Source organism: Flavobacterium sp. Root901, from assembly GCF_001429765.1.
Lineage (GTDB): Bacteria > Bacteroidota > Bacteroidia > Flavobacteriales > Flavobacteriaceae > Flavobacterium.
Map to the genome: position 1 here is coordinate 230,687 of NZ_LMJB01000007.1, position 115,343 is coordinate 346,029.

Below are 115,343 nucleotides of genomic sequence, written 5' to 3' on the forward strand. Positions count from 1 at the left end.
TGATTTTCAGTTTGAAACTATTACGACGTTTTTTAATGATGGTGGGCAGCTTCCGGTTCGCACCAAAACCAATAATGCACATGCTTATTTAGGCGCGCCGTACGGAATTTACCAAACCAAAAACGGCTATTTAGCACTGGCAATGGGTTCGATTCCGGTTCTGGCTTCACTTTTAAAATGCGATGAATTATTACAGTTTCCGGAGAATAAATTTACACTCAGAGACGAAATAAAAAATATTTTGGCTTCTCATCTTCTAAAACAGGAAACCCGGTTTTGGCTTGATATTTTAGAACCTGCTGATATTTGGTGTGCCGGAGTTTTAAACTATGAACAACTTTTTAATGAAGACGGTTTCAAAGTTTTAGAGTTTACCCAGCAAGTTGAAATGCTTGACGGATACTCGTATAAAACGACAAGATGCCCAATAAAAATTGATGGCGAATATTTTACATCTGGTAAAGGATCTCCAAAACTAGGACAGGATAACGAGCGAATTATAAAAGAATTTATAGCATAGATCATGGAAAAGTTCAGAATCGCCGTTAGAAAATTTTCTCCTTTTGAAAGCACACTGCAAAAACTTTGGGATGCCTTTTGTATAAAAAATAATATTCAGACAGAGGTTGAAATGATTCCAATGGAACTGCATGATCTTTATGAACAGACCATTACAAAAAAAGGTTTAAAAAACGGAAACTGGGATATTGCACACTTAAATACAGATTGGATTTTTGATGCTGCAAATGAAAAAGCGGTTCTGGATTTAACTTCTTTTATCAGTCAAAATCCACCTGAGAATTACCCCGAAGGCTGGCATCGGTCATTATTAAATTTACAGCACATCAATAATGGAATTTACGGACTTCCATTTCATGATGGTCCGGAATGTCTTATTTACAGAAAAGATTTATTTGAAGATTTAACCGAAAAAGAAAATTTTAAAAAACAATTTGGTTACGAATTGTTCCCTCCAAAAAGCTGGGAGCAATTCACCCAAATCGCTTCATTTTTTAATCGGCCGGAAAGCGATTTATACGGCTGTGTTTTTGCTAATTATCCTGACGGACACAATATGGTTTTCGATTTTTGCCTGCAGTTATGGACCCGTGGCGGATCTCTTTTAAAGGATCAGAATAAAATCAACATCAATCATAATCAGGCAGTTGAAGCTTTGGATTATTATAGAAAGATAGTTAACAATACGCAAGCAGTTCATCCGGGTTCAAAGAATTTTGGCTCTGTTGAAGCTGGTATGGCTTTCGCCGAAGGACAGGCCGCAATGGCAATTAACTGGTTCGGATTTGCTTCGATGTGCGAAGTAATAGACGAATCGAAAGTTAAAGGCAGAGTTGATATTGCAGAACTTCCGCACGATGAAAATCACAAAACGGCTTCTCTGAATGTGTATTGGCTTTACACCATTGGTATTGGCAGTAAAAATAAATCCCTCGCTTATGATTTTTTAAGATTTGCAACAACTGCAAAAAGCGATAAATTATTGACAACTGAAGGCGGAATTGGCTGCAGAAAATCGACCTGGAATGATGTTGAAATCAACGAGCTCATTCCCTATTATCATAAACTGGAAATGCTGCATGAAAATGCGCTTACGCTTCCGCAGACACCAATCTGGCCAAAAGTCACCGAATTGATAGACCAAATGGTTTTAAAAGCGATTGAAACGGATATTCCGTCGAAAACTCTTTTAGAAGAAACGCAGCAAAATATTGAAAAATTAACGAATTAATCAGGCTCATCAACTTTGACAAAGTTTTCGGCTTGACTAAATTCAAAAAACATATAAAAAATGAATATTCCGTACAAACCTCTACTGCCCGAAACAGGACAGCCTATTGTAATTATCGGCGCAAGCGGGATCGTAAAAGATGCACATCTGCCTGCTTATAAAATGGCAGGCTTTACCGTTTTTGGCATTACAAACAGAACAATTGCAAAAGCACACGATTTAGCGAAAGAATTTGATATAAAACATGTTTTTGAAAATGTAGCCGATGCTGTTAAAAACGCACCTTCAAATGCGGTTTACGACATTACGGTCTTACCGGATCAATATATCGAAATATTAGAGCAGCTGCCAGACGGTGCTGCTGTTTTAATTCAGAAACCAATGGGAAATGACCTGGCACAGGCCAGAGAAATTGTGGCTGTATGCGAAAGAAAAAACCTTGTGGCTGCTATCAATTTCCAGCTTCGTTTTTCTCCTTTTGTAAGCGCCGCAAGATATATAATCAATGAAGATTTAATTGGCGATTTATACGATTTTGAGTTTAAAGTAACGGTAAACACACCGTGGGAATTGTTTCCGTTGATTAAGGAACATCCCAGATTGGAAATTCTTTTTCACAGTGTTCACTATATCGATTGCATCAGGTCGTTTTTAGGAAATCCGAAAGGTGTAATGGCCAAAACAGCCAGACATCCGCTTAAAAAACTTTCTTCAAGCCGATCTACGATTATTTTAGATTATGGTGATGACAAACATGTTGTAATCAATACGAATCACGATCATCATTTTGGGCCAAACCACGAAGAAAGCTACATTAAATGGGAAGGAACAAAAGGCGCCATTAAAGCTAAAATGGGCTTACTAATGAATTATCCTGACGGACTTCCTGACATTTTTGAATATGCGATTGAAAATGAAAAAGGTACGTATGAATGGAAAAAAATCGAGCTGGAAGGTTCGTGGTTTCCTGAAGCTTTCATTGGAACCATGTCCAATTTAATGCGCTTTAAAGAAGGTTCAGATTCTAAACTTTTAGCAAGCGTTCAGGATGTTCTGGATACTATGAAAGTAGTTGAAGCCTGCTACATAAGCAGCAATAGCGGAGGAATTTCAATTTAGTCTTAAAGTCTAAAGTCTAAAGTCAATAGCATGACAAAATCTGTGATTTTTCTTTAGACTTTAAATTATGGACTCTGAACTTTCGACTTTATGATTTTCTACTTTATGACTTTCGACTTTAAGACTTTCGACTTTATGACTTCATGACTTTAAAACTAAAAAATATATGTATTTTAAATCAACCTTTTTTGAAGATTATCAGCTTGATGATAAAAGAGTTACATTAGGCAGAACTATAACTGAAACCGATTTTGTAGTTCACGCCGGACACACCGGAGATTTTTTTCCGCATCACATGGATGAAGAATGGTGCAAAACTCAGCCATTTGGACAGCGAATCGCGCATGGAACCATGGTTTTTGCCATTGGTATCGGACTAACTGCTTCTGAAATTAACCCCGAAGCTTTTTCAAGAGGATACGACAAAATGCGTTTTGTAAAGCCGGTTCATATTGGCGATACGATTCACTCTGAAATCACTATTTCTGAAAAAGGAGACGCTAAAAATCCTGAAATGGGAACCGTAACAGAACACGTCGAAATCCTTAACCAAAGAGGTGAAGTGGTTTTGGTGTGTGATCATTTACTTCTGGTGAAGAAAAGAGGCTAAAATACTAAGGGGCTAAGATGCTAAGAGTCTAAGGTTATAAGATAAAACTTTACATCACTGCGTCTTTGCGAGAGCTAAAAAAACTCTTAGAACCTTAGCCTCTTAGTCCCTCAGCACCTCAAAAAAAACTAACAAAAAAAAACTATCTGACAAATGCAAATAACAAACCAAACAGGCGATCAGCACGAAGTGCCTTCAGAAGGCGGAAAAACCAACTATCTTCTGTCATTTATTTTAATTACGAGCTTATTTTTCCTTTGGGGAATGGCGCACAATCTGGATTCTATTTTAATTCCGCATTTAAAAAAGGCTTGTGAATTAAACAACCGTCAGTCAACTTTAATTGATACCTCTGTATTTTTTGCTTATTTTATAATGGCGATTCCGGCGGGAATGCTGATTAAACGATTTGGTTATAAAAACAGTATCATTACGGGATTATTGGTTTTCGCCGCGGGAGCATTTTTGTTTGTACCTGCAGCAAATTCAAGAACTTATGAATTATTCTTATTCGCTTTGTTTGTAATTGGCTGTGGGTTAACAATTCTTGAAACGAGTGCAAATCCCTATGCTGCGATTTTAGGTCCTGCAGAATCTTCATCTAAAAGATTAAATTTAGCAGCTTCATTTAATGGATTAGCAGCTATGGTGGCTCCAATTGTGGGGTCATTGTTTATTCTTTCGGGAACAAATCATACAAAGGAACAATTGGCCGCAATGCCGGAAACAGAAAAAGCATATTATTTATTAGGTGAAGCGGCAGCTGTAAAAATGCCTTATATTATTTTAGGAAGCGTGCTGGTTTTAGTTGCGATTATTTTCTATTTCATGCATCTGCCTTCGATGAAACCACAGCATACAGAAGCTGAAATTAAACCCGGCTTTTTTTCTGTTTTAAAGTTTCGACATCTAAGCTGGGCAGTTGTGGCGCAGTTCTTTTATGTTGGTGCGCAAGTCTGTATTACTAGTTTCTTTATCAGAATTGCACAGCAAGGTGCGGGATTAGACGAAAAAACAGCCGGATATTATTTAGGAATCTACGGTTTCCTTTTTATGGCCGGGCGTTTCATTGGAACTTTCTTCCTGAAGTTTGTAAAAGATTATGTACTACTGTCTATTTATTGCGGAGCTAGTATTATACTTTGTTTATTAGCTATTTACGGAACCGGAATTGTCGTAATTTATGCTCTTGGCGGTATTGGTTTCTTTATGTCAATCATGTTCCCGACTATTTTTTCTTTAGGATTAGTGGGATTAAAATCAAATACAGAAACAGGTTCCTCCTGGCTTGTCATGTCTATTGTGGGCGGCGCAATTCTTCCGTATGCAATGGGAACGCTGATTGACATGAAACATGATGATATTCAGTCCGGATATATTATTCCGCTGATTTGCTTTATTATAATTCTGTCTTTTGGGATTTTTGGTCACAAAGTGAAGAGTTCATATTAACGGTTATTTCATAACTCAAACCATAATTTATAATTAAAAAACGCCTCATTTCTGAGGCGTTTTTTGTCATGTTTAAAATTAATGGTGCTTAGAATGACCGTGGTTTTTATCTGAATCCGATTTAGGATTTTTTCCTTTATTTCCTTTATCATTGCCATAATGATTTCCATTGTTGCCTTTTGGTTTTTCTCCTCTGTTTTTTTGAGGTTTTCCGTGATATCCTTTTGGGTAATCAGCTCTGTGTTTTTTGTGATAAGTGTAAGGCGCATCTCCTCTGTAATCAGTTAAAACTACTTTATAACCTGAATACAAATCGTATTGTCTGTATCTTGAAGGAAGTCTTTTTGCGCGAATCCATTTTCCGCTGTTATCATAAATAAACACACTCTGATTCACATCATAATATGCGTCGATGTCAGGTAAATAATAATATCTGCTGTCATCATATCCTACTGGTCCCCAGCTTGGAGGTGTTCCAATATTTACATTTACTGATACTTGCGCATGGGCAAAGAATACACTCATAAATAATACTGAGGCAAATACTAATTTTTTCATGATTTTAAGTTTTAATATTAATTATAGTAGATATTAATCTAAATTAATGCCAAATATTTCTTTTTACAGCATTGATTATACAGAACTGCCAAACCAATCGACGGGAAGTCCTTTTCAGACGATATAAATTTAAACAAAAAAACGCCTCATTGCTGAGGCGTTTTAGTCATGTTTTAAATTTAATTTACTGGCGGATACTAAATATTTTTAACCAATCAAAAATATACTCTTTTTTTTATACTGCACTATCTTTTAGACCAATGTCATAATTTTAACGACCAACGTTAATTTTTTTTTATAATTTTATTTCCAGCCTCCGCCTAAAGCCCTGTATAGATTAACTACAGCCTGCAGTTTTTGCAGATTATCGTTAATTCCGCTTAATTGTGCAGCTAATAAGTTTTGTTCAGAAGTTAATACGTCTGTGTAATTAGTAGCTGAACTGTATTCCAGAAGCTGTTGTGTAAAGTCAACTGCTTTTTCGAGAGCTTCAATTTGTTTTGTTCTCGAGTCTTCTTTTTCAACTGCCATCTGATATGCATATAATGCATTTGAAACTTCCTGTCCGGCAGTTAAAAGGCTTTGTTGAAAATCATTGTAAGCCTGCAGCTGCTGTGACTGCGCTGTGGTTAATCTCAGTTTGTTTCTTCCCTGATTGAAAATGGGTTGTGTTAATCCTCCAATAATCGAATAAAAAATAGAATTGCTAAAAAAGTCTTTTAATTCTAAATTCGAAAATCCGCCGCTTGCTGTGAGCGTTAAACTTGGATAGAAATACGTTTTGGCCAGGTTTGTAGATTCAAAAGCAACTCTGAAATTAAATTCCGCCTGACGAACATCCGGACGATTTTGCAATAATTGCGAAGGCATTCCAACTGCAATATTTTCCGGAATAATCTGTGTTCCTAATTCCCCTCTTTCAATTGGTCCGGGAGCTTGTCCTAATAAAATATTTAAAGCATTTTCGGTTTCGCGAATACTCTGTTTTAAATCCGGAATCAAAACTTCTGCGGCATGTTGGTTTGCTTCACTTTGTACAACCGCTGCACCGGTTACGATCGCTCCTTCTTTTAAAGCTTTAATCGTTTCAACATTTTTAATTCGGCTTTCTAACGTTTCCTGTGTAATTTTCAATTGCTTATCATAGGCTAACAACAGAAAATAATTATTAGCAATATCTGAAATTAACTGCGTCTGAACAGCTTGTTTTGCAGCATCAGTTGCCAGATAAGATGCTAATGCTGCTCTTTTAGAACTGCTTAGTTTTCCCCAGATATCTGCTTCCCACGATGTACTTAAACCTAATTTGTACGTCGTTGTTAAAGTATTGATATTTATCCCAGCCGGAAAATTAAGTCCGGCTTCTGATTGTTTTGTATGCGTTGCATTTGCATCCAGCTGTAAGGTTGGATAATAGGCTAATTTACTCTGAAGAAGTGAAGCACGAGCCTGCACAATATTTTCAATTGCATTTTTCAGGTTAAGATTCTGATCTAAACCTTTCTGGATTAATGCATTTAGTTTTTCATCTTTAAAAACACTCTGCCACGGCATATCAGCAATTGTAGTCGTATCGGCAGAAGCCTGATCGCGATACAATTGATCTGTTTTTAAAGTTGTGGGACGTTCGTACTTTTTGGTAACGGAGCACGCACTTAAAAGCACTGCCGTCATTACCAGCAAAATATATTTATTTGAACTATTAGTCATTTCTGTCTTAATTAAATTTTACTCTTTATGAGCTTCTATTAACTGAATTTCCTCATCATCGTCTTCATCATCATAACCGTCTTTTGCGGGACCGCTGACTCTTTCCTGTAAAGTCTGGAAAATGATAAATAAAACCGGAATTACAAATACTCCTAAAATGGTTCCTATTAACATTCCTCCAACAGCTCCGGTACCAATTGATTTGTTTCCAACGGCTCCGGCTCCGGTAGCAAACATCAGCGGGACAAGTCCGAGAATAAAAGCAAACGAAGTCATTAAAATTGGTCTTAAACGGGCCACAGCTCCTTCAATTGCAGCTTGTACGATTGGCAGGCCTTTTCGTCTTCTGTCCAAAGCAAATTCGACAATCAAAATACCGTTCTTGGCAAGAAGTCCAATAAGCATGATTAAGGAAATCTGCAGGTAAATATTACTGTTCAGTTTGAAAATAATGGAGAACAGATACGCTCCTGCTAATCCAAACGGAATCGAGAATAATACCGCAAACGGTAAAATATAACTTTCGTATTGTGCACTTAATAAGAAATAAACGAAAACCAAACACAAAATAAAGATGAAAATTGTTTCACTTCCTGATGCTAATTCCTCACGCGTTAATCCCGAAAATTCGTAACCGTAACCTGCCGGAAGATTTTCTGCCGCTACTTCCTGAATTGCTTTAATCGCATCTCCGGAACTATACCCCGGATTTGGCGCTCCTGTAATTGAAATAGACGTAAACAAGTTAAATCTTGAAATCGATTCCGGTCCAAAAACTCTCGTCATTTTTACAAATTCGGTAATTGGTGCCATTGTTCCTGAACTATTACGAACAAAAATTTTATTTAATCCCTGTGTATTGGCTCTGAATTCCGGAGAAGCCTGAATCATAACACGGTATTGTTTTCCGAATTTATTGAAATTCGAAGCATATAATCCACCATAATAACCCTGCATAGTTGATAAAATCGAGTTTATCGAAACCCCGGCATCTTTGGCTTTTGCCAGATTAATATCCATCATATACTGAGGGAAACCCGGATTAAACGGAGTGGTCGCATATTGTATTTCCGGACGCTTAGATAATTTTTCGAGAAAATCAGTATTCACCTTAAAGAATTCTGCAGTTGTATGTCCGCCTTTATCCTGAAGCTGAAACTCAAATCCGCCGCTTTGTCCAAAACCCTGAATAGTTGGAGGCGAAATAAAGAAAATATTGGCTTCTCGAATTCCGCTCGTTTTAGCAAAAAGCTGCCCAATTACATCATTTACACTTAAATCACGCTTATCCCAAGTTTGTAATTTTACAATTACCATACTGTAAGCACTTCCTGCTCCTGCCGTAAAGTTTTGCCCTACGATACGAAGTGTATTTTTTACTCCCGGAATAGTTTTGGCAATACTATCTACTTTTTTGGCAATCACATCAGAACGTTCCATTGATGCAGATGGCGGTAAACTAATATTGGCAAAAACAGTTCCCTGATCTTCTGCAGGAACGAAAGCAGACGGCGTAGTTTTCATCATGTAAAATAAACCTAAACCGGCAATTATAATAGAAGCCAGCACAATCCATTTTTTAACCGAAAGGAAACTTACCGAACGTTTGTATCGCTCTGTTACATTATCAAAAGCTACGTTGAAAGCGGTATAAAATCTCTTTAAATAAGTTTTATGCTCGTGATCGTCTGCGTGTGGTTTTAAAAGCAAAGCACATAAAGCGGGACTTAAAGTAAGGGCATTTACTGCCGAAAGAATAATTGCAACGGCCAGCGTGATACCAAACTGTTTGTAGAAAACACCTGTTGATCCATTGATAAAGGTTACCGGAATAAATACGGCCGCCATTACAAGCGTAATAGAAATGATCGCTCCGGAAATCTCACTCATCGCATCTATAGTGGCTTTCTTTGCCGATTTATAACCGTGATCCAGTTTGGCATGCACCGCCTCAACGACCACAATCGCATCATCAACCACAATACCAATGGCGAGCACCATCGCAAAAAGCGTTAATAGGTTAATCGTAAATCCGAATAAACTCAGAAAGAAAAACGTTCCTACAATCGCAACCGGAACTGCAATTGCCGGAATTAAAGTCGATCTAAAATCCTGAAGGAAAATAAATACCACAATGAAAACCAATATAAAAGCTTCGATCAAAGTATGAATTACTTTTTCAATAGAAGCATCCAGATTTTCATTGACATCAACTAAAATGGTATATTTTACACCTTTTGGAAAATTCTTTGCGGCGTCTTCAATAAGTTTTTTAGAATTGTTGATTACATCTCTGGCATTAGATCCCGGTGTCTGGCTGATCGCCATCGCTGCCGATTCTACACCGTTTGTTTTAATAGTCGAAGCATAACTTAAAGATCCTAACTCTACTTTGGCTACATCTTTTAGTCGAAGCATTTGCCCATTTCCAACTGATTTTATAACAATTTCTTCAAATTCCTTAGCACTGGTTAAACGGCCTTTGTATTTAATTACATATTGAAAAGCCTGATTTCCGTTTTCACCAAATTTACCCGGGGCCGCTTCTATATTCTGTTCTGCCAAAGCAGCTGAAATATCACTCGGAATCAATTTGTACTGCTGCATTACGTCTGGTTTCAGCCAGATTCTCATAGAATAATCTTTGGCACCAAAAACTGTTACATCTCCTACTCCAACTACACGCTGAATCTGTGGTACAAGATTAATTTTAGCATAATTTTGAAGGAAAGTCTGATCGTAAGCTTTATCCTCGCTGTATAAAGAGAAAATCAATAAGTTACTACTTTGGCTTTTGGTTACCGTAACCCCGGCCTGAGTTACCTCTACCGGTAATAAACTTGTTGCTCTCGAAACCCTGTTCTGCACGTTTACCGCTGCTAAATCAGGATTGGTTCCTACTTTAAAGAAAATTTTGATTGATGCATTTCCGTCATTGGTTGCCGTAGAAGTCATGTACGTCATGTTTTCTACACCATTGATTTGTTCTTCAAGCGGAATTACAATACTTTTAAGTACCACATCTGCATTGGCACCCGTATAACTTGCCGAGACATTTACCGTTGGCGGTGCAATATCCGGATATTGAGAAATAGGTAACTCAATTAGGCCTAAAACACCTAAAATGACAATAATAACAGATATTACTGTCGAGAGTACAGGTCTTTGTATAAATTTCTTAAACATTATTTTTTTATTTTAAGTCAGCGTAAACCGTTTCTGGACTTTGATTTTGAGCTTTGATCTCGGTTCCTTCTTTTAAAGAAGCAACTCCTTCTAATACAATTTCGTCACCAGCATTTAAGCCGCTTGTAACCACATAATAATTCTTCGCTGTATTTTCGAGTATCGTTATATTGGCATTTTTTGTTTTCCCGTCTTTTCCAACAACAACTGCAAAAATTTTATCCTGAAGTTCGAATGTTGCACTTTGAGGAACTATTATTACATCTTTAACTTCATTTGGAATTCTAACTGTTGTGCTGCTTCCGCTTCTGATGATTCCTTGTGGATTTGGAAAACGCGCTCTGATATTTACTGTTCCCGTTTCGGTATTAATTAATCCGTTTACGGTTTCAATACGACCTTTTTCTCCATAAGTCGTACCATCAGAAAGCAATAAAGAAACTGCGGGCATACTTTTAATTTTCTGAGTTAATGATGCCCCTGTATTATTATCTTTTGTGAAGTTTAAAAGCGCTTTTTCGTTCATAGCAAAATAAGCGTACACATTTCCAATACTTGAAACGGTAGTTAAGGGTTCGGCTGTATTAGAACTTACCAAACTTCCTAAACGAAACGGAATTGAACCTATCACTCCGCTAACCGGACTTGTAACCGTAGTATAGCCTAAATTAGTTTTAGCATTTACTAAAGCTGCATTTGCCTGAGCCAAAGCCGCAACAGCAGATTCATAAGTATACTGAGCAGATTCTAAATCGTATTTACTAATGATTCCTTTTTCAACAAGAGGTTTTACTTTATTTACGGCTAATTTTGCGGCACTTAAATCTGCCTGCGCACTTTTAATACTTGCTGATGCTGTACGAACCTGCTGCTCATATTCCGGAGCACTGATCTTAAATAATGGCTGTCCGGCTTTTACAACTGCTCCTTCATCAACAAAAATCTTATCGATATAACCTTCAACTCTTGGTCGGATTTCTATATTTTGCTGTCCCTGAATACTCGCAGGATAATCGCTGTTTAATGTAGCAGATTGTGGCTGCAAAGTCAGCGTTTTATACTCTTTAACTTGCGGTGCACCTCCGGCCTGAGCCGATTTATCATTCTTACCGCAAGATGCGATAATAACTGATGCTGCGAGAATGCTTAAAAATGATTGCTTATTCATTTGAAATAATATGTAATTATCGATTATATGCAGACAAAAGAAATAAAATATAACACGCAAAAATTTTCAAATAGACGAAGAGCAAAAGACAATCGATAAAGATGTCCTGAAACACGATGGATTTTTATTAAAATTAAACAAGTGTTTAATTATTTGCTCGTCGGCTCTAAAATGGTTTTTACGGACTGTAAATCTCTTTTTAGCGATTGCTTCAAAATTACATACAAATAAACTGTAATATTGCCTCAATAAAATAAATTCGTAATGGCTTCAAACGTATATAGACCCTTCTTTTTTACCGGACTTCATATTCTGGGATGGCTATTATTGGGGTTTATCATGCTGTTTTACATACCTTTAACCTGGAATGTAATTCTTCCTTCTGTTTTCTGGCTTTGGCAGATCATTATATTGATTTTACTGATTGGCATTTTTTATATCAATGCTAAAATCATAGTGCCCAAAACCATTATTAAAAACAACACCACGCCGTTTTTGGTTTGGGCATTTCTGTCAGTTTTTATCATGCAGCTGATCGCATATTTTTATACTTCACAAACAGATCTTCACACTAAAGTCAGTTTGGTTTTAGGATTTAAAAAATACCGAAATCCTTATTTCGACAATTATGTTTTAATGCTTACATTATTGGTTTTAGGGATTAGCACCAGCTGGGCGATGCTGCAGCATTGGCAGAAAGCGGCCCAGCACAAACAAAAGCTGGAACAGGATAAAACTGTGGCAGAATTGGCAATGCTTAAGGCACAAATTAATCCGCATTTTTTCTTTAATTCCTTAAACAGCATTTATTCTTTAACTTATACTAATATCGAAGATTCAAGAAACGCACTTCATACTTTAAGCCGAATGATGCGTTACCTGCTCTACAGCACAGAAGAAAGAACAACACTGCTTAAGGAAGCAGATTTTATGCGGGATTTTATTGCCTTGATGAAACTTCGTGCCAATAAAAAATTAACCATTACAACAGAAATACCTGAAAAAATACACGATTATCCAATTGTTCCGATGTTATTACTACCTTTAGTAGAAAATGCTTTTAAACATGGAATTCACGCTACTGATAAAAGTGAAATCTATATTTCGCTGAAACAAGATGGAAGCAATCTCGAATTTGAAGTAGAAAATACGTATTTCGAAAAAACATCAACTACAAACGAAGGCGGAATTGGCTTAACGAATACCAAACGCAGGCTGCATTTAATTTATCCGCACAAACACTCCTTAAAAGCGGGTGTTGCCGAGAATGGAAAGTACAATATAAAACTGCAAATAAATTTAGAATAATGGCAATATTAAGATGTATAGCAGTAGACGATGAACCTCTTGCATTAAAATTGGTCGAAACTTTTATTGAGCAGACTCCTTTTTTACAATTAACGGCAAGCTGCGACAATGCGGTTGAAGCCATGGGGCTAATCAGGGAAAAACAGCCTGATTTGGTTTTTCTGGATATTAATATGCCCAATTTAACGGGAATGGAACTCGCGCGGCTCTTACAGGAACAGCCCGGACAGGTGCCAAAAATTGTTTTTACAACTGCTTACAATCATTATGCAATTGAAGGTTATAAGGTTAATGCTGTAGATTATCTTTTAAAACCTTTTAGTTACGAAGAATTTTTGCGTGCGGCGAATAAAGTTATGCAGATAACGGAGGAAGCATCCGGCAGTCATCATTCTGTTGCTGCAGATGACGAATTTATATTTTTAAAAGTCGAATATCAATGGGTTCGCATTTCGTTTAAAGATATTCTGTACATAGAAAGCTTAAAAGATTATGTAAAAGTGCATTTAGACGATTCTCAAAAAGCACTGCTGTCTTTAATTTCTTTAAAAGCACTGGAAGAAAAAATGCCATCGTTGAAATTCATGAGAGTACACCGCTCTTTTATTGTTTCTTTGGAAAAAATAAATGCCATAACAAAAAATTCAATTTTCATTGGAAAAACAGAAATCACTGTTGGCGAACAATACAAAGAAACTTTTAAAACAATTGTGGACAAATGGCTGAAATAAATTGAAATTTTTAATATCATGGAAAAAAAATCAAACAAATATTATTTAACTCTTAGCCTTAAAGAATATGCAAATGGCGACACCAAGCCAGCAAAAGAACTTGGAATTGAATTTGATAATCACGATGAAATCTTTGGGATTATTCAAAGAATTAAAGATAAAAACATATTTGAAAGTCCATCAGAAGCTACACAATTTGCAATTGGGCTAAAACTCTTCAGCGAAATAAAATTAAAACACCGAAACAATCCTTTATTCAGCGAACTGAACGAGGTGTTTCCTATTTTTATGAAAAAACTAAAAAGCTTGTAATTAATACAGACTTTAGTTTAATCATGAAATAAAAATAACGATACAATCCTATAAAAAAACGCCTCATATTATGAGGCGTTTTTAACAAATTAAATTCTGGTAATTAAGCTTTTGCTTTTCTTTTTACTGTACAGCCAATTTCTTTAGTCTGTGTTACAGCCGGTTTTTGACCTCTTTGCAGTGATGCAATTACATCTTCTGCATATTTTGCTTTGTCAGCTTTTGTTCCTTCCGGATCATTATCAATTGCTCCCACATATTCTACTACATTTCCTTTTGCCGATTTAGAAACGATAAAAACATGCGGTGTACGTTTTGCTCCATATTCGTCGGTAATTTTTTGTCCTGCATCAAATAAATAAGGGAAAGGATATTTTTTCTCTTTAGCCAAATCCTGCATTTTGTTGAAAGTATCTGCTGTAGAAGCTTCCGGATCGTTTGGATTAATTGCAATTACCGGATATCCCTGAGGTCTGTATTTTTTATCTAAATCGATAATTCTTTGTTCGTAACCAACTGCGTATGGACATGTATTGCAAGTAAAAACGATGATATATCCTTTTGCATTTGGAAAACTTGCAAAAGAAACTTCTTTATTGTCTACATTTTTTAGTTTGAAATCGGGTGCTGTATCTCCGGCTTTGAGAGTTGCAGTTTGCGCCTGAGCAAAAAAGGCAGAAAATGCCAGTACTAATAAAAGGATTATTTTTTTCATGGTTTACAGTTTTTTATATTCAGTTAATAATTGTTCGTAGGTAAATTCGCTTTCTACAAATTTTCGTTTATCGCCTTTGATGAAAAGTGTTGCCGGAATACTTCCTGACCACGAAGGATCAATCCTGTCAATAAATTCCTGAGGGCTGCTTTCATTCAAAAGAAATACTTCATTTTTCAGTTTTTTTCTTTTTACAAAGGGCACTACATTTGAAGTCAATTTCGATTTAAAATCAAGACTAACCAATAAAACCGCCAGTTTATCTGATTTGTTTTCTGCGCTTAATTTTTCAAAATGAGGTAATTCTTTGATACACGGTGCGCACCATGTTGCCCAAAAATTAACGACATACGTACTGTCTTTCCCATTTTTGATTCTTTCGTTTAGCTGATTAATGTTTAACAGCTTCACATTCTGACTATAAGCGGAAATTGAAAAAACGCCAAATAGAAACAGACAGAAAAAAGGCTTTATTTTCATAAGGTACAACGCTTTAGGATTAATTTGTGCCTTACAAATATAAAAGAATGAAATCTTACTTTTTGTTAATGAAAGTTTAATGAAGTGAAAATTCACCCAAAACGAAGTTTTGAGGTTTTAAAATAACTATTTTATTTTTTATTGGTAAATGAAATTGTTTCCATATTACTCATATTTACCATAGATAAAATGCCGTTTTTATTTTCGTTTATGGACTTTATTTTAAAACAAAATTCATTTCCTTCTTTGTCCATTAAGGTTATAAATTCTGCATTATCATCTGAGTTATTCTGGCAGCTGTGTGAAATTGTGTACCGATACATGACTTTAAAAACATCATTATTATAATTATACACTTTTCCATCCTGAGAAAATACCCATTTTATGTTTGGATTGACATCGGAATACCAGGAACCTATAATTTTTTTTGATGAAGGATCTTCAGGCTGATTTTGTGCAAAAACTACAGAAAATTGTAATAATAACAATAAAATTGAAAATAGCTTTTTCATATTTTTTATTTTTAAATTAGGTTTATTTTTCAAAAAAAAGTTCTAACTGCCTAAAAACCGAATTAATGATTTTCCTTTTTGAAAATGATGAGTAATTGCAGTTAAACTTTGCGTAAAATTATAAATTTAAACCTAAAACATAAGAAACACATTATTTTAAAAAAAGGAAAACTTGAAAAAAAGACAACAAAAATGGTTTGCTTAAACTATATTTCGACAGAATATTTAAGAAACTAAAAAGCCACAAGAAATTCCCGTGGCTTTTTATATAAAAATAAAATTAAAGTTTTTCTCTTAAACTTCTTTCAAAATCAAATCGGCAACAACGTCAATTGCCTGATCAATTATGCTTTCTGCACTTCCTTTAAATTCATATCTTTTTGCAATTTCTTTATCAGGGAAAACAATATGAATAAAAATAGTTCCAACAGGTTTTCCTTTCCTTTCACTTCCACCCGGCGTGGTTAATCCGGTTAGAGCAACGCAGATATCAGAATTTATATAACGGTAAAAATTCTGAGCCATTAACTTTGTGACTTCTGCCGACTCAGCACTATATTTTTCAATAGTACCCCACGGAATATGCAGTAAATCTTCTTTCATTGACGAATGGTAACACACCATTCCTCCTATTAAGATTTTTCCGGAATTAAAGACTGTCGAAAATTCATAACTCATTTTTCCTGCCGAAGCACTTTCTACAAAAGTTATGGTTAGTTTTTTCTCAATTAACGCTTTGCAGCATGCCGTTACTTTATCAGATGCCATATAATTAATTTTAAATTATACACTTTTTATAGTCAAATGTATAATGTTTGCAAAACTAAAACTTATATAATTTCCTACAATCATTACATTATAAGTAACTGTTAATTATACAACTATAATTTATTTTCCTGTAATAAGAAGCGGGTGCTTAGATGCTAAATTTGTAAAACACATTTAAAATTACACGCCATGAAAAATACAGTTCAAAATACTAATAATGTAAATGCCGCAAAAATAACCGGTACTGAAACAAAAGTACAAGACGACAAAACTGCAGGAAAAAATACTGTAACGAAAACAACAGTTAAACCTTCTGCAAAGGATATGAAGGATTCACTTCCTACAAAAAAATAATTATTAATCTAAAAAAAACAGCGTTATGGAAAAGCAAAATAACTTCGAATACGGACAAACAGACCCTGATTTTATAGATCAAAATACTTTAGTAGACGGAAATCAGGCTGACGAAAAATACCAACAGGAATTTAAACCAAGAAGTAATTCTGAGTTTGGTGAAAGTGATCCGGATATTATGGAACAAAATACACTAATTGATAACGATTATGCAAGAGATGAAGATCCTTATCAATATCAGGAAGAATTTATAGAAGATCTTAGTCAGGCTGTAAATGATTTTAAGGAAAACGAAACTTTCAGAGCAGAAAATATTCCGAATGAAGAACGAATTGTCAACGAAGATAATTTAGTTACCAATGATGGAAATAATAGTGAATTTGAGAATGATGAAGACATTGATACGGAAACTGATTATGAAAATGATTTAGAGAAAGACGGTGACCTTGATAATGATGAAGAATTAAATGATTTTGATGCAGAACATTATCCGGAAAACCACCCTCGAGAATAATCAAACTTTTAAGATTAGTTTATGTCTTTACCAGATCAAATCATATGGCTTTTTGTACTGGCTGTCCCAATATCTTGTATTAGCTGGACTGTTACGCACGAAGAAATTTTTAGAGAACCTCATGAATGGTGTGTTAATCGCTCCAAAAATGGCCGATTATTACTCACCCGTAAGTTCTTTTATCTTTTTACCTGCGAATATTGTTTTAGTCATTATGTTACAATTGCATTTTTGATTTTTACTGATTATAAAATTTTGTTAAACGACTGGCGCGGTTATATTTTGGCCGGATTTTCGCTGGTATTTGTAGCAAATATCTATATGAGCCTTTTTGCCCTTCTTCGACAAGCCATTAAAAAAGAAAAAGTAGAAATTGAAAAAATTGAGACTGAAACTGATCTCGAAAAAAATAGCACAAATAAAAATACGTTAAATTAAATAATAAAAATCATGGAAAATTTACAATTCATTGACCCTCTATTGCACGGAATCAAACCTATTGAAAATAGTACTGGAAATCTTTCTGTCAAACAGCTGACATTCGCGGGAATTGGTTCAATTTTAATTGGAGCAGTTTTAAAGAAAACCGGACACACTAAAGCTGCAGCAATTGTTGGAAGTTTAGCACTGCCACTATTATCTGCAGCAGTTTACAAAAAAGTAGCAAAATAATAAAAGAAAAACGTTTGCTAATTGCGAAAATGCCCGTTAAGATTTTAAATCTAACGGGCATTTTCTATAAATATCTAATTACTATAATTTAACTGCTGAGTTTTTTTACACAATGGGTAAAAATTATTTAATTTGCCGGCAGATTAATATTTCCTTCTACCCAGTTTAATGCTTTATTAAAAGCTTCTTTTTTAAATCCGTGGAATTCTCCCGGAACTACATAACTAAATCCGTTTGTAAAAGAAATAATATCTTCAGAATCTGTTACGATTGCTGCCCTGTTCCATTTTCCTAAATGTTTTAATCCTAAAAGGGCATCCTGAAGCCATGCTCCTGCAGTAAAGTTTTTTATATCAGTATCAAGAACTAATAAAAAATTAATTTCATTCGTTTGTTTTACCAAATGTTCAACAGCGGGAATTACTGCTGTCAGAAAATCTTCTTTTGTTACTTCTGCCAATGCTCTAAAGGCCACAATGTTATCGGTAGTGTCAATTTGATGTATCATAATTTATACTTTTTGAGTTACTAATTGCGTTGCTTTTTTCCTGAAAGCACACTTAATCAAAATATTTAATTTTAACTCAAATTTACTCATTCCTGACAGTTACAACTTACATTTTTTTATTCGTTTATTATAAATTTTAAAGGTTCTAAGGGCTAAGGTTCTGAGTTTTTTTCTTTGGGTTTAATTCTCAAGATTTTTCGTAGAGACGCACTGCAGTGCGTCTATCAATAGATTTAAAATACAGAAAACATTTAAAATGTGATATGCGCATGTAGACGCACTATAGTGCGTCTCTACAGAAAATCTTTTTGTTCTTTCTCAAAGCCTAAGTAGACGCACTGCAGTGCGTCTCTACGGAAAATCTTTGAGATCAAATTAAACCCAAAGTAATCTCAGAACCTTAGAATCTTAAAAAAAGAAAAAGCCTGTCTTTTCCAAGAACAGGCTTTTTTCAAAAAAAATAAAAAATAAACTAACACAAATTCTTAATTGTATCCTTGGTTTTGTGAAAACACTTTTTGATCGATAACCGTCTGCGGAATTGGAAATATTCTTCTAAATGGCAGAGAAGCTGCTTTGGCAGTTCCGGCTAAGTCAAATTTTCCGAAGCGGATGCTCTGCGGTCTTCTTTGTAATTCCCAATACAATTCAAAACCTAATTCTTTATATAATTGCTGAGCATCTAATGATGTTAAAGCCTTTCCTGGTGCATTGGCAAACAAAGCTTCTCTTTTTCTGCTGGTACGCAGTTTGTTTAAATCATCCATTGCAGGACCAACGCTTCCTTTTCTGAATAATGCCTCGGCTCTCATGATATAAATTCCTCCTAAACGAAATAACGGAATATCAACATTACTATTACCATTTCCTCCTTCCGGGTCAAATTCATATTTAAATATACGAGCTCCCTGATTAATTTCGTTTTGGGCAAAAACAGATTTTGTCGGATCTGAAAATGTCAATGTAGTTGTAAAATTCATTCTTGTAGTCGTACTTTTTTCCATATATAATGGAGAAACTTTGATACGGTTACCTGTCATTTCCAAAGATCCTGAAGGCAATAATATTGGCCCATACTGAAGTCCGGCCTGGATTCCTCTGTTAAAGTGAAACCAAGGTAAACTCGGACTGCTTTTAGGTACGATATCTGTTGCAGGAACACTTACATCTGTTCCATCATTCATAAACCATGTTCCGTCAGCATATTGGTAATGCTGTTCAAATCTTGGATCATCGTGATTCCCATCCCAGGTTGCATAGAATTCAGGAGTTGTACAAGCCGCATTTGTTCCTCTGTTTGCAGCAGATGTTCTCTGGTTACGTTCCATACACACATAAGCAAAACTGTTAGAACCATTACGGATGTAATCTATTTTTTGAGAAATGGCAAAAATCAGCTCTTTACCGTCGTTATTATCTCTTGCAAAGTTTTTGAAAAAGTCACTTTCTAAACTAAACTTTCCAGAATCAATCAATAGAGACGTGTAATAAATAACTCGATCCATATCTGTTCCGTTTCCAGAAACTGCAGGTTCGTTAAAATTAAAGTTTGATGCAGTATTAAAACGGTCTTTAAATACAGCACGATTTAAATACATATTGGCTAAAAAAGCATAACCAGCTTGTTTTGTAAATCTACCGTGGTGTGTACGCTGGGTCCCAATATCAGCCAAATCAGGAAGTAAGGCTTCAACATCTTTAATTAACTGATCAATTTGAGTATCAGCTTTTAAGATCTGCAAAGGCGCACTTGGATTTAGCGGATCTCTGTATGGAGCCTGACCGTATAAATCTAATGTTGTATAGGTATAAAATGCTAAAAGTGCTTTTGATTCTGCCAGGAATAATTTCTTTTCAGGAAAATCAGTTTCTGATGCCGATTTTATAGCAGTCAAAGAACGCGTAATCCCGTTTGTCAATAAATCCCAGTTCGATACTATAATAGCATTATTAGAGCTCCATGTAAACTCGTGCATGTCTCTCCATTTTCCTCCGTCTCCCCAGTCACTTCCGCGGGTTGGCAAAATAGCTTCGTCTGTAGTATATTCCTGCATGGCAAAAACAGCACCGTGATCTGTAAAAGTTCCGTCTCCAAGTCTGTCATAAGCAGCAGCAAGAGAACCTGCAGGATCTGAAACCGTATTTCCGGATTTTTCGTCTAAAAGAACTTCATCCAGATCTGTACAGCTGTTTAATAAAAAAGCAAAAGAGAAAATTGCTAAAATTTTTATACTTAAAAATGTCTTTGTCTTCATGAATTTATAATTTTAAAGTTGCTCCGAAACTAAACGTTCTGGAAGTTGGATAAGCAGCATAATCAATACCAATAGACTGGTTTCCTCCGCTTGGTTTCGGGCTGTTAATTAATGGATCAAATCCTGAATAATTTGTAATTGTAATCAGGTTATTTCCTGTTACATAAAGTGTTAATCCCTGTAACCAGTTTACTCCTTTTAAATCTAAATTGTAACCAATACGCGCTGTATTTAATCGGATAAAATCAGATTTTTCTAAGAAAAGAGTAGATAAAATTGGTGAGTTTGTCGGGTTTGCCCCAGACTCATAATATCCAGTAGCCACGTTACGATCTGATGCTAAATTGTTAATATTTAAAGCATTTAAACCTGTATTATTCAATAAGTAACCTCCAGTCTGTCCAATGATTGAAAACGAAAAGCTTAAGTTTTTATATTTCATATCACTATTAAGACCGTAGTAAAAAGTTGGAAGAGCTCCCTCTATAATTACTCTGTCGCTGTTATTAATTTTACCGTCTCCGTTTTGATCTTTAAATATGTTTGCTCCATTTTGGTCAAAACCAATATGCTGTAATAGGTAGAAAGATCCTGCCGAATAACCGCTTTTATAAATGTTAGCCGTTACACCAGACTGTCCCGGCCCTGAAATAGTTCCGGTGTAGATTTCTGAAACTGGTAAATCTTCAATTTTGTTGTTTAAAGTTGCACCATTTACATCTACATTCCAGCTGAAATTTTTAGTATCAACTAATTTTGAACCTAACATAAATTCAAAACCTTTGTTGACAATTTTTCCGTCGATATTTGTCCACACTGTAGATGTTGGGCTCAATGGCGGCGAAGGAACATTTAAGATTGCATCTGTAGTAGTTTTGTTAAAATAATCAAGCGTTCCGTAGAATTTATCATTCCATAAACTAAAATCTACACCAAAATTATATTGCGTTACAACTTCCCATTTTAAATCAGGATTTGGAGTTCTCACAACAGAAACTCCGTTTACTAAATTCAAATCATCGTATAAATAATATCCGTCTGCACCAGATAAAGAGTAACTTGCTTTTGTAATTTTATTTTCAACTTCCTGATTTCCTGTTTGTCCCCAGCTTGCTCTTAATTTTAAGTTGCTTACAGCAGTTACATTTTCTAAAAAACTTTCTTTAGAAATATTCCATCCTAAAGCAAATGACGGAAAATAACCGTATTTATTATTATCACCAAAACGAGTAGAACCGTCAGCTCTCATCGAAGCTGTTAAAAGGTATTTATCGTTGAAAGTATAATTTAATCTTCCAAAATAAGACTGTAATTCATTTTCCTGTGCATAACCTGAAAGTACCGGCAGAATACCTTTGAAACCAGGATTAATTTCCGGTTTTACACCTACTCCTTTATCAGTGATTCCTTCAATACTGAAACTTGTTCCAGATCTTTCAAATTTCTGATAAGAAAAACCGCCCAAAGCTTCAATTTTATGTTTGTCTAATGTTACATTATAAGTTAAATAATGCTCGATTAAGGAGTTTTTTGAATCCAGATTATTTTGAACATATTTACCTATTTTACTAATATCTGTAATATTTGGATAAATAGTTGTGTTTCTTTCAGATGTTGAACGATCGACACCAATGTTTAATTTATATTCTAATCCGTTTACAATTCTAAAAGAAGTTTCTAAGTTTCCTAAAACCCTCAATGTACGCGTCTGATCTTCATAAATACTTAATAAATAAGCAGGATTGTAATGCGCGTTCATATTGAAGTTTGTATAATTTCCATTAGCATCAAATACAGAACGCGTTGGGTTTGCCATTAAAGTATGAACGATCAATTGTCCGTTAGAACCACCGTCATCACTTGTAGGAACACCGTCGTCTGTTGTCTGGCTCGCTGTAAGGTTGAATTTTAATTTTAAACGCTTGTTGTCTAAAAATGATTCAGAAGCATTAAGTCTTCCTGAAATACGTTTGAAATTACTGTTACGAATAATTCCTTCCTGATCCATTTGTGCAATAGATGCATAATAATTTCCTGATTCTGTCTGCTTTGCAAAAGACAATGCATTATTTTGAGTAATGGCAGATCTGAAAATTACATCCTGCCAGTCTGTATTTCCTCCGTGATCAAATGATTTATCTTTAATAGCATTTCTGTACTGGTCTGCACTTAAAACATCTAATTTATTAGCAACAGTAGAAACTCCCATATAAGAATCAAAAGTAATTGTTCCTTCTCCTTTTGAACCTTTTTTAGTTGTAACCAAAACAACTCCATTCGATCCTCTCGCACCGTAAATTGCGGCTGCAGATGCATCTTTAAGAACTGTAATCGATTCGATATCACTTGTATTCAAAAAGTTTAATGGATTTTTTGCTGTTGAAGATCCAAAACCAACATTTGTTCCGGTCGGACTTACATCATCATTAGCCAATGGCATTCCATCAACAACAAATAAAGGCGTACTTCCGCTTCTGATAGATCCAACTCCACGAATTGTTACGTTTACTCCTGCTCCCGGCTCACCACTTGTACTTACAACACGTACACCGGCAACTTTTCCCTGAAGTAAATTATCTACAGAGATATTTACACCTTGTTTGAAGTTTGCTGCTTCAAGCTGCGTAACTGCTCCGGTTACATCTTTTTTAGATTGTTTTCCATAACCTACCACCAAAACTTCATTTAATTCTGATGTACTTGGCTCTAACTGGATTGTCATTAAACCAGCTTTTGCAACAGCAATTTTAGTTTTATATCCTACATACGAAACTTCGATATTTTTTCCTTCTTCTATAGAAAGTTCAAAAACTCCGTCAAAATCAGTTACCGTTGAGTTAGTACTGCCTGATTCCAAAACTGTTGCACCCGGAATTGGCACATTGTTTTCGTCAACAATTTTTCCTTTTACTCTGATCTTGCCTGCTGCTTTTGTGTTAACCGCTTTTACAGCAGCTGTTTTTTGAATTAAAACTAATTTTCCGTTAATGTTATAATTGAAATTAGCTTTTTTAGAAAGGTCGCTTAAAATTGCAGCAACAGATGCTTCCGTATAATTTACTGTGTAAACAGTATTATCAGCAATAACAGCTTGTCCGTAACTGAACTTATAATCAGTCTGCTGACTTAATTTTGAAAAAATAGAAACAAGAGTTGCTTTTTCTATTTTATTTTCTACATTTGATTTTTTTAATGAATTAGTTTTACTAAAACCACTCTGGATGGTCAGTAACGCCAGTACTAAAAAGATAAAACTCTTTAGATTTAAATAAGAAGGTTTAAAATACATGATTTAAGTTATTGGTTTTTTACGATACTTAATTATTAATCGCAGTTGTTCTCAGCAACTGCTTTTTTGTTTTTAATCCACTTTTACTATTTCGCCATAAACTTTGAATTTTAGGTTTGTGATATAATTTATTTGTTCTAAAACATTCTCTAATGCTGCGTCTTTTTTAATAAACACCGTTAGCGGCGCTGCTAATACCTGTTCATTATTGTATTGAAATGAAACACCGTATTTATATTGTAAAATGGCAATAACTTGTTTAAGTGTCGTTTGATTCAGCATCACATCTGTATTGTACCAATTGACCAGAAATGATTTATCTGCCTGTTGTTTTGTGAGTTTTTCAGATTCGAAAACGGCTTCTTCATTTGGAACTAAATCAACGCTCTGCCCTTTTGAAGTAACATTTACCTTTCCGGTCACAACAATTACTTCGCATTTTGATTTAGACATTTGAATGTGGAATGAAGTTCCCACAACTTTCGTTTTAACCTCTCCGGATGTAATGATAAATGGGTGTTTTTTATCTTTGGCAATTTCAAAAAAAGCATTTCCTTTTAACAAAGAAACTTTCCTTTCGCTGCCCTCGAATTTTTCAGGATATTGAAATGATGAGTTTGCTGCCAGATAAATTTTCGAGCCGTCACTTAATTGGATAGATTTGGGAATCGATGACGTTTTAAATGTTAGTTGTTTATCAACAACAATTTCAGTTTTAAAGAAAAAACCAAGACCAACAAGAAAAAGAATACTGGCAGCCGCCATATATTTTAAATACGGTTTTATAGTCTTCTCCTTTACCATTCGAAGCTGAATCCCGTCGTATATATTTTTAGAAACTTCATCAGAATTTCCCATTGAAGCTTCATTCCAGTCTGCATTTTGATATTCGCTTAAAGCAAAATTATGCAGCAGATTTTCTTCTGCCTCTGAGGTTTTATTTCTTGAACTTTTATCTATAAGATATTCTAAACTATGTTTGATTCTTTTTATCATAATACTTATTGTTACCTATAAGTACCAGAATTATCAAATCGTACTATCCTCAAATATTATGAAACTATTAACAGAAAGTTATCTTAAAAATTTTCTCTAAAAAAGATAATTGGAGCCAGCCAGGCCAGATCTTTCAAGCCTTCGCGCAATTGTTTTAATGCCGATGAAATTTGATTTTTTACCGTTTGTTTTGAAATTCCGAGTTCATCTGCAATCTGTTCAATTGACATATCCTGAAATTTATACATGAGTAAAACCTCTTTCCTTTTCTCCGGAAGTTTATCTAATAAGGAATAAAGTAAATCCATTACTTCGGGATCAATCGACGAAAAGTTGTCGATAATATAGTCTTCAAATTTATCCTCCATAATCGTTTTATCGAAACGATTATTCTGGTAATGTTTAAAAATCTGATTTTTTACCGCTCTGAATAAATAAGGTTCGATTGCATTAATATTCAAATCGTCTTTTCGTTCCCATAAATCGATAAAAACATCCTGAACAATATTCTGCGCCAAATCTTTATCCTGAGTCATTGTATAAGAAAAGGCATTGAGTTTCTGCCAGTAATCGGTATACGTTTTTTCAAAAATTTCAGGATTCTTCATTGGTAATTTCGGTAGCATTTAGTACTGTAAAATAAGGAAATGCTGCACCAATACTTTTTTCCTGAAAGTTATCTTTAAATTAAATTTGAAATACATTTGTTTTATTAATACTACTATTTTGGGCTAAAAATTACAGTTGGTTTGCGATTTCTTTTTCTTTAGCTAACACAAAAATTAAATACCAATTCTATTTTAGTATTCTCTAAAAATGCAATTCTCTGTTGCTGCGCTTCCTATTTTTAATCCTAATTTCATCTAAAAATCATGAAACAAATTTTGTTTGCATTGCTTTTTGCCGGGACTGTACAACTAAGTCTGGCGCAAAATGACAACCTAAAAATTAACCAAATACAAGTTATTGGTTCACACAACAGTTACCGTCATAACATTGAACCTGATTTATATAATTTTATTCAGGCAAAAGATACTACACGTTCGTTAAAAGGTTTACAATACACGCATATCAGCATTACAGAACAGTTAAACAAAGGTTTGCGCCAGCTCGAAATTGATGTTCAACCCGATACTCAAGGTGGAAAATTTACACACCCAAAAGGTCTTGACCTTGTAAAGTCACAGGAAACTTACGACCCAAATGGAGAAATGAAAAAACCGGGTTTTAAAGTTTTTCATATGATTGATATTGATTTTAGAACTTCCTGCTATACGCTGCAGGGATGCCTTGCCGAACTAAAAAAATGGTCTGACGCAAATCCTGATCATGTTCCTGTTTTTATCACGTTAGAGCCAAAAGATGATGATAGTTTTTTAGGGACAAAAGCCGAGAAATTTACACCTGAACTTTTTGACGCCTTAGACAAAGAACTTCGTAAAGGTCTTGGAAATAAGCTAATTACACCAGATATGGTACGCGGAAAACACAAAACACTTGAAGAAGCAGTTTTAAACCACAACTGGCCAACACTTAAAAAAGCTAAAGGGAAATTTTTGTTTATTCTGGATAATAATAGTGCGAAAAGGGATTTATATGCTTTAAATCATCCTTCGTTAAAAGGCCGTGCCATTTTTATTAATGCTGAACCCGGAAAGTCGGAAGCAGCGACTATTTTCAGAAATAATCCGGAAGATCCTTCAATAGCTGATTTAGTTAAAAAAGGCTATATAATAAGAACCAGAGCCGATGCTGATACCAAAGAAGCCAGAGCAAATGATTACACGCATTTTAATGCTGCAAAAACTTCAGGCGCACAAATCATCACTACAGATTATTATCTGCCAAGTACTTTCTTTAATTCTACTTATCAAATTAAATATGATGATGGAACTTATGTGAGAGTTAATCCGGTTAATGGCGGTAAATAGTTTTCAGTTTTCAGTCGCAGTTTTCAAGCTGTGACTGATTTTTTTAAACGCAAAGGGAGTAAAGGTTTTTCGCAAAGAACGCTAAGTTTTTATTATAAACATAAAGTTCACAAAGCTTTGTCTAATAGCTTTGTGAACTTTGCATTTTAAAAAAATCTTCTTTAAAAATCTTTGCGCCCTTCGTTAAAAATTCACAGCCACAACCTTAATTATGATTTAAAACTATATATAGTCCCTACGGGACATTTTTTATGAATTACATTTTTTCTACCGACATTTAACTCCTGACGGAGTTACCTCGCAAGAGGTTTAATATCGGTAGAAAAAAACACCCAAATATGAAAATGTCCCTTAGTGACTACACTTTCCTTTATTTACAAAACACAAAAAATCCGATAGGCTTTAAAAACCTGTCGGATTTAATCTTTGTGGTTAAAATACTGAAAACTGTGACTGCGACTGAAAACTTATTTCACATCCTTAATTTCCCCTGTTTTCAAATCAACAGTAAAATGATCTGCAGGAACTTCGTGCATGAATTTATTAAAGATTGTCAGGAATAATTTCATTTTTTTCTGCAAAGGTTTTTCGTTTACAGCATTTGCATTTTCCAAATACAATTTTGATAAAACTTTGTACGCCTTTACACGTTTTTCGCCCACATCGGCAAGAGCGAGTTCATCGGCACTTCTAAAACGATAAAAATCGATTAAAAGATCATTTCCATTCCAGTTGAAATCTTCTTTCCTGAGATTATTCTCTGCAATTATTTGTTCAGCTTTTATCTGAGCTTCATTCCATTCTTTTTGAAATTGTGCTTTATTTTTCAGAATGAAATCAAAATCCTTATCCAGTTGAATAGTAGCTAAAACCAATAAATCCTGAGCAGTAACATTCAAAATAAAATCTTTAAAAGCTGAAGGCCAGTCATCTGACAAAAATCTTAAGCGGACTAATTCCTTTAAATGAAAATCGGTAAAATCGTGATAATTTTTAGTTTTTAGAATCTCAATATTCCAAATATCTTTTGCATGCTGGCTTTCTAAAAAATGATATTCCATTTTATACAAGTCAAAAAGTTCATCAAATCCCGGAACCTCATCAATTGTAATAGTCTGAATGTCGACAAGATTATCTTTTTTAATTGTCAATAATTTATAAGCCGGAATATAGGCCGCAAGCGAAGGTGTCTGAATATTGACCAGAGTATTGCCTTTTGCAGTTGTGCGCAATCCTGTATCATTGATGTGCATGTGTCCGCCAAAATGGATTTTCAATCCTGTATCGGCAAAAACCTGTGCTACTTCTTCAACAGGAACTCTGTTTAACTGCCATTTGTCTGGCCCTAATAATTCTTTTATTTCTGCCGAAGCATCATCATTAAAATCAATCATTGGAAAATGGCTGAAAGCAACCAGAGTTTTACCCCGAAGTCTGGCTTCCGCCGAAATATCCTGAACCCATTTAATTAGATGTTTTTTGTTTGAAAGTACATTATTGTAACCTGTACCTGCTTCAGCATAACTTTTAGAATCTTTTGGGTCGCCATCATTTTTTTTGGGAATATAAACATTGCCGTCAATTGCCATTAACCAGAGTCCGTCAATTGGCTCAACGACATAACTTACATCCGGAACTTCATATCCGGGTGCCACATTATAAACTCTTTTTGTCAGTTTTGAAGCTTCTACAGCTTTTTTATAGCTGTAATTATGAGAATTGTAGCCGGCAAAAGGTGTCGACCAGAATTTGTATTTTTTATTGGGATAAAACCCAAAATTTTGCAGATCGTTTGTTATACCAAAATAACCCATTTTAGCAATATCGGCTGTTATGACAACTGGCTGTTCGATTTTCATGTTTGGCTTATACATGCCGTCTTTGCTAAAAATGGGCTGGCTTTTTCCTTCATTACCCAAAAAATCTTCTTTTCCTGATTCCTGAGCGAAGGGTCCAACCGGATCATGATTTCCGGTGGTTATAAAAAACTCAATACCATATTTTTTATGGTACTGATCTAAAATTTTCTTCAGTCCACGTACGTGAATTGGCTGTCCGTCATCCGTATAATCACCCGGAAGTGCAGCGTATTTTATCTTTCGTTTTACAATATCTTCAAGAGCAGCGATGAAGGCAAAATAATTTTCATTGAAAATTCTCGTCGAATGTAACTGCGAGGCCATCGTTCTTATTAACGTATATTTTCCTGTTTTGGTATTCAGAACACCTTTAAAATCATTATCATAAAACGTACCAAACAAATCCTGAAGGTGAACATCTGATAAAAAAGCAACCTGAACGCCTTCTAAATTCTTTTGTTTTTGGCCTGAAATTGTAAAGTTGAATAAAATAAAAAATGATAATGTATAAAGAGAAGTAAACTTTGATTTCATAGTTTTTAGCTTTTGCAATATGGGAATTGTTAAAAGTTTTGAGCTTTTAATATGCAGCAATTTTATTGATTTAAAGCCGAAATGAGTTTATGCTATTGTTATGGAATAATAATATTATAAGAACGGTAAAAATTTCCATAAAAAAAGGCTGTCAGAGATGACAGCCTTTGCTTACATTAAAACCTAAAATTTAATGCATCTAAAACCATTATGGCAAATGGGTAAGCTTATTTTTTTATAAAACGTTTTATTGTTTTTTGTCCGTCTTTTTCAAAAACAACAAAATAAATTCCTTGTCTCAAATGCGAAACATTTAAAGTATTGTCATTTATTTTTTGTGATGAAACGATATTTCCTGTTTGAGAATCTACCACTTTAAGGTTTCCTCCTGAAACATCATTTGTAAAGAACAGTGTTTCTGAAACCGGATTTGGATACACATTAAATGCCGTTTCTTTAACTTCATCGCCAACAGCTGCTGAAGCAGTTGGTGCTCCTGCTCCAACTTTTGTAATTCGGATCCAGTTGATGTTCATTCCGGTATTTTGAATGTAGATTCCAAAATTATAAGTTCCTGCGTTTACATTTACGGTCTGCGTAACAGTCTGCCAGTTTTGCCATCCTCCGGTATTTGGAATATCAACATTTCCTAAAATAATAGTACCGCCGTTTAAGTCAGATGATAATCTGCCGCCTGCAACAGCACTTGCAACTCTGTACTCAATTAAATAAGAACCTGTTGTTGGGAAATTAATATTATTGTACGCCAGCCAGTCACCGGTTTCGGTATAACCCACATTAGAACCTCCGCCGGTGTCTGTAGTGGCTTCAACCTGAATTCCGCTCATTGCAGAATAATCTTCAGCCTGAATTAAAGTAGAAGTTTGTGCTGTAGTTGTTGCAATCAGTTTCCATTGTCCGCACGTCTGGTTATTGTTATCCCATTGTTGTACAATAGCTCCCGAAGCTGTACTTGCTCCGGCAACCTCAACGATTCTTCCGCTGTGACGGGCCACAATTTTATAAAATCCGTCTCCTGTCGAAACCAAAATAAACTGCTGATTCGTAGTTCCGTTATACGGATATTGTTCTACACGGGCACCATTGGCTTTATTAAAATTATTGACATCCATAGACTGCCCGCTATGATTTGCAATAATCTTATACATTCCGTCTCCTAAATGGGTCAGTGTGAATTTTTGATTGTTTCCTGAATTAAGACCGCCCTGATTTATGCCTGCACCGTTTGACATGCTAGCATCCCAGACATCCATATATAAACCGCTGTTTCTGTTTTGCAAAAAGAAAGTCTGGTTTCCTAATGTTGTTACACCATTGGCAATTACACGAATAGAACTTACTTTATCATTCCATGTGGTATTTAAACAGGAATTATCAGAATTAATGACCGTAGAAGCTCCGGTAAAATTATCATCCTGATATAAAATTGCCTGATAGCCCTGCGTAATTTTTAGCGAAGAAATATCATCATTTAAAACCCCAAGAGAATTTAATCGGGCCAGATTATAATCTCCAATGGTTAACCCACCAGAAAAACCGGTATAATTACAATCTTTATAAACTGTAATTACATCTGTCGAAGGATTAATATTTCCTCCCGGCGGAATCGTTCCCGTAATAGAATAACTTCCTATAGAACCATAGGCAGAATAACCGCCGCTTCCGGCATTTCCTGCTCCGTTTCCGTCAACTCCAATAAAATATTTTCCCGCAGGAAGATTTACATTCATAGAAGCATTTAACGCAAAAGGATCAGAATTCCAGTATGTTCCCATCTCAGCTCCAGCTGAATTATATAAACGAATTAAAAGATGCAGGTTTCCATCTCTCGAAACCGTGTTGGCATTTATAGAAACATTTCCTCCGCCAGTTGTAAATGTGAAGAAATCATAATCAGCTTCGCTAGAAATAATTCCGTTTTTTTGATTGATCGCACCACTTGCATTATAATCTAAATTAGCTGCAGATGCGGTATTATTTCCGTAATCGTCACTTCGGTATCCAACACCAAATTTAGAACCTGCAATTGTCGCAACATCATCCTGAAGGTTATTTGCAAAATTGTATTCTCCTTTGCTCCATTGTACAACAGGTCTGTAATAACCTGCACCCATAATTGGTGCCCACGAAGTTCCGTCTAAACCTAAAAAATAATCTTCTGCAGGATTTGTACGTCCGTCGTGACCAAGATCGAAGGTATGTCCAACTTCATGTGAAGAAGCATCTCCGCCAGATTTGCCTGAAGTAATAAATACCCAGCAAGGCACATCGTTATCCCAGTTAAAAGAACCAATATACGCCACGCCTCCCGCACCCGGAGCTGCAGTATTGGTTGGTGTTACCACAACTCTCATTCTTCTGTTTCTTGGATAAGAATTAAAAACAGATTCGCTTGTTGTTACATTTACATTAAAAGGACGGTAATCTTCAGACACTACTTCCCAATGCTGCTGTACAGCTGCATCGCTCATTCCGGATGGTGCTGCATTAATGGCATTTCCGTTATTCCAAAGATTTCCTGCCGGCATATTGTAACCGTCAAAATCTAACATTATGCAGCCTGCTGCGCCTGGTAAACTTTGAAGATTTAATAAAGCCGGTGCAATTTCTGCAGCTGCTGCAGTTGTTTTGTTTGCTGTATTGGTTGGAAGGTTTTTGTAATCAATACAAATCAGCTTATTGATATCAATTTTTTCAACAAAAGCATTTCCCTGAGCATCAGAAAAATATTTGTAAGCTTCTCTGGTTTTCTTCAGAATAATATGCCCTTCCAGCGACTGATCTTTTACCTTTAGATAAAAAGAAGATTCTGCAACATTTTTAATTTCTCCAATTAAAAATTCGCTTGCTGCCTTTGATTCTTTGTAATTTATTTTTCCATTAAAAGTCCTGGAATCAGCCTGCAGTACTATTGTTTTTTCTGTGTTTTTTGAAACCGCAGAAGAAACTAATTCATTTTTTATTTTATTCAGGAATGTTTTGCTCGACCCTAAAGAAGTCTGTGCAGAGGCATAATAGCCAAAGGCCAGAAATACAAGAAAACTTAACCAGAATCTGTAATTATTTTTCATATAATTTGGGGTTAAAAGAGGTTACAAATTAAAATTGAGATTTTAATACATAGAGACATAGTTTTCATTTTAAACAAAGACGTTTCACTCGCATAAACAATCATATTGTTTTGCGCTTAGCTATGTGTAAAAAACTAGTTTTTTAAATTAGTTTTTTTTTAAAGAAAAAATCTGTGGTTCTATGTGCCCAAAAACAGCCAATAAAGAAAAACACCATCCTTTTCTATGAAAAGAGAAGAATGGTGTTTTAAAAACTTTATTTTTTAATAAAACGTCTTACCGTTTTGATTCCGTTTTTCTCTAATGAAATTAGGTAAATTCCACTTTTTAAACCAGAAACATTAATGCTGTTGTTGCTTACCGTTTGAGAGGAAACAGTCGCACCGCCTTCAGAATTGATAACCGTTACATTAGCTCCGGAAACCTCTGAACTAAAGAAAAGTGTTTCTTCTGTTGGGTTTGGATAAATTGTAACGCTTGCAATATCTGCAGCCGGAGCCGGAGCAGCTGATTTTGCAGCCAGACCCGACGCTGATTTAGTAATTCTGAACCAGTTTATATTAGCTCCTGAATTTTGAATGTAGATTCCAAAATTATAAGTTCCGGCATTTACATTTACAGTCTGCGTAACCGTCTGCCAGTTTTGCCATCCTCCTGTATTTGGAATATTTACAGCACCAAGCTGAATTGTTCCGGCACTTAAATCTGATGAAATCCTTGCTCCGGAAACGGCACTGGCAACTCTGTACTCAATTACATAATTTCCAGATGTTGGAAAATTAACATTGTAGTAAGCCATCCAGTCACCTGTATCGCAGTAACCAACATTTAATCCGCCGCCGGTATCCGTTGTAGGTTCTGTTTGAACACCGCTCATTGTGTTATAACTTTCAGCCTGAATTAAAGTTCCTGTACCGGGAGGATTGCTCCCTGTAATAACCTGGTTTACGGCTGTAAGCAGTGACTTTGAGCCTGTCGCATCCTGAGACAATTCCCAAATCATAACTCCTCCTGCATTTTGAACGGCAAAAGTTGTTTTTGCTTTGATGGTTGGAATTCCGTTATAATAAATAGTATTTCCAACCTGGTCTACGTTTTCTGCTCCCGGATATTGTGCTACGATATTAGCATACGAAATTCCCTGATTGGCAGAAGCTCCAAAACCATATCCGTAAAATGGTAATCCAATAATGGCTTTACTTGCCGGTAATCCTCTTCCTGTCCAGTAATTAAACTGATTTACAGCCATACTGTACGGAGAATGCTGTCCTGGGTTGTTTGGCGCCCATGGTCCTGTGGCATCATAGGCCATAATATTGATCCAGTCATAAGCTGCAAAAGTAGATGAAGGTACATTTGCACCACCATATCCTTCTGAAAGCGCTGCCGAAATCAACTTACCATTTGCATGCAGTTTGTTAGCAAGTGCAATTACAAATCCGCCGTAGTCTCCGTTTATTGCAGGACCTTCTAAATCTACGTCGACTCCGTCAAAATTGTGAGCGACCACATAATCGTAGATTTTTTGAATAAAAGCCGTTCTGTTTGCCGGGGTAATTAAATTAAAATAATTATCGCGAATAGCTCCTCCTTCAGAAACAGAACCTCCTCCAAGAGAAACAAAAACTTTAATGTTTTGAGCATGCGCGGCATTAATAATGGTATTGCTTCCGGAATTAAAAGTTAAATATCCGTTTGCATCGGGGTTTTCAAACGCAATATTAATGTGCGTTAATTTACTGTACTGAATAGTACTTGAAAATGAATTCAAATCTATCCAGTTCGGAATGTAGGCTATTACTTTTTTCTGGGCTGTCGCTAGATTAAAAACACCCAATACTAAAATAATCATGCATTTCTGCAGCATTGTTCGGTAATTGTTTTTCATAATGAATTGTTTAATAGATTAATAAAACTTGTAAATTTTGGGGGAGAATTGAAATTTTTGATTTAAGAATTCAGTTTTTAGATTGATTAACAAATCATGGAAAACCAATCTAAAAACTGAATTCTAAAATTATTTTTTAATAAAACGTTTGATCGTCTGTTTGCCGTCTTTTTCAAAAACAATAAAATAGATGCCTTGTCTCAAATGCGAAACATCAAAACTATTATTGCTGATTTTTTGAGATGCCACAGTAGATCCCGTTTGTGAATCGACTATTTTTACAGTTCCGCCAGATAAATCTGTTGTCACATACAGTGTATTTTGAACCGGACTCGGATAAACATTCAGAGCATTTTCCGCAGGTGATTCTTCAGGTTGTACCGAAGCCGTTTTTGCAGCCACACCAGCACCAACTTTTGTAATTTTAATCCAGTTGATGTTCATTCCGGTATTTTGAATGTAGATTCCAAAATTGTAAGTTCCGGCATTTACATTTACGGTCTGCGAAACTGTCTGCCAGTTTTGCCATCCTCCGGTATTTGGAATATCAACATTTCCTAAAACGATCGTTCCTCCATTTAAATCAGATGATAATTTTCCGCCGGTAACTGCACTTGCAACTCTGTACTCAATTAAATACGAACCTGTAGTTGGAAAATTAATATTGTTATACGCCATCCAGTCACCTGTTTCTGTATAACCCACATTTGAGCCGCCACCAGTATCCGTAGTAGCTTCAACCTGAATTCCGCTCATTGCAGAATAATCCTCGGCCTGAATTAAAACAGAAGTCTGAGAACTTGCTGCCGGAACTAATTTCCATTGACCGCAAGTTTGATTATTATTATCCCATTGCTGTACAATTGCGCCAGAAGCTGTACTTGCTCCGGCTACCTCAACAATTCTGCCGCTGTGGCGGGCAACAATTTTATAGAATCCGTCTCCGGTCGAAACCAAAACAAATTGCTGATTTGTTGTTGCATTGTATGGATATTGTTCAACGCGGGCACCATTTGCTTTATTAAAATTATTTACATCCATAGACATACCACTGTGGTTTGCTATGATTTTGTACATTCCGTCTCCTAAATGGGTTAAAGTAAATTTCTGATTATTTCCAGAAGTCAGAGCACCTTGGTTAATTCCTGCTCCATTTGCCATACTTGCATTCCACACATCCATGTATAAACCACTGTTTCTGTTTTGTAAAAAGAAAGTCTGGTTTCCTAGCGTAGTTGTTCCGTTGGCTAGAATTCTGATAGAAGTTACCTTGTCATTCCATGTTGTGTTTAAACAGGAATTATCAGAATTAATTACGGTTGAAGCTCCTGTAAAGTTATCATCCTGATATAAAATCGCCTGAAAACCTTGTGTGATTTTTAATGAAGAAATATCATCATTAAGAACGCCTAAAGAATTTAAACGTGCCAGATTATAATCTCCAATGGTTAATCCGCCTGAGAAACCTGTATAGTTACAATCTTTATACACTGTAATAACATCTGTTGAAGCCGGCACAGAAGGAACTGTTCCTGCATAACCTCCAAAAGAAGCAATTACTTTTGTAGGCTGAGGAGAATGAAGCGATGGTGACTGGTCTGCAACATCATCATACGCAAAACCATAGGCCAGATTATCAATATTAATTCCCGGTAAGTGCCAGAATTTAGAATAATGGTTTGTTGGGTTTACCTGATAGAATTTAGATGCATCATACCAATTTTGCTGTCCCGGGTTTGCAGTTGTTACATTGACAACATGTCTGTTTATCGCTGCGGTTAATTGCGCCTGAATTACAAGATCAAGATCTCCGTCTACCAGTCTTCTGTCCAGAACACCTTTTCCTTCCAGTGCTTCCTGAGTCGATGGTCTGTATTGAACACGTCCTGTACGGCCGACAAAGCCGCCAGATTGTCCCACCATTTCCAGTTGTTCGCCAATAACTCTTCCTTTAAAAACTCCGGCATCTCCGGCATAAAATATTAAATCTTCATTTTTGTATTTATTCCAAATCGCATCAATATACGATTTTAAATAGTTCGCGTACTGCCCGGTTCCTTCGGCGAAAGCCGGAGTTTTGGAAGGAGCTGTAATTTCTCCAGTAGCATCGTTTACACAGCCTTGAAATTCAGCAGGAACATTTGCTTTAAAAGCCGCTACGATATCAGCGTGTTTTTTTAAATCACCTACTTTCTTTTGGTAACCATTGGCACCAAACAATTCAAGTCCCATTGGGTATTTATATGAATCTACTCGTGTTGGATTTCCAAAGAAACCATATTGATTATTAGTCAATTCGATCATTTCATATAAAATTCCCTGATTTGGGTCTGTTGCATTCTGCGGATTTGGTGACGCGTATCCCGAAGGAGCTCCACTGGCACCAAAAAAGTAAAAATACAATTGTGAACCTTTAGAAATAAAAACCCTGCAACCTGCAATTAAAGGCAGTGTAAAAGTTTTATTTGGAATTTCACTAAGCTTTGTAAAACATGCCGCATATTTTGAGTTTTGTCCCGGTCCTGTATTTCCGCCGTAAGTTGGCCCTGTAACGGTGTTGTAAGAAGCACTCATTGGTAAAACCTGGCTTGTTTTAGCATTTACCCAAACATGGTTTCCGGTTGTATAATCGATTCCAACGATAGCTACATATAATTCATTATCGTTAAAAGGAGAAGTATTACTAATGGTAAAGGGAATCGCGCCCTGCCCGTGTATCAGATTTGAAAACACTAAAAAAAGTGCTGTCAAAATTGAAAATCGCTGCAATTTATTTTTTTTCATATCTAAATAATTTTGGGGTTATGTAAATAGATTCTAAACCAAAGTCATTTTTTCGAAATGACTTTATGATCCGTCAGGTGCAATTCTCGGTGCTATCCTATTAAATTTAATTCCGGCTTTGATAAGGGGGTTATTTTTAACGAATTACACCCAACAGATTTTTAATTATTTTTTAATTAGCTTTTTCGTCCAGCTTTTCTGATCTGATTTGAAATTCAGAATATAAATTCCTTTTGTCAGTCTGCTCAAATCAATTACGCTTTCAACTGCTTCGGCCTCAGGTATATTTTGAAGCATCAATGTTCCTGAATTATCATAAATCGTGATGATTTTATTGTCTAAATTTTCAGGCAATGAAACCTGAATATAGTTACTCGCCGGATTTGGATAGATTGTAAAAACCGCATTTTCCGGCTTACTTTCTTCAACTATAACATTCGCTTTTTTAGCAGATGATGCTGATCCGTAAGCTTCGATTTCGTACAACGAATATCCGTAAGGAGCCAAAGCTTTAGCCGTACATAAAATGCGAAGATATCTTCCTGTTCCGCTTACAGTTAAATCATCTGTGCCACCGTCGCTAGCCGTTTGTGTGCTGATGGTTTCATTTTCAGTAAAAACATTATCTGTAGAAAGCTGTACTTTATACTGTGTCGCATAAGCAGCTTCCCATTTTAAAACCACACGATTAAGGTTATAATTACTTCCTAAATCAACATAAATCCATTCTGTTGCATTGGCAAAAGAACTTGCCCATCTTGATACAGCAGCATCTCCATCTGTAGCTTTGGCAGCTGTATACATGGCATTTTCTTCTGTAGAAGCGGTTGCTGTTTTTGATAAAGCTAAATTCACATTAGGATTTGCGGTAATATTTCGAACAATAACATCGCTGAAAACTCCTGTTCCTAAAGTTCCGTTTGCATGAGAAGTAACTGCCATTCCCACATAAATAGTATTGGACATTGATATCGTTTTTGGAGTGCCAAGCTGTGTCCACGTTGTACCATTATCAGAGGTATAAGAAGTAAATACATTTCCTGATCGTACCAGACGAACCCATTTTGGAGCTGTTCCTGCTGCAGCATCTGCTGCAGTTACTCCAGAAGATGTATTTCTGGACAAAAATTCAACTCCGGCAGCAGGTGTAACATCTGTCATAGCATGCTTAGAAGTTGCTGTAAGCGTTTCACGGAACATTACTCCGGCTTTTGAATATGTACTCGTATTGGTCAGCGAGTTTATTTTGGCAATAATTTCAGCATCTCCGGTAATAGATTGATTTACAAACTGAAACTGATCACTTGTTTCCCAAATATCATTTCCTGAACCTTTAATTGTAAAAGTTCCGGCAGAATGTGAAGCTTCTCCAGCAGGTGTAACTGCACCTAAATCTGTACTAATCCAAGGCGAAGGCAATCCCGCAGGTGTTTCTGTAGAAACTAAGTTTAAAGCTCTTATATTATCAAAATAATAAGTGTTTCCTGAATTTGTTCCCGGCTCATATAAGAAAACAAAACGGTTCACTTCACTATCTAAAGTAGAAGCATCCGGAGTACTTACATACGTAAAAGTGATTGTATGCCAGGTATTAGTCTGTTTTACAACTCCCTGATAAATACTGTGTCTCCCTACAGGATAATTTGACGGAACCGAAGCACTGCTTTCTGCCTGCCATGAAATTATAGATCCAACCGGCGCAGAAGTATAAACATCCATTGCGAATTTTTTAGTTCCGGCTTTGAAATCTCCAATATTTGTTAAGGTGGTGTTGAAAGAGAAATTATCATACATTTCTGTTGATTTACGAACGTATTTACCAACGTTTGAAGATGTATTAATTCCTGTCGCACTTGGGTTTGGTGTGTTTGCCGTATACGTTCCGATAGCATCCCTGAACGAAATATTATGAATCGTTTGATAATCTTCATAAACAACTCCAGGCGTAAGAGTGTCCGGAAGTTTGGTTGCTCCAATTCTGATATTATCAAAATAATAAGTATCGCTGGTGTAAGAACCTGAATTAAACAATAAAACCATTTGGTTTACCGCTAAATTTGAAGTTCCTGCATCCGGGCTGGAATTGTAATAAAAAGTCAGGGTTTCCCATTGATTTTGTTTTGTCGTAATAGCAACATAATTACTGTTTCTTCCTGTTGGATAATTGGCCGGAAGCGATGTCGCGCTGTTTTCTAAATTCAAACTTACAACCGTACCAACTGGTGCAGATGTATACACATCAATCATGATTTTATTCGTTTGATTTTTTAATAAACCGGCGTCTTCTATCGTGTTTTGTGTATTAAAGAAAAGTACATCATATTGTTCTGTTACATTTCTAACGTACTTTGCCACATTTGCAGACGAGTTTACAGCATTCGAACCCGGATTTGCAACAACAGAATAAGTTCCTGTTGTAGTTCCTTTTATAATTTTATTGATGCCGTCGTAATTCTGCAATACGTCTGTAGCAACAATTGGTTTTTCGGGAGTGGCTCTTGTAAGCAGATTATCGAAATAATATGTTGCTCCTGAATTTGAATTTGATTCAAAAAGGAATGCCACATTATTAATGGTCAAAGCACTTGTGTTGGGATCGATTATTTTTTCGAATTCAAACTCGATAGTTTCCCATTTATTCTGAACTGTTGTAGTTGCTTTGTAACCGCTGTGTCTTCCTGAAGGATAATTCGTTGCCGTTGTAACATTACTGTTTTCCAACTGCATTGAAATTTTTGTTCCAACGGGAGCAGAAGTATATAAATCAAAAGAAATTCTTTTTCTTCCGTAAACGTAATCATTTGCATTGCTGATTACTACATTTTTGATATTGAAAACGTCATACTGCTCAGACGAATTACGAACATATTTCCCAACTAAAGCCGAAGTATTAATTCCAGTTGCAGAAGGGTTAGCAACAGCTTCTGTTAAAACTCCGGTTTTATTTCCGTAAACGATATTTCGATTCGACTGAAAATCTTCCTGAATTTTCTCTACAGGAATTGCAGCTTCTGTTATTACAGCCAGTTTATATGTATTTGCCGTACAGCCCGAAGTTGTAGCAGTTACAACAACATCTCCGCCTGTAGTGCCCCAGTTTACGGTTACAGCATTTGTTCCCTGTCCGGCTGTAATGGTGGCACCAGAAGGAACCGACCAATTATAAGACGCGCCTGCAATCGCATTTATAGAATAGGTTTTGCCTGTTTCATTTTGATATACTTTTGCATCTCCGGCAACGGCATATTTATAACTACCGTCATAGACACGAACATAATCTACTTGCAATTTTGCAGGAAAGTCACCCGGAACTGGCGCTACTCCTGCCCCATTTACACTTGTATAAGGTGTCCCTGCACTACCAACTGCCAGATTTAAAATAATATAAAACTGATTATCGTTAAACGGCCATCCTCCATTTACTGTAGTATTTGGTGTAGCGGTGTGAAATAAAACATCATCCACATACCATTTGATAAAATTAGGTCCCCACTCTACAGCATAAATATGAAAATCCGTCGATAAATCTGTTGGAGAACTATAGCTTCTGCCTGTAAAATGATAACCATTTCCGTCATAATGAATAGTTCCGTCTACAGACTGCGGGTTTCTGTGTTTGGCTTCCATAATATCGATTTCTCCTGTATAAGGCCAGTTTCCTCCAACCGGAAGCATCCAGAATGCCGGCCAGGCTCCCTGCCCGTTAGATAATTTCATACGAGCTTCGACTCTGCCGTATTTTAGCGAATACTTTCCTTCTGTAGTTAATTTTGAAGAAGCGTACGGCTGATCCGGAAATGAAGCATTCGGCTCATATTTTGCCTGAATATTTAAGTAACTGTTTGTGCCTTCTTTTACAATTGTAGCCTGATTTGGATCGTAACGCTGTGCTTCAGCATTTCCAAATCCGCAAAGCGAAGGACATCCGTTTCCGGAAATACTCTGCCATTTTGTTAAGTCGACTGTAGTGCCGTTAAATTCATCTGACCAGACTAATGTTTTACATTGTGACTGGACATTTAGAAATGGCAGCAGGATAAATACAGCTGCAGCCAAAAATCGTTTAAAGTAATAGAAATTGTCTTCCGGTGGTCGGCCGAAAAAAGAGTCATTTTGATTCATTTTTTTTAGTTTTTTGTTAGTAAAGTTTATTACCTCAATAAAAAACGTTTTTGTAGAAAACAGCTAATTATTTTAATAATAATCCGACAATATTAACAAATAAATCAGGCAACACTTACATTTATGGGTACGGTTTGACTACGGTGGTCGTAAAAAATGCAAAAAAAATACGCAAAACTACTTAGGATTTTACTGACGAGATAAAATCCGGTTTTAGAAGTTTATTGTTAATAACGAAAGTTCTAAAAAAGGTTACGATAGATTTAAATTGATAAAAAAATTTAAACACATAGAAACATAGAATTTTTTATTTTAATAAAAATGAATTTAAAAAACATGTTTTTCACACAGAACTATGTTCCTATGTGTTTAAATAATCGTTTAGAAATTTAAAATGAATTCCGTTATGTTAGCATCCGAAGGAAGCTGTAGTTTTTTTCGAATACGGTATCGGGTGTCTTCAACACCTCTAACAGAAATTCCTAAAAGCGGTGCAATTTCTTTCGTATTAAAGTTCATTCTTAGATAAGCACACAGTCTCATATCGCGGGGCGTAAGTTCCGGATAACTCATTTTGAGCCTCTGCATAAAATTATCATGAAGCTGATTAAAGATTTCTTCAAACTCGTTCCAATGCTTGTCTCCCTGCAATTCGTGATCGATCAGTTTGTTTATTTTAGTCAGTAAACTAAAGTTTACATTGGGATCATTTTTCTTATCCATTTGTCCAATCAGTTCTTTTATTGAAAGCAGAATTTCATTTAAATGAATAAGATTGACGGTATTTGAAGCTACTTTGGCATTTTTAAGGTTTATCGTGGTTTCGAGGTTTTCACGAATAATTGCCATGTTTTCCTGCTCGAATGTCAATTTCTGTTCATTAAGTTCTGCACGACTGCGAAGAAGCTCTTTTTCCTGATTCAGAATTAATTGCTGACGTTCTCGCTCCGCTACAGATTTTTGATATTTAATAATCAGATAAATCACGACACTGTAAAGTATAAAATACAAAATATAAGCCCAGATCGTCCTGTACCAGGGCGGCAGAATTTCAAAACGAAAAACAGCTTCTTCACTTACAACATCATAAATATTTTTTGCCCTTACATGAAAAACATATTCATTTTCAGGCAGGTTGGTGTATTCTTTTTCAGTCTGCAAACTGTATTCTGACCATTTTGGTTCAAAACCTTCCAGCCAGTATTCATATTTAGTCGCATCGGCCTCATCGTAAAAAAGCGAAGAAAAAGAAAAATGAAGTGCATTATTGGAATACGACAAAACCCTCGAAATCTCCTCTCCTGCTGCTTTTGTTTTATTTGGAAGAACATCGTACCGACTGGAAAATATCAGACTGTCTTTTGGAAAAATACATTTAACCTCAGAAATTAACGCCTTATATTTCGTTTGGTATTGCTTATTCCGAATCGCATTATAATGAATTAAACCATCCTGAGTTCCAAAAAAAACATCGCCGCTTGTTGTGGTCTGAATGTTTTCAAAACCAGGAACATATAAATATCTTAGTTTTCTAAACGGCAGCTCTTCCACAGCAAAACTTCCGTTTGTTTTTTTGGTCATTTTTCCGGTATTTTCTCCAGAAACATACCAGATATTATTTTGATTATCAGGTTTTAATAATCTAATATGATTTTCGAGTCCAAGGTATTTCTTAAAAACGGGTTCGGTAACCATTTTCTTCGAATGGGAATCCTGCTTGTAAACGCCTTTTGTTGTCCCGAACAGAATCTGATTATCAATTTTAAAAGTATTCAGAAACAAACTCGATGGAAAACCGTTTTTATCATTATAAAACTCAACTTTTGTAACAGCATCAAATGTTTTATTAAACTGAAGTTTAAAAATTCCTTTATAACCGTGCGCAATCCAGAAATCGCCGTTTTTATCTGTTTCAATAACGCGGCTGCTTTCTTCAAAACCTTTTATTTTATTTTGATAAACCCAGGAATTATTGGTTTTTTTGAGAAGATATAAACCGTTATAACCGCCGACAATTAATAAATCGGGACGATTTGGAACTAAAATTCCTTTCCATGCTCCATCGACTTTTGCTAACAATTGTGCCGAATTACCCGAAACTTCAAATATTCCGTTTTTTTCAAAAGCTAAAAGTGAATTTCCAAAAACACCAATATTCCACACATTTTCATACATTCCGGCAACATGCTGGAAATTTGCATTCTTCCGTTTTCCGTTTTTATAACCCAGCCAGTCCAGCCAGAATAAACCATTATCTGTAGCGATGTATAATTTGTTTTGATAAATCTGACTGCAGTATATTTTAGTTTCAGAATTCGAGGTGTCTAATATTCTGGATAAAGGCGAAGAAATCTGGATCAGCGAAATTCCTTCTTTGAGTGTTACCCACAAATTTCCTTCTTTATCTACTTTTAGATTTGTTACATATTGATTTTGCAGTCCCATTTGTTTGTTGATATGCTGGATTAAATGTCCCGCACCATCTATGACTATCAACCCTGACTGCCGGGTTCCTATTCCGAAATATCCATCAGAAAGCTGAATCGCGGTAGAAATTTGATTCTGCTTCAAAAGATTATCAACTTCAGTTATAAATGGTTTTAACTGATGATCCTTATAAGTAAAAAGACCGTTTTTTTGAGTAAGTAATAAAAGGCTATTTTGAATTTTAAAAATTTTCCTGATCTTCATTCCGGCAAACTTTTCTGAACCGGGAATAGAAAACAACAGATCGTTCTTAAGTTTCAATAAACCTTTTGTATTATCAGAAACATAGATTTCTTTATTAACTTCAAAAAAATCATCAAAACTTGTCTGCGGTTTTAAAACCTTAATTTTATTATTCTTATAAATAAATATTCCTTCGTAAGAGAAAAAAATAACTTCATTATTTTGAATTATCGTATGCACGACATCACCAAAATTTCTGGCTGAAACCGGAAGCAATTTCATCAGCGATGTATATTGATACTGACCGTTTGGCAATTGAATAACATAACCAAAATCGCCCTGCGCCCCTACATACATTTTATCCTTTTTGTCTATTGCAAGCGAACGGACCATACTTTTGTTTTCCGGCTGGGTCACAATACTCCAGCGAACTCCGTCAAACTGCATAATCCCGAAATGATTGGCAAAAAACATCATTCCTTTTGAATCCTGAAGAACATCCCAGTTTTCTGAAGCTGCTTTATATGCTTTAGGATTATAATTAGTAATAAAAGGGACTCCGATTTTTTTAATCTGCGCCTTTACGACTGGAGAAATGAGCGCTATCGATAAAAGTAAAATTCTAATTATAAATTTCGTCATTTTTGTTTTTGTCTGTAGGTTATACTGCGATTTTCGGAAATCACAATTTTAAAAATAACTCTTTGGGAGAAGTCATTTTTAAGGCAAATCATTCACAATTTTAGTTTTCTGTTTGCCAATTCAGCATCAATAACAGCTTAAAAAAGCGAATGTGGAAATTCAAATATATAAAAATTTATTTTAATGCAACAAATTACATTACTTGATAAGAATATTTTAAATGACAGAAAATTTTTTAGTATTTCCATTTTCTGCAAAAAAGTATTTTTTTATGTAAAATCAATTTTTAGACAATAAAATTGCGAAATATCGTAAATTTAAACATACAAAAAAACTCTTAACCGTTCACAAACAATGATTTGCAGCATACGGCACGTTCTTTGGCTATTTTTAATATTATATATTCCTGATTTATTAAATACGGCAGCCACATTTAGAGATGTTGAATTACAAAAAAGATAAAAATTTGAGGCGCTTTTTTACTTCTTAATCTAGGTTAATCGATAAACATTTATCTCTGTAGTAAATTTGCATCATAATCATTACAACATTGAATAAACAGATTCTTAAATGTTAAAAGAATAAACTTAATCATAAATTAAAATCAAAATAACAAATAATATTAATCTTAAAATTAAAATCATGAGCACATTTACAGTAAAAGACGGAACAGAAATTTATTACAAAGATTGGGGAAAAGGACAACCAATTGTTTTTCATCATGGATGGCCTTTATCAAGTGATGATTGGGATGCACAAATGATGTTTTTCCTTCAAAAAGGTTACCGTGTTATTGCACATGACCGTCGCGGACATGGTCGTTCTGGTCAAAGTTCTGAAGGAAACAATATGGAAACTTACGCATCTGACATAGCTGAATTAACAGCAGCACTTGACTTAAAAGATGCTATTCACATTGGGCATTCAACAGGAGGCGGTGAAGTAATCCGTTACGCAGCAAAATATGGAAAAGGACGTGTTGCCAAAGCTGTAATCATTAGTGCCGTTACCCCAATAATGATTCAAAATGAGTCTAATCCTGAAGGTGTGCCATTGTCTGTTTTTGACGAAATTAGAAAAGGAACAGGATTTAGCAGAGCACAGTATTTTTATGATTTTCCAATAGCGTTTTACGGCTGGAACCGTGAAGGACAAACTGTTCAGGAAGGTATAAAACATAACTGGTGGCGTCAGGGAATGATGGGTTCTGTTTTAGCTCATTATGAAGGAATTAAAGCATTTTCTGAATCAGATTTTACAGAAGATTTAAAAAGTTTAGATATTCCGGTTCTTGTGTTACATGGAGAAGATGATCAGATTGTTCCTTATGCTCAGGCTCCTAGAGCAGCAAAACTGCTGAAAAACGGAAAATTAATTTCTTATCCGGGATTCCCTCACGGAATGCCGACTACGAATGCTGAAACAATCAATAACGATATTCTGGCATTTATAAAATAAATAACCCGATACTAAATAAATACAACTGCTTATAAAGAATTATTTTATAAGCAGTTTAAAAAAAGATACAGGCTTACCATATGGAAACAATAAAATTAGAATTAAACGAAAAACAGCATGGCAATTTTAATCTCTATGTTGATGGAAAAAAATTAGGCGAAATGACTGTAAGTATAAAACCGGGTTTGCTAACCGTTTACCATACAGGAGTTGAACCGGAGGGAGAAGGAAAAGGATATGCCAGGAAACTTTTAGAAGAAATGGTTTCTTATGTTCGTGCCAATAATTTAAAAGTTTTACCACTCTGTCCTTACGTACATGCACAATTTAAAAGAAATCCGGATGAATACGAAGATATCTGGCAAAAACAATCTTAAAAATATAATAGTATGAATACAGAAATTTTAACAGACGGCATGCCTTTAAATGAAGCAAAAAAAGCTTTGATTATGATTCACGGACGCGGCGCGGGTGCTCATGATATTCTTTCGATTGCAAAACATCTTAAGGTTGAAGATTTTGCCCTTATAGCACCTGAGGCAGAAAACAGAACCTGGTATCCGTATTCTTTTTTAGCGCCTCTGGATCAAAATGAACCTTCTTTTTCAAAATCTTTAGAAGCAATTCATGAGGTTGTGGTAGCTGTGCTGCAAAACGGAATAGAAAAAGAAAATATTTATTTTCTGGGATTTTCGCAGGGAGCTTGTCTTGCTTTGGAATTCACAACAAGAAACGCAGCAAAATACGGCGGAATAGTTGCTTTTACAGGCGGATTAATTGGTGATCAGGTTTATGAAAAACATTATGCAGGAAACTTCGAAAATACTCCTGTCTTTATCGGAACCAGTGATCCTGATTTCCACGTTCCCGTAGAAAGAGTAAATGATACCGAAGCCCTTATGACAAAAATGGGCGCATTGGTTACTAAAAAAATCTATCCAAATATGGGACATACCATTAGTCAGGACGAGATAAACCTGGCAAACGAATTGATTTTCAATAAAAAATAATGATTACTATAACGCGAATTTACAGCGACTCTAACGGAGAAAGTCATTTTGAAGACTTTGAAGTTCCATTAAAAAACAACGGTGATATCGGATTTTTATCTGATGATGAACCCGTTAAATCTATCGTTTTTAGAGAAGTCATCCCTTCTTATGATTACGATTTTCATAATGCGCCAGACCGTCAGTATATTATTTTACTGGACGGCGGTGTTGAAATCGAAACTTCGCAAGGCGAAAAAAGAACCTTCAATACCGGTTCGATACTCTTAGTCGAAGACACTACAGGAAAAGGACATAAAACAAAAAATATTGAACCAAAACTAAGAAAGTCAATATTTATTAAATTATAAATTCAGCACGATCTTACTGAATCTGCTGTGATTAATTATCGGTCACAGCAAAAAAAAAACAGCCCCGAAAGTATTAGATACCGCTTTCGGACTGCATTTTTATACCCGAATTTTATTTTAATATTTTAAAAGTAAAATTCAAAAAAAGCGCCCTCAGTTGTTTTTTAATCTAGGTTAATCGATAAAAAGCTGCAGCCGGCGTAAATTTGTAAAAGAAAAATCAAACAACAATTTAATATAAAATTACCATGGAAAATAAAATTTTAGGCTTACACCATATCACTGCAATTGCAGGTGACGCTAAACGCAACTTTGACTTTTATTCAAAAATATTAGGATTACGATTCATCAAAAAAACGGTGAATTTTGACGATCCGGGAACGTACCACTTTTACTTTGGTGACGAAGTTGGAAGCGCAGGGACTATTTTAACTTTTTTCCCTTGGGGAGAAGGCATTCAGCAAGGAAAAAAAGGATCTGGAATGGCTACCGAAATTGGTTATTCTGTTCCAAAAGGAAGTCTTGATTTCTGGCAGAAACGTTTCGAACAGTATAATGTAATTTATAATAAACCTGCTGAAAAATTCGGAGAAAAATACCTGACTTTCTTAGATCCGGACGGATTAAAATTAGAATTAATCGAATCTAAAACAGAAGATAAAAGAAAAGGATGGGAAACTGACGAAGTAAAAGCTGATGCGGCAACAAAAGGTTTTCATAACATTACTTTGACTTTAAACGACATTAAACCAACCGCTGCTGTTTTAACTGAAATATTTGGTTATAAACTGATCGGCCAGGATGTAAACCGTTACCGTTATGCAACAGATGCTGTAGAAAATGCCGCTATTGTTGATTTAGTAGAACTAACTGATGAAAAACGCGGTTTGAATGCCAACGGAACTGTTCATCACGTAGCTTTTCGTGTAAAAAATGATGAAATATTAATGCACTTCCGTGAAAAAGTCGAAGCTTACGGATTGTCTATTACACCACAAATTGACAGACAATATTTCCACTCTTTGTATTTTAGAGAACCAGGCGGAGTTTTGTTTGAAATCGCTACCGATAATCCCGGATTTACCGTAGACGAAAGCTTAGAAGAATTAGGTAAAAACTTAAAACTTCCGGCACAATACGAACCACAAAGAGCTGCAATTGAAGCACATTTGGTTAAAATAAATTAATTATTAAACTTAAACACAACTAAAAAAGCTGTCCGTAAATGACAGCTTTTTTTATGTTTATTATTTCTCCTGAATTAGATTTTGAGCATTCTGCTTAATTCTTCATAACTATGAAAAATTAATGCACCTTCTTCTTCTAAATCATGATTATTAAATCCGTTGGCAAAACCATAAACTTTAAATCCGCCGCTTCGTCCGGCTTTTACACCTGCTTTACTGTCTTCTAAAACAATACAGTCTTTTACATCAAAACCCATTTCGCTGGCAGCATGAAGAAAAATTCCCGGCTCCGGTTTCCAGCTGTTAATCTGATAGGAACTAAATATTTTATTTTCGAATTTATCCAATAAACCGGCTGCCTCAAGGTTTAATCTGATTTTCTCAACGGGTCCGCTGGAAGCTACACAATACGGAATTTTTAGTTTTTCGATAAAATCAAAAACACCTTCCATAGGTTTTACTTCCGTTTTAAAAGCGTTAAAACTTCTCTCGCGATATTCGGATTCAAAAGTTTCGGGAAGTTTTTTATCGATTGCTTCTTCAATATGACGGAAACAATCCTTTAAATTACGGCCGTTAAAATTTCGATAAGCATCTTCAAGTTCCATTTCAAATCCGTATTCTGCCGCCATTTCAAGCAAAATACCGTTCCCAATTTTCTCTGTATCTACTAAAACACCGTCACAATCAAAAATAATACACTTAACTTCCATAATCTTAATTTACATTTTATTAATCTGATAAACGGAATCAGACAAGAATGTAAAATACAAAAAAATCCGGTACAACGGTGCTTTTTTTAAAGTGAAGCCGAAATTTTAGAAACCATCTGAACAATAAAATCAGCTTGTGCGGGATTTATTTTCTTTAAAGCCTCGGCAGTCTGAAACCATTCTGCTCTGTCAATTTCAGGGAAGTTTTGGAGTTTTCCGGATTTTGGAGGCCATTCCATTTCAAAATCATTACTTTTTATCAAAGTTTCATCCAGATCAAATTCTACTGCCCAGGCGTGAACAATTTTACCCGATTTAAGTTTAACAAATTCCAGTTTTATAAAATCGCCATCGACCTCAAAACCTGTTTCTTCATGAAACTCGCGTATGGCAGCATCAAGCGGATCTTCATCCTCTGTAAATTCTCCTTTGGGAATCGACCAGCTTTCTAAATCTTTATTCTTCCAAAACGGCCCGCCCGGATGAACCAGAAAGAAAAAAATGGTCTTATCAACAAATTTATACAATAATATTCCTGCGCTTTGTTTCATAAAATGATGTTATTTTGAAATCATATTTCATAAATATCGGAATTCTTTTTTGAATAGCAGCTATTTATCATGATTTACCATTTGACGGTAGAGCATTAAAGTTCCGTTTTCGTCTCTTTTCCATAAATTGGTGCTTTTTCCGGTAACAGTCGCCTTTCCCTTTTTATTATCCCACGAAACATCTACATAATAATAGCCATATTCGATAACATACTTATTTAACGGAATCATTTTACTGGCCCTAATCGACAAAGAATCAATCGAGACGCCGTTTGGTTTTTCATGTTCAACAAAATAGGGTTTTATATTTTCCATTCCAATAAGCATTGGTGTATCGTAAGTCAGATAAATAGCGTCTTTGGTAAAAAATTCTAAAGCGTGTTTTTCACCTTCCCGTTTGGTTACTAATTCGCCAATTCTTTGATTGCGTCTGCTGACTTCATCTTCCAGAGTTTTCTTTATTTGAGATTTTGGAATATAGGCTGATTTTATATCTATAGATGAAAAAGCAGAACCGTCGATGGCTTTATTCGCTCCCCAGATTTCTGATATCAGAGTTAATTTTCCATTATTTTGAATTTTCCAGACATTCAGGTATTTTCCGTCGTAAACCAATGCTGTGCCTTTATCATTTATGCAATTAATTGCAAAAGTTCCAATTTCAACTGCATAATTTTCCAGTAACTGAACCTCATAAATAGTGCGCTGGTAAGCATTAATCTTAAAGTTAGAAAGCCATTGCGTGTAATAGGATTTTATATCTTCTTTAGTGTACAATGCCTTGTGATATTCCGGCATACAGACTGGCTGTTTATAATCATAATAATTCAAAATAATACTGCTGTCATTATGCAAAAAAGAATCGGCTATCTGGTTGTTTATGGATTCTAGTTTTTCTTTTAACTGATCTGAATTTTTAATGGTCTGTCCTTGCAGGCCTGCAAAAACCAAAAGGAAAACAATAATTGGTAAACATCTCTTTTTCATAGTTTTACAGTTCTAAATGATGCTTTAAAAATAAAGAAAAGAATTGAATTAATTTTAAAAACATTTTATACAAAATTCATTATCAGGTATTTGTACATTATTACTCCAATTATGGATTCATGCAACGATTTAGATTTGTATTTTTATGAAATAAAAAAGCAAGAAAATTAAAAACGTATTACATTTTGAAAAAACATCTTTTATTGACCGCAATACTGGCTGGAAGTTTTAGCATTCAGTCTCAAAATAAAATCATAACAATCAGCAATAATCTGAAAGTGGACCGGGAATTTGAAACAGTTGAAGTCACAAAAAAACTACTCGGTTTACCAGCAGATGCTAAACTTGAAAGTTATATTGTAAAAGATCTCGGTACTAACGCATTTCTGGAAACCCAAACTGTCGATAATGACGGCGACGGAACTATGGATGTACTTTTATTTCAACCCAGGATAAAAGCTTCTTCCAAACAGGATTTTGAAGTTTTGCCGGGAACAAATTCTTCAGCTTCTAAAATTGTCAGCTGTTATTCGAGGTTTGTTCCGGAACGAACAGATGATTATGCCTGGGAAAACAATAAAGTAGCTTTTAGGACGTATGGTCCGGCAGCTCAAAAAATGGTCGAAGATAATATTCCGGGAGGAACTTTAACAAGCGGAATTGACGCCTGGCTAAAAAGAGTAGATTATCCTATAATTAATAAATGGTACGAAAAAGCGACAAACGGAACCGGAACTTATCATAAAGATACCGGCGAAGGTTTGGATAATTTTCACGTTGGCGACAGCCGCGGAATTGGCGGAATTGCCGTAAATGTTGACGGGAAATATTATTTTTCGAAGAATTTCGTAAGCTGGAAAACCATTACAACAGGACCAATCAGAACGAGTTTTATTTTAACCTATGCCGACTGGGATGCAAAAGGCAATAAAATAACAGAATCAAAACAGATCAGTTTAGATTACGGGAGCCAGTTTTCGCGTTTTGAAATTAATATTACCGGAACTAAATCTATTGCTGCCGGAATAACGCTTCATGAGAAAAAAGGAACAATTGGAACGAATGTAAAAGAAGGCTGGCTGAGCTATTGGGAACCAATTGACGATTCTGAAATTGGCTTGGCTATAGTTGCACCAAAAGGTACTTTAAACAGCTTTGACAATCATAATACCGATCAAAAAGATCTAAGCAATCTGTACGGAAATATTTTGGTTAAAAACAATAAAGCAATTTATTATGCCGGTTTTGGATGGAAAAAAGGAAGTCCGTTTCAAACCAAACAAGAATGGGAAACCTATTTGAGCTCTTTTGTTCAAAAAATTAATAATCCTTTGGTTGTGAAAATTAAAAAATAAGATTAGCCCACGGGTTTTACAGATAAAACGGATTTACACTAATTTATTTTAAAATAATCTGCGTTGATCTGTTTCATCGGTAAAATCCGTGGGCAAAAAAAATCATTTTCGAGCCGGAAAATAATTTTCTTTTAAGATGATTTCCAACGGAATATAATGCGTTCTCTCTGCATCTTCCTGAAGAACCAGTTTTTTATATAAATAATTGATTCCCATATAGCCTTGATCTTCGGGTCTCTGGTTAATTAAGAAATCAATTATGCCTTTGTTTAAATATTCAATATTTTCCTTTAAGAGATCATAGCCAATAATTCGAATCCCTTTTATTTTATTTTGTTCCAAAAATTGGGCAACAATATAGGCTCTGGAATTGGGTACAAAAATACTGCTTATACCCAAAAACATGTCCAGATTCATCTGGTCAATTCCTGAATCTTTAATCGTTACTTCTGAAAACTTAAAATTAGTAAGTTCCTCATTGTCTTTAAAAAAAGAATAAAATCCGTTGATGCGCTGCAAATAAACCGATGTACTTTCAATTTCTCTGGTAATTTTAAAAATCAGAACATGTCTTTCATTTTTTACGGCAAAACTTATTAATCTTCCGGCCAGATAACCACTTTGAAAAGCATCCTGACCTATATAAGCATGATCGTCTTCATTTGAAATATTCGAATCGATCATTACGACCGGAATATTTTTCTTTTTATATTCATTTAAAAACTGAACCGAATCTTCGTAAAAAATAGGTGCAAAAAGCAATCCGTCACAATTAAAATCCATTACTTTTTTAACCGATTCTTTGAAAGAAACCGTATTAAAATCATAAAAGAAATAATCCAGTACAATTCCGAATTTACTAAATTCCAAAGCTGCTTTTTCAATCCCTTCTACCTGACTTCTCCAATATTCCAGCTTTTCATATTTGGGAAGAAAAACAGCAAAATGAAACTTTTTATTCAATGCCAGATTACTTGCCAGAATGTTTCGCTTATACCCAAACTCTTCAATTATGGCATTGACCTTATCTACAGTTTCCTGTGCAGCCTGACCCCGATTATGAATAATCCTGTCAACAGTTCCCGGAGAAACGTTGGCTAATTCCGCAATTTTTTTTATTGTTATGATATTGATTCTTTTTTAGTTAAAATAATAAAAGCTCTGTTGGTAAAATTATTTTTTTTTAGCAAAAATAAGTTGTTTTACATTACAATTTACATACATTTGTAAAATACCGTGTGCGTACACGTAAAATTACACATACTATATAATTTATCAGAAATTTTTATAGTATTAATTGCTGAAACAAAATAAAAACCTAACCAGATGATAGTAGATTCACTACACAATGCGGCGAAATATTACAGCCTGCACCCTAATTTTCAAAAGGCTTTTGAATACGTAAACCAAACCGATATTGCCAGCCTTGAAGCAGGTACTCTTGAAATTGCCGAGGGTTTAAAACTAATCGTTATTCATGGCGACGGAAATACCAGAGAAGAAAGTATAAAAGGTTTTGAATGCCATTACAAAAACATTGACATTCAGATTTCAATACAAGGCCCGGAAACTTTTGCATGGAAACCAAGAGAAAAATGCGTAAGTCCAAACGGTGATTACAGCGACGAGAGAGATGTTCGCTTTTTTCATGACAAACCGGATATGTTTTTTGAATTGCAGGAAAAGCAATTTGCAATTTTATATCCAGAAGATGTTCATGCCGCAATGATTGGCGAAGGTTTTTTGAAGAAACTTGTTTTTAAAGTTAAGATCCAATAGAAATTGGAAAATTCCAAATTTTAAAATTCCAAATTCCAAATTGGAAATTTAAAATTGGAAATTTAAAAAAATATTTTGCAAAAATTGGAATTTGGAATTTTAAAGAATTGGGATTTAATATTCATAAATTATAAAATAAAAAATGGATTCAATATTTAATCTAAAAGGAAAAATTGCACTTATAACAGGCGGCGCCGGAGTATTGGGAAGCAACTTTGCACATGTTTTGGCAAAACAGGGCGTAATTGTCGGGATTGTGTCACAATCAATTGAAAAAGCTGAGAAAACCGTAAAAGAATTAGAAGCTGAAGGCGGGAAAGGATTTGCAATTCAGGCCAATGTTTTAAACAAAGAAGAATTAGAAAAAGCAAAAGATTTTATCGTCGAAAAGTACGGCCGGCTTGATATTTTGATTAATGCTGCCGGAGGAAATATGCCTGGGGCAACAATTCAGCCGGATCAGGCCATTTATGACATGAAAAGCGAAGATTTACAAAAAGTTATCGATTTGAATATCATTGGAACAATGCTTCCGACACAGGTTTTTTCATCACTTTTTGCAAAACAGAAATCAGGAAATATTATCAACATTTCATCGGCATCTGCACAAAGGCCTTTAACAAGAGTTGTGGGTTATTCTGCTTCAAAAGCGGCCATTGACAATTTTACGCAATGGATGGCGGTAGAATTAGCGCAGAAATATGGTGAAGGAATTCGTGTAAATGCGATTTCTCCAGGATTTTTTATTGGAGAACAAAACCGCGCACTCTTATTAACTCCTGAAGGAAAACTGACACCAAGGGGTGAAAAAATCATCGATCATACACCAATGGGAAGATTTGGAACTCCGCAAGATATTGATGGCGCACTTTTATTTTTATGCAGCGACATGTCAAAATTCGTAACAGGAATTACTTTAAAAGTTGACGGCGGATTTGCCGCAACAAGTATTTAATTACGATCTTCTTCTGCAAGGTTTTAACAAGCTTGCAGGTGTAAATTATAACTTTTTATATAACTCAAAATATTAACAAGGTCTTAAAAACCCTGCAGGAAATAAAAAACATAAAAAAATGGAACAAACATTAAGATGGTTCGGGCCAAATGATCCTGTTTCTTTACAAGATATTAAACAAACCGGAGCAACCGGAATTGTAACCGCTTTGCACCATATTCCAAACGGAGAAGTTTGGACAATTGAAGAAATTTTAAAACGAAAAGTTGAAATCGAACACGAAAACGGTGATCCTAAAAAAGGAGCTTCGGGTCTAACTTGGTCTGTTGTAGAAAGTATTCCGGTTCATGAAGACATTAAAAAACAAACCGGAAATTATCTTCAATACATTGAAAATTATAAAGAAAGCATTCGAAATTTAGCTTTATGTGATATTAAATGTGTCTGTTATAATTTCATGCCGGTTTTAGACTGGTCAAGAACCGATTTATCTTTTACTGTAGAAGACGGCTCGAAGGCTTTGCGCTTTGATATTAATGCTTTTGCTGCTTTTGAATTGTTTATTCTGAAAAGACCGGAAGCGCAAAAAGAATATTCGCTGGAGCAAATTCAGAAAGCAAGAAACTATTTTGATGCGATGACCGAAGAAGATAAAATCAAATTACAGCGAAATATTCTGGCCGGACTTCCGGGTGCCGAAGAAGCATATACGGTTGAAGACTTTCTTTTGACTTTAAGTGCTTATAATCATATTGACAGGCAGGCTTTAAAAAACAATTTATTTCACTTTTTACAGGAGATTATTCCGGTTGCCGAAAGTAAAGGCGTTTTGATGGCCATTCATCCGGACGATCCTCCCTACCCGATTTTAGGCCTCCCAAGAGTTGTAAGTACAGAAGAAGATTTAATAGAATTAATGAATGCCGCGCCTTCTAAATCGAATGGATTTACGATGTGCACTGGTTCGTACGGCGTTAGAGCCGATAATGATTTACCGGGAATAGTAAGACGTCATGGCGATAAAATGAATTTTATTCATTTAAGAAGTACACAGCGCGACGAAGAAGGAAGTTTTTATGAAGCCAATCATCTGGAAGGTGATGTTGATATGTACGAAGTTGTAAAAGCAATTTTGGAAGTTGAAAAAAGAAACAACAGCAAATTGCCAATGCGCCCGGATCACGGACACCAAATGCTGGATGATTTAAAGAAAAAAACAAATCCAGGTTATTCTGCAATTGGCCGTTTAAGAGGACTTGCGGAACTACGCGGACTTGAATTAGGAATTAAGCGATCTGTTTAAGAGGATTTGCATTAAGACGCTATTTTTTTTAGCCACAGATTATATAGATTAAAAGGATTTTTCTCTCGCAGATTGAGCAGATTTAGGAGATTTTTATTCTCATTCTTGTCATCCTGAGCGAAGTCGAAGGACATGTTAGTAAGTCGACAAAGATTGGCTATTTAGTTTGCGGAGCTACTATGTGTCCTTCGACTTCGCTCAGGATGACAAACCAGACTAAAAAAACTTCCCGTCTTTGCTTTTTTGCGAGAGTAAAAAATAAAAAATATTCGGGACTTCACGTCTTCGAGGCAATCAAAACTAACTAACCACAAAAACCACAAAACCATGATTCGCCAAACCATTCTTATATCCTGCAGCTTTTTTATGAATGCTGTATTGGCGCAGGAAATACCAAAAATTATTACTTCAAAAACAGATTATCTTCCTGATTTTAGTTTTGCGGGATATCATTTCGGCGAAAGCCAAATTCCTAAGGCTAATGGAAAAATAATAAATGCTGTTGATTTTGGCGTAAAAGCAAATGATAATTTAGATGATTCAAAAGCTTTACTGAAAGCTTTAAAAGCAGCCAATTCTGTTGAAGGAAACGTTATTCTGCAATTGCCTGAAGGCCGAATTATTCTGAGTGATATTTTATATATCGAAAGAAGCAATTTTGTACTTCGCGGCAGCGGTTCCGGTGAGAATGGAACTGAAATTTACTGTCCAAGACCTATGATGTATCTGCAAAATCCTGAGTCTCTGGCAGAACTTCGCGAATATCTTACCACTTTTGACAAAAGACAGCGTGAGCCGGAAAACAATATTGATCTTCCTTTTTCGCAATATGCATGGTCGGGCGGCTTTATCTGGACACAAATTCCGAATGAACGTGTAAAATCTTATCTGGATAAATACGAACCTGAACCTAATATTCTGGCAAAAGTAAGCTCTGGAAAAATGGGCGAATTTATTATTAATGTTTCTGAAATTAAGAATCTAAAAGCGGGTGATATTGTCGAATTGCAGCTCTTTAACAAAGATGGAGAAAATGGCGGGATTATTAAAGATTTATATCAGGGTGCGCGGGTAAAACCGGGATCACATCACTGGCAGTTTCCAAAACTTCCTATTGTGAGACAGCAGGTAGAAATTGCTAAAATTTCGGGAACAAAAATAACTTTAAAAACACCGTTGACCATTTCTGTTAAACCAAATTATCAGGCGCAGTTGGTCGAATGGAAACATTTAACTGAAGTTGGAATTGAACATCTTCGCTTTACTTTTCCTGATATTCCGAGAGTAGCACATCATGTTGAACCAGGAAATAATGGCATTTTTTTAACCCGTCTTTTTAACAGCTGGGTCAGAGATGTAAAAATTACAAATGCCGACAGCGGTATTCTCGCAGAAGAAGTTTCAAACATAACCGTTCAGGATATAATAACCGACGGGACACATCTTGCACATTATACCGTAACCCTTGGCGGCGTTCATAATGTTTTGGTTAAGGATTTAAAAATCTACAATAAAGCGGTTCATCCGTTGAGTTTTAATACTTTTTCTACTAAAAATGTATATCAAAATTGTGAAATATTTGCTGATGCACTTTTAGATCAGCATTCGGGAGCCAATCACCAAAATTTGTTTGATAATATTACGGTTCATATTACTGCTGATAAAAATAACAGTTATTTTTTATTTGGCGGCGGCGGTGCTGATTACTGGAAACCATCTCACGGACCTTTTAGTACTTTTTGGAATTTGAATGTACAGGTTTCAAATCCGGATCAAACAAAACCATTACTGCTTTACGGGATGAAAGACGGTGCTTTTGCCAGAATAATTGGTGTACACGGAAATACGAAATTTGAAATCAAATACGATGTTGACCCTTATATTGAATTTTTAAATATTCCGATTGAGAAAGCCCCTTCGTTGTATGATTATCAATTAAGTAAACGTCTAAAAAAATAATTTAAACAGATAGAAACATAGCTTTTTGGTACGCAAAAAAAGCGTTTCACTTACATTAACAAAAATAGATTTTGTGTTAAGCTATGTGCGAAAACTGGTTTTCTTAATTCCTTTTTTATTAAAGAAAAATCTATGTTTCTACGGGTTTAAAATATTATCAACAGCATACATTAATCTCGAAAAGATGCTAAGTCGCAAAGATAACTTAACAAGAAAACCTTTGAACCCTGCAGCTTTGAACCTAAAAAAATATATACTATGAAACACACGAGCGTCTTTCTAGTTTTACTTTTTATTTCCGGAAATCTGTTTTCCCAGAATAAATACCGTCTTAAAAATATTTCTACAACTGACGGACTTTCACAGAGTTCTGTCATTGCCATTCATCAGGATAAATTTGGTCAGATGTGGTTTGGTACGCGCGACGGACTTAACAAATATGACGGAAGCCGGTTTACGATTTTCAGAAATGATGTTACTGATAAATCTTCAATCAGCAACAACGATATTCTGGCAATTGAAGAAGACAACTCAGGAAAAATCTGGGTTGGAACTTACAATGGTTTAAACTGCTACGATCCTGTTACGAATAAATTTACAAGATATCTTCATACTAAAGCCAATCATACAATAAGCAATAATGCAGTTTGGAGCATGAAAGAAATTGGCAGTGAAATGTGGTTTGGAACTTCAAAAGGATTAACCATTTACAATAAAAAAACCGGAAATTTTACTTCTGTATTTCATTCGGACAATGATGTTTCTACACTTCCGAGCAATAATATTCTGAGCATTTTAAAAACCAAAAAAGGCGAAATCTGGATTGGTACAACAAAAGGATTATGCCAGTTAACCAGCAGAAAAGGCGGAAAATATTCATTTAAAAATTACCCTTTCAATACAACTGATTTATTAAATGTTCAATCGGTTATTGAAGACAAAAACGAAAATCTGTGGATTGGCACAAAAAATAAAGGGCTTTTAAAATTCGATCAAAAACAAAAAGCTTTTGTCTCTTTTTTAGATGCTGAAAAATACCGCGAAATCAATACAGACATTCGGTCTTTAATTATTGACAAACAAGGCTTTTTGTGGATTGGAGCTTACGACGGAATCTATATTTTAGGTTTAGATAACAAGCTTCAAAAAATAAATAACAGTAATAACAACAACGGAATCGACAAAGTAAAGTCGGTTTTTATGGATAAAAAAGGTTCAATCTGGATTGGCTGTTATTATAAGGGAGTAAATCTTTGGGATGTTTCAAATGTCAATTTCTCCAATTACAATCAAAACTCAAAAAAAATTCCGATGAGTTTTGATGTTGTAAGTTCGATTATTGCTGATAAAAATCAGAATATTTATTTTGGAACAGAAGGCGGCGGAATCACGATTTTTAATACCGCTGCAGAAACTGTAAGTTACATTAACAGTAAAACGGGACAAACCAATAAAAATGATATTAAATCGATGTGTCTTTCGGACGATCATATTTTATGGATTGGAACTTTTTCTAAAGGATTATCGGCGTACAATACCATTTCAAAAAGAATGGAAGACAACAGGATTGCTCCTGATCTCGCTGCTTCATTGAAAGAAAGCGGTGTTTATTCCTTAAAAACCGAAAACCATATTTTATGGATTGGAACTTTTGGAAAAGGTTTAATTCGTTACAATACTGCAAATAAAACATTTCAGTTTATTGGAAATGACAATACAAAACCCGTTTTTTTAACCAATAATATTGTCCGTACTATTTTAGTCGATAAACAAAATTTCGTTTGGGTTGGAACTCAAAACGGGCTCAACCGGATTCCGCTCCGTAATTTTAATCCTCAGCATTATACTATTCAGCATTTCTTTTACGATCATGCTGCCTTATCCGGCGATGATATTTTGACGTTGTTTCAGGATTCAAAACATACAATATGGGTTGGGACAAAAGCAAAAGGACTTCATTATTTTGATGGAAAGAAATTTAACCGAATCAATTTAAAAATCGGCAATACGGTAATAACATCTATCCATTCTATTTTAGAAGATGACGATAAAAACCTGTGGATTAGTACCAATCAGGGAATTATTAAATACAATACAGCCAAAAAAAGCGTTGTAATTTATGATCAAAAAGATGGTTTGGCAAGTAATGAATTCAATGATAATTCAGCTTTGAAACTGGACTCCAATAAATTCTATTTTGGAAGTCCGTCTGGCGCTACTTTTTTTGATGCGGCAAAAATTTCCTTAAATGCATATGCCCCGCAGGTTTTAATTACTGATTTAAAAATTAAAAATGAAACTATTCATGCCAATGACGCAGCCGGAATTTTAGAAAAAAGCATTGGTTTTACCCCAACTATTACGCTGGATTATGACAAAGCCAATTTTTCGATAAACTTTGCAATTCCAAATTACATCCGTTCAAAAAACAATCAGTACAGTTATCGATTACTGGGTCTGGAAAACAACTGGACAACAACAAAAAATTCAGAAGCTAACTTTGCCATTCAAAATCCGGGAACGTATACTTTTGAAGTTCGGGGCGCAAATAACGATGGTGTCTGGAATAAAACTCCCACTACATTAACTGTAATTGTAAATCCGGCTCCGTGGCGCAGTATCTGGGCATTTTTATTATACGGAATCATAATTGGTCTGGGTTTATATGGTTTGATCTGGATTATGAAATCGAAAGCCAGACTGAAACAAAAATTAGAACTTGAATATCTGGAAACGAAAAGAATTGAAGAAAATAACCGTGCAAAACTGGATTTCTTTACTAATATTTCTCACGAATTCAGAACGCCTTTAACGTTGATTTTGGGACCATTACAACAAATTTTAGCCGATTATAACGGAACGAATGAAATGTATAAAAAGCTTCTGGTTATTGAAGGAAGTGCCAATCATCTTTTGAGTTTAATTAACCGTTTAATGGATTTTAGAAAATTGGAAAATGATCAGGTTACATTGGAATCTGCTAAAGGCAATATTGTAAAATTCACTAAAGAAATCTTTTTATCTTTTATAGAATATGCAAAAGACGGGAATTACGATTATACTTTTGAATCTTCAGATGATGAAATTGCAGTTTACTTTGACCGATACAAACTCGAACGCGTATTTTATAACCTGATTTCGAATGCCTTTCGTTATACTCCAAAAGGCGGAACGATCCATGTTAAAATAAATCACGACGACGAAAATCTTTTTATTGCAGTTGAAGATTCAGGAGTTGGGATTTCAGAAGAACATATCGATAAAATTTTTGATTTGTTTTTTGAAATTCCGATGCACAATCAAGTTCAGAAAAACTATAATAAAGGTACCGGAATTGGACTTTCTATTGTAAAAAACATTGTCAGGCTGCACAAAGGTTCGATCGATGTTACTAATAAACCTGCCGGCGGAGTTATTTTTAAAGTAACCCTTCCGCTTGGCCGTGAACACCTTTCAGACAGTGAAATTATTCCTGATTTTAAAATAAGCGACGATATTGCCCAATATACCGCTCAGCTGGAATCTCCGGAAGTCATAGAAAATGAAGACATTGACGATTTAATTGTAAATGAAGAAAAACAGACTATTTTGCTTGTTGAAGATCATAAGGTTTTGAGAAAGTTCATGAAAAACCTTCTCAAAAAAGACTACAATATTATTGAAGCCGAAAACGGAAAAATAGCTTTGGAAAAAGCCTTAAAATTTGTTCCGAATTTAATTATCAGCGATGTTATTATGCCCGAAATGGTTGGAACAGAGCTTTGTTCTAAAATAAAAGAAAACCTAAAGACAAGTCATATTCCGGTTATTTTACTGACTTCACGATCTTCACTGGTTTATAAATTTGAAGGACTCGAAAGCGGCGCAGATGATTACATCAGCAAACCATTTAATTTAATGGAATTTAAGCTCCGTGTAAAAAACCTATTGAATTCGACAGAACGTTTAAGGCTTAAGTTTTCAAGCGAAGACAGCTTTATTCCTTCAGAAATTACGGTTTCTTCCCTGGACGAAGAATTATTGAAAAAAGCATTTAAGATTGTAGAAGAAAACATTTCCAATGAACAATTTGATATTCCGTTTTTTTGTTCGGAATTAGGAGTAAGCCGAACCATGTTATTTTTGAAAGTAAAAGCCTGGACGAATTTTACGCCAAATGAATTCATCCATGAAATCCGATTAAAACGTGCCGCACAATTATTGGAACAAAACAAATTAAACGTTTCTGAAATCAGTTACAAAGTTGGTTTTAACAATCCGAAATACTTTAGTAAATGTTTTCAAAAAAAGTACGGGGAAACTCCGTCCCAATACGCAGATAAATTTTACAAATCTTCGGTTGTATTTTAAAAAACCTTATTTTTCAAGGCTTTAAAAAGGGTATCTGTATTTTTAGATACCCTTTTTTGTATTTCTATATCGTTTTCGGCTTTTACATTTGCCATATGAAAATCAAGAAAACGAGCTTCTTTTTACTTCAAATTTTGTTTGTAGTTCTCATCATCGGAATGAGTTTATTGTTTTTCTATTTTATCTAACACTAACCTTTAATCCAAAAATGAATGTTTACAGACCAAAAAATCAAATCGTTTAAATGGTATTTACTGGTATCCTTTTTACTGGTAAATGTCATGATGAATGCACAGGAACGAAAAGTTTCCGGAAAAGTAACGTCGAGCGAAGATTTACTCGGACTTCCTGGTGCAAATGTCTATATCAAAAATTCTTCAGTCGGAGCAGCTGCAGATATGGATGGAAATTATACTGTTTTTGTTTCTGAAAAAAATGCTGTTTTAGTTTTCAACTTTGTAGGATATCAAACAGTTGAAATTCCGGTTGGAAATAAAACTGTCATCAACGTAAGTTTAAAACCAGATACTAAAAATCTTGAGGAAGTAATTGTGGTAGGTTACGGAACCCGCAAAAAAAGCGACATTACAGGTTCTGTATCTTCTGTAACAGCAAAAGAACTGACAGCTTATCCGGTTTTGAGTGCAGAACAAGCTTTGCAAGGTCGTGCAGCGGGTGTTTCTGTACAAACCAATAATGGCGGCGAGCCTGGTGCTCCGGTAAAAATCAGGGTTCGTGGAGGAACCTCTATTAATGCAAGCGGAGATGCTCTTGTTGTTGTCGACGGTTTTGCAGGAGTTTCAATGCCGGCACCGCAGGATATTGCTTCTATTGAAGTTTTAAAAGATGCATCGGCAACGGCAATTTACGGATCAAGAGGTTCAAACGGAGTTATTATGGTTACAACCAAAAAAGGAAAGCCCGGAAAACCAGTTATTGAATTCAGCAATTCGACTTCGATTCAGACTGTGAATAACAAATTAGATTTATTAGACGCAGATCAGTTTGCAGCGTACAGAAAAAGTTTCACAACACATACGCAAGGCCCGGCAAATACAGACTGGCAGGATGTTATTTATCGTGATGGCATGATCTCGAATACACAACTTTCGTTTTCAGGCGGTTCAGACACTGTAAAATATTATGTTTCGGGAACATATTACAATCAGAATGGTGTTGTAATTAATTCCGGAATTAACAGATACACAATTGTAAGCAATCTTGAAGCCGATTTATCTCCTAAATTTAAAGTGGGATTAAACACTTTTACAAGCAAGCAGAACAAAGAAGGAATCATCAGCCAGACTGGTGCCGGAGGAACTGGAGCCGCGGGCGTAATTGCAGCAGCTTACCGATTTATGCCGGACAAAGGAATTTATAATGAAGACGGAACCTACACAACAACAGCTCCAATTGGAGATGATATTGATAATCCGTATGCAACAGCAATGGAAAACATTCTGGAAACAGTTTCAATTGTAAACCGAAACAATTTCTTTGCACAATATCAAATCACAAAAGATTTAGACTTTAAAACTACTTTAGGTTTAACAGATAATAATTCACAAACCGGAAGATTTATTCCTTCCACTTTAATTGCCGGAAAAAATATCAAAGGAGAAGCTTCTGTAAACAACACCAGATTTTCTTCTTTCCTAACAGAAAATTATCTGACTTTTAAACGTCAAATTATCGAAAAAGGAATTTTAACAGTTCTTGGAGGTTACTCTTATCAAAAAAACAAAAACGAAAGTTCGTATGCTGCCTCAAGAGGATTTTTAACTAATACAAATTCGTATAGAAATCTTGGTGCAGGAACAGTATTCTTAAAACCGGACTCTAATTTATCTGAAACAGAATTGATTTCGGCTTTTGGAAGGCTGAACTTTGATTACGACGACAAATACCTGCTAACCTTTACCGCAAGACGAGATGGTTCTTCAAGCTTTAGTAAAAACTATAAATACGGAACTTTTCCTTCTGGGGCAATTGGATGGAATATTGGTAAAGAAAACTTTTTAAAAGACAGCAAAACAATTTCTAACCTTAAACTAAGAGCAAGTTACGGTGCAACCGGAAATCCGTCCATTGGCGCCTACTCTACACTTTCGAGATTTTCTGAAATTTATGATGTGAGCGGTGACGTAATTGTAAATGCAGTTCAGTTAACTTCTTTAGATAACCCGAATTTAAAATGGGAAACTTCATACCAGCAGGATTACGGAATTGATTTAGGTTTATTTGATAACAGAATCAGTATTACGGCAGATTATTATAAAACAATTACCAAAGATTTATTGTTCAACAGACCGCTTCCGGGAGTTTCTGGAATTGCTTCTCAGCTTCAAAATGTGGGAGAATTAGAAAACAAAGGCTGGGAATTGGGCATTAATTCTAAAAACTTTACCGGCCCTGATTTTACATGGTCAACCAACTTTAATATTTCTTCAAACAAAAACAAAGTATTAAAATTAGCTGATAATAAAGACCTTTTAATCAATTCAACTCCGGGTCATTTCTTAGCGACCGAATCTCAGATTTTGAGAGTTGGCCAGCCGGTTGGTTCTTTCTTCGGATTTATTTATGACGGTGTAATTCAGCAGGGAGAAACTGTTTTGCCCGGAAATTTTGAAACAACACCAGGCGGCGAAAAATTCAGGGATTATAATGGTGACGGAAAATTAGATTCGCAGGATAAAACAATCATCGGAAACCCAAATCCTGATTTCATTTTTGGTTTAAATAATGATTTCACGTATAAAAATCTGGATTTAAATATCTTTTTTCAAGGTTCAGAAGGAGGCCAGATCTTAAACTACACTTTAATGGAATTAGCATCCGGAAACAACAACGCTACCACAGAAGTTTTAGATTCCTGGACGCCAACAAATACTGACACAAACGTGCCTAAAAATGCTGCAAGAACAAAAAGGGTTACATCGAGATTTGTTTATGACGGAAGTTACATTCGTTTGAAAAACATTTCTTTAGGATATAGTTTAGATGAAAAAATCGTTTCTAAAATGGGATTAAGCAAAGTTCGTTTTTACATCAGCGGGCAAAATCTCTGGACCATTACCAATTATCCGGGAACTGATCCTGAAACAAGTTACTTAAACGACACAAATTCAAGAAGTAATACCAATTTAGGATTGGATTACGGAGGTTATCCAAACGTGAGAACGTTTACAGTAGGTCTTAATGTAAAATTCTAGTTTAATAAAAATATCATGAAAAAATATATAGCTTTTCTTTTCTTCGGAACACTCACATTTTTTGGATGTTCTGATCTGGAAGAACATCCGGTAGGAGTCATTCGTCCAGACAACTTTTTCAATAACACAGACGATTTACAGGCAGCTGTAAACGGCGCTTTTGCCAATATTGCACACAATAACTATTGGGGAAGAGAATTTACAATTGCATTAATGCTTCGCGATGATATGGCCGATATTGGTGACAGAACCACTCAGGCAGCGCGTATTGATGTAAACGATATGAGTATGAATGATACAAATGCACTTGTAGCCAACTTTTGGCCGCAGTCTTATGTTATCATTACCGCAGCCAATCAGGCAATTGAGGGCGCTAAAAAAACACCGGGAGATCCTGCAAAAGTAAATGCCATTGCAGCGCAGGCTTATTTTGCTAGAGCTTTTACGTACTATCATCTGGTTCGCCTTTTTGGTGATATTCCGTACATTGATTTTGTTGTAAATGATGTTTCTCAGGTAAATTCTATCGGAAAAACAAAAGAAGCTGATGTTTACCTAAAAATAATTGCCGATTTAGAATTTGCAAAACAATGGCTGGATGACAAACCAAAAGTAAAAGCTGTTCCTGGAAAAGGTACCGCAGCAGGATATTTAGCTTCCGTTTATTTAACTTTAGGCCAATATCAAAAAGCATATGACGAAGCTAAATATGTTATTACAAACGAAACCAAATTTGGCTTAGGTCTTGATGCCGATTTTCAGGATTTATTTAATGCTACAAAAGCTGCTTCATTAAAAGAACCTTTGTTTACAGTAGATTTTAATAATTTAACATCTGGAAATTACGGTCAGGATTATACAGCGTTTTTTACCGGTTCATTAAAAGACGACAGTTACAGTTACGGACAGGGATTTTCAGTTGCCGTTCCGTCATTAAAAGTATTTAATACCTGGGACCAGAGAGATTACAGAAGAGCCGTAAGTTTTGATACTATTATTAGAAAGAAAACCGGTCCGGGCGGATCATTGCAGGTTTATCCTTCAAGCGATAACGAAAAAGCGCCTCGTCCGCATATTGCAAAATATTTCCGTTTTCCGGGAAAAGCCGGAGCAAACGGAAGAACTTCTCAGCATAATTATATCACAATGCGTTATGCCGAAGTTCTACTAACAGCTGCAGAAGCTTTAAATGAAATTAATCCGGGTACTACTGAAGCCGACGGCTACGTAAACCGAGTTCGTGCAAGAGCGAGAAATAAAGCCGGAAAACAGGTTTCTTTCCCTGCAAATGTAACGCCTGGATTATCAAAAGCCGATTTCAAAAAAATGGTTATTGAGGAAAGAAGATTAGAACTGGCTTTTGAATATATCAGATGGTACGATATCAAAAGATTAAAAAATGGTCCTGAAGTATTTGGTGCAAATGGTTTAGAACCGCATGCCAATTTTAATCCGAATAAGGATTATTTATGGCCTTTACCGGGAACAGAACTGGCTATAAATCCAAATTTAAAACCAAATAATCCTGGTTATTAATTTAGCATAATTATATTGAACGCGGATTTGATGGATTCGCTTGGCGAAAACGCAGATTCGAACGGATTTTTTATGTCACTAATAATTTGTCTCCCGCAGATTTGACAGATTGAGCAGATTGAATTATTTTTTTAAAAATCTGTTGGAAATAAAAAAAATCAGCCAAATCAGCCAAATCTGCGAGAGAAAAAAATCTGTAAAAATCAGCGTTTTCGCGAATGCGAATCCATCAAATCCGCGTCTAAAAATTTAGTCTAGAAACTAAAAATTTGATTAATTAGTAGTATGAATAAAGTTAGTTTCATTTTAATCCTTGGGTTTGCATCGCTGGTAACAGCGTGCAAGTCCGGGATTATTCCTCAAACAAAAAGCACAGCAGCGAATAATTTACTCGAAACGCGTTACAAAATGTTGCTCGATTATCCGGTAGATTCTATGTCGATGCCAAGAAGCATGAATATCAATACCAATGAGATTCGCAAAGTTCCTTCGAGAGACTGGACAAGCGGTTTTTTTGCCGGAAACCTTTGGCAGTTATACCGACTCACAGGCGATTCTAAATACAAAGAACAAGCTCAAAAATGGACGCCTTTCAGCAAAAAGGAAAGTGTCAACAGTAATTCGCATGACGTAGGTTTTAAAGTGTTTTGCAGTTTTGGAGAAGCCCTAAAAGTGGAAAACAAGAAAGAATACGAAGCGGTAATTATAAAAGGCGCAGAAACTTTATGCACAAGGTTTAATCCAAAAGTGGGTTCTATTCGATCCTGGGATTTCAACAAAGAAATTTGGGATTATCCCGTAATCATCGATAATATGATGAATCTGGAATTGCTTTTTGAAGCTTCAAAATTATCCGGAAACCCAAAATATCGCGACGTTGCGATTCAGCATGCCAATACAACGTTGAAAAACCAATTTCGAGAAGACAATTCCTGCTACCACGTCATCGATTATAACCCGAATACAGGCGAAGTCAGAAAAAAAACAACATTGCAGGGTTATAATGACGATTCTGTCTGGGCGCGCGGACAAGGCTGGGCAGTTTATGGCTTTACAATGTCGTATCGCTACACAAAAGATCCTGCTTATTTAAAACAGGCCGAAGCAACTGCAAATTTTTTCATGAATAATAAAAATCTGCCCGAAGACGGAATTCCGTATTGGGATTTAAAAGATCCGGGAATTCCAAATTCGCCGCGTGATGTTTCGGCAGCGATGGTTATGGCATCAGGATTATATGAATTGTACGGTTATACAAAAAATAAAAGTTATCTGGCTTTCGCCGATAAACTAATGAATTCGGTACAAACAGAAAAATACATTTTAAACCCAAACATTAAGGCTCCTTTTCTATTTGGTCACAGTACCGGAAACTGGCCAAAACACGATGAAATTGATGAACCAATAATCTACGCCGATTATTATTTTTTAGAAGCATTATTAAGAAAGAAGTAACTAAGGTGCTAAGGAACTAAGGTTTTCAGCCTCAGAACCTTAAAATCTTAGAACCTCAGAACCTAAAAAAATTATGAAGAATTCCCTGTATCAACACAATACATTTTCAATTTTTGCGCTTTTTGTTTTTTTTCAGATTTGTCTGAGCAGCAGTTTTGCTCAGACAAAGATGAATATTAATGACAATTGGCTTTATCTTGAAAATCATACTTCAAATCTCAGTGAAGCACAAAAAGCCACAAACTGGATTACTTTAAATCTGCCGCACACCTGGAACGCCGAAGATGCAACCGATTTATATCCGGGCTACCGACGCGATGCAAGCTGGTATCAAAAAAAAATAAATATTTCGAATATTGATAAAAACAAAGTTTACAGTTTATATTTTGAAGGTTCAAATGTTACGACCAAAGTGTATGTGAATGGAAAAGAAGCCGGCGGCCATATTGGCGGTTATATTGGTTTTTCCATAGACATTACAAACTTTATTACAGAAGGAAACAATGATATTTTTGTTCGCGTAGACAACAGTTATGACATTGAAATTATTCCGTCTCAAAAAAGTGATTTTTTTATTTACGGAGGAATTACGCGCGATGTCTGGCTGGTTTCAAAATACAAAAATCATATTGAAAGCCTGAGAATAACAACTCCTGAAGTTTCGGCAAAAAAAGCTTCTGTACAAATTATTTCTTCTTTTGTAAATGCCGATAATTCAAAAGACTTATCCTTAACCGTAACTTTAAAAAATCCGAAAGGAAAAAAAATAGCGAGTAAAAAGATTTCTGTTTTAGACAAAACTGCAGTAATTAGTTTTGAAAACATCAAAAATCCGGAACTTTGGGATACCGACAATCCAAATTTATATAGGATAACAGCCGTTTTATCAGAAAAAAACCAAATTAGGGACAGCGTTTCTGAAAAAACAGGTTTCAGATGGTTTGAGTTTAAAGATCACGGGCCTTTTTATTTAAACGGAAAACGCTTATTGATTCGCGGCACACATCGTCATGAAGAACAAGCCGGAGTTGGCGCTGCAATGAGCAACGAACAGCATTGGGCAGACATGAAATCCATTAAAAATATGGGTGCCAATTTTGTTCGCTTAGCCCATTATCCGCAGGATCCTGAAGTTTATAAAGCCTGCGATGAACTCGGACTTTTGGTTTGGGACGAACTGCCCTGGTGCCGCGGCGGAATTGGCGATGAACTCTGGCAGACGAATACTAAAAACATGCTCAGGGAAATCATCAATCAAAATTACAATCATCCAAGTATTATAATCTGGTCGCTTGGAAACGAAATGAACTGGCTTCCTGATTTTCCTGATGGAGACAATACCGAAAAAACAAATGTCTTTTTAACTGAATTAAATGACATTGCCCACAAACTGGATCCAAACAGAAAAACAGCAATTAGAAAATATTATGAAGGTTCTCATATTGTAGATGTCTTCTCCCCTTCTATCTGGTCTGGCTGGTATTCCGGAAGTTACAAAAGCTATCAAAAAGCAATTGATGTTTACAAAAAAGAATACAAACACTTCATTCATGCCGAATATGGCGGAGACAGTCATGTTGGGCGCCACAGCGAAAATCCGGTAACAGGAGAAAATGTTATAAAAGCAGAAGGCTGGGAAGAAGCAATTGTACAGACGAAAGTAGCCAATATTGCCCAAATTGGTGACTGGAGCGAAAATTATATCGTTGATTTATTTGACTGGCATCTGCATATATCAGAGAATGATCCGGAGTTCGTGGGGAATGTTCAATGGGCATTTAAGGATTTTGCAACGCCTTTACGTCCGGAAGATGATATTCCGTACATGAACCAAAAAGGACTCGTAGACCGAAACGGAAACCCTAAAGATGCGTATTATGTTTTTAAAAGTTACTGGTCAAAAGAACCGTTTACCTATATCGAATCGCATACGTGGACACAAAGACAGGGACCTGAAAATTTGCCAAGAACAATAAGCGTATTTAGTAATTGTGAGAAGGTTACGTTATTTCATGACGGAAAATCTCTTGGAGAAAAACAAAGAAATCTTTCGCTATATCCTGCAAATGGTTTAACTTGGGATGTTAATTTTAGAAAAGGAGATAATATTTTACTTGCAATTGGTAAAGATAAAAACGGCAGAACTGTTTCTGATACTCTAAAAGTTAATTATCGCTTTTCGAAAAACGATACGGCTTCGTCTTTGCAATTATCCTCAGAAAAATTAAAAAATGGACATTATCTGATTACAGCAATTGCAATTGACAATAACAATTTACGCTGTCTGGATTATGAAGAAAATGTTTATTTTCAATGTTTGAAAGGCGGAAAAACGTTGAAAAATCAAGGCACACCAACTGGAAGCGAATCGATAAAAATGGCAAACGGAAAAGCATCGATTGAAGTTATTCCGGATGGTTCCGGCAGTCCGATTGAAATGACCGCGCTAAACCAGAGTTTTAAAGGAGAATATTTAAAAATCCCGGTTAACTAAAAAAGCGCGTTGTTTGATTATGAAGCATTCTTTGCAATTAAAAATGAATATAAAAAACAAAATATAAAAAATGAAAAAAATCCTGACATTACTATTCCTGACAACCTTTTTTGCCGGACAGGCACAAGGCTTAATCTCAAATGTTCCAAACCGAAATACAACTTCTTTAAACGGAGTGTGGAATTACATTGTGGACCCTTATGAAACTGGTTATTACAGTTTTCACCATGATGTTTACGACAAACAGGAAAAAGCTCCAAAAGCAGCATATTATAGTAATTATCATGCCCAAAACAAACAGGAACTGGTAGAATACGATTTTGATAAATCTCCAAAAATTAATATTCCGGGCGACTGGACATCGCAGGTTCCGGAATTGAAATATTACGAAGGGACAGTTTGGTTCAAAAAATCTTTCGATTATAATCTAAAAGAAAACAAACGCCTTTTTGTCTATTTGGGAGCAATCAATTACAAAGCCGATGTTTATTTAAACGGAAAGAAATTAGGACATCATGAAGGTGGTTTTACGCCATTCAATTACGAAGTAACTTCGATTGTACAGCCAAAAGACAATTATTTGGTCATAAAAGTTGACAATACACGTCATAAAGAAGATGTTCCAACTATTAATACCGATTGGTGGAATTACGGCGGTATTACGCGTGACGTTACTTTAATTGAAGAAGATGCTTCGTTTGTTGAAGATTATACCATACAGTTAAAAAAGAATAACAATGCCTTAATATCAGGTTTTATTAAAGTTAATAATCTAAATCCGGCTCAAAATCAGGCTTCGGTTTCGATTCCGGAATTAAAAATCAATTACAAAGGAAAAATTGGTGCTGACGGAATTTTAAATTTTGAAATTCCAGCCAAAAAGATTTCCTACTGGGCTCCGGAAAACCCAAAATTATATGATGTTACTATCGATTTTAACGGACAAAAATTAAACGATAAAATTGGTTTCAGAACTATTGAAACAAAAGAAGATAAAATTTTATTAAACGGAAAACCTATATTTTTAAGAGGAATTTCTATTCACGAAGAAAATGCAAAAGGCGGACGTGCTAATTCTCAGGAAGATGCTCTGCGTTTATTAAACTGGGCAAAAGAACTGGGCTGTAATTATGTTAGATTAGCACATTATCCTCATAATGAAAACATTATCAGAGAAGCAGACAAAATGGGATTAATGGTTTGGGAAGAGATTCCGGTTTACTGGACTGTTGAATTCACTAATAAAAATACCTATCAAAATGCCGAAGATCAATTGACAGCCGCCATAACAAGAGATAAAAACAGAGCTTGTATTGTGATTTGGTCAATGGCAAATGAAACACCAATTTCTGATGCGCGAAATGCCTTTATTAAAAAATTAGTCGATCATACTAAAACTTTAGACAACACAAGACTGATTAGTGCAGCTTTATTAACCCAAAGTGATGCAGAAGGATTTGGAACCATAAATGATGCAATTGGTGATTATTTAGATATTATTTCTTTTAATCAATATTTAGGCTGGTATGGCGGAAAACTGGAAGATGCTGAGAAAATCTTATGGAAAACCAAATACAATAAACCTGTAATTGTTTCTGAATTTGGAGGTGATGCCAAACAAGGATTACATGGAGAAAAAAACGAACGCTGGACAGAGGAATTTCAGGAATATCTTTATATCCAAAACTTAAAAATGATTGAAAAAATCCCGCATTTAAGCGGTTTAAGTCCGTGGATTTTAGTTGATTTCAGATCGCCAAGAAGGCTACTTCCAGGAATTCAGGATGAATATAACCGTAAAGGATTAATCTCAAACGACGGAAATAAAAAGAAAGCTTTTTATATCATGCAGAATTGGTATGCAAAGAAGAAACAAGAAAATTAAAATCATTCTTTAGCCTCAGATAACTTGATCATGTTTTCAACTTAATACAACATATATCTGTAGAGACGCACTGCAGTGCGTCTACGTCACGTATATTTCAACATGTTAGACGCACTGCAGTGCGTGTCTCTACGGTAATAAAATGACAAAAAAGAATAAACGCCATTAGCAATTCATTAACAAAAAACAGGCTGTAAATTATATGATTTTTCTTCATTATTAACTTACTTTGTAGTAAAACCTAAAAATTGTAATCCTATGAAAAAATTATGTTTATTAGCAGTAGTTTTATTTGCTGCTATTTCAGTTCAGGCTCAGGATGTAGTCAAATTTGCTCCGTTAGATGCCAGTCCTGTTGATATTTCTTATTTCCCAAATAAAGCGGTTAAATTCAAAAAAACAGACAATCCAAATCCGGTTATTAAAGTTGTTTATTCCAGACCTTCAGTAAAAGGAAGAACTATTTTTGGAGATTTAACTAAGTTTGGGGAAGTCTGGAGAGTTGGCGCTAATGAAAACACTGAAATCAAATTTTACAAAGCAGTAACAATTGATGGCAAAAACATTCCAGCTGGAACTTACAGCTTATTTGCTATTCCTGAAAAAGATAAATGGACAATTATTATCAATAAGGAACTGGATTTATGGGGTGCTTATCCTTATGATGAAAGTAAAGATATTGTGAGAGTTTCTGTTCCTGTAAAACCGGTTTCTACTGTAATCGAAGCTTTGTCAATTGCTTTTACAGCACAAGGCAATATAGCTAATCTAGTTATTGGATGGGATAAAACAACTGTTGAGCTTCCAATTACGGTTAAATAATTGTTTACGATTATAAACTACATACAAAGAGACACTAATTTAAGTTAAGTGTCTCTTTTTTTTGCTTTTATTTGAGTCAATTATACCATAACTAACTATTAACTAACTAACCACAACAAAAGAATGAAAAAAAACATCTTATTATTATTGTTTTTATTGCCCGCTCTCTGCGGCTATTCCCAGCAAAAATTTAAAATCACATACGAACAATTAAAGGAGTACGAAGGTATTTATGAATATGAAAATAATACCACACTCCAAATTGCCGCATCGCCAAAAGATACTATTTTATATGCTATAATCAATGAAAGCAAGTATTCATTAAAACCTCAGGAAAAAGATATTTTCCTGAATATGTCAAAAGAAAAAGTAACTTTTATCAGAAATAATACTGCAGCGATTACAGGTTATACCGCTGATGGAAAAACCTTCAAATTGATTAGCAAAAAAGTCTTTTTCCCACAAGAAATCTGGTATCCAAGGCTTAATGCTTCTAAAGATTATAAATATGTATATCAGCAGCCTAAAAAAGATCTTGATGGTTTAATAACTGGAAATCTTGATCAGTCTGGTCTGGACAAAGCATTATTAAATGAAATGATGCGAAAAATTGTTGATGGCACTTATCCTAATGTACACAGCGTTTTAATTATTAAAGATGGAAAACTGGTTTTCGAAGAATACTTTTATGAGTACAACAAAACCAAACTTCATGAAATTCGTTCGGCTACAAAAAGTTTTGTCTCGGCACTTACAGGAATTGCTATAGATAAGGGATTTATCAAAAGTAAAAATGAAACGGTACTTTCTTATTTTCCTGATTATACGTTTAAAAACCTTACTTCAGACAAAAGGCAGATTACGATTGAAAATCTTTTAACCAATCAAAGCGGGCTTGATTGTGATGTGAGCAATCCAAAGTCTGTTGGGAATGAAACTACTATGAACTATTCTAATGACTGGATACAATTTATACTAGATCTTCCGATGACTGATGTACCGGGCGGCAAAGGAATGTATTGTTCTGGAAATCCTATAACATTAGGAAAAATTATTGAACGGGCAACAAAAATGCCTTTACCTGAATTTGCTAAACAGACTCTTTTTAAAGATTTAGGCATTAAAAATTTTAAATGGAATTTTAAACCCGATGCATCAAGTGCCGAAACTTTTTGTCAGCTGTATTTGAATTCAAGAGATATGGCAAAATTAGGAATGCTGTATCTTAATAAAGGTCTTTGGAACGGGAAACAAGTAATATCTAAAGATTGGGTTCAGGAATCTTTAACGAAACATTCTGTTGTTCAAGGTGTGAATTATGGTTATTTATGGTGGATAAAATACCTGAATGTTGATGGTGTTCGATATAACGGAAAAGCTGCACAAGGTAATGGGGGCCAAAAAATTTACATTTGGGAAGACCAAAATATGATAACTGTTATTACAGGCGGAAATTATAACTCACAATCACCAAGCGATGAATTGATTCAAAAATATATTCTTCCTTCTTTTAATAAAAAACAGTAATGAAATATTAGTTGTAAATGGTTAATTGTAAATTTTAGCTGGTAATTAACCATTTACAACTAATAATTAAACAATTATTTTATCCAGTGTAATTGGCAAATCTCGTACACGTTTTCCGGTTGCATTAAAAACAGCATTTGCAATTGCTGGAGCCATGCCTACCAAAGCCGTTTCACCAAGACCTTTTGTTCCCATCGGGTTGCTGATTGGGTCTTTTTTATTGACAAAGAAAACTTCCTGTTTTTCAATATCGGCATTTACGGGAACATGATAATCGGCAAAATTGTTATTGATTGGACGTCCAAAACGATGATCTATTTCCAAAGCTTCCATTAATCCCATTCCGATTCCTCCTACTGCACCGCCATACATTTGTCCGGCAGAAGTTTTCTGGCTGATAACCGTTCCGATATCGGCACAGGAAACAACATGCGCCAATCGTATTTTACCCAAATTCGGATTCACCAATACTTTTACAAAATGTACAGAAAAAGAATAAATAGAATATTTCTTCGCTTCTTCTGCCGCTTTTGATTGATTTTCGACTTCTAATCCTTCTAATTTATTTGTACTGAGTAAAGAAGTTAAAGCAACCGTTTTAGAATTATCATTTTTGGCAGAAATTATTCCATTTGAAAAACTCAAATCCGTAACAGGAATTCCTTTAAAAGATGGATTTTCTGCTGCTAATCCTAATACTTTACTTATCAATAAACCGCAGGCATCGTGCACTGCAGAACCTACAGAAGAAGTTGTCGCAGATCCGCCTTGTGTTGGTCCTTTCGGGAGTCCGCTTTTTCCCATTTCAATAATAACATTTTCAACTGGTAAACCTGTTATTTCGGCACCAATTGCTGTCATCATTGTTGCAGTTCCGGGTCCCATATCGTTTACGCTGCATTGCAAGACCAAATTTCCGTCTGGTAAAAATTTTGCTTTTACCGAAGTAGGGCTTCTGTAACAGCCAAAAGTTCCCGTTCCCATTCCGTAGCCTACAAGCCAGTTTCCTTCTTTAACAGATCCGGGTTCATTTTTACGATTTTTCCAGCCAATGCGTTCCATTCCGCCTTCGTAACATTCCAAAAGATATTTACTGCTCCATGGTTTATTTTGTTCCAAATCTTTCTCTGCATAATTCAGCTTTCGAAATTCAATTGGATCCATATTTAATTTATACGCCATTTCATCCATTGCAGATTCGAGCGCAAAAGAACCCGTTGCTTCACCCGGACCGCGCATCCAGATCGGAGTACAGGTATCTAAAGGCACAATTCTGTAACGTGTTGAAACATTTTCGCAGTCATAAATAAATCGGGACATGTTTACGGTTCCTTCCATAAAATCTTCATAACTTGAAGTCATCGCCACGGCTTCATGAGTTAAACCAGTTAGTTTTCCGGCTTTTGTGGCACCTAATCCCATTTTTTGAATAGTATAAGGTCTAAAACCAACATTCGTAAACATCTGCTCGCGATGTAAAACTAATTTTACGGGACGATTTAATTTTTTGGCTCCTATTAATGCCGCAATTTCATACGGCCAGGTATGCAGTCCCATTCCAAATGCACCTCCAAGATACTCAGAGTGCACTTCTACATCTGCTGCAGGAACCCCAAAAACCTCAGCAACGCTTTTTCGTGTGCCTTCAACTCCTTGGCTTTTAGTATATAAAATGGGTTTATTTCCTTCCCATTTAGCGATGATGTTGGCCAATTCCATTGGGTTATGAACTTCTGTCGGAATTGTATATTCTGTTTCTAAAACAACTTCTGCATTTTTATAACCGTCATGAATTCCACGATGGTAATCATTTCCTTTATCAGTTTCGACTTTTTTCTCTTTATCGGCAGCTTTTTTGAGTTCTGTTGAATGTTCTTCCTTAAAATAATCGGCTTTGATTAAACTCGCTGCATACTGCATACGCTCAAAAGTATCGGCAATAACCAATGCAATGGGCTGATCGTAATATAAAACCGAATCATCCTTAAAAATCTGCAGCGGCTGGCCAAAATTATGTTTGTCTTTTGCTTTTTGATATCCAGCAGGTTTATCTACATTTAAGTGCGTAATAACCGCCAGAACTCCCGGCGCCCATTCTGCTTTTTTGGTATCGATGGTTTTAATTCTTCCTTTCGCAATTGTACTTCCGACTAAACAAGCGTAAACCACACCAGGCGTTTTATATTCGGCAGAATAAGTTGCTGATCCTGTTACTTTAGCAAATCCGTCAACTCTATTAATATTACTTGTCTTGCTCATAATTCAATTATTTTGATGCTGCTATTGTAAGTGCTTCTGTTATTGCATTTGGTGCCAATGTTAATTTAAAATCGTTGTCGCCATAACTTCTTGCACCTTTCATGGATAAATTTGCCGCTTGTTTAAAAATTTCTTCTGAAACTGTTTTTCCTTTCAAAAATTCTTCAGCTTCAGTTAATCTCCAGGGTTTATGTGCCACTCCGCCCATTGCGAGTCTGACATCATTAATAACATTATTTTTGAGATCTAATGCTGCTGCAACCGAAACTAATGCAAATGCATAACTCGTTCTGTCGCGAACTTTTAGATAATGAACATTTTTAGTAAAATTATTATCCGGAATTTCGATTGAAGTTATCAATTCTTTATTTTCCAAAGTATTGTCTTTCTCAGGCGTATTTCCCGGAAGACGATGAAAATCTGTAAATTTAATTTGTCTTTTGCCTTTTGGCCCTTCTACTAAAACATTGGCATCTAAAGCTGCTAATGCCACACACATATCACTTGGATGAACGGCAATACAACTATCTGAAGCACCAAAAATGGCATGCATTCTGTTTGCACCGCCAATAGCTCCGCAGCCGCTTTTTGGACTTCTTTTATTGCACGGCATATCGGTATTATAAAAATATGAACAGCGTGTTTTTTGAAGCATATTTCCTCCAACCGTTGCCATATGGCGGATTTGCTGTGAAGCTCCCGCCGCTAAAGCCAAAGACAGTAAAGGATGCTTTTCTTTTATTGCAGCGTCTTCGGCAACCTGACTGTTTTTTGCCAATGCACCAATAGAAACTTTTCCGGTGAGAAATTCTATTTTGTTTAAATCTAATCCGTTGATGTCTATTAATTTATCCGGTGCAGTAACATTTTTTTTCATTAAATCAACCAGATTTGTTCCTCCGGCAATAAACATGGCCGAACTTTCTTTGCTGATATTACTTACTGCTGAACCTGATGATAAGGCTCTGATTATTTGGAAATTTTTCATAGTTCCTTCCCTCCTTCCTTAACTTCTGTTATAGCATCAACAATATTATGATAAGCGCCGCATCGGCAGATATTTCCGCTCATGTATTCTCTTATTTCTTCGCGGCTGCCGGCATGACCTTCTTTTATACAGGCAATCCCAGACATGATCTGTCCCGGCGTACAATAACCGCACTGAAAACCGTCATGTTTAATAAAAGCTTCCTGCATTGGATGCAGTTTTTTTCCTTTTGAAAGTCCTTCGATAGTCGTAACCTGAGCATTTTGCTGCATGGCTGCCAAAGTAAGGCAAGATAATACTCTTGTTCCGTTTACGTGTACCGTACAGGCTCCGCACTGACCATGGTCACAGCCTTTTTTTGTACCTGTAAGTTGTAATTGCTCTCTTAACAAGTCAAGTAAAGTAGTTCTTGGCTCAATATTAAGAGTTTGTTTTTTACCATTTACTTCAATAGAAAGCGGCACTGTTTCTAAATATTCAGCAATTTTTTCATCCCATTTATTCTCTGAAGCCATTACCAACGAAGGAGGTGTCAGGGCAAGAGCGGTCAAAAGTCCTGATTTTTTTATAAAGTCACGGCGGGAATTTGAGTCGTTCTCCGTTACTTTATTCGGATCTGTTTTTTTAGAAGCCATTCTATCTATCTTTTTAATTAGGAAAATCTCTTGGGTATTCTAACAAATTTAACAATCTTAATTCACAAAAAGTTATGAAATTCAAACATTCTGCTTATTTAGAATAATTACATTTTTGATATTTTAATTGCAAACAGTCAAATATAAAATACAAGTTTCCAAATATTTACCACTCTGACTTTGCAAAATTTGTGCTAATGGCGATAATTAAAACGAAAAAACTTTGTGCGCTTTGTGCCTTAAAAAACAACAAAATTGTATTTTTACTTGATTAAGTTTTAATTATGCCAAATCAGCCAAATATTTATCTGGACAATAATGCGACAACCCGAATTGATGAACGGGTTTTAGAAGCAATGCTTCCTTATTTTACAGATTTATATGCCAATTCTACAAGTCAGCATATCGCAGGATTAACCGTAAATGAAGCTGTAGAAAATGCTGCCTGGCAGACCGCCGGTTTAATCAATGCTGATGCGGAAGAAATCATCTTTACTTCTGGCGCAACAGAAGCAATTAATTTGGCAATTAAAGGGTTGGTCAATCAGGATCGAAAACATATCATCACATTGGTTACAGAACATAAAGCCGTACTGGAAACCTGCGATTTTATGAAAAGTAATGGTTTCGAAATAAGCTATTTGCCTGTTAATCCCGATGGTCTTTTAGATCTTAACCTTTTAAATGAATCAATTACAGATAAAACACTGGTTTTCATTGCAATGCTTTCAAATAATGAAACAGGTGTCATACAAAATGTCAGTGAAATTTCTGAAATTCTTAAAAGCAAAAATGTTCTTTTTATGTGTGATGCAACTCAGGCTGTCGGAAAAATTACAGTTGATGTAAAAACTTTGGGAATTGATCTTTTGACGTTGTCTGCACATAAATTCTATGGCCCAAAAGGTATTGGCGCTTTATATGTTTCGGCAAAAGCCAGATTAAAATTGCTTCCTCAGATTTCCGGCGGAGGACAGCAGCGAAAATTAAGAAGCGGTACACTAAATGTTCCCGGAATTATCGGTTTAGGTAAAGCATCGGAAATAGCTCTGAATGAATTAGAAAGAAATAAAAAAAACATAAAAATATTACGGGACAAACTGGAAAACAGTTTGCTCCAATTTGAAGGTTCATTTGTAAATGGAAATGTTGAAAACCGAATTTATAATACTTCGAATATTTGTTTTCCATGTGTAAATTCAGAAAAACTTATTATGGCTTTGGGAAATATTTTAGTTTCAAATGGTGCTTCCTGCTCATCTGTCACTTCTGAGGCTTCTCATGTTTTAAAAGCAATGGGTTTATCGGATGAAAAAGCCTTGAGTTCGATCCGCTTTAGTTTAGGCAGATTTAATACTTTGGAAGAAATTGATATTGCTGTTGAAAAAGTTTTGGATCTGGCGAAGAAATTAAAAGTTTAAATTTAATCTACAGTTTTTTTATTTCTCAAATAAGACTCACAATAACAAAAAGCATTATTTTCATCTAAGAAATTAGTTTTTCGTAATCCTCTTCTGTATCAATATCGATGTTCCCTTTTTCGAATAAAACCGGAACAGTATCATCCAAATACTTTTTAATGATTTTTTTTGCTCCTCCCTGTCCTTTTAGTTCCAGTAACTCACCAAAATACTTTTTATCAAACAAAACCGGGGTTCCCAAAGTTTCAGAATAAGCAGAAGCTATAATGCCTTTTGAGGTTTTATAAGATTTGCCGATTAAATTCTCAAAAACTAAAGCTGATACAAATGGCTGATCACAGACTGCAAAAATGCATTGTTCACAATCTTCATTCAATTTCAATAATTCTGATAATCCTTTTGCGATTGACGATGACATTCCGCTTTCCCAATCAGGATTTTTGCAAATATTTATTGCTGTTGAATTTATCTCTTTTTCAATAATTTCGTGATTGGCGCCTGATACTACAATTATAAATGAATTGGACACTTTTAGCGCTTCAGAGATCGTGTTTTTTAAAAGTGTTGAATCTTTGTATCTCAATAACTGTTTTGGTCTTCCTAAGCGCGAAGAATTGCCTGCAGCCAAAATTACAATACCCGTTTTATTTTGAGATTTATTTTTCATCCTAAATTTCATCATGAATTTTACCCTGCTTATATTTCAAAGAAAATCCAGATTTTTGAGTTGAAAAAGCTTTAATTTCAGATACAATCGACAAGGCTATTTCTTCTGATGTTTCTGCACCGATATTTAAACCAATCGGGCTGTAAATGCTTTTTAATTGCTCTTCCGTTACATTGATTCCTTCATTTTCAAGGTCATTAATCATTTGATTTAATTTGCTTTTTGGACCCAGAATACCCAAATACTGGCAGTCAGTTTCCAAAAGTAATTTTAAAACTGCCAGATCGTATTTGTAATTGTGCGTCATGAGCACAAAATACGTTTGATTATCAATTACAATATCGTCTGTAAATTGTTCGGGTTTTACAACTCTGATTTTATCTGCTTCCGGAAAACGTTTTTCAGTTGCATGTGTTGCACGGCCGTCGCCTATAGTAATTTTCCATCCTAATATTGAAGCCATTTTTACCAAAGGCTTTACATCGTTTCCTGCGCCGGCTATAATAAGTGCAATGGGCGGATTAATGTATTCCAATAAAGCTTCGTTATCGTTTTGAAGTTTTTTTATAATGGATGCCTTAGTTTTCAGCACTTCTTCTGCATCAGAAATTAAATCTAAAAATTCATTATTAGGATTTAAAACCGGAGTTTTTTCTCTAAAAAATAAAGTGGTTCCTATTTGCAAAGCATTTCTTTTTTGGGAAAAAACAGTTCCAATTACGGCTTCTTTTCTTTCTAATTCTAATTGCTGTAAAAGCTGTATTGGGTTGTCTGGCACCTCATCATCAATATATTCAAATAAAATATGAACGATTCCATTGCAGCCAAGCTGTAAACCAAGTTCTACATCATCTTCATTATTAGTATTGTACGTAATTAATTTATTTTGTTTTTGATGAATCGAAAGAAGCGCTTTACGGAGTGCATCGCCTTCCAGACAACCGCCGCTTATAGCGCCGGTTAGTTCACCGTCTTCGGTAACCAGCATTCGTGCTCCGGGCTGGCGGTAAGATGAACCTTCAACTTTGACAACGGTTGCCAAAGCCGTCTTTTTTTCTGCGGTTTTTGCTTCTGAATATGCTTTTAAGATTTCGCTGATTTCCTTCATAAAATAAATGTACATCAAAAGCTTTTTAACTCCAAAAAAATATACTTAACAAATTCTAAACGATTATTTTTTAAATGTGAGGTTTTTTGTATTCTCAAGTTTTGTATTTTTATCAATAGCAAAATATTTATAGTTAACTTAAACAAAAACTAATGGGAAAATTTGTAATCACTAAAAGAACCAATGGTGAATTTCAATTTAATTTGAAAGCCGGTAATGGCCAGACAATTTTAACAAGTGAAGGCTATTCAACAAAAGCTGCTGCTTTGAGCGGAATTGAATCTGTCAAAACAAACTCGCAGGATGACAGCCGCTATGACAGAAAAGAATCTGCCAGCGGAAAACCTCATTTTAACTTAAAAGCCGGTAATGGACAAATTATTGGTTCGAGCGAAATGTACGAAAGCGTTTCTGCAAGAGAAGGCGGAATCGAGTCTGTAAAAAAGAATGCTCCTGATGCAGATACTGATGATCAGTCATCATAAAAATGCAAACATATAAATTAAAAAACGAGGTCTTTTACACCTCGTTTTTTTTACAACTGACCAAATTTTCTTTTATATCGGTTTAGTTCTTCTTCTGTTTTACTTAAAAGTTTTTCCAGAAGTTTGATTTTATCTTCGTAAAGTTCTTTTAACGCTTCGTCATTATTCGAATTGATTAATATACTTCCGTTATTGCTGTTTCCTTTTACAGTGTTAATGTTGCTGAAGTATCTCTGACTGTCAAAACTGATAATATCTTCGACACTAACTTCTAAAATCCTGGCTATTTCTACTAATTTGACGTAGGATAAAATTGTTTTTCCTTTTTCAATTTTACTGTAGCCTGCCTGAGTGACACCAAGTTGATCTGCCATATATTCCTGAGTATAATTTTTTAACTCTCTAATGCTTCGTATTTTGTTTTTTATTGAAGTTGCCATAAGTTTGATTTGGGGAGGGCGTGTATAGCTGAAACAGCCGCAACTAACTTAGGGGGTTTTGCAGCTATTTTTGTTTATTTGGAATCAAAATTCTGTTTAATCGCAGGGTGATAAAACGCAATTTTTTATTTTTTTCTAATTATAATTATAAAACCATATACCAGAGCGACAACTATAAAGGCCAAATCGTTGTTTGAAATTTCATTTAACAGTTGATTCATTTTTATCTCTAGTTTTTTGTTCTTTCTATAATTCGCTGAAATTCTAAATTCAAATACTGATCTATTTGTTTTCCGATTAATGGCCGGTCTAAAGCATTGATTTTTACTTTAGTTTCTTTGTTGTAGATATCTTTTACGATCACAAAATAATCGAATTCGGTATTATTGTGAAACCGTGAGATAATGAGAAAGGTGTAGCAGAGTAAAGCCGGAATTACATAATATAATTCCATTAACTTTGTAAAAATCATGCAATAATAAGCTAATCCTGTAACAGCAATGAAAGAGCTGTTTTCAAAAAGATAGGTTTTCTTTCTTTTGAGCAGTCCGAGTTCTACAATTTCATTAAAATTGTACTGCCATTGTTTTGATCCGTACTGAAACTGTACCTGATCGTGAGTGAGGGAAATGAACATAATAATTAAAATTAAATCTCTTTAAAGAAAGCTTGGTGAGAGTGCTTTCTAAAAAATTGTTTTCGGCTTAAATGAATATATTTGGAGATACTGCAGTGGTCGGCAGCACATCGCTTCGCAATATTACGCATAATCACCTTTTTTTTCTTACAAACCAGCTTATAGAATATAACCAGAGGTTGTAATTCAATCTAATTATAAATTTTTCCTTATAGTTTTAAATGCGCATTATAGCGTTTTACTTATATAAAAAACAAGCAAAAAGCCACCCTTTTACGGAATGGCTTTCAAAATAATATTTTAAAATGTTTAAATCTTCGATTTCTGAATGTGTTGGTTTAACTATTTGTTGTTCCGTTAGACCAAACTCTTTGGAATATGTTTGTAATTTTTCTTTGCATCGAATGATAAATCCTAAAACTCATCTATCCTTTACTCATTAAATCCTCAATTTCAGATTCAGAAATTTTTGGATTTGCTCCTGGCGATGCAGCAACCAAAGCTCCTATTGCACAAGCATAATCTAAAGCTTCCTGCGGGTTTTTATTGGTAAGCAAAGAGGTAATTAAAGTGGCAAGAAAAGAATCTCCTGCTCCAACAGTATCTGCAACTACAATAGGATAACCATTATTTACATAAAAAGTTCCTTCCCATAAAAGCAGAGCGCCGTGTTTTCCTCTTGTTACACATATTCCTTTTACGTCTGCCAAAGAAGAAATAAAATTCATACATTCTTCTAAACTTTTATGCGGAAAGTGCAATGCTGATGCTATTTCTAAAATTTCTTCATCATTAAACTTTACAAAATCAGCAGATTTCATTAACTGCTCCAGAATTTCATACGAATAATGGGGTTTTCTTAAATTAACATCAAAAACTTTGTAAGCATTTGTATTGAGTAATTCTTCCAGTGATTGTCTTGAAACCTGATCTCTGCAAACCAAACTTCCATAAATCAAAACATCGGCTTGACTGATTAGTTCTCTTGCTGCATCATTTAATATAATTTTATCCCATGCCGACGGATATTTAATTTCATAAGTCGCTGAGCCGTTTTTATCTAAAGTAACATTTACCAATCCGGTCGGAAAATTTTCTGATGTTATAATCGCATCTGTTTCAAGTCCGAGGTTTTTTACAGTATCGATTATAATTTTTCCGTCTTCATCGTTTCCTACGCAGCTAATCATCGCAGCATCACAGCCTAATGTTTTCATTCTTAAAGCTACATTTAGCGGTGCGCCCCCTATCTTTTTTTCATTGTCAAAAACATCCCAAAGTACTTCTCCGTAAGCAATTGCTTTTAGGTTTTTTCCGTTTTTCATTCTAATTTCTTTTTATTATCCAGAAATATAAAAATAACGTTTTAATTATGGACTGCCTAAAATTTGGGATTTATATAACAATCGTTATTATCATGAAAATATCTCGGAGAGATTATATATCGGCAGCATTTTATCACACTTCGGAAATTTGTCTCGTAGGGACTGCATATTGCCTATATTAATCCAATAAAAAAACAATCAATCCTCTGGCGCCATGTGCTCCCAAAACCAATGATTGTTCAATATCTGCTGTTTTTGAAGGTCCGGCAATAAAAGTTCCGAAACCATATTCCTGATTCCCAATCTTTTCATAAGCCTGCTGCATCGTGCGTACAATATCGCTTTTATGTACAATAATCGCCAGATACTGGGCAATAAACGGAGAAACTCTTTGTCCTAAAATACTATCGGTTACCCAAAGCGCACTGTTTTCTGCTACTCCAAAATGAGCTTTAATAACCGTTAGTTCGACATCCTGAAGAGAATGCGGATCGGCGTTGTTCCAGTCTAATGAAGCAATTTCTGAAAGCTCCGGAAGCGTCGAAATAATTCTTTTCTCCAGATTATAACTTGATTTAATGTAATTTATGATTGCTGTATAATTTGATACTTCTACAGGATCACCGCCAATTCCTTTCAAAACCGTTTTATACATTTCAAGTGTATCAAAATTCTCGGAACCCAAAAGACTCAGATCCGGAAGTTCGGTAACCAAATCTGGCTGATTTAGTTTTATTCTGTTTAAAATTCTGGTTTTACTGCTCATTGTCTTTCGCTTTAGATTCTCTTGAATTTTTCTTGTACCATTCTCTAAAAGATTCCTCAGGAACGTCGGGCATTTCGCGTTGATCGTACCATTTATTCATTTTATTATTAACCATTACCGGAATATTTTTCATTACAAATCTTCCTGATTTTCCGGCAATATTAAAAATTTTTGGATTGGCTAATACTGCGGCCATAGTTTTCATGGCAATTGTTTTTGTTTTTGGCGTATAACCCTCTTTTACCAAAACCTGACGCCATTTATACAATTGATCGTGAATATCAATTTTAACCGGACAAACGTTAGTACAGGAACCGCAAAGTGTGCTTGCAAAAGGTAAATCAGCATTTTTGCTCATATCCAGATTTGGTGCCAATATAGAACCAATTGGCCCTGCAACGGCATTATGATAACTGTGTCCGCCGCTGCGTCTGTAAACGGGACAAGTGTTCATACACGCACCGCACCGAATGCATTTTAAGGAATTTCTAAAATCTTCTCTTCCTAACTGCTTGCTTCTGCCATTATCTACGATTACGATATGAAGTTCTTTTCCGTCTCTTGGTTTTTTAAAATGACTTGAAAAAGTGGTAATAGGCTGTCCTGTTGCGCTTCTTGCCAATAACCTTAAGAAAACACCTAAATGTTTACGCTGCGGAATCAGTTTTTCAAATCCCATACAAGCGATATGAACATCTGCTAAATGTGCCCCCATATCAGCATTCCCTTCGTTGGTGCATACTACAAATTCGCCCGTTTCAGCTATGGCAAAATTAACTCCGGTTAAAGCAATCTTACGCGTCAGAAATGTGTTTCGTAAACTATGACGCGCTGATTCTGTTAAATACTGCGGATTAAAATTTCCTTTTTCTGTTCCAAGATGCTCGTGAAAAGTTTCGCTTACATCTTCTTTTTTAAGGTGAATGGCCGGCAAAACAATATGGCTTGGCGGTTCTTTGCGCAGCTGTACAATATATTCACCTAAATCAGAATCGATCACTTCGATGCCTTTTTCAGCTAAATAATCATTTAAATGGCATTCTTCCGTAAGCATCGATTTTGATTTTACCATTTGCTTTATATCATGTTTTACCATGATTGAATGCACTATTTCGTTGTGCTCTTTTGCATCTGCCGCCCAATGTACAATGATTCCGTTTTTTTGGGCATTCGCTTCAAATTCAACTAAATAATCATGAATATTTGAAAGTACATTTGCTTTGATTCTTGAAGCTGTTTCTCGTAATAATTCCCAATCCGCAATTTGATGTGCCGATTTATCACGTTTCGCACGAACAAACCAAAGTGTTTCATCATGCCAGTTGACACGCTCTACGTCTTTGTTAAATTTTGCTGCGGCTTCGCTGTGCTGTATTATTTTTTCTGAAGACATCTTTTTTTATTTTTACCATTTAGGTATTAAGTAATTTAGCTAAGCTTTATGAGTTTAATTTCTTAATGGTTATAAGAAAATTAAGCTTAGTTAAAATCTCTTAAATCTCTTTTTATGTTACCACTAAATAATTCAAATCCAACTTTATGAACTTACTATCTTAATGGTAAAAAAAAATTAATTTTCGAGTGAATTTAATATTTCGGCAATGTGAATGGTTTTTATTCTGCTTTTCTGTCTTTTTAAAATTCCTTCCAAATGCATTAAGCACGACATATCACCGCCCGTAATATAATCGACATCATGACTTTCGTGGTCTTTAATTCGGTCTTGTCCCATTTTTACTGAAACGGCTTCTTCGGTAACGCAAAATGTACCTCCAAAACCGCAGCATTCATCTTTTCTTGTTAAAGAAACTAAATCAAGCCCTTTAATACTGTGCAGTAATTGTTCCGGTTTAGAGAAAAATGGTGCATTCAATTCAGACATCTGCGAAAGCTTTAATCCTCGTTGACCGTGGCAGCTTACATGCATTCCCACTTTAAAAGGAAAGCTTCCGTTAATGTGGTCTATTTTTAAAATATCGGTTATAAACTCTGTTAGTTCATAAACTCTATTTCTTATTTCCATCGCTTTTTCTTCCTGCTTTTCGTCATGCAAATGGTCTTTAATATGAAGGACACAACTTCCGGAAGGGCAGACAATGTAATCGAATCCGGAAAAATTAGCTATAAAATTGGTATCACAGCCTTTTGTTAAATGTGCATAACCGCTGTTTGCCATTGGCTGTCCGCAGCAGGTTTGCCCCATCGGAAAATGAACTTCACAGCCTAATTTCTGCAAAAGTTCGTATGCTGCTATACCCACTTTTGGATAAAACTGATCAACATAACACGGTATAAATAATCCGATTTTCATTTTTTATTATTTATTTTTAGCCCGCAGATCTGGCAGATTAAACAGATTTTTATTTCGTATTCACATTTTTATCTGCACAATCTGCCAAATCTGCGAGAAACAAAAATCCATTTTTAATTTTTAATTCTCAATTTTTAATTGTTCTAATGTTTGTAAAATTTCAAATCAATTAAGTCATTCTGAATTGGCTTGGGATTCCAGTTTTGATGAATCGCCAATGCAGCTCCTAAAGCACTTGCCTGCGCCATCGAAGCGGCATAAACTTCTACATCCGGAAAAGCCTCTGCCAATAAATTCATGAAAATGGAATTTTTACTAAAACCTCCGTCTACAAAAATCTTCTTTACAGGACTGTTATGAATGACTAAATTAGTTGAAAATACTTGTTGTTCTACCAAATCTAACATTAATTGATGGTAGGCCGTTTCGTAGCTTTTAAAAGTCGAAAGATCTCTTTCCTGAAAAGGACATTTTTTCAGAATATCAAAATTATACTTTTTAGGGTAAATAATTTGATAGTTTAAAGCCCGTAAATTAGAAACTACATTTTTATCAAAATAAACATCTTTGTAAATTTCTAAAGGAACTTTAAAATGTTCTGCCAGCCTTTTGGTTTGTATTTCGTGCTCATTGCCGGAAAAAAGCCTTGCTGCTTTTACAGGTTTTTCTGTGTACTGCAGATAACATAAGCAATCTTGCTGCAATTCATCAAAAGTTAAAGGTTTAGTATTGAAAGGATTTAAGGAAATACTCCAGGTTCCTGTCGATAACAAAACGAAAGGCTCGGTAAAGTTGATCGTATAAGGAATTATCGCCGATGAACTATCATGAAGACCTGTTCCTACTGCTAAACCTTCTTTGGTTTTTATAACATCTTTTCCATAATAAAATGGAGGAATTTTATTAGATATACCTTCATTTTTCAGCCACTTGTGGTATTTCATTTTTTTAAAATTCCAAAGATTGGTATGACAGCCAACACTTGTAATATCGGCGTAAGCTTCATTGGTCAACAGAAAACTCAGGAACTGCGGCAGATGAAGGCAGTATGACACCTGCTCAAACAAATCCGGTTTTTCTTCTTTTAATCTATAAATCTGCATTCCTGAATTTAAGCTTCCCAAAACCGGAGAAGCTGTTTTTACAGCAAATGTTTCTTTTCCTTTGTATTTATTATAAAAGTCGTTTTTTAAATCCTCCGGATAATCTTTTAAATAATTATACAGAGGAGTTAAAACTTTTCCTTTCTTATCAATGTAGACAAAACTAGCACCATACGTACTAAAATTAATGGCCTTTAAAACATAATTTGTTAAAGCTTTTATTTCTGATAAGCGCTCAAAAATCCAGTTTTTAAGTACTTCTATATCTTCGCAGGGAAAACCGTCTTCATCTACAGTTTCATCAAGATTGACTGATTTCTCCCAAACAATTCTATAGTTTTCATCAAACAGAAAAACCTTTTTGTTTGTTTTACCAATATCAAAAATTGCAACTACATTCATTTTTAATTATGAGTTGTGAGTTTAGTAATGGGTTATAAGTTATAACTCAATTTATAATCCAGTCGCGAATGTTTTTAATCCTCTTTCTCCAATTAAATTTTCTCTTACAGAAAGGTTTCTGTACAATTCAACCGGATTTAAAGCTGCTCCTGAACGTAAACGAGCTTCGGCAACAAGAGCTCGGACATCGGTACGGAATGCATTTTGAAGAATCTCCTGTGCTTTTACAACATCATTTTCTTCCTGTGCTTTTTCCAATGCTTTTCTGTCCACAGAAAGTGCCTGTGCATACGCAATCATAATGGCTTCAACAGATTGTAATAAATCTTCTAACGGATCTTTTATATTGTGCGAAGCGTCGATCATCCAGCCTAAATCTTTAGCATGGTTCATTCCTCTTGCGTCCATTCCTTCAACTAATTCATTAAAAATCAAGAATAACTGATAAGGCTTTAAAGCTCCGGCAGTTAAATCGTCATCACCATATTTTGAATCGTTAAAATGGAAACCGCCAAGTTTATTTTCCATTAATAATAATGAAACAATCTGTTCGATATTAGCATTTGGTAAATGATGCCCTAAATCGACTAAGGTTTGTGCTTTGTCTCCTAATTTTTTGACATACGAATAAGATTGTCCCCAGTCTGCAACTGTTGTCGAATAAAAGTTAGGTTCTGCACATTTATATTCTAAAAATAATTTCCAGTTTGAAGGTAATGCATCATAGATTTCTTCTAAACTTTCTAATGTATTTTGATATGCTTTTCTGAAATTTAACTGTCCAGGAAAATTAGAACCGTCAGCAAGCCAGACTGTTAAAGATTCAGATCCTAATTCAATTCCGTGTTTAATAACTTCGATATTGTGAGCAATTGCCTGTTTGCGAACTGCTTTATTTACGTTTTGCAGTGAACCGTACTTGTAGGTATGTTCTGAATTTGCCTGATCCTGAAACGTGTTGGAGTTCATGGCATCAAACTTTAAATGGTGCTGCGCTGCAAGTGTTTTTATTGCTTTGTAATCTTGCGGGATATCCCACGGAATATGAAGCGAAATGGCGCCTGAAGCATTGTTTAATTTATGAAGCAGACCCACATCTTCGATTTTTTCTTCAATTGAACGCGGTTCTCCGCCGCCGGCAAAGCGTCCGAATCTTGTTCCGCCTGTTCCTAATGCCCAAGATGGAATCGCTATTTGAAAATCGATTAATTTTTGAATAATCGATTCTGTATTATCAATTTCTGATGCTGTAAAAACTAATTTGTTCTGATGTTTTTTTAATAGATCTTCGTTATGAGATTCAATCTGGTTTGATGAGATTAACATAGTAATTTGGTATTTTAATAGAGTTTACAAGATATATATTTTTATACGATTGGTATTTTTTTTTAACACATAGAGTCATAGTTCTTCTTTGTGGATAAAGCCGTTTCAATTATTTTAACAAACATAGTTAGTTACTAAAAGCTGCTGATGTCCAGCTATGTGTTTAAATTTTCCTTGCAGATTTTGCAGATCAGGCAGATTTTTAATCTTGATCCTTATAATCTACTGGTAACATTTTTTACTAAACATAAAATTCATATAATCTGAACTCTTGTTTAAATTCACTTTTTTGATTTTTATAAGTATAAAAATGCTATGTCCAAAAAAAATCTAACGCTCGAAAAATCGAACGTTAGACCACAAAAAACCACTTTTGCTTAAACAAACTTATAAAAAACTTAAATAAATTTTATCGGTAAAAGCCCATTCCAACGCCGCCGTCTACGTTTAAAGCATTTCCTGTCGATTTGTTCAGGAAACCTCCAACAAACGCAAAACAAGCATTGGCGATATCATCCGGCAATATAATTTCATTTAATAACGTACGTTTTGCATAGTAAGCCGGTAACTCTTCCACTGTAATACCGTAAGCTTTTGCACGGCCTTCTGCCCATCCGCCGGACCAAATATTCGAATCGGAGATTACGGCATCCGGATTTACCGTGTTTACACGAATTTTATCTGCCCCTAATTCGGCAGCCATCAAACGTGTTAAATGTGCCTGAGCCGCTTTTGCCGAACCATAACCCGGATTATTCGGACCTGCAACAACTGCATTTTTAGAAACAATATTTACAATATCACCTCCAAAACCCTGCTTACGCATTATTTCGATTCCGGCTTTGGAAACAATAAATTGTCCTTTTACCAGAATATCGTATAATCTGTCCCACTCTTCCAGAGTATGTTCTGCAATAGATTTTGAAATACTGATCCCGGCGTTATTTACAATAATATCTGCACCTCCAAAAGCTAAACAAGCTTCATCAAATGCTTTTTCAGTACTTTTTTCGTCAGTAACATTTAATAAAGTACTCGAAACGGCATCTTTCCCAAATTCTTTAATAAACTCAGCTGCAGCTCCTTCTAAACGTTCTTCATTGATGTCATTGATCACTACACAAGCACCTTCCTGAGCAAATTTCCTCGCAATAGCTTTACCAATTCCACCGGCAGAGCCTGTAATAACGGCTATTCTTCCAGATAAAGCTTTTGGTTTTGGCATACGCTGTAATTTGGCTTCTTCTAATAACCAATATTCAATATCAAAAGCTTCCTGATGCGGCAGTGAAGTATATTCTGAAACTGCTTCTGCACCTTTCATTACATTTACAGCGTTGATATAATATTCTGATGCCAAACGTGCCATCGTTTTATCTTTTGCAAAAGTGAACATTCCTACTCCCGGATATAAAATCACAACAGGATTTGGGTCACGCATTGCAGGAGAATTTGATTTTCTGCAGGCATTATAATATTCTTTGTACATCGCACGATACGCTTCAAAAGCCGGAGCTAATTTTGCTTTAACTGCGTTTACATCTGATAGGTCTTCGTTTGGATCTAATTCTAAAACCAGCGGACTGATTTTAGTTCTCAAAAAGTGATCCGGACAAGACGTTCCTAACGGCGCTAATTTTGAAAGATCGTTTGAATTTATGAATTCTAAAACTCTTGCATCATCTGTATAATGACCAATCATCTGACGTTCTGAAGAACAGAAACCTCTTAAAATTGGAGCCACTTTTGCCGCTTTTAATCTGCGGTCTGCTTCCGGAAGACTGTCGATTTTTTTACCTCCAAAAACCGGACGTTTTTTTCCGTAGTTATCTTCTAAGTAAGAAGCGCATTTTTCAATTACTTCTAATGTATTGATGTAGCTTTCAAAAGCAGTATCTCCCCAGGTAAATAAACCATGCGAACCTAACATGATTCCGCGTAGTTGTTTCCCATTTTGGGCTGCTTCTTCTAAGCAGGCTCTTAATTGAAGCCCTAAGTCGAAGCCAGGACGCTGCCAGCCTACCCATCCAATTTCTCCGTCAAATAACTCTTGGGTAATTTTCTTTCCGTCTTTTGCGGCAGCGATTGCAATTGCTGCATCAGGATGTAAGTGATCAATATGTTTAAATGGTAAAAAACCATGCAAAGGCGTATCAATAGAAGGCGCTTTTGAAGACAGGTCGAAAATACAATGATTAAATAATTCTACCATTTCGTCTTCAAATTCAATTCCTCTGTAAACATTTTCAAGATTACGAAGTCTTTCCAAATACAAAGCTGCACATCCAGATTTTGTCAATGTACCAATATCTCCTCCGGAACCCTTAATCCACATTACTTCTGAACTTGCCCCCGTTAACGGATCTTTGTCTGTAATTTTTACAGAAGTATTTCCTCCCCCATAGTTTGTTAGTCTTAAATCGGCTCCTAAAAGGTTCGAACGATAAATGAAAAGCGCTACTTCATCACCAGCTAATGCTGCTGCCTTCGCATCATCCCAAAGGTAGCTTACATGCTTAAAATTCATATTTTTTGTATTTGTATTTGACATTGTTATCCTATATTTTTTTCAATATTTACAAAGAGTTTCCAATTCCGACCAAAACGATCGAAAACATAATTAATCCTATTCCCAAACAAAAAGTTCTAAATGTTTTTTGAGACACCCCAGTCCATTCTTTTAAATAAAATCCCCAGAAATTAGCTGTTAGTATAATTGTTGCCATGTGCAGGATCCATGAACTTGCGCCGTTGCCCAGTTTGCTTTCGCCCATTCCGTAAAAGAAAAACTGAAGAAACCACATTGTTCCTGCAAGTGCCGAGAAAAGAATGTTTCTTGTGATTGGTGTAGTTTTATTGGTATAATCGCCAATCGATTTGTTTTTGAAGTTCAGGTAAATACACCAGATAAAATTGGTGGTTAAGCCTCCCCAAAGTAAGACAATATAGGTGACATTATTCTGAAAAAGCGGATTGCATCCGTTAATAACAGCTTGTTCTGCCATTGGTTTTCCGGCTTCAATTCCGTAATTAAAAAAAGAACTCAGAATCCCTGAAATTACAGCTACAGTCAAACCTTTTGCCAAACTGAAATCTTTATCTTTATCTTCGTGACCTGTCGCAAAATCTTTCTCTTTCAGCATTCCTGCTTTTCCCGAAATTGCAATTCCGGTAAGGCAGACTGCTACTCCCAATAAAACCAACTGTCCGCCTGAATTTCCAAGCATGTCTGAAAATGAAATTTTACCTTCTGTCGGATTAAAATCATAATATATGGAAGGAACCAAAGCACCAAACGCAGAGCAAAATCCTAATGTAATTGAATTACCCAATGACATTCCCAAATAACGAACACCCAGGCCATAAGTAAGTCCTCCAATTCCCCAGATTAATCCCATCGAAAAAGTAAAAGCTTTAATGGCCGGAGAAGCTGTAATAATAATCTCAGTAAAATTTGGAATCGTTAAATAAGCGGCAACCGGCGGTACGATTAACCATGAAAAAAAACCACCAACAAGCCAGTAGCTTTCCCAGGACCAGTCTTTAACTTTTTTAAAAGGCATATAAAAACTACCTGAGGAAAATCCTCCTATAGAATGAAAAATGATTCCTAATAATGACTCCATTTAATAATTTGTTTGTGGTTAATTGTGATAGTTAATTTGGTTTTGTAAAATAATGTAATGTAAAAAACAAAACTGTCCTGTACTATCCTTTATGATTCGTGTATTTTTTGTTAAAAGTGCGAAGTAATAGCAAAGAACAAGCGAATTATATTGGAAAAATAAATTTAAAAAACCTATTTTAGCAATCGATTTCGTAATTATTATGTTCTCCGTTTGACATAACTGCCTGAAAATAAAGTAAGCCTTTATTTAATTTTAGTTTTTTGTAAGGAAAGTAATAAAATCAGTATATAAAGCGATTTTAAAGTCGTTTTTATAAAGTTATAATTAAAAAAATTTGTTCATTCCCAAATGTGAATCAAATTTGAAAAATACCAGCATGATTAAATTAATTAAAATAGACGAAGATTCGAGGGTTCCAAAATACAAACAGATTGTTGACTCGATTTTGCAGAATATTGCTAATGGAAATTTAAAAATCAATCAAAAAATTCCCTCGATAAACAGTTTCAGCGAAGAATTTTATATGTCGCGAGATACTGTCGAAAAAGCATATAATATTTTAAAAGAGCGAAAAATCATTTCGTCAATACGCGGAAAAGGATATTATATTACCCGGACTAAACTGGAATCTAAAGTCAATATTTTGTTTTTGTTTAATAAACTCAGTGCTTATAAAATGAAAACTTACAGTTCTTTTATTGACACTCTTGGCGCAAACGCACATACAGATCTTCATATTTACCATTGCGACGAAACATTGTTTTTAAATTTACTCGACAAGTTTGAAGGAGCTTACGATTATTATGTAATTACAACACATTTTAAAACAGATGAATTAAAACATTTAAGTTTTACAGATGAAGTTGCAAAAGCAATCCAGCGAATTCCTGAAGAAAAACTCGTTTTAATGGATAATATTAAATTAAATCACGAAGGTGAAATTATTAAAATATATCAGGATTTCGAAAACGACATTTACAATGCTTTAAAGGAAGGTTTAAGCAAAATTTCCAAATACAAGAGATTAATTCTGGTTTATCCTGATAAAGCGGTTTACCCGTATCCGAGGAGAATTCTGCACGGATTTCGAAAATTTTGTGTTGAACACGAAATCAATTTTGAGATTCTGAGTGAAGTTTATGATGACATGATTCTTAAAAAAGGTGATTTATTTATCACCATAGAAGAATCGGATCTTGTAAATTTGATGAAACAGATTCGCGATGAAGAATTTGTTTTAGGAAAAGATATTGGGGTTATTTCTTATAACGATACGCCTTTAAAAGAATTACTTGGCATTACAGTTATGTCTACTGATTTTAATATTATGGGCGAAACTGCGGCAAGAATGATCTTGAATAAAGAAAAAGGACAATTTAAGGTTCCGTTTAATTTTATTGACAGGAATTCGATTTAGAATTTAATCAAATGCGATTTTCTCTTATTTTATTATAATGAAAACCTCCAAAATTTAATTGAAGACTGGAGGTTTTTTTATTCCATTATCTATATTTAGCTTATTCACAAACTAAGATTCTGAGATAATAAGGAAGATTTGATATAAAAAAACCTCGTCGGATGACGAGGTTTTAATTGTATTATTTTTTTGATTCTTCGATAGAAACTTTTCTGAACTCTTTTAAAAGTTTTTCGATTTCTAAAGTAGCTTTACGTGCTCTTGGTCCTGCAGCTTTGATACCTTTTTCAGTTAAAGATTCAGCTTCTGCCTTGAATGTTTCAATTTCGGCGTTGATTTTTACTAATAGATCTTTCATGCTTATAATTATTAAATTAAGGCGCAAAAATAGAAGTTTGATTGGTAGTTACAACAAATTTGCTGTTAAAATTATCATTGTTTTTTGCAGTTTTACTTAACCTAAAATTTACTTCTCTTTTTTTCCAAAATCAGCTTCTCACAATAAACTATTAATCAGACAATTATTATCAAAATTTAATTTACTGATCTCTTGCAGTCATTTCTAAAAAGGCTTGTAAAAAAATCTAATGCAATTATAAAGTATAAGATTTTAGCTTAAAAAGGAAAAATTATTTTGAGAATGTGAGTAAAAATTCCCCAATTGACTGCTCATTTCTATGTAGATATATAAAAAAGCTCCTATTTATTAACATTACTGTAAATGGAAAATATCTTAAAACATCTTCTGATTACTTTACTTGTATTTTAATTTTAGAAGAAAGCTGCTTTGCCAGATTCGTTACATAATTTGTAAAATAAGCCGCATCATTAAAGCCTTTATCTGCGCTTAATTCCCAGCCGGCAATAGGATAATAACTGATCTGTTTATTATTTTTTGCTTTTAATTTTATCAAATAAGAATCTGTCAGCTGTCCGGTTTTTGGTGCTTCAATATATCCTTTATAAATATTCTTGGGTACAATAACAGCTGTTCCTAAAATCCACTGGCGCTCGTATGTTAATTTATCGTGCTGTATAAAGCAGACAAAATCTCCTGAATCGATTACTTGCAGCGGGTTTTTATTATTTAAATTAGAAAGCGTTATGAGCAGCATTTCATTGCCTTTCAGTCCATTTAGCGTAACGGTGTTTTTATAACCATACATTCCCGGCCAGATAGAAGTAGTTTCCTGTGCCTGATATTTATTTCCGGAAATTTGCCAGTTTTCGTAGTGATAACTTAAAACCGAGTTTACAGGACCTTCACTAACTATTTTAAAAGTAGTTTTCTCGATATTATTTAAAGTATCGCTGGCAATTATTCCAAGCCTGTTAATTTTATTGTCAGCTAAAAGGGCAAAACCTCCTAATCCCGCAGAATTTCCAACAGGAAAAATATCTCTTCCCCAATCGTACATAACATGATAATTATCTTCAACGGCACCGTTACTGTTTATTCCAACATTTTCCGGAGTAATTGCAGGTATTTTTTTTCCAAAAACATCTTTTGAATTTCTTCCATCCAAATAATGCCTAAAACCCACTTTATCATTCTCCCAAGTTGGCCCATCGGTTTGATATTTCTGATAGCCTAATTTTTTATGAACCTGATTGGCCATTAAAATTTCCTGCGTATCCGGATGCACCGGCAGTTCTTTTCCTTCTCTTTTACCAAAACGAACACTTGTTTTTATTGGAAACCCAGGATCTGTTTTTGACCAGTTTAAGGATACTGTTTTCTCTTCACCTGCCAAAAAATCAATTACAAAAAAGAGTTCATCCCATTTTCCATCACCATCAAGATCGTTTACCTGTGCCGGAATCGTATCGTTTTTACTTGTTATAATTGGATAATTTTTTAAATCACTGTTTAATGAAAGCTGACTTCTTTTTATCGAAACTGCCTTTTGTGATAATGCTATTTTCGAGGTATTTTTTAAAACAATTGTATTTTTAGATGTCTTTTGCTGTGCACTGCAGTTTATTAAAATCAATAAAAACAATACAGTTGATCCCGCTATTTTAAATTTGCTTTTCATTTTGATACTTTATTTTAAAAACAATTTACTGATTTTATCTAAATGAAAAATACCATACAGTAAATTTATTCTTATCGATGTTCAAGGTCAATTATGTTTAAATTTAAAAGAATAAAATATCTTTTGTATCCTGCGCTTCCCTGCTGCGTAAAAACAAAAATCCCAATCGCAGGTAAATGCAATTGGGAAAGCAAAAATTATTATGCATGATCGGTATAAAAGTTTTTACAGCTTTAAACCTGCATCATAAAAAATAAAGCTTTTTGAAAATTGTCAAAATGCTTTTGATAAATTCCTGTATCTGAAAATTTAATTTCCGGAATTTTTGAAATTAAATCTGATTTTTTAAAATAGAATTTCAGGTCATTTAATATTTCTGTTCTTGATTTTGAAGCATCTAACATTACCAAATTCTTAATTCCGTCAAAGTACAGTAAACAGTTGTGCAAATGTTTATTAAAAAAACAAACCATTACATTTGTTCCTTTTTTATCTAATTTTAAAAATTCCATAAGTTCCGACTTTTCATAAATAACAAAAATTGAACGTTCAAAATCTTTAAATTTAGTATTGTTTTCCAGTAAAAAAGACTCCTCAGAAAATTCAAATTCATCTTTAAATTTTCTTTTAAACATTTTTAAAAAAATCCCTTTATTATCTCGGACCTGCAGCACCGTCATTACCTGCAACTCCCTGAATTCCTTGAGGACCTTGTGGGCCTGCCTGTCCTATTAATTGTAACACATTTGAAATACCGTTTTCATCTTTATACGTTAATTCATTTGTTGTATTATTATAGGTTAAAGTAGTTAATGTCTCATTGAATACAATAGGATCACTTTGTGCTAATAATCTAACCCATTTATTTGTCTGCCAATAGTAAAACCCTGGGGTAACATCATTTACTCCTGCCGTATTATAAACCAATAAACTGTTTAAAATTTGTCCTGAAACCGGACTTTGATTTGTTGTTGCTGTAAGAGCAAGTCTGGGAACCAGCAAACCTTTGTTTGCTGAAGTTATATCAAGCTGGGCAGTACTTGCTGGACTGAGTGTCCCTATTCCTACCTGAGCATAACCAACGGTACTTACATAAAGTACCAAACAAATAAGTAAAATTTTCTCTAGTAATTTTGATTTCATGGTACATAAAATTTAGTTATATAGTCTCTCTGTACATCGAACTAGTACTTAAAAATGTGGACAATATCTCTACTTCGATCTACTCTTTGTTAATTTTAAATTTATTTTAGAATAAGAAATGCCAGCGGATAAAATCTCAAGAAAATTTGGAAATTTTCCTGAATTTTTTAATAAAATGATTTTAGTATATTCAATTATTAATGAATAAGAAGTAAAAATATTAAGCAAATTAAACTACACTATTTAGAATTTAAGATTCTGGATATGTGCTTAAATTAATACGTAATATTTTTGTCTGAAGAAGGGCTTGTAGGAATTTTTATTTATAAAACATGTAAATATACTGAATTTCAATGTATTACAAATAAAAAATCTTACATTTATTTTTATTAAAAAATTTAGGAACAAAAAGAGAGGACAAAATGTCCTCTCTTTTAAAATTATTAAATTATTAAAAACCTAAAAATATTTAAGTAATTCCAAAAACAAACTATCTAAGGGTATTTAATCAATTGCAAATCTCGTCCTAATTGTTACAGGAAATATCTACTAAAAGTTTTTAAAATAATAGTTTAGGGTACTTATTTTTCTATTTTAAATTTATTTAATTTCTTTTTGAAGGTTTTGAAATTGTGAATCTTCTGATGCCTTAATATTGGCTATAACAATTTCAGCGATTTTCCTGGCCCCTAATAACGAAAGATGCGTATCATCTGCTTTAGCTTTATCATAATAAGCATTTTCGCCAGCATTGAAATGTAAATGCAGTTGTTTTGATTTTTCGGGTCCGTATGACTGTTCTAATAATTCGGTATAATATTCTAAATCAATAAATGGAACTTTATATTCCTGAGCAGTCAAACGGGTTTCTAATGGATAATCGCCGTGAGTAGGAACCAAAACTCCTTTCTCATTAAAATTACGTCTGGCAATTGAAGTCAATAAAACTGGAATAGCTCCTTTTGATCTGCTTTCTTTTATAAAACGTATTAAATTGTACCTATATGCAGTATGAGGATTTGTGTAGCGTGCAGAATCTTCAATTTTTTCATCATTATGACCAAACTGAATAAAAACATAATCTCCTTTTTTCAGCTTTTTATAAATTGAATCCCAGCATTTTTCATTAATAAAACTTTTAGTGCTTCTTCCGTTGACTGCTTTATTTACAACGACTATATTGTCTGTAAAAAAAGGTTGCAAAACCTGCGCCCAGCCATGCTCCGGATTATGCTCCGGATCTTTTTTATCCGCCATTGTAGAATCACCAATGGTATATAAAGTTCTTTTTTGGGCAAAACAGGCTGTAGTAATCAATAACGTGATCAGGATATATTTTTTCATTCTAACTTTTTTATATTTAAGAATAAGGATAGCTAATTAATGTTTCGAAACCGCCGATGGAACTGTCGCTCTGCGCCCTATAAAAACATCTGTCATTAAAACATTTTCTGCATTTTCATTTGATAATGGATTTTTAGCCTCTTTAATTTCTATAGTGTTTAAAGATATGTTTCTGATTTTTTTATCAGCAAAACCCTGAATTACAATTCCCCACTCTGATGCTTTATTACAAGTAATATCTGAAAATGAGATATTAGAAATATCTGACTGATATCCTTTTCCTTCTCCATGATAATTTGCTGTTATATACAGACAATCTTCAACCTCATCCAACTTAATATTTCTAACAAATATATTTTTTATAAAACCTCCCCTGTCTGCGTTGGTTTTCAAGTAAATACCTCTTTTTAAATAACCAATAGTCCGGCAGTTTTCTACAAATATGTTTTGCACTCCCGCCGACATTTCACTTCCAATAACTACACCGTGAAGTCCTTTAAAATTACAATTCCTAATCACAATATTTTCACTCGGCGTGGTTGCATTTGCTCTGCCTTCATGGTCACGTCCGGCTTTTATGGCAATATTATCATCTCCGTTATTAAAGTTTACATTTTCTATCAAAACATTTTTTGCATATTCCGGATCGATGCCGTCATTATTATAATTTAATGATTTATAACTTATGCCACGTACCGTTATGCTTTGTGATTTTAAAAGATGCAGACACCAGAAAGGAGAATTCTCAATGCGGATATTTTCTACCAATATATTTTTACAATTTAAAAACTGAATCATATGCGGACGCAGAAAATAACCTTCCCCAAATTTTCTTTCTTCTAAAGGAGTATTGTTGTGGTTCATTTCGCGACTGCGCATTTTCCCGTCGTTTTCTTTTGCTTTAAAGCTTTTCCATATTTTACCGCCTTCGCCGTCAATTGTTCCTTCCCCGGTTATGGCAATGTTTGAACATTCATTTGCATAAATCAACGGACTGTAATTGTACAACATAGTTCCCTCCCAGCTTGTCAGCACCAGGGGTAAATAATCTTTTGGGTTGTCACTAAATTTAATTTTAGCGCCTTTTTCTATTATCAAATTTACATTGCTGACAAAATGAATGGGTCCGTTTATTTTATAAATTCCTTTAGGTACTATAATTGTCCCGCCATTATTTTTTTTGCATAATGCCATTGCTTTATCAAACGCAGCTTTGTTATTTGAAATTGAATCTCCTTTTGCACCTAATTTTATTATATTTATTTGATAAGCAGGAATAACAGGAAGCTGAATTCTATGCACTATCGAATCTGCTTTTGATGATGGAAAAGCATTTTCCTGAGCAAAAGAAATACAGGAAATAAAGGAAAACAGTAAATATTTTAATTTCATAAATGCTTTTTTTAGGTTCGAAGATACTGAGTTGCTGAGAGACTCAGATTTATTTATTGTTTTGAAGAATACCAATTTGGTATTATCTCTTTTAGGATATTTTCTATGGAATACTGATCTGCTTGTGTTTTGGTAAGCTGATATGACCAAATGACTCTTTTTTGAGGCTGAAATCCTTCTCCCGTATTATTATATTCTGCATAAAAAGCATTTTTTTCAGCATCAGGTTTAGACCAGTTTTCCCAGCCTTGAGGCTTAATATGTCTGCCAAGTTCACAATTGATAAAAACAGTTTTCGCATAAATACGCCACGGCCTGCCTAAATAAACATCTGTTGCAGAAGGCTCTGCTGTGAGTCTGCAGTTTTTAAAAACAAAACCATATTCAGATTCTTGCGGAGTTGAAGCTGCCGTAATATAAGAGCTTTTTATACTATGAATAATACAATTTTCGAATAATGCTGTTGCGCCGCCGAAAATAAAATCGGTTGTTCCTTCGATATAACAGTCTTTAAAGTATTGTTTTGCATTTTTTCCTGACAAATACAACGTATCCTGATTACCTAAAATAATACAGTTTGAAATTCTTACCCGAGTTCCTGTAACTGATAAAGCTATTGCCTGCCCATTATCTCCCGAACCATTTTTTATTGTCAGATTGGATGCTGTAAAATCATCTGCTTCGACGCATAATGTTGAAGTATAAAAAGTACTGTTTCTTCCTAAATTAACCTTCGAAAAATTATCATCATAAGTAATAATCGTATTCTCTTTGCTTTCTCCCAATAGGATCAAATTGGTATTCCATTCCGGGACTCTTACTTTTTCTTTATAAAGTCCATTTTTAATGTAGATTGTTACTTTATCATAAGGAAATGATGGCGCCGCATAAATGGCATCTTGTATTTTAGAATAGCCTCCGGAACCATCCTGAGCAACGGTTAAAAAGTTAGCTTTTTTTTTATCCGAAGGATTTTCAGAAACTTTTACCCCATTATTTACTGCCCATGAATCGTATTTTTTCAACACTTCTTTGGGTTCATCAGTATACCAGGCGTAACCATTTCTGCGTTCAGAACCAATTTGGTCCAATGATTTCTTTTTTATTCCGTCGCGGTCGCAAAAGAAAGGCTCATTGTTTTCCAGTTCCATAAATCTCGCCCAGATGGGTGAACCATTTTGCACCACAATCATTTTTTTATCGATAACTTTTCCGGCGTCATTCAGTACACGTTTTTCTTCAAGATTGGTTATTTTAGTTTTTTCAAACCATACTTTTGCATTTTTAACTGCAGTAATAATCTCTGCAGAAGGATTTTTAACTGACATTAAAAGCAAAACAATTTTAGCAGATTCTTTTCCGCTAAGCGAAGGAAGTTCATAAGCTCTTGCTTTTGCAGGAAGCAGTGTTACCTCATCATGCTGTGCACACCACGCCGTTAAAACTCCATTTTGTTTATACTGTGTTTTTAAAATGCAGTATATTCCTTTATCAAATGCTGTTTTTGCTTTTTGAACAATTTCTTTTGATGGCTTAATACTATAAAAATCCGTTTCCTCGCTAATCTCTTTCAGCACATTTAAAATGTGAACCATCGAATCGTCATTGTATGTAATATGGGTGTAATATCCTTTTTTTAACGGATAAAACTGTGGCCATCCGCCATTTGCATATTGCGCTTTCAGCAAATAATTTAAGCCTTTTAGAAAAGATTCTTTGTAGCGGTCGTCTTTAACCTGTGCATACATTTTAGACATAAAAAGCATTTCCTGAGTTGTTGCTCCATTGTCAGTTGTGGTTTCTTTTGTCGTTTTCTTTATTTCGAGTAATTCTTTTTTTTGCACGGGAGCCAGCTCATTTTGCATCTGAATGTTCTTTGGCCATCCTCCAATATCTCTTTGATAAAGTAATACATTTTCTGCAATCTTTTTAGCTTCTTCTGTGCCAAACCAAGATGCATTATTTTTACGAATAATATCCGGCCAGTTCTTATAAGTATTTTGTGCGTGGGCTGCAAAACTAAAACCAACAATAAAAAGTAAAGCTATTTTTTTTAATCGAATCATTTTAATCGGTTTTGAATTTTTATTAGTTCAGTCAAAAGTCTTTTGGTTACATTTTTCAAACGAAAAAGTAAGAAAAATCAAATAAATTTAATTTCAGCTGTTTTTAGAGCACTAAAGATATCTGAATATCATTTTTTATTTTTCGTTCAAATTATCCAATTTATGAAAGCCATTTTTTCCAAAATGGAGAAAAATTTACTTTTTACTAATTTTACTTTGTAACTCGAAACCAGTCTATTGCCACATTGCCGGAATCATTTGTAATTTTTTCGCTTAAAGCAAAAAGTCCGATTTTGGCACCAATCCATTTTCCTTCTTTAGAAATAAAATCATTTCCAATTGGTTCATAACTTTTATCATCTAAACTATAAAAGAAACTGCAGACACCACCTTTCTTAACTGTCACTTTCAAATAAATGGTATTGTTAGAAATTAAAATCGATTTTGTTTCTGTTTCTGAAACCGTTTTATTAAATGTTCCTGTTTTTTGATTCAGATATAATTTTCCATTTTCATTCTTAAAACATAAATAACTATAATCTAATCCCATTATGATTAATCCCGTCGATTCCCCATTTAATCTTGAATTAAAAGTTAATCTGGCTGCAGCCGAAAATTCTTCAGCAGGAAATTTTTGCAAAAGCAGATTCGGAGCATCAAATATATTTTTGCTGTCTTTTATTGTAGGCAGACAAAACAAATTCAAATAACCCAGACTTGTTGGAAATCCCCAATTTGTTTTAGAATTGGCCTGCCATTGCCATTGTAAACCCAGCTTTGGTTCGTTAAACTCATCTGAAGCTGTAGGATTTTCAACAGGATATTTTTTTCCTACATTTGGTTTTTTAAAAGTCGTTATCGGTTCTCCAATTCCGTTTTTATCGAAATCCTGTCCCATAACCGGCCAGTCATTTTCCCATTTCACAGGCTGTAAATGAACAATTCTTCCGTAAGCTCCTTTATCCTGAAAATGAATAAACCAGTCTTCACCAGTTTGTGTCTGAACCCACGCTCCCTGATGCGGACCATTAACAGAAGTTGTTCCCTGTTCTAAAACTTTTTTCTTTTCATAAGGTCCAAAAACATTTTTAGATCTTAAAACAGTCTGCCAGCCAGTTGCAACACCGCCTGCAGGAGCAAAAATGTAATAGTAATTATTTCGCTTATAAAATTTCGGACCTTCGATTGTTCCTTCTCCGTCATGGCCGTCAATTACCATTACTTCATCATTATTCACGATTGTACCTTCAGGATTCATGGTACAAACCACTAATAAACTTTTTATCTGAGCACGGCTTCCGGCAAATGCGTGTACCAAATAAGCTTTTCCGTCATTATCCCAAAGCGGACTCGGATCTATCAGTCCGGTTCCTGCTTTTACCAGCAACGGCTCCGACCATGGTCCTTCGGCTTTTTTGGCTTTAATCATATAAATTCCAAAATCAGGATCGGGGTAATAAATATAAAATTCTTTGTTATGAAAAGTAATACTTGGTGCCCAGACACCATTTCCATGCTGTACTTTATCGTAAGTATCAAATGGAGGCTGTTTTGGCAGCGCATAACTTAAAATCTTCCAGTTAACCAGATCTTTAGAATGCAAAATTGGTAATCCCGGAATGCAGTTAAAAGACGATGCCGTCATATAAAAATCATCTCCAACCCGAACCACATCAGGATCTGAATAATCAGCATGAATAATTGGATTTGTATACGTTCCGTCTCCATTGTCCGGTGTCCAGACTTGTGCCGTGTTTTTCTGTATAGAAAAAACGGAAAGAAAAAGAAAGATGATTTTTATGTTTTTCATTTTTTACTTTTTAGTTAAACCCGACAGGTTTTATTTTCAATTGATGTTATGTCGGCGAAATTATAAATGACGTAAATTCATAACCCTGACTCATAACTCAAAAATTATCTATTCAATTCCAAAGCGGCCAAAATAAAAGGTCCGGTTGCTTTAGGATCATTATCTTTTTTTCTTTCGTTCACATAATACTCATAAGAACCGTCGCGATATGGATTTCCTCCTAAACCAGCAACCTGACAGCAGTTTGTTAAAGTAATTCCGCCATCTTCATCAACCTTTTTGATTAAGACTTTCGTTAATCCGTCAAAAGCTTTGTTTGCCAGTTTTTTATATTTTGAAGGTAAATATCCTTTGTTTGCTCCTTTTGCAAAAGCATAAGAAAACATTGCAGATCCTGAAGCTTCTAAGTAATTTCCTTTTTCCCCGCCTTTGTCTGTAACCTGATACCACAAACCCGATTTATCCTGATATTTTGCCAAAGCTGCAGAAACATTATTCAGGTATTTAATTAATTCGGCTCTTTTTGGATGTTCTTTTGGCATATAATCTAACACATCAACCAATGCCATTACATACCAGCCCAGAGCTCTCGACCAGAAGTTTGGAGAATTTCCTGTTTCTTTATTTGCCCACGGCATTTCTTTACTTTCGTCCCAGCCGTGATATAACAATCCTGTTTTTGGATCCGTGGCATGAAGTTGAATCAATTCAAATTGTTTGGCAATATCATCGAAACTTTTACCGTTTTCAAACGTCGCTGTGTATTGTGCATAAAATGGTTCTCCCATATATAAACCGTCCAGCCACATTTGATTTGGATAAATCTGTTTGTGCCAAAATCCGCCGCTCGCTGTTCTTGGCTGTTCTGCCAATTGTTTGCGAACTAACTGCATTGCTTTCAAATATTTATCCTGTTTTGATTCGGCATAAATATCAAAAAGCAAACGTCCGGGTACAACCAAATCAATATTGTATTTATCAAATTCATAGGTTTTAATACTTCCGTCTTCCTGAACTAATTCATCTACATAGGCTCTTACATAAGCTTTGTAGCGCGGATCCGGATTTTTTTTGTACAATTCTTCTATCGAATGCAAAACTAAAGCGTGAACATAATCCCATTTTGGCTTTTTAGAATCGTCCAGCATATAGCTTTCTGTATGACGCTTCATTAAGGTTAAAGCCATTTTATCTGACCATTTCATTTCTTTAGAAATAACAATTTCTTTTTTTGCCGTTTCCTGAGAAATCACTTTACAGTTTGTGAAAGCCAGTAAACAAACCAATAAAACCGACATTACACTTTGTTTTCTACTATTCTTCATTTCAAAATATATTTTTAATTCTACTATTTTTCTAATTCAGTTGAAGCCAATAAAAAGGCTCCCAAACCTATTGCTCCATTCTCTTTTGTTTTGGCAATAAGATAATAATCATTTGTACCGTCCCTAAAAGGTTTTCCGCCTAAACCAACATTTGAGGAAACATTGAGAATATTGACTTCTCCTTTTTTATCAACTTTGACAAATTCTTTGACAAAACTGTCAAATGATTTTTTGGCTTCTTTTTTATAACTTGAAGACAAATAACCTTTTCGTGCACCTTTTGCAAAAGCATAAATAATCATAACGGAAGCTGATGGTTCTGTATAATTTGCATACAATTGCGTTTTATCTGCAACCTGATACCATAATCCGGAATCGCTTTTGTAGTCATTTACATTTTTTGAAATTTCATTTAAATACTGCACCAAAACTTTATATTTTGGATGGGATTTAGGAAAATAATCCAGCGTTTCGACCAAAGCCATCATGTACCAGCCAATACCGCGTCCCCATACGGTTGGCGAAGTTCCCGTTTGTTTGTCCGCCCAGGCAATTTCTTTACTTTCGTCCCAGGCCTGATAAACCAATCCCGATTTCTTATCAATCATATGATCGTGAACTAATTCAAACTGTCTGGCGATATCATCCAGGCTTCTTCCTTTTTCATATTTAACGGTAAACTGTGTATAAAAAGGTTCAGCCATATACAATCCGTCAATCCACATTTGATTTGGATAAATTTGTTTGTGCCAAAATCCTCCACTTGGTGTTCTGGGCTGATTTTCCAATTGATTTCTCAGTTTTCCCGTAATCTCAAAATAACGTGAATCTTTTGTAATCTCATATAAATTAAAGAGCAGTTTTCCCGGGTTTAGACAATCAATATTGTATTCTTTACTATCGTACTTTTTAAGATTTCCGTTGGTGTCAATCATCCCGTCAACATAACTTTTTATGTAGTCGAGATATTTTTTATCCTTTGTTTTTTCATATAATTTTTCAAAACCAGACAATACAAAACCCATTTTATAATCCCATTTTGGACTGTCGTTGCCATCAAGTTTCCATGCTTCTGGATATTTATCTAAAATAGAAAGTGCAGTTCTTTCAGACCATTTCAAATTATCAGGAAGAACATTTTCAGGATTGTTTTGCGCAATTGCAAAACCGCTGAAAAGCAGCAGTAATACTAGGACTATTTTTTTATGCTTCATATTTATATCTTTTTTGCCACAGATTTCACAGATTAAATGGATTATTCTTTACTAACTTTTAAACACACAGAAACATAGTTTTCTGAAACTTTAATAAAAAGGCGTTTGAGAAGCCAGCTTCTTTTTTATACTCTTTTAAAACTAAATAAAATCTATGTTTCTATGTGTTAAATAGTTTTCTCGCAGATTCAGCAGGTTTTTTATCTTTTTGATCCTTTAATCTGTGACAAAAACAATTTACATTTTACCTTTTTTATTCAGGATTTCTAATTGCGCATCTAAATATTTCACAAATTCTTCCTGAGATTTAATTCCGTTTTGTTCTTGTTCCCAGGCACCTAAAAGATAAAAAGAAGTTTCCTTAGTTGTTGGTTTAAAAATCAATAAATAATCCAAATCAGTATCGGCAATATTTTCGATTGTTTTTACTTCATAAAAAATTGCCATTCCTAATTTATCCGGCACCAATGATTGTGTTCCGTAAGTAGCCAGATAAGCCCATTTTTTGTTTTTGCTTTCCTTTTTAAGCAATTCTGTATTCTTTTGTTTTACAATTCCCGTGCAGATTCCTTTAATTTCTTTTGAAGCCTGAATCGTATGTTTTGTATACAGCTGATCTGGTTTTATGGTTAATACAGAAGTAAAATCAATTTTATCCGAAGCTGTTTTCCAGCCGTAGTAATTCACTTTTACACCAGACTGATCATTTTTATTTACAACCGCTGCAATTGTAGAATCGACTTCGCGGAAATGCAGCTTTTCATTGTTTAAATAACGATCAATAGAACCAATTCCAATTCCTTTTCCGGCTTTTAGAATATCTGCTCCCCAATCACTCATTTCGTGATAAGAATCAAAATTATCCTGTCCAACTTTCGGCAAAATCATTTCAGATGTTTTCTTTCCAAAAATATCAATAGCATTTCTCCAGTCTAAATACAAACGATATCCTATTCTGTTATTTTCCCAGCCCGGACCTTCATAACGAATATCAAAAGAATGGTCTGTATGTTCCGGAGCCAGTTTTAAACGGTCAACATTTTTAAAAGCTGTTCCGCCAATGTATTTACGTCCTTCCCAGTGCCCGTCTGTTTTTGCAGAAATTTCAGCATATGTTTTGGCCGTTTTAATATCATACTTTTGGGCATTAACCGACGTAAAGCCAATTAAAAATAAAGCTGCGACTGTGATTTTTGTTTTCATTTTATGGTAAATTATTTGAATATCTTGTTTAGAAAATTTGTGGTGTAAAGAACGGTTTGGTCAAACCAGGGCTGAAAAAACCAAAAAGAATGAGGCGAGTTTTCGATAGTATGAACCTCATTGTAAATTTTATTTTGATTTAAAATCTTTATCACATCGTCTCTTCCGGCATGAAACCTGTCAATACTGCTGTTGATAAACAAAATTGGCGGTGTATTTTTATCGGCATGATTTAAAGCCGAAGCATTTTTCCAGTTTTCCGTTTTTTCTTCATAAGAACCTCCGAGCCAAAATGAAGCCATTTCGCCTTCTGAAGATTCCGGATGCCTGAATGCCAAAACTCCGTCAACATTAATAATCGCATTTACTTTTGAAGATCCTTTACTTTTACCGGAAGGATCATCAAAAGCCGGATTTTCATTTGTCGTACCAATCAAAGCTGCCATTTGCCCGCCTGAAGAACAGCCTAAAACCGCAATTTTGTCTGGATGAACTTTGAATTTCGCTGCATTATCTTTTATAAATTTAATAGCATTTTTTACATCATAAATTCCGTGTGGATATTTCGCTTCAAGTGATAACCTGTATTCTATTGTAAAACACGAATAACCTTTTGAAGCAATTTCTTTTGCCAAAAGATTCATTTGGTTTTTATTTCCTGATCTCCAGCCGCCGCCGTGAATCATAATAACCGCCGGATTTCTTTTTTTTGTTTTGTACACAAACGCATCTAGATGCAATGCTCTTTCATTTTCCTGAGAATAAATAATATCTAAACTTTGATCAATATTGTTGCTTGTTTGAACTGCCGGAATTGTTATTGAAGGGTATTTTTTGATGAGTTTATTATACGTGCTTTTTACCGTGTACGAAGTGTCGACACTGTACGTATTCTGCGCCTTGGCTACGCAGGAAAACAGAAATAAAATCAATACAATCTTTCGCATTAAAAATCAATTTACATTTTTAGTTAAGAAAGAGTCTGGCATTTTTTGCCAAACTCCTTTTTAACTTCTTCAAAAAACAAATAGTCTCAAAAAACTAAAAAATTACTAATAACCAGGATTTTGAGGAAAATCTTTATTTTGGTTTAAGTCCAATGCCACTTGCGGAATTGGTCTTAAAATTTTAAGTTGTCCACCCACACCAACAAAATTTGATGCTTTAATTTTATAATTATGAGCCGATGCTCTTGCCACCAATGTTCCGGTACGTTTTAAATCGAACCAGCGTTTGTATTCACCTAACAGCTCTCTTCCTCTCTCATCTAAAATATAATCGATATTGAATTCTGCTAATGTGGCATTGGCAACACCTGCTCTTCTTCTTACTTCGTTTAAACGATCCAGCCCAGTTCCTGGCTGTCCTGCTTTTAAATAAGCTTCTGCAGCGATTAAATACGTTTCTCCAAGTCTCGAAACAATAATATCTCTCGTGCTTACAGGTCCTGTACTTGAAGGTGTTGTAGGATCCGGATCATCAAATTTCTTAACCGGAATAGTATAGCAATCCAGATTTTTAATTAAAGTATGCGCTGCAGAATATTCTCCCCAAGGATGGTATACAAATGTTGCAGATAATCTGGAAGCATTGGCTGTCATCCAGGCAGTTTTATCGGCAGGCGTAAACCATTTTGGTTCGTAAAAATGTCTGACTTTTAAGGAAGCCGGATTGGTACTTCTGTAATATGGATAATACAAAACATTTTTTGTAACACCATTTGTAGTTTCCGGACCTTCTAAAATTTCTGTCATAAAAGTTCCTTCCCATCTTTTATCTCCTTTTTCATAAAGACCCAAAGCGTAATCAGTCGGACATAAATTATAACTTCTTAACGGCGCGCCGGTTTCTGCTCCGCCTAAATAAGAACTGAAATAATAAAACTGATTATTTCCTAATGTTGTCGGACTTGTACTTGTTGAAGCTTTGTCGTATTGAACTGAGAAAATAGTTTCGGCATTTAAATCATTTCCCGGTTTAAATAACTGATCGAAAGATATAGCGAGAGTTTGTCCGCCAATTGCAGCATCGGCATAAGCGGCAGCTTTTGTAAAATCATCGGCTTTGCCAAAAGTTTCATATCCTCTGGTTAAATAAACTTTTGCCAGTAAATCGTTTACCGCTCTTTTGTTTACTTTTCCTGTTGTGCCGTATGAATTTGTTCCAACACTTGCCAGAGCTGCATCTAAGTCACTTATAATTTGTGTGTATACTTCTTCTGCCGTATTTCTTTTAAAAGATAAAACGGGCGTCGTAATATTTTCATTTACAATAGGTACTCCGCCATAAGTCTGCACTAATAAGAAATAAGCATTTGCTCTTAAAAATCTGGCCTCGCCAACCAAAGTGCTTAAATTAGCGGTCTGTTCTGTAATTGTTGAATAATACATTGTTTTATTAACAGACTGAATAAGCTGATAGCAAGAATTATATAAATCTTCTACATTGGTCGAAGACGGAATTAAAAGCGTGTACTGACTTAATCCTGCAGGTTCCGGCGTTCTGCCTTCTGCATACATGTCTGTTCCGGCTTCAAATAACCATGGGTTTCCGCCGTAAATTCCTTTTAACCATGCATAATTGGTATTCACTAAAAGCTGAAATCCGGATGCGGTTTTATATGTACCATCGGCAGGAACATTTGAAAGGCTTTCCTCGTCGATATAATTACTGCAAGAGCTTAAAACTGCCACAGCTATTCCTAACATTATTATTATTTTTTTCATTTGATATCTTTATTAAAATTTAACACTTAATCCCAATTGTGTAGTTACAGATGCCGGACGGTTTACTCCAAAAGGAGAAGCTGCCCATTCCGGATCATATCCGTCAAAGCTGGTAAATACAAACGGGTCTAAAACATTCACATAAATTCTCAAATTACTGATTTTAAGCTTTTTCAATAATTCAGGACTCAATGTGTAACCTAAAGATATATTTTTGATTTTCACATAAGAAACATCTCTGTAGTAAGCAAATAATGAAGTCCAATACGCTCCTGCTCCGGTTGCAACCGGCCCGGGTCTTGGGTTTGTATTATTTGCATTGGCCTCAATACCGGCACTGTTTGTTGGAATAAAATAATCCATGGCCAGTTTTTGACGGCCTCTGTCGCTTACATCGGCAAAGTTTTGGTGAAAAGTACTCAAAACCGTCTGCCCCTGACTTGTCAATATTGAAAAATTAAAATCGAAATTACCAACAGTCAGTTTAGAATATAAACTTCCCTGCCATTCCGGATTTGCATTTCCAATTACAGTTCTGTCATCCTGATTAAATTTACCGTCATTGTTTAAATCCTTTGGTCTGGCCTGTCCCGGAGCTTGTCCGTAAGAGGCTGCAAGCGCTGCTTCGCTTTCCTGCCACACACCATCATAAACATAATTGTAATTTGGGTTTAACTCTGAACCCAAAATTAATTTATTACCAATATCACTTACCTTATCCTGATTGTAAATTGACTCTAGTTTGTTTACGTTTTTAGTAAAAGTAAAAGTCGTTTCCCAATTTACTTTTTCACTTTTGATGTTTTTTGTAGTTAACAACACCTCAACTCCTTTGTTGCTCACAGATCCTACATTGGCAAAAGTATTTTTCCAGCCGCTTTCTGCCGGCAATTGCTGTTTGTAAATTAATTTATCCGATAATCTGTCATAAACATCAACACTTCCGGAAATCCTGTTTTGCAGGAAACCATAATCAAGACCAAAGTTCAATTCGCGGGTTTTTTCCCAGGTTAAATCCTGATTGGCCAGATTTTCAGACTGCCATCCCGAAACTACATTTGCCCCGTTTGCATAAAATGTCTGCTGGTTTAATAAAGCCTGAGACGTGTAAGGCGCTACGTTATCATTACCTGTATAACCTAAACTCGCTCGAAGTTTTAAATCTGATATTACAGTACTATTGGCTAAGAAAGATTCTTTGTTAATTTTCCATCCTAATGCTACAGATGGGAAACTCTGCCATTTATTTCCTTCAGATAAAACAGAAGAACCGTCCCATCTTGTAGAAGCTGTCAATAAATATTTGTCTTTAAAAGTATAATTTAAACGAACCGCATACGAACTCAAAGTATTTTTTTGGTATCCTGAACTGATGTTATAACTGGTTTGCACTCCAGATCCCATATTGTCTGATCCAACATCAAAAGGCTGATTGTTTGAATATAAATAAGAAGTCTCATCAACATTTGAATACAAACTCTGCAGTAATAAAACGCTAAAATCATGTACTTCTCTAAAAGTATGTTTCAGGTCAATTTGATTATCCCAAGTGTAATTGAAGTTATTGAAGTTTTTAATCGATGCCGAATTTTTTCCGTTTAATGTAACTCCTGCATTGGTCTGTGCACCATATGAAGCACTTGTAACAGTATTTTCTATACCAGCAGAAAATGTTGTTTTAAACGAAAGCCATTTTAAAGCCTGATATTGAAAGAAAACATTTCCAACGGTCTGCCATGTTTTTTCTCTTTGTGATGAATTGGCAATTTCCATTAACGGATTTACAGTACTCGTTTTATTAATGGCCCATGAACCGTTTGGGTAAGTTAATTTTCCCGGAAGGAAAAATAAAGTTCCTATTTTTTCATTTCCATCAGCGTCAATTGCCCACGGAGACATTAATGGACTCAACCTAAAAGCGTCCTGCATGGCTAAATCACTTCCTAACTGCGTATCAACACGGGCAATAGTGACATTGGCACCTGTTGTAAATTTGTCATTTATTTTATGATTTAATCCTAACTTAAAAGAATATTTATCTGTTCCGTCGTTTTCAATAAGTCCTTCATCACTTTGAATTCCGAATCCAAGGTTGTAACTCAAACCAGAATCTGAACGTCCTGTAACGTTTAAATAATTATTTTGAGTCATTCCTGTTTTCAGCACAGCATCTGCCCAGTCAAAATTATAACCGCTGTTGGCTCTTGAAACTAATAACGGACTTTGATTTCCTGCCAATGCAGCAAGCTGAGCCGGAGTCTGTGTTGTTGGTACTGCACTCATATAAGCAACCTGATGAAATTTCCACCATTCTTCTCCGCTCATCATTTTTGGCATTCTTGCTGCAGTTTTAGTCCCATACGAAGAATCAAAAGTGACATTAATACCGGATTTTACATTTGCACCGCTTTTGGTTGTAACAATGATAACACCGCTTGCTCCTCTTGAACCATAAATTGCTGCTGACGAAGCGTCTTTCAGTACATCCATTCTTGCAATATCCTGCGGATTTAGGAAATCAATATTTTCAACAGGAACGCCATCCACTACATACAATGGAGATGATCCTACTAATGAATTATTTCCTCTAATAACCACTTTGAATCCGTCTCCGGAACGTCCTGAACTCGATGAAATCTGAACTCCGGGCGTACTTCCCTGAATAGCTTCTAGTGGACTAGTGGTATTTCTTTCTGTAATTACTGCCGCACTAATCGTACTCACAGAACCTGTAAGATCTGTTTTCTTTACAGAACCATATCCTACCACGACAACTTCATTT

General features: G+C 35.1%; 86 protein-coding genes (2 of these 86 running past the window's edge). 34 read left to right on the forward strand and 52 right to left on the reverse strand.

Annotated elements, in window-relative coordinates; translation table 11 throughout:
* The 5 genes from ASE21_RS14300 to fucP form a co-directional block, all read left to right on the forward strand.
* Window positions 1-520 carry the final stretch of a CaiB/BaiF CoA transferase family protein gene (locus ASE21_RS14300; RefSeq protein WP_057123364.1) on the forward strand. The gene continues 617 nt to the left of window position 1, outside the view, so only the last 520 of its 1,137 coding nucleotides appear in the window; its start codon lies beyond the left edge, outside the window; it ends in the stop codon at window positions 518-520.
* Window positions 521-523: 3 nt separating this feature from the next.
* Window positions 524-1,750, forward strand: coding sequence for an extracellular solute-binding protein (locus ASE21_RS14305; RefSeq protein WP_057123365.1), 1,227 nt, complete (start codon window positions 524-526; stop codon window positions 1,748-1,750).
* Between the two features lie 60 nt (window positions 1,751-1,810).
* On the forward strand, window positions 1,811-2,869 hold the full coding sequence (locus ASE21_RS14310) for a Gfo/Idh/MocA family protein (protein WP_057123366.1): 1,059 nt from the start codon (window positions 1,811-1,813) through the stop codon (window positions 2,867-2,869).
* A gap of 166 nt (window positions 2,870-3,035) precedes the next feature.
* Window positions 3,036-3,479 (forward strand): MaoC/PaaZ C-terminal domain-containing protein, encoded by a 444-nt coding sequence (locus tag ASE21_RS14315; RefSeq protein ID WP_057123367.1) that lies wholly within the window; start codon window positions 3,036-3,038, stop codon window positions 3,477-3,479.
* Between the two features lie 153 nt (window positions 3,480-3,632).
* Complete coding sequence (gene fucP, locus ASE21_RS14320; RefSeq protein ID WP_057123368.1) at window positions 3,633-4,931, forward strand: L-fucose:H+ symporter permease; 1,299 nt, start codon at window positions 3,633-3,635, stop codon at window positions 4,929-4,931.
* A gap of 78 nt (window positions 4,932-5,009) precedes the next feature.
* Here fucP and ASE21_RS14325 read toward each other — a convergent pair whose 3' ends face one another.
* The 4 genes from ASE21_RS14325 to ASE21_RS14340 form a co-directional block, all read right to left on the reverse strand.
* Entirely contained in the window at window positions 5,010-5,489 is a 480-nt protein-coding gene (locus ASE21_RS14325) for a hypothetical protein (RefSeq protein ID WP_057123369.1), read from the reverse strand.
* Between the two features lie 303 nt (window positions 5,490-5,792).
* Window positions 5,793-7,199 (reverse strand): efflux transporter outer membrane subunit, encoded by a 1,407-nt coding sequence (locus ASE21_RS14330; protein WP_057123370.1) that lies wholly within the window; start codon window positions 7,197-7,199, stop codon window positions 5,793-5,795.
* Window positions 7,200-7,217: 18 nt separating this feature from the next.
* The gene (locus ASE21_RS14335; RefSeq protein WP_057123371.1) at window positions 7,218-10,385 is read right to left on the reverse strand and encodes an efflux RND transporter permease subunit; all 3,168 of its coding nucleotides are present in this window, start codon (window positions 10,383-10,385) and stop codon (window positions 7,218-7,220) included.
* A gap of 7 nt (window positions 10,386-10,392) precedes the next feature.
* Entirely contained in the window at window positions 10,393-11,553 is a 1,161-nt protein-coding gene (locus ASE21_RS14340; RefSeq protein WP_057123372.1) for an efflux RND transporter periplasmic adaptor subunit, read from the reverse strand.
* 264 nt (window positions 11,554-11,817) lie between these two features.
* On the opposite strand from ASE21_RS14340, the gene ASE21_RS14345 reads away from it, so the two are divergent.
* The 3 genes from ASE21_RS14345 to ASE21_RS14355 are packed head-to-tail and all read left to right on the forward strand — an operon-like array spanning window position 11,818 to window position 13,904.
* A complete protein-coding gene (locus ASE21_RS14345) occupies window positions 11,818-12,861 on the forward strand; it encodes a sensor histidine kinase (protein ID WP_057123373.1) in 1,044 nt (347 codons plus the stop codon).
* The gene (locus tag ASE21_RS14350; protein WP_057123374.1) at window positions 12,861-13,592 is read left to right on the forward strand and encodes a LytR/AlgR family response regulator transcription factor; all 732 of its coding nucleotides are present in this window, start codon (window positions 12,861-12,863) and stop codon (window positions 13,590-13,592) included. The genes ASE21_RS14345 and ASE21_RS14350 overlap by 1 nt, the downstream gene beginning before the upstream one ends.
* A gap of 18 nt (window positions 13,593-13,610) precedes the next feature.
* Window positions 13,611-13,904 (forward strand): DUF3861 domain-containing protein, encoded by a 294-nt coding sequence (locus ASE21_RS14355; protein ID WP_057123375.1) that lies wholly within the window; start codon window positions 13,611-13,613, stop codon window positions 13,902-13,904.
* A 103-nt stretch (window positions 13,905-14,007) separates the two neighbouring features.
* On the opposite strand, the gene ASE21_RS14360 is transcribed toward ASE21_RS14355, so the two are convergent.
* The 4 genes from ASE21_RS14360 to ASE21_RS14375 form a co-directional block, all read right to left on the reverse strand.
* Entirely contained in the window at window positions 14,008-14,619 is a 612-nt protein-coding gene (locus ASE21_RS14360; RefSeq protein WP_057123376.1) for a thioredoxin family protein, read from the reverse strand.
* 3 nt (window positions 14,620-14,622) lie between these two features.
* A complete protein-coding gene (locus ASE21_RS14365) occupies window positions 14,623-15,030 on the reverse strand; it encodes a TlpA disulfide reductase family protein (protein WP_242410279.1) in 408 nt (135 codons plus the stop codon).
* Window positions 15,031-15,230: 200 nt separating this feature from the next.
* Entirely contained in the window at window positions 15,231-15,611 is a 381-nt protein-coding gene (locus ASE21_RS14370) for a hypothetical protein (protein WP_057123378.1), read from the reverse strand.
* A gap of 294 nt (window positions 15,612-15,905) precedes the next feature.
* Window positions 15,906-16,379 (reverse strand): CinA family protein, encoded by a 474-nt coding sequence (locus ASE21_RS14375; RefSeq protein WP_057123379.1) that lies wholly within the window; start codon window positions 16,377-16,379, stop codon window positions 15,906-15,908.
* Between the two features lie 189 nt (window positions 16,380-16,568).
* Here ASE21_RS14375 and ASE21_RS21865 point away from each other — a divergent pair, with 189 nt between their 5' ends.
* From ASE21_RS21865 to ASE21_RS14390, 4 genes are read left to right on the forward strand one after another with little or no spacing between them, the layout of a single operon-like run.
* Window positions 16,569-16,733: a hypothetical protein gene (locus ASE21_RS21865; protein ID WP_157848783.1), complete on the forward strand. Its 165-nt coding sequence runs from the start codon at window positions 16,569-16,571 to the stop codon at window positions 16,731-16,733.
* Window positions 16,734-16,758: 25 nt separating this feature from the next.
* Window positions 16,759-17,247, forward strand: a complete 489-nt coding sequence (locus ASE21_RS14380) for a hypothetical protein (protein WP_057123380.1) — start codon at window positions 16,759-16,761, stop codon at window positions 17,245-17,247.
* 21 nt (window positions 17,248-17,268) lie between these two features.
* A complete protein-coding gene (locus tag ASE21_RS14385) occupies window positions 17,269-17,685 on the forward strand; it encodes a hypothetical protein (RefSeq protein WP_057123381.1) in 417 nt (138 codons plus the stop codon).
* Between the two features lie 12 nt (window positions 17,686-17,697).
* Window positions 17,698-17,919, forward strand: coding sequence for a hypothetical protein (locus tag ASE21_RS14390; protein WP_057123382.1), 222 nt, complete (start codon window positions 17,698-17,700; stop codon window positions 17,917-17,919).
* A gap of 127 nt (window positions 17,920-18,046) precedes the next feature.
* On the opposite strand, the gene ASE21_RS14395 is transcribed toward ASE21_RS14390, so the two are convergent.
* From ASE21_RS14395 to ASE21_RS14415, 5 genes are all read right to left on the reverse strand, one after another.
* Window positions 18,047-18,427 (reverse strand): STAS/SEC14 domain-containing protein, encoded by a 381-nt coding sequence (locus ASE21_RS14395; protein WP_057123383.1) that lies wholly within the window; start codon window positions 18,425-18,427, stop codon window positions 18,047-18,049.
* A gap of 485 nt (window positions 18,428-18,912) precedes the next feature.
* Complete coding sequence (locus ASE21_RS14400) at window positions 18,913-20,682, reverse strand: RagB/SusD family nutrient uptake outer membrane protein (protein ID WP_057123384.1); 1,770 nt, start codon at window positions 20,680-20,682, stop codon at window positions 18,913-18,915.
* A 4-nt stretch (window positions 20,683-20,686) separates the two neighbouring features.
* A complete protein-coding gene (locus ASE21_RS14405) occupies window positions 20,687-23,971 on the reverse strand; it encodes a SusC/RagA family TonB-linked outer membrane protein (RefSeq protein WP_057123385.1) in 3,285 nt (1,094 codons plus the stop codon).
* Between the two features lie 72 nt (window positions 23,972-24,043).
* The gene (locus tag ASE21_RS14410; protein ID WP_057123386.1) at window positions 24,044-24,967 is read right to left on the reverse strand and encodes a FecR family protein; all 924 of its coding nucleotides are present in this window, start codon (window positions 24,965-24,967) and stop codon (window positions 24,044-24,046) included.
* A gap of 83 nt (window positions 24,968-25,050) precedes the next feature.
* Window positions 25,051-25,575 carry an RNA polymerase sigma-70 factor gene (locus ASE21_RS14415; RefSeq protein ID WP_057123387.1) on the reverse strand — a complete coding sequence of 175 codons (525 nt, stop codon included), beginning with the start codon at window positions 25,573-25,575 and terminating at the stop codon, window positions 25,051-25,053.
* Between the two features lie 264 nt (window positions 25,576-25,839).
* Here ASE21_RS14415 and ASE21_RS14420 point away from each other — a divergent pair, with 264 nt between their 5' ends.
* Window positions 25,840-26,898, forward strand: coding sequence for a phosphatidylinositol-specific phospholipase C1-like protein (locus ASE21_RS14420; RefSeq protein WP_057123388.1), 1,059 nt, complete (start codon window positions 25,840-25,842; stop codon window positions 26,896-26,898).
* A gap of 467 nt (window positions 26,899-27,365) precedes the next feature.
* Here the strand turns inward: ASE21_RS14420 and ASE21_RS14425 are convergent, their stop codons facing one another.
* From ASE21_RS14425 to ASE21_RS14450, 6 genes are all read right to left on the reverse strand, one after another.
* Window positions 27,366-29,291, reverse strand: coding sequence for a metallophosphoesterase family protein (locus ASE21_RS14425; protein WP_057123389.1), 1,926 nt, complete (start codon window positions 29,289-29,291; stop codon window positions 27,366-27,368).
* Between the two features lie 227 nt (window positions 29,292-29,518).
* Window positions 29,519-32,383: an RICIN domain-containing protein gene (locus ASE21_RS22325; RefSeq protein WP_242410280.1), complete on the reverse strand. Its 2,865-nt coding sequence runs from the start codon at window positions 32,381-32,383 to the stop codon at window positions 29,519-29,521.
* Window positions 32,384-32,639: 256 nt separating this feature from the next.
* On the reverse strand, window positions 32,640-34,271 hold the full coding sequence (locus ASE21_RS14435; RefSeq protein ID WP_057123390.1) for a glycosyl hydrolase family 18 protein: 1,632 nt from the start codon (window positions 34,269-34,271) through the stop codon (window positions 32,640-32,642).
* A 129-nt stretch (window positions 34,272-34,400) separates the two neighbouring features.
* Window positions 34,401-37,055 (reverse strand): beta-1,3-glucanase family protein, encoded by a 2,655-nt coding sequence (locus ASE21_RS14440; RefSeq protein ID WP_057123391.1) that lies wholly within the window; start codon window positions 37,053-37,055, stop codon window positions 34,401-34,403.
* A 165-nt stretch (window positions 37,056-37,220) separates the two neighbouring features.
* Window positions 37,221-41,177 carry a family 16 glycosylhydrolase gene (locus tag ASE21_RS14445; protein WP_057123392.1) on the reverse strand — a complete coding sequence of 1,319 codons (3,957 nt, stop codon included), beginning with the start codon at window positions 41,175-41,177 and terminating at the stop codon, window positions 37,221-37,223.
* Window positions 41,178-41,558: 381 nt separating this feature from the next.
* On the reverse strand, window positions 41,559-44,489 hold the full coding sequence (locus ASE21_RS14450) for a triple tyrosine motif-containing protein (protein ID WP_057123393.1): 2,931 nt from the start codon (window positions 44,487-44,489) through the stop codon (window positions 41,559-41,561).
* Between the two features lie 642 nt (window positions 44,490-45,131).
* On the opposite strand from ASE21_RS14450, the gene ASE21_RS14455 reads away from it, so the two are divergent.
* The 5 genes from ASE21_RS14455 to ASE21_RS14475 all read left to right on the forward strand — a co-directional run bounded on the left by ASE21_RS14455 (window position 45,132) and on the right by ASE21_RS14475 (window position 48,494).
* Window positions 45,132-45,947, forward strand: a complete 816-nt coding sequence (locus tag ASE21_RS14455) for an alpha/beta fold hydrolase (protein WP_057123394.1) — start codon at window positions 45,132-45,134, stop codon at window positions 45,945-45,947.
* An 80-nt stretch (window positions 45,948-46,027) separates the two neighbouring features.
* Entirely contained in the window at window positions 46,028-46,324 is a 297-nt protein-coding gene (locus ASE21_RS14460) for a GNAT family N-acetyltransferase (RefSeq protein WP_057123395.1), read from the forward strand.
* A gap of 12 nt (window positions 46,325-46,336) precedes the next feature.
* On the forward strand, window positions 46,337-46,957 hold the full coding sequence (locus ASE21_RS14465) for an alpha/beta hydrolase (RefSeq protein WP_057123396.1): 621 nt from the start codon (window positions 46,337-46,339) through the stop codon (window positions 46,955-46,957).
* Window positions 46,957-47,307: a hypothetical protein gene (locus ASE21_RS14470; RefSeq protein WP_057123397.1), complete on the forward strand. Its 351-nt coding sequence runs from the start codon at window positions 46,957-46,959 to the stop codon at window positions 47,305-47,307. Before ASE21_RS14465 ends, ASE21_RS14470 begins: the two co-directional genes overlap by 1 nt.
* A 248-nt stretch (window positions 47,308-47,555) precedes the next feature.
* Window positions 47,556-48,494 carry a ring-cleaving dioxygenase gene (locus ASE21_RS14475; RefSeq protein ID WP_057123398.1) on the forward strand — a complete coding sequence of 313 codons (939 nt, stop codon included), beginning with the start codon at window positions 47,556-47,558 and terminating at the stop codon, window positions 48,492-48,494.
* 74 nt (window positions 48,495-48,568) lie between these two features.
* On the opposite strand, the gene ASE21_RS14480 is transcribed toward ASE21_RS14475, so the two are convergent.
* From ASE21_RS14480 to ASE21_RS14490, 3 genes are all read right to left on the reverse strand, one after another.
* A complete protein-coding gene (locus ASE21_RS14480; protein WP_057123399.1) occupies window positions 48,569-49,207 on the reverse strand; it encodes an HAD family hydrolase in 639 nt (212 codons plus the stop codon).
* A gap of 86 nt (window positions 49,208-49,293) precedes the next feature.
* Window positions 49,294-49,758 carry an NUDIX domain-containing protein gene (locus tag ASE21_RS14485; RefSeq protein ID WP_057123400.1) on the reverse strand — a complete coding sequence of 155 codons (465 nt, stop codon included), beginning with the start codon at window positions 49,756-49,758 and terminating at the stop codon, window positions 49,294-49,296.
* Between the two features lie 60 nt (window positions 49,759-49,818).
* Window positions 49,819-50,745, reverse strand: a complete 927-nt coding sequence (locus ASE21_RS14490) for a YybH family protein (protein WP_057123401.1) — start codon at window positions 50,743-50,745, stop codon at window positions 49,819-49,821.
* A 185-nt stretch (window positions 50,746-50,930) separates the two neighbouring features.
* On the opposite strand from ASE21_RS14490, the gene ASE21_RS14495 reads away from it, so the two are divergent.
* A complete protein-coding gene (locus ASE21_RS14495; protein ID WP_057123402.1) occupies window positions 50,931-52,100 on the forward strand; it encodes a DUF4861 family protein in 1,170 nt (389 codons plus the stop codon).
* A gap of 102 nt (window positions 52,101-52,202) precedes the next feature.
* On the opposite strand, the gene ASE21_RS14500 is transcribed toward ASE21_RS14495, so the two are convergent.
* Window positions 52,203-53,234: a substrate-binding domain-containing protein gene (locus ASE21_RS14500; protein ID WP_317039150.1), complete on the reverse strand. Its 1,032-nt coding sequence runs from the start codon at window positions 53,232-53,234 to the stop codon at window positions 52,203-52,205.
* 192 nt (window positions 53,235-53,426) lie between these two features.
* On the opposite strand from ASE21_RS14500, the gene ASE21_RS14505 reads away from it, so the two are divergent.
* The 12 genes from ASE21_RS14505 (at window position 53,427) to ASE21_RS14560 (ending at window position 75,380) form a co-directional block, all read left to right on the forward strand.
* The gene (locus tag ASE21_RS14505) at window positions 53,427-53,879 is read left to right on the forward strand and encodes a YhcH/YjgK/YiaL family protein (protein WP_057123404.1); all 453 of its coding nucleotides are present in this window, start codon (window positions 53,427-53,429) and stop codon (window positions 53,877-53,879) included.
* Between the two features lie 142 nt (window positions 53,880-54,021).
* Window positions 54,022-54,834, forward strand: coding sequence for an SDR family oxidoreductase (locus ASE21_RS14510; protein ID WP_057123405.1), 813 nt, complete (start codon window positions 54,022-54,024; stop codon window positions 54,832-54,834).
* Between the two features lie 118 nt (window positions 54,835-54,952).
* Complete coding sequence (gene uxuA / locus ASE21_RS14515) at window positions 54,953-56,137, forward strand: mannonate dehydratase (protein WP_057123406.1); 1,185 nt, start codon at window positions 54,953-54,955, stop codon at window positions 56,135-56,137.
* Window positions 56,138-56,464: 327 nt separating this feature from the next.
* The gene (locus tag ASE21_RS14520; protein ID WP_057123407.1) at window positions 56,465-58,096 is read left to right on the forward strand and encodes a DUF4955 domain-containing protein; all 1,632 of its coding nucleotides are present in this window, start codon (window positions 56,465-56,467) and stop codon (window positions 58,094-58,096) included.
* A 258-nt stretch (window positions 58,097-58,354) separates the two neighbouring features.
* Window positions 58,355-62,446 (forward strand): two-component regulator propeller domain-containing protein, encoded by a 4,092-nt coding sequence (locus ASE21_RS14525; protein WP_057123408.1) that lies wholly within the window; start codon window positions 58,355-58,357, stop codon window positions 62,444-62,446.
* A 212-nt stretch (window positions 62,447-62,658) separates the two neighbouring features.
* Entirely contained in the window at window positions 62,659-65,661 is a 3,003-nt protein-coding gene (locus tag ASE21_RS14530) for a SusC/RagA family TonB-linked outer membrane protein (RefSeq protein ID WP_057123409.1), read from the forward strand.
* Between the two features lie 15 nt (window positions 65,662-65,676).
* Window positions 65,677-67,197, forward strand: coding sequence for a RagB/SusD family nutrient uptake outer membrane protein (locus ASE21_RS14535; protein ID WP_057123410.1), 1,521 nt, complete (start codon window positions 65,677-65,679; stop codon window positions 67,195-67,197).
* Window positions 67,198-67,482: 285 nt separating this feature from the next.
* On the forward strand, window positions 67,483-68,652 hold the full coding sequence (locus tag ASE21_RS14540) for a glycoside hydrolase family 88 protein (RefSeq protein ID WP_057123411.1): 1,170 nt from the start codon (window positions 67,483-67,485) through the stop codon (window positions 68,650-68,652).
* Window positions 68,653-68,725: 73 nt separating this feature from the next.
* A complete protein-coding gene (locus tag ASE21_RS14545; RefSeq protein WP_057123412.1) occupies window positions 68,726-71,146 on the forward strand; it encodes a glycoside hydrolase family 2 protein in 2,421 nt (806 codons plus the stop codon).
* Window positions 71,147-71,216: 70 nt separating this feature from the next.
* Complete coding sequence (locus ASE21_RS14550; RefSeq protein WP_057123413.1) at window positions 71,217-73,031, forward strand: glycoside hydrolase family 2 protein; 1,815 nt, start codon at window positions 71,217-71,219, stop codon at window positions 73,029-73,031.
* A 258-nt stretch (window positions 73,032-73,289) separates the two neighbouring features.
* Window positions 73,290-73,853 (forward strand): DUF2911 domain-containing protein, encoded by a 564-nt coding sequence (locus tag ASE21_RS14555; RefSeq protein WP_057123414.1) that lies wholly within the window; start codon window positions 73,290-73,292, stop codon window positions 73,851-73,853.
* Between the two features lie 123 nt (window positions 73,854-73,976).
* Window positions 73,977-75,380 carry a serine hydrolase domain-containing protein gene (locus tag ASE21_RS14560; RefSeq protein ID WP_057123415.1) on the forward strand — a complete coding sequence of 468 codons (1,404 nt, stop codon included), beginning with the start codon at window positions 73,977-73,979 and terminating at the stop codon, window positions 75,378-75,380.
* 66 nt (window positions 75,381-75,446) lie between these two features.
* Here ASE21_RS14560 and ASE21_RS14565 read toward each other — a convergent pair whose 3' ends face one another.
* From ASE21_RS14565 to ASE21_RS14575, 3 genes are read right to left on the reverse strand one after another with little or no spacing between them, the layout of a single operon-like run.
* Window positions 75,447-77,639, reverse strand: a complete 2,193-nt coding sequence (locus ASE21_RS14565; RefSeq protein WP_057123416.1) for a xanthine dehydrogenase family protein molybdopterin-binding subunit — start codon at window positions 77,637-77,639, stop codon at window positions 75,447-75,449.
* Window positions 77,640-77,646: 7 nt separating this feature from the next.
* The gene (locus ASE21_RS14570; protein ID WP_057123417.1) at window positions 77,647-78,627 is read right to left on the reverse strand and encodes an FAD binding domain-containing protein; all 981 of its coding nucleotides are present in this window, start codon (window positions 78,625-78,627) and stop codon (window positions 77,647-77,649) included.
* Window positions 78,624-79,262 carry a 2Fe-2S iron-sulfur cluster-binding protein gene (locus tag ASE21_RS14575; RefSeq protein ID WP_057123418.1) on the reverse strand — a complete coding sequence of 213 codons (639 nt, stop codon included), beginning with the start codon at window positions 79,260-79,262 and terminating at the stop codon, window positions 78,624-78,626. Before ASE21_RS14575 ends, ASE21_RS14570 begins: the two co-directional genes overlap by 4 nt.
* Window positions 79,263-79,546: 284 nt before the next feature.
* Here ASE21_RS14575 and ASE21_RS14580 point away from each other — a divergent pair, with 284 nt between their 5' ends.
* Complete coding sequence (locus ASE21_RS14580; protein WP_057123419.1) at window positions 79,547-80,683, forward strand: cysteine desulfurase family protein; 1,137 nt, start codon at window positions 79,547-79,549, stop codon at window positions 80,681-80,683.
* Window positions 80,684-80,747: 64 nt separating this feature from the next.
* Here ASE21_RS14580 and ASE21_RS14585 read toward each other — a convergent pair whose 3' ends face one another.
* The gene (locus ASE21_RS14585) at window positions 80,748-81,350 is read right to left on the reverse strand and encodes an NTP transferase domain-containing protein (protein WP_242410281.1); all 603 of its coding nucleotides are present in this window, start codon (window positions 81,348-81,350) and stop codon (window positions 80,748-80,750) included.
* A gap of 1 nt (window position 81,351) precedes the next feature.
* Window positions 81,352-82,473 carry an XdhC family protein gene (locus ASE21_RS14590; protein WP_242410282.1) on the reverse strand — a complete coding sequence of 374 codons (1,122 nt, stop codon included), beginning with the start codon at window positions 82,471-82,473 and terminating at the stop codon, window positions 81,352-81,354.
* Window positions 82,474-82,610: 137 nt separating this feature from the next.
* Between ASE21_RS14590 and ASE21_RS14595 the strand changes: the two genes are divergently transcribed.
* Entirely contained in the window at window positions 82,611-82,943 is a 333-nt protein-coding gene (locus ASE21_RS14595) for a YegP family protein (protein WP_057123422.1), read from the forward strand.
* A gap of 50 nt (window positions 82,944-82,993) precedes the next feature.
* On the opposite strand, the gene ASE21_RS14600 is transcribed toward ASE21_RS14595, so the two are convergent.
* The 10 genes from ASE21_RS14600 to rhaT form a co-directional block, all read right to left on the reverse strand.
* Window positions 82,994-83,383, reverse strand: coding sequence for a helix-turn-helix transcriptional regulator (locus ASE21_RS14600; protein ID WP_057123423.1), 390 nt, complete (start codon window positions 83,381-83,383; stop codon window positions 82,994-82,996).
* Between the two features lie 229 nt (window positions 83,384-83,612).
* Window positions 83,613-84,020: a hypothetical protein gene (locus ASE21_RS14605; RefSeq protein WP_057123424.1), complete on the reverse strand. Its 408-nt coding sequence runs from the start codon at window positions 84,018-84,020 to the stop codon at window positions 83,613-83,615.
* Window positions 84,021-84,445: 425 nt separating this feature from the next.
* Complete coding sequence (locus tag ASE21_RS14610) at window positions 84,446-85,345, reverse strand: carbohydrate kinase family protein (RefSeq protein WP_057123425.1); 900 nt, start codon at window positions 85,343-85,345, stop codon at window positions 84,446-84,448.
* Window positions 85,346-85,523: 178 nt separating this feature from the next.
* Window positions 85,524-86,111 (reverse strand): lactate utilization protein C, encoded by a 588-nt coding sequence (locus tag ASE21_RS14615; RefSeq protein ID WP_057123426.1) that lies wholly within the window; start codon window positions 86,109-86,111, stop codon window positions 85,524-85,526.
* Window positions 86,101-87,504 carry a lactate utilization protein B gene (locus tag ASE21_RS14620; RefSeq protein ID WP_057123427.1) on the reverse strand — a complete coding sequence of 468 codons (1,404 nt, stop codon included), beginning with the start codon at window positions 87,502-87,504 and terminating at the stop codon, window positions 86,101-86,103. The genes ASE21_RS14615 and ASE21_RS14620 overlap by 11 nt, the downstream gene beginning before the upstream one ends.
* Before the next feature lie 177 nt (window positions 87,505-87,681).
* Window positions 87,682-88,422 carry a (Fe-S)-binding protein gene (locus tag ASE21_RS14625; protein WP_057123428.1) on the reverse strand — a complete coding sequence of 247 codons (741 nt, stop codon included), beginning with the start codon at window positions 88,420-88,422 and terminating at the stop codon, window positions 87,682-87,684.
* 143 nt (window positions 88,423-88,565) lie between these two features.
* Window positions 88,566-89,927: an FGGY-family carbohydrate kinase gene (locus ASE21_RS14630; protein WP_057123429.1), complete on the reverse strand. Its 1,362-nt coding sequence runs from the start codon at window positions 89,925-89,927 to the stop codon at window positions 88,566-88,568.
* A 51-nt stretch (window positions 89,928-89,978) separates the two neighbouring features.
* A complete protein-coding gene (locus tag ASE21_RS14635; RefSeq protein WP_057123430.1) occupies window positions 89,979-91,253 on the reverse strand; it encodes a TIM barrel protein in 1,275 nt (424 codons plus the stop codon).
* A 409-nt stretch (window positions 91,254-91,662) separates the two neighbouring features.
* On the reverse strand, window positions 91,663-93,804 hold the full coding sequence (locus ASE21_RS14640) for a bifunctional rhamnulose-1-phosphate aldolase/short-chain dehydrogenase (RefSeq protein WP_057123431.1): 2,142 nt from the start codon (window positions 93,802-93,804) through the stop codon (window positions 91,663-91,665).
* Window positions 93,805-93,829: 25 nt separating this feature from the next.
* Window positions 93,830-94,879: an L-rhamnose/proton symporter RhaT gene (gene rhaT, locus ASE21_RS14645; protein WP_057123432.1), complete on the reverse strand. Its 1,050-nt coding sequence runs from the start codon at window positions 94,877-94,879 to the stop codon at window positions 93,830-93,832.
* 379 nt (window positions 94,880-95,258) lie between these two features.
* Here rhaT and ASE21_RS14650 point away from each other — a divergent pair, with 379 nt between their 5' ends.
* Window positions 95,259-96,299 carry a GntR family transcriptional regulator gene (locus tag ASE21_RS14650; protein WP_057123433.1) on the forward strand — a complete coding sequence of 347 codons (1,041 nt, stop codon included), beginning with the start codon at window positions 95,259-95,261 and terminating at the stop codon, window positions 96,297-96,299.
* Between the two features lie 181 nt (window positions 96,300-96,480).
* Here the strand turns inward: ASE21_RS14650 and ASE21_RS14655 are convergent, their stop codons facing one another.
* The 14 genes from ASE21_RS14655 to ASE21_RS14725 form a co-directional block, all read right to left on the reverse strand.
* Window positions 96,481-96,657 carry a histone H1 gene (locus ASE21_RS14655; RefSeq protein ID WP_012026201.1) on the reverse strand — a complete coding sequence of 59 codons (177 nt, stop codon included), beginning with the start codon at window positions 96,655-96,657 and terminating at the stop codon, window positions 96,481-96,483.
* A 391-nt stretch (window positions 96,658-97,048) separates the two neighbouring features.
* The gene (locus ASE21_RS14660; RefSeq protein WP_057123434.1) at window positions 97,049-98,338 is read right to left on the reverse strand and encodes a DUF4861 domain-containing protein; all 1,290 of its coding nucleotides are present in this window, start codon (window positions 98,336-98,338) and stop codon (window positions 97,049-97,051) included.
* A gap of 233 nt (window positions 98,339-98,571) precedes the next feature.
* On the reverse strand, window positions 98,572-98,973 hold the full coding sequence (locus tag ASE21_RS14665; protein WP_057123435.1) for a hypothetical protein: 402 nt from the start codon (window positions 98,971-98,973) through the stop codon (window positions 98,572-98,574).
* Between the two features lie 19 nt (window positions 98,974-98,992).
* On the reverse strand, window positions 98,993-99,481 hold the full coding sequence (locus ASE21_RS14670) for a collagen-like protein (RefSeq protein WP_057123436.1): 489 nt from the start codon (window positions 99,479-99,481) through the stop codon (window positions 98,993-98,995).
* A gap of 600 nt (window positions 99,482-100,081) precedes the next feature.
* Window positions 100,082-100,825, reverse strand: coding sequence for a rhamnogalacturonan acetylesterase (locus ASE21_RS14675; protein WP_057123437.1), 744 nt, complete (start codon window positions 100,823-100,825; stop codon window positions 100,082-100,084).
* Between the two features lie 36 nt (window positions 100,826-100,861).
* Complete coding sequence (locus tag ASE21_RS14680; RefSeq protein WP_057123438.1) at window positions 100,862-102,217, reverse strand: glycoside hydrolase family 28 protein; 1,356 nt, start codon at window positions 102,215-102,217, stop codon at window positions 100,862-100,864.
* A 53-nt stretch (window positions 102,218-102,270) separates the two neighbouring features.
* Window positions 102,271-104,283: a pectate lyase gene (pelA, locus tag ASE21_RS14685; protein ID WP_057123439.1), complete on the reverse strand. Its 2,013-nt coding sequence runs from the start codon at window positions 104,281-104,283 to the stop codon at window positions 102,271-102,273.
* A gap of 211 nt (window positions 104,284-104,494) precedes the next feature.
* A complete protein-coding gene (locus tag ASE21_RS14695; RefSeq protein ID WP_057123441.1) occupies window positions 104,495-106,093 on the reverse strand; it encodes a glycoside hydrolase 43 family protein in 1,599 nt (532 codons plus the stop codon).
* A 104-nt stretch (window positions 106,094-106,197) separates the two neighbouring features.
* On the reverse strand, window positions 106,198-107,418 hold the full coding sequence (locus tag ASE21_RS14700) for a glycoside hydrolase family 105 protein (protein ID WP_057123442.1): 1,221 nt from the start codon (window positions 107,416-107,418) through the stop codon (window positions 106,198-106,200).
* A 23-nt stretch (window positions 107,419-107,441) separates the two neighbouring features.
* Window positions 107,442-108,632 carry a glycoside hydrolase family 105 protein gene (locus ASE21_RS14705; protein WP_057123443.1) on the reverse strand — a complete coding sequence of 397 codons (1,191 nt, stop codon included), beginning with the start codon at window positions 108,630-108,632 and terminating at the stop codon, window positions 107,442-107,444.
* A gap of 237 nt (window positions 108,633-108,869) precedes the next feature.
* Entirely contained in the window at window positions 108,870-109,835 is a 966-nt protein-coding gene (locus ASE21_RS14710; RefSeq protein ID WP_057123444.1) for a DUF4861 family protein, read from the reverse strand.
* Between the two features lie 11 nt (window positions 109,836-109,846).
* Window positions 109,847-110,782, reverse strand: a complete 936-nt coding sequence (locus ASE21_RS14715) for an alpha/beta hydrolase (RefSeq protein ID WP_057123445.1) — start codon at window positions 110,780-110,782, stop codon at window positions 109,847-109,849.
* Between the two features lie 105 nt (window positions 110,783-110,887).
* The gene (locus tag ASE21_RS14720) at window positions 110,888-112,561 is read right to left on the reverse strand and encodes a RagB/SusD family nutrient uptake outer membrane protein (RefSeq protein WP_057123446.1); all 1,674 of its coding nucleotides are present in this window, start codon (window positions 112,559-112,561) and stop codon (window positions 110,888-110,890) included.
* 12 nt (window positions 112,562-112,573) lie between these two features.
* Window positions 112,574-115,343 carry the 3' portion of a SusC/RagA family TonB-linked outer membrane protein gene (locus tag ASE21_RS14725; RefSeq protein ID WP_057123447.1) on the reverse strand. 335 nt of this gene lie beyond the right edge of the window, so 2,770 of the gene's 3,105 nt are visible here — the last part of the coding sequence; its start codon lies beyond the right edge, outside the window; it ends in the stop codon at window positions 112,574-112,576.

What these genes read in the sequence shown, in the direction of transcription:
- uxuA (WP_057123406.1), top strand. Translation starts at nt 54,953, where the DNA reads ATGGAACAAACATTAAGATGGTTCGGGCCAAATGATCCTGTTTCTTTA.
- ASE21_RS14600 (WP_057123423.1), bottom strand. Translation starts at nt 83,383, where the DNA reads ATGGCAACTTCAATAAAAAACAAAATACGAAGCATTAGAGAGTTAAAA.
- ASE21_RS14570 (WP_057123417.1), bottom strand. Translation starts at nt 78,627, where the DNA reads ATGAAAAATTTCCAAATAATCAGAGCCTTATCATCAGGTTCAGCAGTA.
- ASE21_RS14455 (WP_057123394.1), top strand. Translation starts at nt 45,132, where the DNA reads ATGAGCACATTTACAGTAAAAGACGGAACAGAAATTTATTACAAAGAT.
- ASE21_RS14325 (WP_057123369.1), bottom strand. Translation starts at nt 5,489, where the DNA reads ATGAAAAAATTAGTATTTGCCTCAGTATTATTTATGAGTGTATTCTTT.
- ASE21_RS14540 (WP_057123411.1), top strand. Translation starts at nt 67,483, where the DNA reads ATGAATAAAGTTAGTTTCATTTTAATCCTTGGGTTTGCATCGCTGGTA.
- ASE21_RS14415 (WP_057123387.1), bottom strand. Translation starts at nt 25,575, where the DNA reads ATGAAGAATCCTGAAATTTTTGAAAAAACGTATACCGATTACTGGCAG.
- fucP (WP_057123368.1), top strand. Translation starts at nt 3,633, where the DNA reads ATGCAAATAACAAACCAAACAGGCGATCAGCACGAAGTGCCTTCAGAA.
- ASE21_RS14550 (WP_057123413.1), top strand. Translation starts at nt 71,217, where the DNA reads ATGAAAAAAATCCTGACATTACTATTCCTGACAACCTTTTTTGCCGGA.
- ASE21_RS14355 (WP_057123375.1), top strand. Translation starts at nt 13,611, where the DNA reads ATGGAAAAAAAATCAAACAAATATTATTTAACTCTTAGCCTTAAAGAA.
- ASE21_RS14315 (WP_057123367.1), top strand. Translation starts at nt 3,036, where the DNA reads ATGTATTTTAAATCAACCTTTTTTGAAGATTATCAGCTTGATGATAAA.
- ASE21_RS14330 (WP_057123370.1), bottom strand. Translation starts at nt 7,199, where the DNA reads ATGACTAATAGTTCAAATAAATATATTTTGCTGGTAATGACGGCAGTG.
- ASE21_RS14305 (WP_057123365.1), top strand. Translation starts at nt 524, where the DNA reads ATGGAAAAGTTCAGAATCGCCGTTAGAAAATTTTCTCCTTTTGAAAGC.
- ASE21_RS14650 (WP_057123433.1), top strand. Translation starts at nt 95,259, where the DNA reads ATGATTAAATTAATTAAAATAGACGAAGATTCGAGGGTTCCAAAATAC.
- ASE21_RS14680 (WP_057123438.1), bottom strand. Translation starts at nt 102,217, where the DNA reads ATGAAATTAAAATATTTACTGTTTTCCTTTATTTCCTGTATTTCTTTT.
- ASE21_RS14460 (WP_057123395.1), top strand. Translation starts at nt 46,028, where the DNA reads ATGGAAACAATAAAATTAGAATTAAACGAAAAACAGCATGGCAATTTT.
- ASE21_RS21865 (WP_157848783.1), top strand. Translation starts at nt 16,569, where the DNA reads ATGAAAAATACAGTTCAAAATACTAATAATGTAAATGCCGCAAAAATA.
- ASE21_RS14565 (WP_057123416.1), bottom strand. Translation starts at nt 77,639, where the DNA reads ATGAGCAAGACAAGTAATATTAATAGAGTTGACGGATTTGCTAAAGTA.
- ASE21_RS14405 (WP_057123385.1), bottom strand. Translation starts at nt 23,971, where the DNA reads ATGTATTTTAAACCTTCTTATTTAAATCTAAAGAGTTTTATCTTTTTA.
- ASE21_RS14525 (WP_057123408.1), top strand. Translation starts at nt 58,355, where the DNA reads ATGAAACACACGAGCGTCTTTCTAGTTTTACTTTTTATTTCCGGAAAT.
- ASE21_RS14490 (WP_057123401.1), bottom strand. Translation starts at nt 50,745, where the DNA reads ATGAAAAAGAGATGTTTACCAATTATTGTTTTCCTTTTGGTTTTTGCA.
- ASE21_RS14620 (WP_057123427.1), bottom strand. Translation starts at nt 87,504, where the DNA reads ATGTCTTCAGAAAAAATAATACAGCACAGCGAAGCCGCAGCAAAATTT.
- ASE21_RS14340 (WP_057123372.1), bottom strand. Translation starts at nt 11,553, where the DNA reads ATGAATAAGCAATCATTTTTAAGCATTCTCGCAGCATCAGTTATTATC.
- ASE21_RS14625 (WP_057123428.1), bottom strand. Translation starts at nt 88,422, where the DNA reads ATGAAAATCGGATTATTTATACCGTGTTATGTTGATCAGTTTTATCCA.
- ASE21_RS14445 (WP_057123392.1), bottom strand. Translation starts at nt 41,177, where the DNA reads ATGAATCAAAATGACTCTTTTTTCGGCCGACCACCGGAAGACAATTTC.
- ASE21_RS14595 (WP_057123422.1), top strand. Translation starts at nt 82,611, where the DNA reads ATGGGAAAATTTGTAATCACTAAAAGAACCAATGGTGAATTTCAATTT.
- ASE21_RS14370 (WP_057123378.1), bottom strand. Translation starts at nt 15,611, where the DNA reads ATGAAAAAGCTATTTTCAATTTTATTGTTATTATTACAATTTTCTGTA.
- ASE21_RS14555 (WP_057123414.1), top strand. Translation starts at nt 73,290, where the DNA reads ATGAAAAAATTATGTTTATTAGCAGTAGTTTTATTTGCTGCTATTTCA.
- ASE21_RS14605 (WP_057123424.1), bottom strand. Translation starts at nt 84,020, where the DNA reads ATGTTCATTTCCCTCACTCACGATCAGGTACAGTTTCAGTACGGATCA.
- ASE21_RS14475 (WP_057123398.1), top strand. Translation starts at nt 47,556, where the DNA reads ATGGAAAATAAAATTTTAGGCTTACACCATATCACTGCAATTGCAGGT.
- ASE21_RS14580 (WP_057123419.1), top strand. Translation starts at nt 79,547, where the DNA reads ATGCCAAATCAGCCAAATATTTATCTGGACAATAATGCGACAACCCGA.
- ASE21_RS14640 (WP_057123431.1), bottom strand. Translation starts at nt 93,804, where the DNA reads ATGTCAAATACAAATACAAAAAATATGAATTTTAAGCATGTAAGCTAC.
- ASE21_RS14345 (WP_057123373.1), top strand. Translation starts at nt 11,818, where the DNA reads ATGGCTTCAAACGTATATAGACCCTTCTTTTTTACCGGACTTCATATT.
- ASE21_RS14360 (WP_057123376.1), bottom strand. Translation starts at nt 14,619, where the DNA reads ATGAAAAAAATAATCCTTTTATTAGTACTGGCATTTTCTGCCTTTTTT.
- ASE21_RS14700 (WP_057123442.1), bottom strand. Translation starts at nt 107,418, where the DNA reads ATGAAGAATAGTAGAAAACAAAGTGTAATGTCGGTTTTATTGGTTTGT.
- ASE21_RS14545 (WP_057123412.1), top strand. Translation starts at nt 68,726, where the DNA reads ATGAAGAATTCCCTGTATCAACACAATACATTTTCAATTTTTGCGCTT.
- ASE21_RS14520 (WP_057123407.1), top strand. Translation starts at nt 56,465, where the DNA reads ATGATTCGCCAAACCATTCTTATATCCTGCAGCTTTTTTATGAATGCT.
- ASE21_RS14335 (WP_057123371.1), bottom strand. Translation starts at nt 10,385, where the DNA reads ATGTTTAAGAAATTTATACAAAGACCTGTACTCTCGACAGTAATATCT.
- ASE21_RS14465 (WP_057123396.1), top strand. Translation starts at nt 46,337, where the DNA reads ATGAATACAGAAATTTTAACAGACGGCATGCCTTTAAATGAAGCAAAA.
- ASE21_RS14615 (WP_057123426.1), bottom strand. Translation starts at nt 86,111, where the DNA reads ATGAGCAGTAAAACCAGAATTTTAAACAGAATAAAACTAAATCAGCCA.
- ASE21_RS22325 (WP_242410280.1), bottom strand. Translation starts at nt 32,383, where the DNA reads ATGAAAAATAATTACAGATTCTGGTTAAGTTTTCTTGTATTTCTGGCC.
- ASE21_RS14420 (WP_057123388.1), top strand. Translation starts at nt 25,840, where the DNA reads ATGAAACAAATTTTGTTTGCATTGCTTTTTGCCGGGACTGTACAACTA.
- pelA (WP_057123439.1), bottom strand. Translation starts at nt 104,283, where the DNA reads ATGATTCGATTAAAAAAAATAGCTTTACTTTTTATTGTTGGTTTTAGT.
- ASE21_RS14395 (WP_057123383.1), bottom strand. Translation starts at nt 18,427, where the DNA reads ATGATACATCAAATTGACACTACCGATAACATTGTGGCCTTTAGAGCA.
- ASE21_RS14715 (WP_057123445.1), bottom strand. Translation starts at nt 110,782, where the DNA reads ATGCGAAAGATTGTATTGATTTTATTTCTGTTTTCCTGCGTAGCCAAG.
- ASE21_RS14530 (WP_057123409.1), top strand. Translation starts at nt 62,659, where the DNA reads ATGTTTACAGACCAAAAAATCAAATCGTTTAAATGGTATTTACTGGTA.
- ASE21_RS14480 (WP_057123399.1), bottom strand. Translation starts at nt 49,207, where the DNA reads ATGGAAGTTAAGTGTATTATTTTTGATTGTGACGGTGTTTTAGTAGAT.
- ASE21_RS14630 (WP_057123429.1), bottom strand. Translation starts at nt 89,927, where the DNA reads ATGAATGTAGTTGCAATTTTTGATATTGGTAAAACAAACAAAAAGGTT.
- ASE21_RS14410 (WP_057123386.1), bottom strand. Translation starts at nt 24,967, where the DNA reads ATGATAAAAAGAATCAAACATAGTTTAGAATATCTTATAGATAAAAGT.
- ASE21_RS14310 (WP_057123366.1), top strand. Translation starts at nt 1,811, where the DNA reads ATGAATATTCCGTACAAACCTCTACTGCCCGAAACAGGACAGCCTATT.
- rhaT (WP_057123432.1), bottom strand. Translation starts at nt 94,879, where the DNA reads ATGGAGTCATTATTAGGAATCATTTTTCATTCTATAGGAGGATTTTCC.
- ASE21_RS14450 (WP_057123393.1), bottom strand. Translation starts at nt 44,489, where the DNA reads ATGACGAAATTTATAATTAGAATTTTACTTTTATCGATAGCGCTCATT.
- ASE21_RS14585 (WP_242410281.1), bottom strand. Translation starts at nt 81,350, where the DNA reads ATGAAAAATAAATCTCAAAATAAAACGGGTATTGTAATTTTGGCTGCA.
- ASE21_RS14390 (WP_057123382.1), top strand. Translation starts at nt 17,698, where the DNA reads ATGGAAAATTTACAATTCATTGACCCTCTATTGCACGGAATCAAACCT.
- ASE21_RS14440 (WP_057123391.1), bottom strand. Translation starts at nt 37,055, where the DNA reads ATGAAAAAAAATAAATTGCAGCGATTTTCAATTTTGACAGCACTTTTT.
- ASE21_RS14470 (WP_057123397.1), top strand. Translation starts at nt 46,957, where the DNA reads ATGATTACTATAACGCGAATTTACAGCGACTCTAACGGAGAAAGTCAT.
- ASE21_RS14380 (WP_057123380.1), top strand. Translation starts at nt 16,759, where the DNA reads ATGGAAAAGCAAAATAACTTCGAATACGGACAAACAGACCCTGATTTT.
- ASE21_RS14425 (WP_057123389.1), bottom strand. Translation starts at nt 29,291, where the DNA reads ATGAAATCAAAGTTTACTTCTCTTTATACATTATCATTTTTTATTTTA.
- ASE21_RS14505 (WP_057123404.1), top strand. Translation starts at nt 53,427, where the DNA reads ATGATAGTAGATTCACTACACAATGCGGCGAAATATTACAGCCTGCAC.
- ASE21_RS14635 (WP_057123430.1), bottom strand. Translation starts at nt 91,253, where the DNA reads ATGTTAATCTCATCAAACCAGATTGAATCTCATAACGAAGATCTATTA.
- ASE21_RS14385 (WP_057123381.1), top strand. Translation starts at nt 17,269, where the DNA reads ATGTCTTTACCAGATCAAATCATATGGCTTTTTGTACTGGCTGTCCCA.
- ASE21_RS14400 (WP_057123384.1), bottom strand. Translation starts at nt 20,682, where the DNA reads ATGAAGACAAAGACATTTTTAAGTATAAAAATTTTAGCAATTTTCTCT.
- ASE21_RS14675 (WP_057123437.1), bottom strand. Translation starts at nt 100,825, where the DNA reads ATGAAAAAATATATCCTGATCACGTTATTGATTACTACAGCCTGTTTT.
- ASE21_RS14695 (WP_057123441.1), bottom strand. Translation starts at nt 106,093, where the DNA reads ATGAAAAACATAAAAATCATCTTTCTTTTTCTTTCCGTTTTTTCTATA.
- ASE21_RS14560 (WP_057123415.1), top strand. Translation starts at nt 73,977, where the DNA reads ATGAAAAAAAACATCTTATTATTATTGTTTTTATTGCCCGCTCTCTGC.
- ASE21_RS14610 (WP_057123425.1), bottom strand. Translation starts at nt 85,345, where the DNA reads ATGAAAAACGGAAAAAACCTAAAAGCAATTGCTTACGGAGAAGTACTT.
- ASE21_RS14375 (WP_057123379.1), bottom strand. Translation starts at nt 16,379, where the DNA reads ATGGCATCTGATAAAGTAACGGCATGCTGCAAAGCGTTAATTGAGAAA.
- ASE21_RS14660 (WP_057123434.1), bottom strand. Translation starts at nt 98,338, where the DNA reads ATGAAAAGCAAATTTAAAATAGCGGGATCAACTGTATTGTTTTTATTG.
- ASE21_RS14720 (WP_057123446.1), bottom strand. Translation starts at nt 112,561, where the DNA reads ATGAAAAAAATAATAATAATGTTAGGAATAGCTGTGGCAGTTTTAAGC.
- ASE21_RS14485 (WP_057123400.1), bottom strand. Translation starts at nt 49,758, where the DNA reads ATGAAACAAAGCGCAGGAATATTATTGTATAAATTTGTTGATAAGACC.
- ASE21_RS14705 (WP_057123443.1), bottom strand. Translation starts at nt 108,632, where the DNA reads ATGAAGCATAAAAAAATAGTCCTAGTATTACTGCTGCTTTTCAGCGGT.
- ASE21_RS14535 (WP_057123410.1), top strand. Translation starts at nt 65,677, where the DNA reads ATGAAAAAATATATAGCTTTTCTTTTCTTCGGAACACTCACATTTTTT.
- ASE21_RS14670 (WP_057123436.1), bottom strand. Translation starts at nt 99,481, where the DNA reads ATGAAATCAAAATTACTAGAGAAAATTTTACTTATTTGTTTGGTACTT.
- ASE21_RS14590 (WP_242410282.1), bottom strand. Translation starts at nt 82,473, where the DNA reads ATGTACATTTATTTTATGAAGGAAATCAGCGAAATCTTAAAAGCATAT.
- ASE21_RS14575 (WP_057123418.1), bottom strand. Translation starts at nt 79,262, where the DNA reads ATGGCTTCTAAAAAAACAGATCCGAATAAAGTAACGGAGAACGACTCA.
- ASE21_RS14710 (WP_057123444.1), bottom strand. Translation starts at nt 109,835, where the DNA reads ATGAAAACAAAAATCACAGTCGCAGCTTTATTTTTAATTGGCTTTACG.
- ASE21_RS14435 (WP_057123390.1), bottom strand. Translation starts at nt 34,271, where the DNA reads ATGAAAAACAATTACCGAACAATGCTGCAGAAATGCATGATTATTTTA.
- ASE21_RS14655 (WP_012026201.1), bottom strand. Translation starts at nt 96,657, where the DNA reads ATGAAAGATCTATTAGTAAAAATCAACGCCGAAATTGAAACATTCAAG.
- ASE21_RS14510 (WP_057123405.1), top strand. Translation starts at nt 54,022, where the DNA reads ATGGATTCAATATTTAATCTAAAAGGAAAAATTGCACTTATAACAGGC.
- ASE21_RS14665 (WP_057123435.1), bottom strand. Translation starts at nt 98,973, where the DNA reads ATGTTTAAAAGAAAATTTAAAGATGAATTTGAATTTTCTGAGGAGTCT.
- ASE21_RS14350 (WP_057123374.1), top strand. Translation starts at nt 12,861, where the DNA reads ATGGCAATATTAAGATGTATAGCAGTAGACGATGAACCTCTTGCATTA.